Annotated in this window: 91 protein-coding genes, 1 tRNA gene and 1 pseudogene; 39 read left to right on the top strand and 54 right to left on the bottom strand. The window is 61.7% G+C overall.

What is annotated here, in order from left to right; translation table 11 throughout:
* Nucleotides 1–76 precede the first annotated feature (76 nt).
* Nucleotides 77–985, bottom strand: coding sequence for a LysR family transcriptional regulator (locus A7D21_RS16970; protein WP_053255577.1), 909 nt, complete (start codon nt 983–985; stop codon nt 77–79).
* A 204-nt stretch (nt 986–1,189) separates the two neighbouring features.
* On the opposite strand from A7D21_RS16970, the gene A7D21_RS16975 reads away from it, so the two are divergent.
* Together A7D21_RS16975 and A7D21_RS16980 are read left to right on the top strand one after the other, a co-directional pair.
* A complete protein-coding gene (locus A7D21_RS16975; RefSeq protein ID WP_053255576.1) occupies nt 1,190–1,588 on the top strand; it encodes a helix-turn-helix domain-containing protein in 399 nt (132 codons plus the stop codon).
* 57 nt (nt 1,589–1,645) lie between these two features.
* Complete coding sequence (locus tag A7D21_RS16980; protein WP_069552199.1) at nt 1,646–4,408, top strand: winged helix-turn-helix domain-containing protein; 2,763 nt, start codon at nt 1,646–1,648, stop codon at nt 4,406–4,408.
* Here the strand turns inward: A7D21_RS16980 and A7D21_RS16985 are convergent.
* Both A7D21_RS16985 and A7D21_RS16990 read right to left on the bottom strand, forming a co-directional pair.
* Nucleotides 4,355–5,806 carry a winged helix-turn-helix domain-containing protein gene (locus A7D21_RS16985; RefSeq protein ID WP_069552200.1) on the bottom strand — a complete coding sequence of 484 codons (1,452 nt, stop codon included), beginning with the start codon at nt 5,804–5,806 and terminating at the stop codon, nt 4,355–4,357. The genes A7D21_RS16980 and A7D21_RS16985 overlap by 54 nt on opposite strands.
* Before the next feature lie 147 nt (nt 5,807–5,953).
* Complete coding sequence (locus A7D21_RS16990) at nt 5,954–6,904, bottom strand: GlxA family transcriptional regulator (protein WP_069552201.1); 951 nt, start codon at nt 6,902–6,904, stop codon at nt 5,954–5,956.
* 181 nt (nt 6,905–7,085) lie between these two features.
* Here A7D21_RS16990 and A7D21_RS16995 point away from each other — a divergent pair, with 181 nt between their 5' ends.
* Nucleotides 7,086–7,808, top strand: coding sequence for a pirin family protein (locus A7D21_RS16995; RefSeq protein ID WP_053255572.1), 723 nt, complete (start codon nt 7,086–7,088; stop codon nt 7,806–7,808).
* A gap of 144 nt (nt 7,809–7,952) precedes the next feature.
* Complete coding sequence (locus A7D21_RS34430) at nt 7,953–8,417, top strand: hypothetical protein (protein ID WP_081006348.1); 465 nt, start codon at nt 7,953–7,955, stop codon at nt 8,415–8,417.
* A gap of 62 nt (nt 8,418–8,479) precedes the next feature.
* On the opposite strand, the gene A7D21_RS17005 is transcribed toward A7D21_RS34430, so the two are convergent.
* The gene (locus A7D21_RS17005; protein ID WP_053255571.1) at nt 8,480–9,478 is read right to left on the bottom strand and encodes a quinone oxidoreductase; all 999 of its coding nucleotides are present in this window, start codon (nt 9,476–9,478) and stop codon (nt 8,480–8,482) included.
* A 101-nt stretch (nt 9,479–9,579) separates the two neighbouring features.
* Between A7D21_RS17005 and A7D21_RS17010 the strand changes: the two genes are divergently transcribed.
* Entirely contained in the window at nt 9,580–10,443 is an 864-nt protein-coding gene (locus A7D21_RS17010) for a LysR family transcriptional regulator (protein ID WP_069552202.1), read from the top strand.
* A gap of 1 nt (nt 10,444) precedes the next feature.
* Here the strand turns inward: A7D21_RS17010 and A7D21_RS17015 are convergent, their stop codons facing one another.
* Entirely contained in the window at nt 10,445–11,404 is a 960-nt protein-coding gene (locus A7D21_RS17015; RefSeq protein ID WP_069552243.1) for a GlxA family transcriptional regulator, read from the bottom strand.
* A 107-nt stretch (nt 11,405–11,511) separates the two neighbouring features.
* On the opposite strand from A7D21_RS17015, the gene A7D21_RS17020 reads away from it, so the two are divergent.
* Entirely contained in the window at nt 11,512–12,054 is a 543-nt protein-coding gene (locus A7D21_RS17020) for an acyl-CoA thioesterase (protein WP_069552203.1), read from the top strand.
* 148 nt (nt 12,055–12,202) lie between these two features.
* Here the strand turns inward: A7D21_RS17020 and A7D21_RS17025 are convergent, their stop codons facing one another.
* Genes A7D21_RS17025 through A7D21_RS17040 form a run of 4 tightly spaced genes read right to left on the bottom strand, consistent with a single transcriptional unit; the run spans nt 12,203 to nt 16,388 of the window.
* Nucleotides 12,203–12,997: an ABC transporter ATP-binding protein gene (locus A7D21_RS17025; protein ID WP_053255568.1), complete on the bottom strand. Its 795-nt coding sequence runs from the start codon at nt 12,995–12,997 to the stop codon at nt 12,203–12,205.
* Entirely contained in the window at nt 12,991–13,980 is a 990-nt protein-coding gene (locus A7D21_RS17030; RefSeq protein ID WP_069552204.1) for an ABC transporter permease, read from the bottom strand. The genes A7D21_RS17025 and A7D21_RS17030 overlap by 7 nt, the downstream gene beginning before the upstream one ends.
* Nucleotides 13,967–15,034: an ABC transporter substrate-binding protein gene (locus A7D21_RS17035; protein WP_069552205.1), complete on the bottom strand. Its 1,068-nt coding sequence runs from the start codon at nt 15,032–15,034 to the stop codon at nt 13,967–13,969. Before A7D21_RS17035 ends, A7D21_RS17030 begins: the two co-directional genes overlap by 14 nt.
* 22 nt (nt 15,035–15,056) lie before the next feature.
* On the bottom strand, nt 15,057–16,388 hold the full coding sequence (locus A7D21_RS17040; RefSeq protein WP_069552206.1) for an LLM class flavin-dependent oxidoreductase: 1,332 nt from the start codon (nt 16,386–16,388) through the stop codon (nt 15,057–15,059).
* A 207-nt stretch (nt 16,389–16,595) separates the two neighbouring features.
* Here A7D21_RS17040 and A7D21_RS17045 point away from each other — a divergent pair.
* The 4 genes and pseudogenes from A7D21_RS17045 to tal all read left to right on the top strand — a co-directional run bounded on the left by A7D21_RS17045 (nt 16,596) and on the right by tal (nt 19,173).
* Nucleotides 16,596–17,540, top strand: a pseudogene (locus A7D21_RS17045) (aliphatic sulfonate ABC transporter substrate-binding protein).
* 148 nt (nt 17,541–17,688) lie between these two features.
* The gene (locus A7D21_RS35380; RefSeq protein ID WP_139372205.1) at nt 17,689–17,922 is read left to right on the top strand and encodes a hypothetical protein; all 234 of its coding nucleotides are present in this window, start codon (nt 17,689–17,691) and stop codon (nt 17,920–17,922) included.
* A gap of 44 nt (nt 17,923–17,966) precedes the next feature.
* A complete protein-coding gene (locus A7D21_RS36260) occupies nt 17,967–18,101 on the top strand; it encodes a hypothetical protein (RefSeq protein WP_255311514.1) in 135 nt (44 codons plus the stop codon).
* A 148-nt stretch (nt 18,102–18,249) separates the two neighbouring features.
* Nucleotides 18,250–19,173 (top strand): transaldolase, encoded by a 924-nt coding sequence (tal, locus tag A7D21_RS17050; RefSeq protein ID WP_053255563.1) that lies wholly within the window; start codon nt 18,250–18,252, stop codon nt 19,171–19,173.
* A 63-nt stretch (nt 19,174–19,236) separates the two neighbouring features.
* Here tal and A7D21_RS17055 read toward each other — a convergent pair whose 3' ends face one another.
* The 13 genes from A7D21_RS17055 to A7D21_RS17115 all read right to left on the bottom strand — a co-directional run bounded on the left by A7D21_RS17055 (nt 19,237) and on the right by A7D21_RS17115 (nt 35,218).
* The gene (locus A7D21_RS17055; protein ID WP_069552207.1) at nt 19,237–19,593 is read right to left on the bottom strand and encodes a lysozyme inhibitor LprI family protein; all 357 of its coding nucleotides are present in this window, start codon (nt 19,591–19,593) and stop codon (nt 19,237–19,239) included.
* A 15-nt stretch (nt 19,594–19,608) separates the two neighbouring features.
* A complete protein-coding gene (locus A7D21_RS17060; protein ID WP_053255762.1) occupies nt 19,609–20,793 on the bottom strand; it encodes a sugar transporter in 1,185 nt (394 codons plus the stop codon).
* A gap of 122 nt (nt 20,794–20,915) precedes the next feature.
* On the bottom strand, nt 20,916–21,275 hold the full coding sequence (locus tag A7D21_RS17065) for a hypothetical protein (protein WP_053255561.1): 360 nt from the start codon (nt 21,273–21,275) through the stop codon (nt 20,916–20,918).
* Nucleotides 21,276–21,347: 72 nt separating this feature from the next.
* Nucleotides 21,348–21,749, bottom strand: a complete 402-nt coding sequence (locus A7D21_RS17070; protein WP_069552208.1) for a response regulator — start codon at nt 21,747–21,749, stop codon at nt 21,348–21,350.
* Nucleotides 21,746–22,972 carry an EAL domain-containing protein gene (locus tag A7D21_RS17075; RefSeq protein WP_069552209.1) on the bottom strand — a complete coding sequence of 409 codons (1,227 nt, stop codon included), beginning with the start codon at nt 22,970–22,972 and terminating at the stop codon, nt 21,746–21,748. Before A7D21_RS17075 ends, A7D21_RS17070 begins: the two co-directional genes overlap by 4 nt.
* Nucleotides 22,973–23,086: 114 nt before the next feature.
* Nucleotides 23,087–24,250, bottom strand: a complete 1,164-nt coding sequence (locus A7D21_RS17080) for a fimbrial protein (RefSeq protein WP_078828028.1) — start codon at nt 24,248–24,250, stop codon at nt 23,087–23,089.
* 12 nt (nt 24,251–24,262) lie between these two features.
* The gene (locus A7D21_RS17085; protein ID WP_078828027.1) at nt 24,263–26,848 is read right to left on the bottom strand and encodes a fimbria/pilus outer membrane usher protein; all 2,586 of its coding nucleotides are present in this window, start codon (nt 26,846–26,848) and stop codon (nt 24,263–24,265) included.
* Between the two features lie 34 nt (nt 26,849–26,882).
* The gene (locus A7D21_RS17090; protein WP_069552211.1) at nt 26,883–27,623 is read right to left on the bottom strand and encodes a fimbria/pilus periplasmic chaperone; all 741 of its coding nucleotides are present in this window, start codon (nt 27,621–27,623) and stop codon (nt 26,883–26,885) included.
* Between the two features lie 60 nt (nt 27,624–27,683).
* Nucleotides 27,684–28,226: a fimbrial protein gene (locus tag A7D21_RS17095; protein WP_053255556.1), complete on the bottom strand. Its 543-nt coding sequence runs from the start codon at nt 28,224–28,226 to the stop codon at nt 27,684–27,686.
* A gap of 252 nt (nt 28,227–28,478) precedes the next feature.
* Nucleotides 28,479–32,120: a transporter substrate-binding domain-containing protein gene (locus A7D21_RS17100; protein WP_069552212.1), complete on the bottom strand. Its 3,642-nt coding sequence runs from the start codon at nt 32,118–32,120 to the stop codon at nt 28,479–28,481.
* Nucleotides 32,120–32,746, bottom strand: coding sequence for a response regulator transcription factor (locus A7D21_RS17105; protein ID WP_053255554.1), 627 nt, complete (start codon nt 32,744–32,746; stop codon nt 32,120–32,122). Before A7D21_RS17105 ends, A7D21_RS17100 begins: the two co-directional genes overlap by 1 nt.
* 137 nt (nt 32,747–32,883) lie before the next feature.
* Nucleotides 32,884–34,092 carry an EAL domain-containing protein gene (locus A7D21_RS17110; RefSeq protein ID WP_069552245.1) on the bottom strand — a complete coding sequence of 403 codons (1,209 nt, stop codon included), beginning with the start codon at nt 34,090–34,092 and terminating at the stop codon, nt 32,884–32,886.
* Between the two features lie 127 nt (nt 34,093–34,219).
* Complete coding sequence (locus A7D21_RS17115; RefSeq protein WP_053255553.1) at nt 34,220–35,218, bottom strand: bile acid:sodium symporter family protein; 999 nt, start codon at nt 35,216–35,218, stop codon at nt 34,220–34,222.
* Between the two features lie 85 nt (nt 35,219–35,303).
* On the opposite strand from A7D21_RS17115, the gene A7D21_RS17120 reads away from it, so the two are divergent.
* On the top strand, nt 35,304–36,092 hold the full coding sequence (locus tag A7D21_RS17120; protein ID WP_053255552.1) for a helix-turn-helix domain-containing protein: 789 nt from the start codon (nt 35,304–35,306) through the stop codon (nt 36,090–36,092).
* A gap of 142 nt (nt 36,093–36,234) precedes the next feature.
* Here A7D21_RS17120 and A7D21_RS17125 read toward each other — a convergent pair whose 3' ends face one another.
* Nucleotides 36,235–37,248, bottom strand: a complete 1,014-nt coding sequence (locus A7D21_RS17125; protein WP_069552213.1) for an ABC transporter substrate-binding protein — start codon at nt 37,246–37,248, stop codon at nt 36,235–36,237.
* A gap of 166 nt (nt 37,249–37,414) precedes the next feature.
* On the opposite strand from A7D21_RS17125, the gene A7D21_RS17130 reads away from it, so the two are divergent.
* The gene (locus A7D21_RS17130; protein ID WP_053255550.1) at nt 37,415–37,843 is read left to right on the top strand and encodes a hypothetical protein; all 429 of its coding nucleotides are present in this window, start codon (nt 37,415–37,417) and stop codon (nt 37,841–37,843) included.
* Between the two features lie 185 nt (nt 37,844–38,028).
* Entirely contained in the window at nt 38,029–38,367 is a 339-nt protein-coding gene (locus tag A7D21_RS17135; protein ID WP_053255549.1) for a hypothetical protein, read from the top strand.
* Between the two features lie 82 nt (nt 38,368–38,449).
* Here A7D21_RS17135 and A7D21_RS17140 read toward each other — a convergent pair whose 3' ends face one another.
* The 6 genes from A7D21_RS17140 to A7D21_RS17165 are packed head-to-tail and all read right to left on the bottom strand — an operon-like array spanning nt 38,450 to nt 44,388.
* Nucleotides 38,450–40,192, bottom strand: a complete 1,743-nt coding sequence (locus tag A7D21_RS17140) for an ABC transporter substrate-binding protein (RefSeq protein ID WP_053255548.1) — start codon at nt 40,190–40,192, stop codon at nt 38,450–38,452.
* A gap of 31 nt (nt 40,193–40,223) precedes the next feature.
* Complete coding sequence (locus A7D21_RS17145) at nt 40,224–40,496, bottom strand: DUF2160 domain-containing protein (protein WP_053255547.1); 273 nt, start codon at nt 40,494–40,496, stop codon at nt 40,224–40,226.
* Between the two features lie 11 nt (nt 40,497–40,507).
* Nucleotides 40,508–41,308 carry a carbohydrate ABC transporter permease gene (locus A7D21_RS17150; RefSeq protein ID WP_053255546.1) on the bottom strand — a complete coding sequence of 267 codons (801 nt, stop codon included), beginning with the start codon at nt 41,306–41,308 and terminating at the stop codon, nt 40,508–40,510.
* 25 nt (nt 41,309–41,333) lie between these two features.
* Nucleotides 41,334–42,200: a carbohydrate ABC transporter permease gene (locus A7D21_RS17155; RefSeq protein WP_005789024.1), complete on the bottom strand. Its 867-nt coding sequence runs from the start codon at nt 42,198–42,200 to the stop codon at nt 41,334–41,336.
* The gene (locus tag A7D21_RS17160; protein ID WP_053255545.1) at nt 42,197–43,294 is read right to left on the bottom strand and encodes an ABC transporter ATP-binding protein; all 1,098 of its coding nucleotides are present in this window, start codon (nt 43,292–43,294) and stop codon (nt 42,197–42,199) included. Before A7D21_RS17160 ends, A7D21_RS17155 begins: the two co-directional genes overlap by 4 nt.
* Nucleotides 43,294–44,388 carry an ABC transporter ATP-binding protein gene (locus A7D21_RS17165; protein WP_069552214.1) on the bottom strand — a complete coding sequence of 365 codons (1,095 nt, stop codon included), beginning with the start codon at nt 44,386–44,388 and terminating at the stop codon, nt 43,294–43,296. The genes A7D21_RS17160 and A7D21_RS17165 overlap by 1 nt, the downstream gene beginning before the upstream one ends.
* A gap of 366 nt (nt 44,389–44,754) precedes the next feature.
* Between A7D21_RS17165 and A7D21_RS17170 the strand changes: the two genes are divergently transcribed.
* Nucleotides 44,755–46,587 (top strand): sigma-54-dependent Fis family transcriptional regulator, encoded by a 1,833-nt coding sequence (locus A7D21_RS17170; RefSeq protein WP_069552215.1) that lies wholly within the window; start codon nt 44,755–44,757, stop codon nt 46,585–46,587.
* Nucleotides 46,588–46,612: 25 nt separating this feature from the next.
* On the opposite strand, the gene A7D21_RS17175 is transcribed toward A7D21_RS17170, so the two are convergent.
* The 3 genes from A7D21_RS17175 to A7D21_RS17185 all read right to left on the bottom strand — a co-directional run bounded on the left by A7D21_RS17175 (nt 46,613) and on the right by A7D21_RS17185 (nt 50,200).
* Nucleotides 46,613–48,730, bottom strand: coding sequence for a TonB-dependent receptor domain-containing protein (locus A7D21_RS17175; protein WP_069552216.1), 2,118 nt, complete (start codon nt 48,728–48,730; stop codon nt 46,613–46,615).
* Between the two features lie 316 nt (nt 48,731–49,046).
* Nucleotides 49,047–49,328 (bottom strand): hypothetical protein, encoded by a 282-nt coding sequence (locus A7D21_RS17180; RefSeq protein ID WP_053255541.1) that lies wholly within the window; start codon nt 49,326–49,328, stop codon nt 49,047–49,049.
* Between the two features lie 131 nt (nt 49,329–49,459).
* Entirely contained in the window at nt 49,460–50,200 is a 741-nt protein-coding gene (locus A7D21_RS17185) for a hypothetical protein (protein WP_053255540.1), read from the bottom strand.
* Nucleotides 50,201–50,472: 272 nt separating this feature from the next.
* Between A7D21_RS17185 and A7D21_RS17190 the strand changes: the two genes are divergently transcribed.
* Genes A7D21_RS17190 through A7D21_RS17200 form a run of 3 tightly spaced genes read left to right on the top strand, consistent with a single transcriptional unit; the run spans nt 50,473 to nt 54,540 of the window.
* Nucleotides 50,473–50,940, top strand: coding sequence for a (2Fe-2S)-binding protein (locus A7D21_RS17190; RefSeq protein ID WP_053255539.1), 468 nt, complete (start codon nt 50,473–50,475; stop codon nt 50,938–50,940).
* Nucleotides 50,940–53,177, top strand: a complete 2,238-nt coding sequence (locus tag A7D21_RS17195) for a molybdopterin cofactor-binding domain-containing protein (RefSeq protein WP_069552217.1) — start codon at nt 50,940–50,942, stop codon at nt 53,175–53,177. The genes A7D21_RS17190 and A7D21_RS17195 overlap by 1 nt, the downstream gene beginning before the upstream one ends.
* Nucleotides 53,178–53,193: 16 nt before the next feature.
* Nucleotides 53,194–54,540: a cytochrome c gene (locus A7D21_RS17200; RefSeq protein WP_069552218.1), complete on the top strand. Its 1,347-nt coding sequence runs from the start codon at nt 53,194–53,196 to the stop codon at nt 54,538–54,540.
* A 9-nt stretch (nt 54,541–54,549) separates the two neighbouring features.
* Here A7D21_RS17200 and A7D21_RS17205 read toward each other — a convergent pair whose 3' ends face one another.
* The 3 genes from A7D21_RS17205 to A7D21_RS17215 form a co-directional block, all read right to left on the bottom strand.
* On the bottom strand, nt 54,550–55,821 hold the full coding sequence (locus tag A7D21_RS17205) for a HAMP domain-containing sensor histidine kinase (RefSeq protein ID WP_069552246.1): 1,272 nt from the start codon (nt 55,819–55,821) through the stop codon (nt 54,550–54,552).
* Nucleotides 55,822–56,152: 331 nt separating this feature from the next.
* Nucleotides 56,153–56,515 carry a hypothetical protein gene (locus A7D21_RS17210; RefSeq protein ID WP_053255535.1) on the bottom strand — a complete coding sequence of 121 codons (363 nt, stop codon included), beginning with the start codon at nt 56,513–56,515 and terminating at the stop codon, nt 56,153–56,155.
* A gap of 2 nt (nt 56,516–56,517) precedes the next feature.
* Nucleotides 56,518–57,507, bottom strand: coding sequence for a hypothetical protein (locus A7D21_RS17215; protein WP_069552219.1), 990 nt, complete (start codon nt 57,505–57,507; stop codon nt 56,518–56,520).
* 489 nt (nt 57,508–57,996) lie between these two features.
* On the opposite strand from A7D21_RS17215, the gene A7D21_RS17220 reads away from it, so the two are divergent.
* The 11 genes from A7D21_RS17220 to A7D21_RS17270 all read left to right on the top strand — a co-directional run bounded on the left by A7D21_RS17220 (nt 57,997) and on the right by A7D21_RS17270 (nt 68,412).
* The gene (locus A7D21_RS17220) at nt 57,997–58,299 is read left to right on the top strand and encodes a DUF6124 family protein (RefSeq protein WP_053255531.1); all 303 of its coding nucleotides are present in this window, start codon (nt 57,997–57,999) and stop codon (nt 58,297–58,299) included.
* Nucleotides 58,300–58,577: 278 nt separating this feature from the next.
* Nucleotides 58,578–59,591 carry an iron ABC transporter substrate-binding protein gene (locus A7D21_RS17225; protein ID WP_069552220.1) on the top strand — a complete coding sequence of 338 codons (1,014 nt, stop codon included), beginning with the start codon at nt 58,578–58,580 and terminating at the stop codon, nt 59,589–59,591.
* Nucleotides 59,592–59,663: 72 nt separating this feature from the next.
* Nucleotides 59,664–61,193 (top strand): ABC transporter permease, encoded by a 1,530-nt coding sequence (locus A7D21_RS17230; protein ID WP_371859222.1) that lies wholly within the window; start codon nt 59,664–59,666, stop codon nt 61,191–61,193.
* Entirely contained in the window at nt 61,190–62,257 is a 1,068-nt protein-coding gene (locus A7D21_RS17235) for an ABC transporter ATP-binding protein (protein ID WP_069552221.1), read from the top strand. Before A7D21_RS17230 ends, A7D21_RS17235 begins: the two co-directional genes overlap by 4 nt.
* A gap of 60 nt (nt 62,258–62,317) precedes the next feature.
* Nucleotides 62,318–63,082 carry a hypothetical protein gene (locus A7D21_RS17240; RefSeq protein ID WP_053255528.1) on the top strand — a complete coding sequence of 255 codons (765 nt, stop codon included), beginning with the start codon at nt 62,318–62,320 and terminating at the stop codon, nt 63,080–63,082.
* 23 nt (nt 63,083–63,105) lie between these two features.
* Nucleotides 63,106–63,534, top strand: coding sequence for a hypothetical protein (locus A7D21_RS17245; protein WP_053255527.1), 429 nt, complete (start codon nt 63,106–63,108; stop codon nt 63,532–63,534).
* Nucleotides 63,535–63,605: 71 nt separating this feature from the next.
* Complete coding sequence (locus tag A7D21_RS17250) at nt 63,606–64,271, top strand: response regulator transcription factor (protein WP_053255526.1); 666 nt, start codon at nt 63,606–63,608, stop codon at nt 64,269–64,271.
* On the top strand, nt 64,247–65,593 hold the full coding sequence (locus tag A7D21_RS17255; protein WP_053255525.1) for an ATP-binding protein: 1,347 nt from the start codon (nt 64,247–64,249) through the stop codon (nt 65,591–65,593). Before A7D21_RS17250 ends, A7D21_RS17255 begins: the two co-directional genes overlap by 25 nt.
* 90 nt (nt 65,594–65,683) lie before the next feature.
* A complete protein-coding gene (locus A7D21_RS17260) occupies nt 65,684–66,631 on the top strand; it encodes an ornithine cyclodeaminase family protein (protein WP_053255524.1) in 948 nt (315 codons plus the stop codon).
* Nucleotides 66,632–66,652: 21 nt separating this feature from the next.
* A complete protein-coding gene (locus A7D21_RS17265; protein WP_053255523.1) occupies nt 66,653–67,786 on the top strand; it encodes an FAD-binding oxidoreductase in 1,134 nt (377 codons plus the stop codon).
* Nucleotides 67,786–68,412: a transcriptional regulator gene (locus A7D21_RS17270; protein WP_069552222.1), complete on the top strand. Its 627-nt coding sequence runs from the start codon at nt 67,786–67,788 to the stop codon at nt 68,410–68,412. The genes A7D21_RS17265 and A7D21_RS17270 overlap by 1 nt, the downstream gene beginning before the upstream one ends.
* A gap of 93 nt (nt 68,413–68,505) precedes the next feature.
* On the opposite strand, the gene A7D21_RS17275 is transcribed toward A7D21_RS17270, so the two are convergent.
* On the bottom strand, nt 68,506–69,282 hold the full coding sequence (locus A7D21_RS17275) for an ABC transporter substrate-binding protein (protein ID WP_069552223.1): 777 nt from the start codon (nt 69,280–69,282) through the stop codon (nt 68,506–68,508).
* A 336-nt stretch (nt 69,283–69,618) separates the two neighbouring features.
* Here A7D21_RS17275 and flgG point away from each other — a divergent pair, with 336 nt between their 5' ends.
* From flgG to A7D21_RS17295, 5 genes are all read left to right on the top strand, one after another.
* On the top strand, nt 69,619–70,404 hold the full coding sequence (gene flgG / locus A7D21_RS17280) for a flagellar basal-body rod protein FlgG (protein WP_069552224.1): 786 nt from the start codon (nt 69,619–69,621) through the stop codon (nt 70,402–70,404).
* 100 nt (nt 70,405–70,504) lie between these two features.
* The gene (locus tag A7D21_RS17285; protein WP_069552248.1) at nt 70,505–71,254 is read left to right on the top strand and encodes a response regulator; all 750 of its coding nucleotides are present in this window, start codon (nt 70,505–70,507) and stop codon (nt 71,252–71,254) included.
* Nucleotides 71,251–72,312 (top strand): ATP-binding protein, encoded by a 1,062-nt coding sequence (locus tag A7D21_RS17290; protein WP_053255519.1) that lies wholly within the window; start codon nt 71,251–71,253, stop codon nt 72,310–72,312. Before A7D21_RS17285 ends, A7D21_RS17290 begins: the two co-directional genes overlap by 4 nt.
* Before the next feature lie 17 nt (nt 72,313–72,329).
* Nucleotides 72,330–72,536, top strand: coding sequence for a hypothetical protein (locus tag A7D21_RS34435; RefSeq protein ID WP_078828017.1), 207 nt, complete (start codon nt 72,330–72,332; stop codon nt 72,534–72,536).
* Nucleotides 72,533–72,838: a hypothetical protein gene (locus A7D21_RS17295; RefSeq protein WP_053255518.1), complete on the top strand. Its 306-nt coding sequence runs from the start codon at nt 72,533–72,535 to the stop codon at nt 72,836–72,838. The genes A7D21_RS34435 and A7D21_RS17295 overlap by 4 nt, the downstream gene beginning before the upstream one ends.
* A 77-nt stretch (nt 72,839–72,915) precedes the next feature.
* Here the strand turns inward: A7D21_RS17295 and A7D21_RS17300 are convergent, their stop codons facing one another.
* Nucleotides 72,916–73,761: a DNA/RNA non-specific endonuclease gene (locus A7D21_RS17300; RefSeq protein WP_069552225.1), complete on the bottom strand. Its 846-nt coding sequence runs from the start codon at nt 73,759–73,761 to the stop codon at nt 72,916–72,918.
* 701 nt (nt 73,762–74,462) lie between these two features.
* Here A7D21_RS17300 and A7D21_RS17305 point away from each other — a divergent pair.
* Together A7D21_RS17305 and A7D21_RS17310 are read left to right on the top strand one after the other, a co-directional pair.
* Nucleotides 74,463–75,503 carry an aromatic ring-hydroxylating dioxygenase subunit alpha gene (locus A7D21_RS17305; protein ID WP_069552226.1) on the top strand — a complete coding sequence of 347 codons (1,041 nt, stop codon included), beginning with the start codon at nt 74,463–74,465 and terminating at the stop codon, nt 75,501–75,503.
* A complete protein-coding gene (locus tag A7D21_RS17310) occupies nt 75,500–76,450 on the top strand; it encodes a PDR/VanB family oxidoreductase (protein ID WP_069552227.1) in 951 nt (316 codons plus the stop codon). Before A7D21_RS17305 ends, A7D21_RS17310 begins: the two co-directional genes overlap by 4 nt.
* Before the next feature lie 6 nt (nt 76,451–76,456).
* Here the strand turns inward: A7D21_RS17310 and A7D21_RS17315 are convergent, their stop codons facing one another.
* From A7D21_RS17315 to A7D21_RS17340, 6 genes are all read right to left on the bottom strand, one after another.
* Complete coding sequence (locus tag A7D21_RS17315; protein ID WP_053255514.1) at nt 76,457–77,170, bottom strand: GntR family transcriptional regulator; 714 nt, start codon at nt 77,168–77,170, stop codon at nt 76,457–76,459.
* Nucleotides 77,171–77,225: 55 nt separating this feature from the next.
* Complete coding sequence (locus A7D21_RS17320; protein ID WP_069552228.1) at nt 77,226–78,938, bottom strand: acyl-CoA dehydrogenase; 1,713 nt, start codon at nt 78,936–78,938, stop codon at nt 77,226–77,228.
* A 34-nt stretch (nt 78,939–78,972) separates the two neighbouring features.
* Complete coding sequence (locus tag A7D21_RS17325; protein ID WP_053255512.1) at nt 78,973–80,214, bottom strand: thiolase family protein; 1,242 nt, start codon at nt 80,212–80,214, stop codon at nt 78,973–78,975.
* Nucleotides 80,211–82,085: a feruloyl-CoA synthase gene (locus tag A7D21_RS17330; protein WP_069552229.1), complete on the bottom strand. Its 1,875-nt coding sequence runs from the start codon at nt 82,083–82,085 to the stop codon at nt 80,211–80,213. The genes A7D21_RS17325 and A7D21_RS17330 overlap by 4 nt, the downstream gene beginning before the upstream one ends.
* 62 nt (nt 82,086–82,147) lie before the next feature.
* Nucleotides 82,148–83,596 carry an aldehyde dehydrogenase gene (locus A7D21_RS17335; RefSeq protein WP_069552230.1) on the bottom strand — a complete coding sequence of 483 codons (1,449 nt, stop codon included), beginning with the start codon at nt 83,594–83,596 and terminating at the stop codon, nt 82,148–82,150.
* A 76-nt stretch (nt 83,597–83,672) separates the two neighbouring features.
* On the bottom strand, nt 83,673–84,503 hold the full coding sequence (locus A7D21_RS17340) for a p-hydroxycinnamoyl CoA hydratase/lyase (protein WP_010567568.1): 831 nt from the start codon (nt 84,501–84,503) through the stop codon (nt 83,673–83,675).
* 213 nt (nt 84,504–84,716) lie between these two features.
* Here A7D21_RS17340 and A7D21_RS17345 point away from each other — a divergent pair, with 213 nt between their 5' ends.
* The gene (locus A7D21_RS17345) at nt 84,717–85,205 is read left to right on the top strand and encodes a MarR family winged helix-turn-helix transcriptional regulator (RefSeq protein ID WP_069552231.1); all 489 of its coding nucleotides are present in this window, start codon (nt 84,717–84,719) and stop codon (nt 85,203–85,205) included.
* 5 nt (nt 85,206–85,210) lie between these two features.
* Here A7D21_RS17345 and A7D21_RS17350 read toward each other — a convergent pair whose 3' ends face one another.
* Nucleotides 85,211–86,536, bottom strand: a complete 1,326-nt coding sequence (locus A7D21_RS17350) for an OprD family porin (RefSeq protein ID WP_083272202.1) — start codon at nt 86,534–86,536, stop codon at nt 85,211–85,213.
* A 306-nt stretch (nt 86,537–86,842) separates the two neighbouring features.
* Here A7D21_RS17350 and mhpT point away from each other — a divergent pair, with 306 nt between their 5' ends.
* On the top strand, nt 86,843–88,072 hold the full coding sequence (gene mhpT / locus A7D21_RS17355) for a 3-(3-hydroxy-phenyl)propionate transporter MhpT (protein WP_069552233.1): 1,230 nt from the start codon (nt 86,843–86,845) through the stop codon (nt 88,070–88,072).
* On the opposite strand, the gene A7D21_RS17360 is transcribed toward mhpT, so the two are convergent.
* The 3 genes from A7D21_RS17360 to A7D21_RS17370 form a co-directional block, all read right to left on the bottom strand.
* Nucleotides 88,069–89,016, bottom strand: a complete 948-nt coding sequence (locus A7D21_RS17360; protein ID WP_069552234.1) for a transporter — start codon at nt 89,014–89,016, stop codon at nt 88,069–88,071. The two genes, mhpT and A7D21_RS17360, sit on opposite strands and share 4 nt — an antisense overlap.
* An 81-nt stretch (nt 89,017–89,097) precedes the next feature.
* Nucleotides 89,098–89,865 carry a coniferyl-alcohol dehydrogenase gene (locus A7D21_RS17365; protein ID WP_053255505.1) on the bottom strand — a complete coding sequence of 256 codons (768 nt, stop codon included), beginning with the start codon at nt 89,863–89,865 and terminating at the stop codon, nt 89,098–89,100.
* Between the two features lie 73 nt (nt 89,866–89,938).
* Nucleotides 89,939–91,414: a benzaldehyde dehydrogenase gene (locus A7D21_RS17370; RefSeq protein WP_069552235.1), complete on the bottom strand. Its 1,476-nt coding sequence runs from the start codon at nt 91,412–91,414 to the stop codon at nt 89,939–89,941.
* A gap of 270 nt (nt 91,415–91,684) precedes the next feature.
* On the opposite strand from A7D21_RS17370, the gene A7D21_RS17375 reads away from it, so the two are divergent.
* Together A7D21_RS17375 and A7D21_RS17380 are read left to right on the top strand one after the other, a co-directional pair.
* Nucleotides 91,685–93,439 (top strand): sigma-54-dependent Fis family transcriptional regulator, encoded by a 1,755-nt coding sequence (locus tag A7D21_RS17375; RefSeq protein WP_069552236.1) that lies wholly within the window; start codon nt 91,685–91,687, stop codon nt 93,437–93,439.
* Between the two features lie 98 nt (nt 93,440–93,537).
* The gene (locus A7D21_RS17380; RefSeq protein WP_069552237.1) at nt 93,538–94,149 is read left to right on the top strand and encodes a TetR/AcrR family transcriptional regulator; all 612 of its coding nucleotides are present in this window, start codon (nt 93,538–93,540) and stop codon (nt 94,147–94,149) included.
* A gap of 19 nt (nt 94,150–94,168) precedes the next feature.
* On the opposite strand, the gene A7D21_RS17385 is transcribed toward A7D21_RS17380, so the two are convergent.
* The 7 genes from A7D21_RS17385 to uvrC form a co-directional block, all read right to left on the bottom strand.
* Nucleotides 94,169–94,648 (bottom strand): DUF3237 domain-containing protein, encoded by a 480-nt coding sequence (locus tag A7D21_RS17385; RefSeq protein ID WP_069552238.1) that lies wholly within the window; start codon nt 94,646–94,648, stop codon nt 94,169–94,171.
* A 42-nt stretch (nt 94,649–94,690) separates the two neighbouring features.
* Nucleotides 94,691–95,794, bottom strand: coding sequence for a polyamine ABC transporter substrate-binding protein (locus A7D21_RS17390; protein WP_069552239.1), 1,104 nt, complete (start codon nt 95,792–95,794; stop codon nt 94,691–94,693).
* A 40-nt stretch (nt 95,795–95,834) separates the two neighbouring features.
* Nucleotides 95,835–97,172: an alginate export family protein gene (locus A7D21_RS17395; RefSeq protein WP_069552240.1), complete on the bottom strand. Its 1,338-nt coding sequence runs from the start codon at nt 97,170–97,172 to the stop codon at nt 95,835–95,837.
* A 117-nt stretch (nt 97,173–97,289) separates the two neighbouring features.
* Entirely contained in the window at nt 97,290–98,552 is a 1,263-nt protein-coding gene (locus tag A7D21_RS17400) for a serine hydrolase (RefSeq protein ID WP_053255498.1), read from the bottom strand.
* 299 nt (nt 98,553–98,851) lie between these two features.
* Nucleotides 98,852–98,927 (bottom strand) — tRNA-Gly (locus A7D21_RS17405).
* A gap of 63 nt (nt 98,928–98,990) precedes the next feature.
* Nucleotides 98,991–99,551 carry a CDP-diacylglycerol--glycerol-3-phosphate 3-phosphatidyltransferase gene (gene pgsA, locus A7D21_RS17410; RefSeq protein WP_053255497.1) on the bottom strand — a complete coding sequence of 187 codons (561 nt, stop codon included), beginning with the start codon at nt 99,549–99,551 and terminating at the stop codon, nt 98,991–98,993.
* Between the two features lie 32 nt (nt 99,552–99,583).
* Nucleotides 99,584–101,196, bottom strand: a 1,613-nt coding sequence (uvrC, locus tag A7D21_RS17415) for an excinuclease ABC subunit UvrC (RefSeq protein ID WP_069552241.1), incomplete at its 5' end; no start/stop codon positions are given.

Here is a 101,196-nt window from a genome sequence, read left to right on the forward strand (position 1 = left end):
TAGGTGGCCGTTACCGCAGCAATGGATATGTACACCCCCCCACCAAACAGCCTGGTCGGCCCAGAGGCCGCCACGACTAACCACCCCCCGCCATATGCTCACTTATACGCCCCCGCAACCACCGCTCCGCCGGATCATTATCATGCACCCCACTCCAAACCATCGATAACTCCGCCGCCTCGATCTCAAACGGCGGATCCTCAGCCCGCAACACAGTCCCCTCAGTCAACGCACACGCCGCATAATCCGGCACCGTCGCAATAATCTGCGTCCCCGCCAACAACGCCCGCAACCCACTGAACTGCGGCACCGCCAACACCACCCTTCGCGCCCGGCCAATCCGCGCCAGGTCCAGGTCGATATTGCCGCTCAAATCCCCCGAAAACGACACCATCGCATGGGGCCGTTCGCAGTACTCATCCAGCGTCAACGGCGCCCCACCCTCATCCCCACGCAATACCTTGCACGGAATATCCCGCAGCTTCTTACGCTTGGCATTCGCCGGCAGCTCAGTGGTGTAACTGACCCCCACCGAAATCTCGCCACTGGCCAACAACGCCGACATCAACAGGTAATTAGCCCGGCGCACCACCACGATAATCCCCGGCGCCTCCTCACGCAGTTGACTGAGCAACGGCGGAAACAACCCAAACTCCGCGTCATCAGACAGCCCGATACGAAACACCGCGCAACTGGTCGACGGGTCGAAATCCTTGGCACGGCTGACCGCGCCGGAAATGGTGTCCATGGCCGGTTGCAGCTCCTTGAGTATCGCCAGCGCCCGTGGCGTGGGCTCCATGCCTCGCCCGTTGCGCAACAGCAACGGGTCGTCGAACAAATCCCGCAATCGCCCCAATGCGGCACTCACCGCCGGCTGGCCCATGAAGAGTTTTTCAGCGACCCGAGTCAGGTTCTTTTCGAACATCAGCGCCTCAAAAATCACCAGCAGGTTCATGTCGACGCGGCGCAAGTCGTTGCGGTTCATGGCGTTATCCAAACGGTTTCCAGGCCGCCAGATAAGCACCTCGAACGCTTATGCGATTGCACGCCTGTGCTGTCTTTTGCGCGCCATCACCTGGCGAAATTAACAACGATTAACTCGTCAGCCAAACGGTTCGGCGCCAAAAATGACGCGGTCTACACTGGACCCATTCACCGGGAACGCTCCCATCGACTACGGATATTTGTCATGGCCCGACCTGAGTACTGTGCTCCGCGCTTTTCTGCTGCCGGTGGCCTCTGCCCTCGGCGTGAACGTATTGCCAAACAACTCATCCTCGCCAACCTCGGTGAAAGCCTGGCGATTGCTGACCTGGCGCAGGCTTGCGCGCTGTCGCGCAGTCACTTTTCGCGTGCGTTCAAATGCACCACCGGGCTGTCACCGCAGGAGTGGATTCGCCAACAGCGCATCGAACGCGCCAAGGAACTGATCACCCATTCCTCCTTGAGCCTGACGCAAATCAGCCTGGAGTGCGGGTTTTGCGACCAGGCGCACTTCTGCCACATGTTCACGCGCAGTGAAGGGGTCAACCCGATGACCTGGCGAAATCACCAATTGCGTCACAAGTCGCAAGTGATTGCGGCCTAGTGGTCGGCACACGCCTGGAATATGCTGGCCAGACCCTATCCCAGAGCTCCGGCCTCCATGAATGACCTCGGCGACCAGGCCGTGCATTTCGGCCCCTACCGCGTCCACCCGCACCAACGGCTGGTGCTCGAAGCCGGTCGGCCGTTGCGTCTGGGGCGGCGCGCGGTGGAGATTCTGCTGATCTTGCTGGAACACGCCGGCAACGTGGTGAGCAAGCAGGAGCTGATCACCCGGGTCTGGCCGAAAACTGTGGTGGAAGACACCAACCTGCGGGTGCATATGGCGGCGTTGCGCAAGGCATTGGGCGATGGCCAGGCCGGGCAGCGTTATATCGTCACGGTGGCCCAGCGCGGCTACAGTTTTGTGGCGCCACTGAGCATCGAACCGATGACGATTCCTGCAGACGGCATTCCCCATAGCCAGGGCCATAACCTGCCGCTGCGCCGCACGCGGATGATCGGCCGCCAGGCACTCATCGATGCACTGGTGCAGCAACTGCCCCAGCAGCGCTTTATCACCCTGACCGGCGCGGGTGGCATCGGCAAGACGACCGTGGCGCTGCGCGTGGCGGAGTTGCTGATTGGACATTATCGCGACGGCATTCGCCTGCTGGACCTGGCGCCGCTCAGCGCGCCGTCGATGATCTTGCCCAACCTCGCCGCCCTGCTCGACCTCACGCCTGCCGAACATGAGCCGCTGCTGACGTTCGCCCGCGACCTGCAAGCGCGTCAGTTGCTGCTGGTCATCGACAATTGCGAACACCTGCTGGACGACATCGCACTGATCAGCGAAACCCTGCTGCGCCACGCGCCGCACCTGCACATCCTCGCCACCAGCCGCGAAGCGCTGCGGGCCGAGGGCGAATCCGTGCAACGCCTCGAACCGCTGGCCTGCCCGCCCGCCAGCGGCAATCGGGCCCTGGCCCTGGGTTACCCGGCCCTGCAGCTGCTGGTCGAACGCGCCATGTCCCATCAGGACAGTTTTGAACTCAGCGAAGCCGAGTTGCCCCTGGCGATTGATATCTGCCAGCGCCTGGACGGTATTCCCCTGGCAATCGAACTGGTGGCCGCGCAGATTGAACGCTTCGGCCTGGCAGGGTTGCTGGTGCAACTGGAAGACAACGTGCGCCTGCTCACCCGTGGCCGGCGCAGCGCCCTGCCCCGCCATCAAACCCTGCGCGCTACGCTGGATTGGAGCTTTGATTTACTCACGCCGTGCGAGCAGATTTGCTTGCGCCGCCTGGCCGTGTTTCGGGGCGGGTTCAGCCTGGCCAGCGCAGCGGCGGTAATCGCCGGCGAGCAGATCGCGCCGAACGAGGTGTTGGGTTCCATCACCCAGTTGGTGGCCAAGTCGCTGCTCAACGTGGAGGCTGGCGATGACGAAATGGTCTACCGCCTGCTGGATATCACCCGCACGTACGCCCTGGAAAAACTCAGCGTGGCGGCTGAACTCGACGCCACCCGTGAACGCCATGCAGCGCGCTGCCTGGCGCTGATGGAGCAGGCACAGGACGACTGGGAGCTGATCGCGAGCCAAGCCTGGATCGACCGTTATGCACCGCTGCGCGAAGACATTCGTGCCGCTCTCGATAGCTGCCTGAGCGATTCAGGCGCGCACCTGCTGGGTATTCGTCTGACGGTCAGTGCCATGCCGTTGTGGCAAGAATTATCGCTGCTGCGCGAACACGGGCTGTACGTGGGCAAAGCCTTGGCGCGCTTGCCTCAGTCAGGCGCACCGAGCCAACGCCTGCACATGGCGCTGCAACTGGCGCTGGGCAGTGTTTCCTATCATGCCCAGGGTGCAACGCCGCAGACCCTCGAAGCCTTTGCCTGTGCGCAACGCCTGGCGCACGCCGGCAAGGATTTGGGCGGCCAGTTACGCGCGGTATCCGGGCTGATGGCCGTCAACCTGTGCGATGGAAACTACCGTGAGGCGTTGGTGCACAGCCAACACTTTGACCGACTGGGCCTGCATTCCGACCCCTTGCTGGACCTCAGCGCCCAGCGCCTGCGGGTGCTGGCGCAGCACTTCGCCGGTAACCAGGCGCTGGCGTTGCACAACGCCGAACAAGTGATCCAGCGCATGGCGCACAGCGGCCATCTGAATCGTTTTACTCACGGTTTTGGCGTGCAATACGACCAGAGTGTGGCCGCGTTGACGATCCTCGCGCGCATCCTGTGGCTGCGCGGCTTTGCGCAGCGGGCCTGGCGTACCGCCAACCAGGCGCTGGAGTTGGCCTTGCAGCTCAACCACGGCACCTCGATCTGCTACACCCTGGCCCTCGCCGGTGTGGTCATCGCCCGCTACAACGGGGATGCCGAAGCGGCGAGTGCACGCCTGGAACTGTTGCTGCAACAGGCACAAAAGCACTCGGTGCAGTTGTTTCATACCTGGGCACGGCACTATGAAGGCACCGCAGCCCGTGAGGACCTTGCAGGGCTGGGCCTGGTTCAGGACACCCTCGTGACCTTTGATGCCGCCACGGTGGATGACGCGATGTTGGAACGCGCCAGAAGCGGCGGCGCCGGTTGGTGCACCGCCGAGATTTTGCGGGTACGGGCCGAGGCACAGACCGATACCCGCACACGCGAAACACTGCTGCTTGAAGCCCTCGGCGTGGCGCATCAACACGGCGCGCTGGCCTGGGAGCTGCGCAGCGCAACATCACTGGCACGACTGTGGCAACGCCAAGGGCGTACGCAGGCGGCCCGCGAGCTGTTGAGCTCGGTCTACGCGCAATTCAGCGAAGGCTTTGCGACTCGCGACCTAGTTCGCGTGCGCAGCCTGCTCGACGAGTTGCAGGACAAACGGCCGGCCTGAAAAGGGCCCCAGGTAATGCCCATAACCCTGTTGCAAATGCGCCACCTGCACCGGGTCGCGCAGCTGCGCCAGCGCATAGCTGCGCACACTGTTGAGCAGGCGGTAACGCTCCGGGCCGGGACCTGGCTCCACGGTCAGCAACGACGTCGCAGTCAGGCGCGCCAGCAGATAGGACAGGTCGGCGTGCTCCAGCTCGGTGCCGGCGACCCAACCGGTCAGGGTGGGCAAGGTCACCGCCATTTTGAACAGCGCCAATTGGAGGAACAGCCAGCGCTCCGGCAGGCTCAAGCGCTGATAGCTCCATGCCAGGGCCGCGGCCAGGGATTGGTGGCGCTCCACTGCCGTGCGGCGGCCTCGGGTCAGTACCTGCAAACCGCGTTGCAACTGGGCCTGCACGCCGTGTACGCCCAGGGCCTCGACTTGGGCCGCCGCCAGTTCCAGGGCCAGGGGAATGCCATCCAGGCGTCGACAGATAGCCCGCAACGGCGCCAGGTCCTGGGGCCGCAACACAAAACCCTGCTGACTGGCGTGAACCCGTGCGACAAACAATTGCACCGCCGGGTACGCCAGCGCCTGCTCGACACTGCGCCAGGCGGACGGCGTCGGCTGTGTCAGGGTGGGCACGTGCTGCACCCATTCGCCGGGCACCTGCAAGGCTTCGCGACTGCTCAACAACAGCGTCACCTGGGGCGCGTGCTCACGCAGTGTGCGCACCAGATGGCGACAGGCGCCGAGCAGCAAATCGGCACCGTCGAGTACCAGCAACAGTTGGCGTGTCGCCAACTGGCGGCTCAGTTCAACCGCGTTTGCACAGGGTTCCAGCTGCAGCGTATTGGCCACGTGCCGCAGCATCTGCATCGGTGCCTGCACGGTTGCCAAATCCACCCACCACACGCCGTCGCGATAACGCGGCACTGCCCGTTCGGCGAGGGCCAGGGCCAGTGTACTTTTGCCCACACCGGCGCAGCCCGTGAGCATCATCAGGCGTTGGCCGGACAGGCGCCGCACCAGCGCGCCCAACACCTGATCACGGCCGACCACCGGGCTCAGGCGGATCGCCAGATTGTGCCGAGGTGGCGTCGACGGCGAAGGACTCTGCAGCGGCGCCACAAAACAGTAACCGCGCAGCGGATCGTTAAGGATGCACGGTTGCCCGACGAGCGCACGGCGCAGTGCGGCGATGTGCACACGCAGGTTGTTCTCTTCCACCACGCTGCACGGCCAGACCCGCGCAATCAGCGTGTCCTTGCCGACAAATTGCCCCGGCGCCTCCAGCAATACCGCAAGAATATCCAGCGCTCGCCCACCCAACGGCACCGGCAGGCCAGCCTTGCTGACCAGGCGTTGTTGCCGGTGAAAGGTGTAGGGGCCAAAGCTCACTGCGTGTGGGTTGTTCATGTGGCTAAGCGCTCAAACACCCGGCCTTGGGCGTTTGCGCATCCTTTTCCATGGGCATGCCGTTATCTTGCCAGCTACCCGTGACAGGACAATGCTGGCACAGGGAGCGATACGGCCAATCAGGTGCGCAAGACGGACATCCGCGCGTTAACTGAACTGCTGTCGGTATTGGGTAGGGTTTAGCCCGAGCTTTTCACTGAACAAAAAGCGCATATGCCGCACAATGCCGAAGCCCGCGCGAAAGGCGACGGTCTTGAGCGGCAGGTCGGTGGTTTCCAACAAGTAGCGGGCGCGGTCAATGCGCGCGCCTTGCAGGAAGGCCATCGGCGTCATTTGCACCTCCTTGGCGAACAGCCGTGCAAAGTGGCGCGCGCTCATGCCTGCCAACGCCGCCATGGAATCGACAGTGAATGGCTGGTCCAACTGCGCCAACACCTGGTTCTGCACCCGGGTGATTGCGGTTTCCAGCGGCGCGACGGCAGCGGTCATCGGGCTGAACTGAGCCTGGCCGCCCTGGCGTTTCATCACCACCAGCAACACCTTGGCCACGTCCACCGCCACCTGCTTGCCATGGTCCTGGGCGACGATCGACAACGCCAGGTCGATACCGGCGGTCACCCCGCCGGAGGTGATCAAGCGGCCATCCTGCAAGTAGATGCGATCAGTCTCGACGATGGCCTTGGGGAAGCCCTTGATCAAGCGCTCAGTGTAATGCCAGTGAGTTGTGACGCGATGGCCGTCGAGCAGGCCGGCATGCCCGAGTACAAAGGCGCCGGTGCAGATTGAACCGAAGCGCCGCGCGCGGGCAGCTGCGGCCTTGAGCCAGGGCAGCAGCGCGGGATGGCATTCGTTATAGGCACCGGGGCCGCCAGGGACCAACAACACGTCATAGGCCTCGTCGGCCTGCTCCAGCAGCAGGTCGGGTTGTATCAACACGCCATTGGAGGCGCGCAATGCGCCGGGTTCGGTGCCAATCGTGAGGATTCGGTAGTGAGCGGCCGCTGGAAGATAGCGATTGGCAATGGAAAACACTTCCAGCGGCCCGGCCATGTCGAGCAGCAGGAAGTCCGGAAACAACGCCATGGCCACGGTTTTCATGAAGAGAAAAGTCCATCGAGAAGGAAGTCGAGGCGGCATTATGGCATGCCTTTCACTGTCAACTTCAGAGAGACAGTTATTCAGATTCCAGCTTCTTAATGAATTGATCCGTAACTATTAACCTTCTTCTCAACGCAAGCGCCCTGCATCACGCAGCCCGCGCTCACTTGAGGACAAGACCATGCTGACCCTTCGCAAAGCTTCGGAACGCGGCGCCGCCAATCACGGTTGGTTGAAGTCGTTTCACACCTTCTCGTTCGCCAACTACTGGAACCCCAATGAACAGGGTTTTTCCGACCTGCTGGTGATCAACGATGACCGCGTTGCGGCCGGTAAAGGCTTCGGCCAGCACCCGCACCGCGACATGGAGATTTTCTCCTATGTGCTTGAAGGCGCCCTGGAACACAAGGACACCCTGGGCACCGGCTCGGTGATTCGCCCTGGCGATGTGCAACTGATGAGCGCCGGCAGCGGCGTGGCCCACAGCGAGTTCAACCACAGCCAGAGCCTGGGCGTGCACTTTCTGCAAATCTGGATCGTGCCGAATGTGGCCGGCGCCGAACCGCGCTATCAACAGGAGCACTTCAGCGCGGCGCAGAAACGCGGGCGTTTGCAGTTGATCATCTCGCCGGATGGCGCCGAGGGCTCGCTCACTGTTCGCCAGGATGCGCGGGTGTTTGCCGGGCTGTTCAAGGGCGACGAAGCCGCGACCCTGGACCTGCCGCCGGATCGTCATGTGTACGTGCATGTGGCCCGGGGCAGCGTTGAAGTCAACGGCCAGCGCCTGCAGGAAGGCGACGGCGCCCGCGTGCGGGACGAACGCCAGATCCGCCTGAGCCAGGGCGACGATGCCGAGGTGCTGGTGTTTGACCTGCGCCCTCAGGAACTGCCGCAGATGCCATGACCGTGTCCACGATGGCCCGCAAAACGGGCCATCGCTGGCGTCGATAGTCACCATCAGCGCAATGAAGTTCTCTTAAAAAATCCAACGCGTAACATCAAACCCATGCCAAACGGCACCCCACTAAAACACTCGGAGCACACCACCATGAAACGCCAAATCTTGCTTAGCCTCGCTTTCTCGGTACTCGCTGCAAATGCTTTTGCTCACCCGGTTGTCGCTGAAGGCGGCGCGGATCGCCTGCAAGGAAACCGCGTAGCAGAAGGCGGTTCTGATCGTCTGCTGGAACGTCGTGTCGCCGAGGGCGGTGCTGATCGCTTGCAGGAACGCGGTCTGGCTGAAGGCGGTGCGGATCGTCTGCAGGAACGCGGTCTGGCTGAAGGCGGTGCTGACCGTCTGCAGGAACGCGGTCTGGCGGAAGGCGGTGCTGACCGTCTGCAGGAACGCGGTCTGGCCGAAGGCGGTGCTGACCGTCTGCAGGAACGTGGCCTGGCTGAAGGCGGTGCGGATCGTCTGCAGGAACGCGGTCTGGCTGAAGGCGGTGCTGATCGTCTGCAGGAACGTGGTCTGGCGGAAGGCGGTGCGGACCGTCTGCGCGGCAACAACGCATAACCCCGCACTGTTTGCGGGGCACCCCAAACCGGCCTGATCAGCCGGTTTTTTTTCGTCCCTGATTAATCCAGGCTGGGGTCCACCCACACCACCGCCTTGCCGATCTGCTGCCGTGCCTCGATGCGTTCATGCACCTGCTGCACCGTCTCCAGGGTGTAATGCCCCGCAATCTCCACCGTCAGCGCCCCCTCCAGCATCGCCGCAAATACCGCATTGGCACGCCGTTGCACGGTCGCCCCATCGGCCATATGGTCGGCCAGCCGTGGTCGTGTCAAAAACAACGAGCCCGCCTCCCCCAGTTCAATCGGGTCAAGGTCCGTCAACGATCCCGAGACGTTGCCGTAGTTAACGATCAAACCACGCGTGCGACAGGCCCGAAAGCTTTCACGCAAGGTATTTTTGCCCAGCGAATCGAAGACCACGTCCACCCCGCGCCCGTCCGTGGCGCGCAGGACGTGGTCGGCAAAACCCTCGTACGTCCAGGCCTGATGCGCGCCGCGCTGCCGGGCAATCGCGCATTTCTCGGCGGTGCTGCCGGTGGTGAACACCGTCGCCCCGCGCCGTCTTGCCATTTGCACCAGCAATTGCCCGATGCTGCCGGATGCCGCGTGAACCAGGCAGGTGCTGCCCGCCTGCAAACGGGCCACATCGTCAATCAGGTAGTGGGCCGTGCAGCCCTGAAACATCGCCGCTGCAGCCTGATCGAAAGTAATGGCGCCGGGAATCTGCGCGACTTTGTCGGCCGGCACATGGGCGTACTCGGCATACGCGCCCCAGGCGATGCACCAGGCCACACGGTCGCCCACGGCCAGATGACTCACGCCCGGGCCGACCTCCACCACCACACCGGCGCCCTCCATACCCAACGTGCACGGCAGGCGCACCGGGTAAGTGGCAGAGTGTGCGTATTTGCCTTGGCGCGTATGAATGTCCATGAAATTGATCCCGGCGCAGGCCACTTTGACCAGCACATGCCCGGCCGTGACCTGGGGTTTTGCAACGTGGTGGCAAAGTTGGGCGACTTCGGGACCACCGTAGGCTTGCAGGGTGATGGCTTTCATGCGGGACAACTCCGTTTGCACTGGGAAGCGGCCATGGTAAAAGGACTTGATCGGCTGGAATATTCCCCACTCTCTCCCAGCCTCTGTGCGGAAATAACCCGATGTTCGACTGGCAGGATCTGTATTACTTCACCGTCTTGGCCCGTACCCAGTCACTGTCGGCGGCCGCCCGCGAGTTGCAGGTGGAACACGCCACCGTCGGGCGCCGCGTCGACGCGCTGGAAAAAGCCCTCGGCGTGAAACTGGTGGACCGCCTGCCCCGCAGCCGCCCGCTCACGGCCCAAGGCCTGGCGCTGGCAGAATTGGCGGCTGGCATGGGCGAGATGGCCACCGAAGTGCTACGCCTGTCGCGCGTCGCCTCCATCGAACTGGCCGGCACCGTGCGGGTAAGTTGCCCGCCGTCCATCGCCAACCATTGCATCGCGCCTCACGTGGCGCGGTTGCGCGCCGAGTACCCGCAGTTGAACCTGGTCCTGATGCCCTCCACCCAGCTTGCCGCGCTGGACAAGGGCGAAGCCGATATTGCCTTGCGCACGGTGCGCCCCGACGAAGACGCACTGGTGCGCCGCAAGGTCGGCGTGGTGCGTTTTGGGCTCTACAGCGCGCCTGAACTTAACCGGCTACCGGCCGCTCAATGGACCTTCATCGCCTACGACAGCAGCCGCGACCACTTGCCCCAACAAGCGTGGATGCATCAACTGCGCGGCCACCGCCCAATCGTGTTTGCCGCCAGTGACCTGATCACCCAGCAGATGGCCGCCCGCGCGCACGTTGGCGCCGTGGTGCTGCCCACCCTGGTGGGCGATCACGACCCGCTGCTGGCGCGACTGCCCACCGCCAGCGACGGCCCGGTGCGCGATATCTGGCTCACGGTGTACCCGGATATCCGTCGCTCACCGTCGGTGAAAGCGGTGATGGAGTTTCTGGTGGCATGCATTGAAAGTGAGCCGCAGCTGCGCCGTTGACTCAGCCCGACGTCACCAGGAATTTCTTGCGATACGCCGCCGGCAGCATCCCCACGCGCTGCAGGAACAGACGACGGAACGAGTTACTGTCTTCATAGCCGACCGCGTAGGTGATGCTGTCGAGGGTCATGCGCGTCGACTCCAGCATCTGTTTGGCGCGCTCCAGACGCAGGGTTTGCACATAGGCGATGGGCGTATAGCCGGTCGCCTCCTTGAAACGCCGCTTGAAATTGCGCACGCCAAAGCCAAAACGCCGGGCCACGTCGTCAATCACCAACGCCTGGGCAAAGTGCTGTTCCAGCCAATGCTGCACCCGCAGGATTTCGCCATCGCCGTGGCTCTTGGGCAACGACCACATCGCATACACCGACTGCTCGGTGCGCACGTTGTCGATCAGCAGGTATTTGCCACAGGTATGCGCCAGCTCCGGTGAGCCGAAGCGGCGGATCAGGTGCAACATCAAATCCATCGCCGCGCTCGCGCCACCGCAGGTGATTACGCGGTTTTCTTCGCAGAGGATCTGCCCGTCATCCAGGACCACGCCGGCATAACGGCGCCGGAACAACTCCGCGAATGCCCAGTGGGTGGTGGCCCGCAGGCCTTGCAGCAGGCCGGTCTCGGCGAGCAAAAACGCCGCTGTGCACATCGACGCCACCACGGCCCCTTGGGCATGCTGTTCTCGCAACCAGGGGCCGTAGGCAGAAAAAGTCGGCAAAGCCTCTTTGAGGGTAAAGAGGAAACCGGGGATGAGGATCAGGTCGGTCTGGCGCACCTGCGCAACGGCGCACGCCACCTGCAAACGCTGCCCGCCCCAGGCGTCCACGGCCTGGCCGTCGAGGGACGCGACCACGATCTCGAACGGCGGGTGGTCGGCAAACAGGTTGGCGGCACTGAGCATTTCCAGGGCCAGGGTCGCACTGGCGGCGGAGCATTGGTCCGCCAGCAGCAAGGTAATGTGCATAAAAGCGCCCACGTGCGTTTTTGGCATGAAATAAGTCATTTGCGCACCTACTTTAGCCGATCTCGGGCCCGTAAAGTGCGGCCCTTGATCAACTGCCTGGCGCTTTTATGAATCTCTGGTTTCGCTTGCTGTTCATGTTGTCCCGCCGCCCCTGGCGCAAGCCCGCCCATGGCCTGGCAACCACCGTGGTGCGCATGCGCGTATGGCCGCTGGACCTGGATATCAACCGGCATGTCACCAATGGCCGGTATTTCTCCCTGGCGGACGTTGCACGCATGGATTTTGTACTGCGCACCGGCGCGTTTCGCGTGGCCCTGCGCAACCAGGCGTTGCCGATCGTCGGCGATACCTGGGGCAAGTTTCGCCGCGAGTTGAAGCTGTTCGAAGTGTTCGAGGTGCACACCCGCATGCTCGGCTGGGACCACAAATGGAGCCTGATGGAACACCGTTTTGTCAGCAAGGGTCGAGTGGTGGGCGTGGTGGTGATGCGCGGGCTGTTTAAATCAGCCAAGGGCACCCTGCCCCCGGCCGAGTTCTTGCGCGAGCTGGGCTTGGCCGAGGCGTCGCCGCCTATGCCACAGTGGCTGAGCGACTGGGCGCAGAGTTGTGATGATTTGAGTGTGCAGTTGCGCGAAGAGGAGCAGGTTTGAGGTCACGGCGCGGTGGCGTAACAACTGCTCAAGGCCGCTGCGGATGGGTTTGGCCTGTGTACTACCCAAGCCGGCGACAGGCTTCGCCGGCGTGTGCGTTGCGGGTGGAAGCGCTGCGTTATCGCGGCTGAAGAAAACGCGGTCATGACTACCAGCTCTCGCCCAACCCCAGCAGGCCCAGTATCTGCCGGCGCAGGTCCACCAAATAAGGATCATCGCGGTGCCGCGGGTAAGGTCGATCAATGCTCAACTGCGCCTGAACCGTCGCCGGGCGGTCACTGAACACAATCACACGGTTGGCCAGCAACAAGGCTTCTTCCACATCGTGGGTCACCAGCAGCGCCGTGTAGCCTTGGCGCTGCCACAGGTCGATGAGTTCCTTTTGCATGGTGATGCGGGTCAATGAATCAAGTTTGCCCAACGGTTCGTCGAGGATCAGCAACCGTGGCTGATTGACCAACGCCCGCGCCAATGCCACCCGCTGCGCCATGCCGCCAGAAAGCTGCCGAGGGTACGCACGGGCAAACGCGCCAAGGCCGACCTTTTCCAATGCCTCATCCACCTTGAACGCATGCGTCTTGAGTAAACCCTGAGCCTCCAAGCCAAGCGCCACGTTGTCCCACACGCGGCGCCACGGGTACAGGGTCGGGTCCTGGAACACCACCACCCGGCTCGGGTCCGGGCCGACAATGGGTTGGCCATCGGCCAACACCCTGCCGACGTCAGCCGGTTCCAACCCGGCAACCAGGCGCAGCAAGGTGGATTTACCGCACCCCGAAGGCCCGAGCAGCGCCACACATTCGCCCGGCGCTACGTCCAGCGAAACCCGCTCCAGCACCGGCAGGTGTTGCCCGTCCAAGGCGAAGCCGTGACTCAGCTGTTCTATGCGCAACGCCAGCCCCGTCGATGCCGATGTCGATGCCGCGTGTGCCAGGGCTACCATTTCATCGCTCCTTTCTGCCAGGCCAGCAACCGGTCACGCACTAGGAACAACCCGGTAATCAACCCTGAACACGCCAGCGCCATGATCAACAATGCCGCGTACATGTTCGCGTACGCCGCCCACCCCTGGGCCCATTGCAGGTACCAACCGATACCGGATTTCACCCCCATCATTTCCGCCACTACCAGGGTCGAGAACGAGGCGCCCAGGCCCATGAACAGGCCGACAAACACATGGGGCAACGCGGCGGGAATCGCCACCTTGAAGATTAAAAAAGCGTGCTTGGCGCCCAGGGTACGCGCCACGTCGTAATAGGCTTTATCCACACTCGCCACGCCGGACCAGGTCAGCACCGTGACCGGAAACCAGGTGGCCAGGGCGATCAGGAAAACGCTGGCGCTCCAACTGCTGGGGAACAGGAAAAAACACAGCGGCAACAATGCCGTCGAGGGCACCGGGCCAAGGATGCGCAACACCGGGTGCAGCCAGTAGCCGATCCGCGTGGACCAGCCAATCGCCACCCCCGCGACGAAGCCGGTTGCCGCCCCCAACGCCACGCCCGAGCCCAGCAGCAACGCCGAATGCAACAGGCTGTCGGCCAGGCGCGCGTAGTCTTCGAGATACACCGCGAGCAACGCCTGGGGCGGCGCGAAAAACGGCACCGGCAGCAGCGCCAGTTTGGCCGTGAGCAGTTCCCAGATGCCCAGCAACACCGGCAACGCGATCAGCCAGGGCCCGGCATTGCGCAACCGTCGACCCAGTGTCGAAACGTGCCGACCGAGCAGGCTCAAGCCAATAAACAGTACGGCCACACCCACGCACAGGTTTGCCAACCCCTGAGTCAGCGGCCAATGGCGCGTCGCGTTGGGCCAATAGCTGATCAACACGGCAACCGCCAACCAGGCAGCCACCACGCTTACGCCCTGCCACCAGAGTTTGAACGCCAGAGGCGGGTTCAAGGCCGTGGTATCAACTGAAGACATCAGCGGTGATCTCCTTGGCAAAGTCCACCGGATCGGTGCCTTTGCTGATGACTTCCACGGTTTTCAGGTCGGTGACGTAGGTGGTGATTTCCTGGGTCAGCGCCGCGCCGACCGCATGGTGGCCATGGGTGTGATCGTGGAGGATCGCCTGCACTTCTTCGGTCGAGGTGTTCAACGCATAGGCCTGGAAGCCCTTGGCAACCGCTTCGGGGTGCTGCACGGAATAATCGTGGGCTTCCAGAATGGCCTGGGTCAGCGCCGCCACCACGCGCTTGTCTTCGCGCACCAACTTGCCGGTAACGCCCACCACGCAGCAGCTGAGGTTGGCGTATTCCTCCACCAGGTTGGTGGACAATTCGCGCGCCACGCCGGACTTGATCAAGCGGTACATGAAGGGGTCACTGCCGCTGACCGCCTGCACTTCGCCGCGCGCCAGAGCGGTGCCCAGCAGGTCGGCCGGGTACAGGCGCCATTCGACATCGCGCACCGGGTCGACGCCGTGTTTTTTCAGCAGGATCGAGAAGAAATTACGGTCCGGACTGGCCATGTCGGTGACGCCGATGGCCTTGCCCTTGAGGTCTTCCAGTTTCGTCACGCCGCCGTTCACCGCACTGAGCAACCGCAGGCAACCGCCATGGGTGCCGGCAGTGAGTTTCACATCAAAGCCCTGCTCCAGCGCCTTGAGCCAACGCAGTGCCATGCCCACGCCCGCATCGGCCTTGCCGGTGGCGATGGCTTCGAGCAGCACTTCGGTGGAGTTGCCGAAGTTGACGAGTTCAACCTCAAGGTTGTGCTTCTTGAAGAACCCCTGGCCGTGGGCAATCACCACCGGGGCCAGGCACACCGCATTGAGGTTGACCGCCAGCTTGAGTGAGCGTGGCGCATCGAGGCGGATAAACTCGCCAGTGCCGGCCGGCTCCTGTGGCGTGTTGTGGCCCGCCTGTTCATTGGCTGCCAGGCCCAGGCGTGACAGGGACAGCAGCAAGGGGCTCGCCAGGGTGATGCCGGCCAGGCCGAGCAGACGGCGGCGGGTTAAGTGATCAAAAGCAGGCATGCGAAATATCCCTTTTATCAAATCAGTTAGTGAGATCGGCCAGCCCCAGATGCTCGCGCAGCGTCGAACCTTCGTACGCCGTGCGGAACACCCCTTTGCGCTGCAAATGCGGAATCACGCTCTCGACAAATTCGCTGAACGAGCCCGGCAAGTAGCCCGGTGAAATCACAAACCCGTCACAACCGCCTTGCTCGAACAGCTCGGCTAACTGATCGGCGATCTGCGCCCCGGTGCCCACCAATTGCGGCACGCGCACGCTGCTGGCAAAGATGCGGCCGAGGTGTTCCAGGGTTATTTCGGGCCCCTGCATCAGCAGCTTTTCGGCGGCAGCGGCGTGCACCAATGGCGACCGCGCCACTTCGGCCAAGGTGGTGTTCAACGGGAAGGGCGAGAGGTCCACATTCAGCTGCGAAGCCAGTGTCACCAGGCCCAGCTCGGGCCGCGCCAGGGCGTTGTGTGTGTCGCGTTTGGCGCGTGCCTCGGCTTCGCTGCCGCCAATAAACGGCATTACCGCAGTCAGCACTTTGCAACTGTCGGCATCGCGACCTTGTTGCACCACCTGGGCGCGCACGTCCTCGCGGAAGGCGCGCATGGCCGCCAGGTGTGGGTGAATGGTGAAAATCGCCTCGGCCCAGCGCGCGCCAAACCGCCGACCGCGCCCGGACGAACCCGCCTGGATCAGTACCGGCCGGCCCTGGGGCGTGCGTGGGATATTCAGCGGGCCTTCGACCTTGAACCAGTCGCCCTGATGCTGCACCGACTGGATCAGCGCAGGGTCGGCGAGCACGCCGCTGTCGCGGTCCAGCTTGAGCGCGCCCTCGCCCCAGCTGTTCCAGAGTTTCAGCGCGACCTCGACAAATTCATCCGCGCGGTCGTAGCGCAGGTCGTGTTCCAGGTGCTTGTCCTTGCCGAACAGGCGCCCTTCGCTGTCGTTCATCGAGGTCACGATATTCCAGGCCGCACGGCCCTTGGACAGGTGGTCGAGCGTGGCGAATTCGCGGGCGATATGCGCCGGTTCGTAGTAGGTCGTGGAGCGGGTCGCGCCCAGGCCCAGTTTGGTGGTTTGGCCGACCAGGTAGGAAAGGATCGGTAAGGGGTCGAGGCGCGTGGCGTCCTGGGCGCCGTAGCGCAAGGCGAACTCACGCGAGCCGCCCATCTGGTCGCCCACAGCCAGGCGATCAGCGAAAAACAGGAAGTCGAACAGGCCTTCTTCTACCACCTTGGCCACGCGAGCGTAATACGCGGGGTCAAGGTAATTGCCGACGGTTTCAGGGTGGCGCCACACCGCGTGGCTGTGCACCACGGGACCGCTCAACAAGAAGGCGGATAAGTGGATTTGGCGGCTGGTTGTCATGGGAAGCCTTGGCAGCGGGGCAGAATAGATTCAGGCGTAAAACTTATATTAATAATCTCCTATTATGAAAGAACGATATAATTCTATGGTTATGCCCGATTCGCCGAAACCTCAAAAAAGCCACCTAAGCTCAGATCAAAAGAGTATTTATCGAATGCTTTTTAGAACTTTAAGCTTGAAGATATTTCGCTGAAAATCGAGCGCACCATGCCTATTCGTCGTCCCCTCGCCCTTGTTATCGGGCTGCTGGCCTGTTCCGTCGCCCTGAGCGCACAAGCCCAGGAAACCGTGCGCATCGGTTACCAGAAGTCCTCGACCCTGATCACCCTGCTGAAAACTCAGGGCACCCTGGAAAAAGCCCTCAAAGCCGACGATATCGGCGTGAGCTGGCACGAGTTCCCCAGCGGCCTGCCGCTGCTCGAAGCCCTGAATGTGGGCAACGTGGACATCAGCGCTGACGTGGCCGACACCGTGCCGATCTTCGCGCAGGCGGCCCAGGCCAAGCTCACCTACTTCGCCCAGGAAGCGCCCTCGCCGTCAGCCCAGGCCATCGTGGTGCGCAAGGACTCGCCGATCCAGCAATTGGCGGACCTGAAAGGCAAAAAAATCGCGGTGACCAAGGCGGCCGGCACCCACTACTTATTGATCGCCGCGCTGGCCAAGGCCGGCCTGGCCTTTTCGGATATCGAGCCGGCCTATCTGTCACCGGCCGATGGTCGCGCAGCGTTCGAAAACAACAAGGTCGACGCCTGGGTCACCTGGGAACCCTTCCTCACCAGCGTGCAACGCCAGCTACCGACGCGCACCCTCGCCGATGGCGCCGGGCTGGCCAGTTACAAGCGCTATTACCTGACCGGCACGTCTTAAGCCAAGGCGCACCCCGAGGTGTTGAAGGTGGTGTATGAGCAGTTGGAAAAAACCGGTAAATGGCTGAAAACCAACCCGCAGGACGCCGCGAAAGTGCTCGGCCCGCTGTGGGGTAATCTGGACGTGGCCACGGTTGAAGCCGCCAATGCGCACCGCAGCTATGAGGTGCAGCCGGTGACGGTGGACCAGTTGGGTGAACAGCAGAAGATTGCCGATGCGTTCTTCAAGGCGGGGCTGTTACCCCAGGCGGTGGATGCGCAGGCGGTGCAGACGTGGACGCCGTGAGGCCAAGCGTCGCGCCTCATTCGTCAAGCGTGCCTTGCGATAAAACCTATCGCCGTTTGTTCTGAGAGCCTGTTAGTTTTCACAGTAGACGCTCCCTGCGATGCTTCTTAGTCTGACGTGGTCAACCCACCCTGCAAGGAACATGACCATGGCATTCGTCGAAGACTACAAAGGTTATCGAATTGAGGCAGGGCCATGCGGCGGTCACTACGACAGCTATGGCAACCTGGTCGGTCAGGCCAACGCCTATCGCGTTGTAAAACCAGATGGAAGCAGGACCGTGAGCCAACCGACGTTAGCTGACGCGAGGGGTTACATTGATACCCAAACCTTGTCTTGTACAGACATGCCTCGCTATCAAGTCCGTGTATCAAATGGGTAGGCCGCCGGTGGGCGTGAACGGTCAAAGAAGGGCAAGGGTTTCCTTTGGCCGTCGCGGTTGCCGGGCCGTTACTGGGCGCCGACGGCACACCGTTGGGTTCGCTGATGGGGGTGGGCAGTGATGATCAAGCCCACCTGCTGAGGTGGCTCGCGACCGCGCCGTTTACGCGCAACGGCTAGTTCCAAGAGGTAGACGTGCAGTTGTTCCAGAACCGTTGGCCGCAGAACACCAGCGTCCCTGAGGCCTGGCGGATCGGCGAGCGGGTAAACAAGCGGCTCGGGAAATGGTACAACGGGTGTCCCCTGCCGCCTCTGGAGACCGCCGCCCATGACGTCCAAGCTCGAACAACTCAAGCAATTCACCACCGTGGTCTGCGACACCGGCGACCTGGAAGCCATCAGCCGCCTGCGCCCGGTCGACGCGACCACCAACCCGTCGCTGCTGCTCAAGGCCGCCGCCATCCCGGAATACGCCGAGCTGCTGCGCAACGCGGTGAACCTGTCCAAAGGGAATGTGGGCCTGGCGTGTGACCACTTTGCGGTAGCGGTGGGCGCGGGCATTCTCAAAGTGATCCCGGGGCGCATCTCCACCGAAGTCGACGCACGTTTGTCCTTTGACGAAGACGCACTTTGGGCCAAGGCCAACCAATTGATCGCCCTGTACGACCAGGCCGGCATCGGCCGCGACCGCGTGCTGATCAAACTGGCCTCCACCTGGGAAGGCATCCGCACCGCCGAACGCCTGGAAAAAGCCGGCATCCAGACCAACCTCACGCTGCTGTTCTCGTTCGCCCAGGCCGTGGCCTGCGCCGATGCGGGCGTGTTTCTGATCTCGCCATTCGTGGGCCGCATTTACGACTGGTACCGCAAAAACACCGGCCTGGATTACACCGGTGCTGAAGACCCGGGCGTGCAGTCGGTGACGCGCATTTATAACTACTACAAGGCCAACCAGATCAACACCGTGGTCATGGGCGCCAGCTTCCGCACCCTCAGCCAGATCGAACAACTGGCCGGTTGCGATCGCCTGACCATCAGCCCGGACTTGCTGCAAAAACTCGCTGAAGATACCGGCCCGCTGGCGCGCAAATTGGTGCCGGGCGCCGAGGGCGAAGCGCGTCAGCAGTTGACCGAAGCGCAGTTCCGCTGGGCGTCGAATGAAGATGCGATGGCAACCGAAAAGCTGGCGGAAGGGATTCGGCAGTTTGCGCGGGATCAGGAAAAACTCGAGGCCGTGCTGGCTGCCTTGTGATAGTCCTGCCTATGAATCACAGGCTATTTATCAAAAGCCGGAAGTAGAATGACGAACAGGGTCTTAGAACGGCCCTTTCGTCATCACCTGCTCATCAATAAACCGGCGCAACATCCTGATCCGCTGCGTATAGGCATCAGTCAAGCAACTCACCTGCGCGCCGCACGCACGACGCTGCTTGAGCCACGCGCTTTGCCCGTCCATCAATGAGCCCCGCGCGCCCATGGCCATGAAGTGTTTGTTCAAGTCGTAGAGCAATGCCATCGTCACATCCTGGTCATTCAGGCTGACGTGCTGGCAGACAGCGATTTCGTCTGGCGCCTTGGCTTTGGCACAGTCGAAACTGGCGGCCGAAGCTACGGGGCTGAGCATCAGCCCGCAAACACCCGTAAGAACTGCAATAGCAAGGGTTTTGATCATCAGACGTTTGTCTCCTCAGTGACGCACCACACCCTGCCCGAACCGATGAATCGCCAGGCAATACCCAATTAACGCCAGTGCCGCCAACAACCCGCCTGCGGCGCCGATCCAGGCGAAGCCGAAGTGGCTGCCGACCCAGCTGCCCATCAGCGCACCGCCGCCGATGCCAATGTTGTAGATCCCGGAAAACATCGCCATGGCCACGTCGGTGGCGTCCGGGGCCAGCACCAGCACCTTGGACTGCATGGCCAGGCCAAACCCCATGATCGCCATGCCCCAGACCACGCTCAGGCCGACGAGGTACGCCTCGGCACCGCTCAATGGCAGCATCAGCGCCAGGCACGCGGCGAGCAGGAACACCGCGCTGACCACAAACAGGTGCGGGTTGAAGCGGTGCACCAGGCTGAACAGCAGCGAGCCGATGATACCCGCGCCACCGAACACCAGCAGGATCAGGGTTACGGCATTGCTGCTCATGCCGGCGACACCTTCGACGAAGGGTTCGATGTAGCTGTAGGCGGTGAATTGCGCGGTGACGGTCATGGCGGTGAGCACATAGAGCGCCACCAGTGCAGGGCGTTTGAACAACAACGGCAGGCTGCGCAGCGAGCCGGAGTTCTGGCTTGGCAGCGGCGGCAAGGTGCGCGCCAACCAGAACACCAGGGCGGCGGCGAACGCGGCAATCACCAGGAACGTGGTGCGCCAACCCATCGCTTCGCCGAGCAGGCGCCCCAACGGAATGCCCAGGACCATCGCCAGCGAGGTGCCGGTGGCCAGCAAGCCGAGGGCTTGCACCTGCTTGCCGTGTGGCGCCAGGCGCACCGCCAGCGAGGCAGTGATCGACCAGAACAACGCGTGGGACAAGGCGATGCCGATGCGGCTGACCATCAACAAGCCGAAACTGGTGGCGACACTGGAAAGAATGTGGCTGGCGATAAACAGGCCGAACAGCACGATCAGCAGCTTGCGCCGCTCAACGTTGCGCGTCAGCAGCATCACCGGCAGCGAGGTCAGCGACACAATCCAGGCATAGATGGTGAGCATCAGGCCGACGCTGGCGATGGGCATGTCGAAGCTGGCGCCGATGGCGCTAAGCAGGCCAACGGGCACGAATTCGGTGGTATTGAACACAAAGGCGGCCAACGCGAGGGCGATGACCGGTTGCCAGTTGGCTTGGGGCGTTGCGGCTGAAAGGCTCATTGACGGGCGAGGTACTCTGGCGATGATCAAACGGCCACGCAGAACAGCGCCGCCGCCGAGCATTCTATAGGTTTCTCGGCCCGTTGTTGACGCTCATCCTGCTCAAAACGCCCTAGGGTCGCTTAAGGCGAGGTCATGGTGATCACGTAGTTACCCGATTGAATTGGCTTTCCGAGGCTATCCACCAAGACATACCGCTGGTCGTAATAGCGCCCGTTGCCAATGTCGGCTACCAACTTTACGTTGGCTGCCGCATTGCCCAACGCTTTGACGCTGGCGACCGGACGTACATCGAAATGGTTGCCACGGCTGGCCATCGGGCACCCCTTCAACTCCATCACCGAGCTGTTCCCTGCCGAAGTCGTACATCCCGACTCGACAATGCTGCCATGAAATTGAATCACACCTTGGGATGAGGCCATGCAGGCCCCCGCCCACACCGCAAGGAAGCCTGTAGCGATTGGCAAACGCATACCGTTCATGTCGATGTTCCTTCTCGGGTTATTTAGAAGGTAGTCGACATTTTTTGCACAGACTTGAGAGATTTCGTGTTTTTAAGAAATGACTGATAGACGCGATAAGTCAGCCTTGTGCGCCAACCGCCTGATTGACGCCGCTTCCGGCAGTTGTACAGCGCTGAACACCAGGCGGTCGTCGATCTTCGCGCTCTGGATCGTCAGTTGCTGCGGCGGCAGGTCGTAGATGAAAACCTGCCCCACCGAGGAATGATCACGGCAGAAATCATCCAGGTTGAACCCCTCGGTGCCGGCGAGGCTGGCATTCATCAGCACCAGGTCAAAGCCGCGGTCGCCATACTCCACCAGGTTGAGCAGGTCGCTCAGGCTCGGAACCGGCGCAATGGCGTAATAGCCCTGGCGATTGAGATCGCGCTCCAGGCGCAGGCGTTGAGCATGCTCGGGGTCGGCAATCATGATGCGCAGCGCTTTGTTAATCATCGATGGGCACCGGCAAGGTTGCTGGACACCGGCCGCCCGGCACTGCGCTGCAACCAGCGCAGCAGGTCGACGCCATTCATGGGGCGTGCATGCCAATAGCCCTGCCCCTGGGTGCAACCCAATGCCAGCAATGCTTGATGCTGTTCGGTGGTTTCAATGCCTTCGATCACCACCGACATGCCCAGGGTCTGCCCCAGGGCCAGGGTGCTGCCGATGACGGCTCGGCAGCGCGGCTCGTGCAACAGGCCGCGGACGAATTCCGCGTCGAGTTTTATTTCGGTGAACGGCAACTGGCACAGGCGCTGCAACGAAGAGAACCCGGCGCCGAAGTCATCGATGGACAAGCGGCAGCCCATCATGCGCAAACGCACCAGGTTCTCCAGGGAGACGGCCGGCACTTCAAGCAATCCGCTTTCAGTCAGCTCGAACGTCACACTGGCGCAGGGCGTCTGATGGGTGGCGAGGAGGGTTTTGATCCGCGCCGTCAGTTCCACGTCGGCCAACTGCGCGGCGTGCAGATTGAAAGCCAAGTCCAAGGCCAGTCCCTGGCTCAGGGCCTGCCCCTGAAGGACCAGCGCTTGTTGCATCAGGCAAAACAACAAGTCGTCCATCAGGCCGCTGCGCTCCATCGCCGGCAGAAACACCGCCGGTGACAGCACTCCCTGGAAGGGGTGGTTCCAACGAGCAAGTACCTCCACGCCCAGCACGGCGCCACTGTGCAAGTCGAACTTGGGTTGGTAATAGGCTTGCAGTTGTTGCTCGAGAAGTGCCCGCCGCACCTGTTGCTCGTCGGCCAGTTCCAGGCTCGACGACGGTTGCGGCGTCCTGCGGCGGGTACTCAAGGCCCGTTCGAGCAACAGCTGCAACGTCTCCACCTGCAACGGTTTGCCGGTATCGCCGAGCATGTTGACGCCGAGCAAGGCGCCCATCTGACTCACAGCACGGCGTACATCCCCCGGCAACCCGCTGCTGACAATAATTGCGCCGACCTGGCCGGTCGCACTGATGCGTTGAATGAACTCCAGCCCGTCCATGCCTTCCATTTGCAGGTCACAGACCACCACGTCCACGGAACCGGCGCCTTGCAGCACAGACAGGGCTTCGGTGCCGTTACCCGCCTCCAGGACCTCGCCGCAGCCCAGTTGTTTGAGCAGGTTGACGGCCACGGAACGCTGGAAAAGGTGGTCTTCGAGTACCAACACCCGGAGCGATGTAAAGGACATGACGGCTCTCTCGCTTGCTAAAGGGAGGGGACGAGTGTGCGCAAACGATCGAAGCCATTCGCGTAGAAACGTCCGCAATTTTATTAGGAATTTTCTGAGCCTCCCGCAGGGGGCTCAGTAGTAATTGATAGTGAATGTGGCCGTTGCATTCGCGGGGCCGGCGGTGATGCTGCTTTCGGTCTGAATGTACCGAGCCTTCAGCGGGATGACATAGCTCGCGCCCTCGTCGGTACGAGGCGTGATGCCACTGGCGCGCAACGTGGCCAACGGTAGCGGCCCCCCTGCGCTGTCAGCCACTTGCACCCCCACACCGGTAGCCGCTTTATCGCCACCCGGGGCAGCAGGGTTAAGACTCAGGATACCCAGCGAAGCATTCAGAGGCGTGCGGGTCGGGTCGATACGTACTTGCAGTACGTTGTTTTTGCGGGAGTTCAGGTTACCGACGCTGCCAGCGCCGCCGTTGCTGGTCCAAGTCGGCCCACTCGCCTGGTAGTAGCCGTTGAACGCCGGGCAATTGTTCAGCGCAATATTAAAGTCCTGCCAAGGCGTTGCTGTGTTCAGGCCCGAAAACTCAGCGAGTTGATGCTGGCCCATAGGCACTGATACATCCGGGGTAGAACAGGTGCGCGAGACGATATTAATGCTGCCGGAAAAATCCAGCCGGACCGGGGCAATGGTGTTATCCGTGATCAAATCACGCGCAGCCGACGGAATATTACTGCCGTTGATCACGCCTGCCGAGACTGGACCCGTCTTGATAAAGAGCACGGTGTAAGACGTAGTGCCAGGACCCAAGAGGATCGTGCAGGTCCCAGAAGCACCCGAGCAGTTTCTCCAGTTCCAGTCGTAGGGCACTGCATCCGCGCCATGGACGACCACGATTCCAATTCCGGCGACGCCGCTCTCATAAACCTTTCCGGCATACGGGCTGCCTGACCAACTGGCCAGTGGCAAAGGGGTGCGGGTAAAGAAATTTCGCTCGATCGCGTAAGTGGCAATGTCATTGCAGCTCACGTTGATGCTGGTGGCCGGAAAAAAAGTCTGCCGATAGACTTCGGCGCCCAGGGGCACATCCCGTCCCACCGTGAGGTTCCCGCCCGATAACGGCATGGTGACCACGACACCTCGATTACCCACCGGGTTGCTGTCGGCAAACCGACACGTCGCAGCAAGAGCACTTTCACTGGCGATCAGGCCCAGCGCGCAGACTACCCAACCGCCAAGACTGAAGACCGGTCGACGCATAACGTTCTGAACAAAAGCCAATATAGTTTTCATGACATCTCCGAATTATTTCAACAGCGCGGCATTCAGCCGCGGAGCATTCGCTTGCGACGAACACACCACATCCACTTGACGCAGTTGTTGGCCATCACTTTTGCCCGGAGGCAGCGCCAGCATGCATTTCTGCTCCGCAGCCGGTCCCCAACTGATCAGCAGTTGCCGGGCGTTTTCCTTGACCCGCGCGTACAACTGGCCCCCCTGCCCGACGAGCCCTACCGAAACGCCGCGATCGTCATTGACCGTGGCGCCGAACGGCAGCGGGCTGCCATCGGCCAGGGTGACGCTGAGCAACAATGCCTCACCAGTACTGGTGCCATATTTGAGCGCGACAACGGCCCCGGCACGCGGCGCGACCTGCTGGCTGGTTTCTGCCATCTCGACATTCAGTGAAGAACCCAGCGGGTCAATCGCCACTTCGTTTAGCTCATAAGGGCGCAGGTAAGGCACCACCGCATTGCCACGGCCATCCAGCTTGAGACCTGGGAAGCCAACGACCTTGGCGCCCTCGGCACCTGGCGCGCTGACAACAGCCATGGTTTCGCCGCGATACGGCGTGAACGTCACCCCATTCGGGTGCGCGACCACACTGCCACTGGCATTCACGGACAGGCTGTCATAACCCTCGCCACGGCTGACTGTCGCGCCGACCAAGGCTTTGGAACCGGTGTACTGACCATTGACCGAAGTACTGTTGGAGCGCGTGGCACCGTCATGACCACCGGTCAGGCTGTAGCTGTACTGGCGATCCTCGCCGGCGGTGCCGCTGAGGGTCGCTTGTTCGCTGTACTGGCTATTGGTATCGCGCAGCAAGCGCGTCGACAATTGTGGCTGGTTGGTCGAGGCGCCAAACTCCAGCGGCATGCTCATCGTGAACAGCAGGCTGTTATCCATCTCCCCCAAGCCGACCCGACTGCGGTTGGCACTCACGCCATAGCTGACACGCCCAACCTGCTTGTTGTAGCTGAACTGGTACTGCACATCCCGCCCCGGCTGATTCCAGTAGTCTTGCGAGAAACCACTGAACGCCACCTGGCCCCAGGGCCCAAGGCTCTGGTTGGCAGTCAACGACATGCGGCTGCGTGGGCGGGCGTAAGCGCTGGTGTCGATACCGTTGCGTTCTGCATCCAGCAGTAACGTGGCATTGCTGAAGTCCAGGTACTTTTCCGTGGAAAACCGTGTGGCGGCCACGGCAAAGTTACTGCCGGTGCTGATAATATTTTTGCTGTAGCTCATGCGCACACTTTGCCCGCTGTCCTGGCCGCTTTTGAACTGGGTCTGGGCCTGGGTTACGTCGATCGCCATCGCGCCGATCGGCGTACTGAATGCCAGGCCGCCCAGCAGCGAGCGGTAATCGTCGCTGCCTTGTGCGCCGGTGTAGCCAGTGAAGATATTGCTCAACCCCAACTGATAGGTGCCCTGCGCCAACCTGGCCTGGCGCGAGCTGAAGTTGTTGCGGGTCTCACCAGCCGTGACGCTGTAGCGTGAAGTGCCAGGGCGCAACAGTTGTGCCGCGGCGGCGTAAGGCACGATAAAGCGCTGCTCACTGCCATCCGCCTCATAGACGGTGACGTCGAGGTCGCCGCCGTAGCCGGTGGAATACAGGTCATCGATCACAAAGGCGCCCGGCGCCACGCTGGTTTCGTAGAGCAGATTACCGGCCTGGCGGACTGCGACTCGTGCACCGGTGCGGGCAATACCGCGAATCACCGGCGCATAACCGCGCTGGGATTCAGGCAACATGCGATCGTCGGTACCCAGCTGCACACCGCGATACGCCAGGGTGTCGAAGATTTCGCCACTGGTATTGGACTCGCCCACGGTCAGTTGGCTGCGTAAAGGGGTGATGTCACGCTGCGCGTAGGTATTGAGGGTCTGGTAATTTTGCCCTGTTTCCTTCTGCCAGCTCATCGAACCGTTATGGCGCAAGCGCCAGTCGCCGAGGTTCAAGCCCGCGTTCAGCCCCAGGTAAGCCGAATCGTCATTACCGAAGTCGGTTCTGTTGTGGCTGCCGTTGAAGGTGTAGCTCAGGGTGCCGGCAGTGACGCCACGGTCCCACAGCTCCGGGCTGACATAGCCCCTGGCATCACGGCGCAGGGCGATTTGCGGAACACTGATGTCGAGTAACTGGGTGGACGGCGAAAAACTGGCCGTGGCGCCGTCGATCAACTGGCCGATGTCCAGGCACGGCGCGCCGCTTTCCAGGCTCGCCAAGGCTTCAGGCGACAGCTTGTGCATATCCACACCGAGCAGTTCCAACATGCTCTGGTTGAAACAGACCACCGGGTTGCTCCCGTCCTCAGCCGCATTAATACGAATATCCTGACGGGTGACGAGCTTGCCGTTGATCGCCATGTCTGCCCGGTATTCGCCGGGCAGTACCGGGTTACCTTTCTCGTAGGGTGCAAGGTCCAGGCTGCGGGAGTCTTCAGGCAAAAAGGCATCGTTGAACTGCACGTCTTCGGCCCATGCCCCTTGCACGGTCATCACGCCCGGCAACAGTGCCAGGGCCTTGATCAGCATTGCAGTCACTGGATTGAGGGCAAAGCGAGGTTGCACCTGCGGGCAATTGCCCAGGCGTGGAATAGTCGTCATAAGGTACTCGTGCGCGGGAACGATCGCGTAACGATCAGGGCTTCAGCGGCTGCTTGGTCGGCACTAAAGCGCCGTAATCGTTGATGGCGTTGAACTCGACCTGTGCCGAAGCGCCTGGCTGAGACTTGAGAGTCGGCAAGGCGAACACCGTGCTTTCACCGGGGCCGACCATGCCGCCGTCACCCTCGTAACGCTGGGTGCCCGCGACCAGGGTCAATTCCGCCAAAGACACGTGGTAGACCGTTGGGTTAAACGCTTGCAAGGCATAACCCGCACCGTCGGCAATCACTTTCCATTGCACCTGTTGCGGCGCGTCGCCGGGCGAACCTGGCAGGCCGTCGGGGCGGTAAAAAATCTTGATCCGGGAGCGAAAGGCCATTTGCAGCACATTCATCTCCACCGCTCCTTCGGCCTTGGGTGGGATCTCTAATATGTTGAACCAGAACACCGACTCTTTATTGGCCGGCAAGGGCGCCCCCGTGAACATCAGGCGCAGGCTCTGGCCTTTGCTCGGGTCAATTCGCGAGACCGGCGGCGAGAGCAAAAACGGCGCCTTGGAACTGGTGGGGCTGGACTGTACATCCCCGGTGTCGACCCAGGCTTGCACCAACGCAGGTTTCGAGCCGTTATTATTGAGCTTTACGGTGATTTCTTTCTGACTGGCCGGGTACACCAGGCGAGTCCCGGTGATCACCACACCGGCCATGGCCTGGGAACAGACCAGCGAAGCCAGGATCAACCAGGCCCCAAACCGAACTTTCTTCACGCGAGACATAAGACACCTCCTCCGCCCTACATCAGTGCGCCGGTCACGGCGCACTGATGTGCAAGCGACTTACTTGTAGTCGATGTTGTAGGTCACAGAGCTGAGCACGGTGCCAGGGGTGGCGGCGCCGGTTGCGTAGTACTGCACGGCGTAATCCATACGCACACCGCCGGAAGCCAGGGTGTTACGCGAGGTGTTGGTTTTCTGGTTGGTGTTGCCCGCCTGAATGACGTTGCCGTTCACGGCGTCGATCAGCTGCAACTGCACGAGCGAGGCGGTACCGGTGGTGTTGTTCAGGTTACCGGTGGCGGGGTCGACGGTGGCGCCGGAGTTGAAGAACGCGGCGGCGGTGGTTGCTGTGCCCGTGCAACCGCTCAGGGTGACGTCAAAGCCTGTACGGCCTTCGGTCTTGCCGGCGACGTCGAGCAGGCTGTTGGAAATGGTCGGCAGCGTGACGGTGGCGACCGCTGGGCTGACCACACCACCAACAGAGATGGTGCAGGTCTGGCTGACCAACTCGCCGGCAAAATTGATGGTGCCATCGGCCGCAGTGGCGAACTGAGCGCCGGTTGCGCAAAACAGGGCAGCGAGGGTGAGTGCTTGAACTTTCATGGTACAGCTCCAAAGGGAAGGTTATGAACACCATCGCCAAGCCTTGTTGGGCTGCCAAACGCCGAAGCGGGTGAGCAACGAACACAACACATGTCTTGTGCGACAGGTACATCTTCCCGTGAGGAGCAGACCACTCACGTAGTATCCATCCCCGCACCTTGTAGGAAATTTCCTAGCGGATTTTTTCTCTTGCCACGCGCGGCCAATAAAAAAGCCGCAGCGTGGCGGCGGCTTTTTCACGGTGCAGTGCGATCAGGCCAAGAAGATCTCCAGGCGCTGCCCCAGCTGTTCCATGGCTTGCTGCAGCGCATCGACCGCGTCAGTCAGCACTGCCGAGTTCAACCCTTTGCAGCCAGCCTCCAGCGCCTCGCAACATTCGATCAAGGCATGCGCCTGGATGATCCTCGCACCGCCCTTGACGCGATGCGCCAAATCACTGAGACCGCTCAGGTCATGCTGGGTAAACAACCGGATCAGTTGCGCCATGTCCTGTGCATTGCTGGTTGCCAGGTCCTGCAGCAGGCTTTTGATAGCAGCGTCATCACCACGGCTCAGGTGGATCAGGCTGGTCAAGTCGATGCCGTCGATGCTCGGTAGCGGCGGTTCTTGCGCCAGGGGAGCGACCGCGCCAGCAGATACCAGGGACGCCAATCGGGCATTGAGGTCATTGAGGCTGATGGGCTTGAAGAGGCAGTCATCCATGCCCGCCTGCAGGCAGCGGTCCTTCTCTTCAGGTTGGGCGTTGGCGGTCAAACCGAGGATCATCCCGGGTGCAAGCCCCCTGCTGCGCTCTTCATCGCGGATGGCGCGGGCCAGTTCATAGCCATTCATGATCGGCATGCTGCAGTCGGTAATCACCACATCGAAATGCTGATTGCGCCAGGCGCGCAGGCCATGGGCACCGTCTGCGGCGTCGCTTACCCGGTGCCCGAGAAAGCTCAGTTGCTGGGTCAGCAACAAGCGATTGGCCGGGTAATCGTCGATCACCAACACATGCAATACCTGGGCGGCTTGAGTCACCACCACTGAGGATGGCTCAGGCTCGTCAACCGGCAGCAAGGTGGGCAAAGCGAGACGGACCTCCACTTGGGTGCCTTGCCCTAACACGCTGCTCAAGGTCAGCGTGCCGCCCATCATCTCGCACAGCGTACGGCTGATCATCAGCCCCAGGCCCGAGCCACTGCGAGCCGCCTGCCCGTGGTTGCTGGCCTGGCTGAACGGGTTGAACAAGCGTTGTTGGTCGTCAACGGAAATGCCACTGCCGCTGTCCTCGACCCTTAAGCAAAGCGCCAGCCGCTCATCATTGCGGCTAAGCTCGGCGCTGACGCTTAATCGAACTTGGCCCACGGCGGTGAACTTGATGGCGTTACTCAGCAAGTTGGAGACAACCTGCTTGAAGCGCAGAGGGTCGACCAGGACCTGGCAGTTAAGCGTGGCGTCCAGATCAAGGATCAGCCGCAGTTGCTTCTGCCGCGCCAAGCCCTCGAAGATGCGCGCCACTGACTCGACCAGCGCCAGCAGATTGGCCCGCTCCGGCGCCAGGGACAGGCGCCCGGACTCGATGCGTGCGATGTCGAGGATGTCACCGATCAGGTCCAGCAGCCCGTGGGCGGCATTGGAGGCCACCTCGATGGAGGCTCGGTCCATGTAACCTTGATCAGCTTTTTTCTGCGCCAGCTCCAACATGCCGATGATCGCATTCATCGGTGTGCGGATTTCGTGGCTCATGGTCGCCAGGAAGGTGGTTTTGGCGCGACTGGCATCGTCGGCATGGTCCTTGGCCTCACGCAAGGCCTCCAACAGGTGCTGGCGTTCGCTGATATCGATCCAGCCGCCGATCATGCCATTGACTTCACCGTCGCTGCCTCGGTACGGCAACATCCAGTGGTAGATCATCAGGACCTGGCCCGTGCCCATCGTCAGGCAACGGTCCTGCACACGCGGAACCCCTTCTTCCATCGCCTGTAAATAGTCCTCGTGGTAGCTGGCGGCCTCGCTGGGGTTACTGAGTACACCATCCATCACAGTCTTGCCGATGACGGCTTCGCGTTCGACGCCAAACACGCTCAGGTAGCCGCTGTTGCACACCACCAACCGCCCTTGGCGATCACGCACATAGATGGGGTGCGGCGTGCCATCGATCAGCACGCGCATGAACTCCAATTGATCATTCAGGGCAATCTCGGCCTGCCTGCGCGTGCGCATCAGCCTGCGCAGGTAAGCAATCCACAGCATTGCCACCAGCAACAGCACGCTTGCCAGGGCAAAGCCCTGAATGATCACCGTGCGGTTGCGCAGCCAGTAACTGTCATCCACGGCAATGTCGCTGCGCCAGCGGTTAGTGACTTCGTCCAGCTCTTCGGGCGGGATGCTCAGCAGCGCTTTTTCCAGGATCGAATACAGCTCAAGGGAACCCCTGGAAGTGGCAAATGCCGTGCGCGCCAGTTGCGTGCCCACGGTGCTGGTGATGCGTAGCCGCTCCCGGTACTCACGCGCGATCATGTAGCGGGCGATGATCAACGAATTGACCGCCGCATCCGCCTTGCCGTCGGCCACCAGCGCCATCACTTCCTGGGCGTTACGCCCCTCCACCAGCTCAATCCGTGGGTACTGCTCGATCACCAGGTCGCGTATCGGATTACCGTGTATCAATGCCAGCCGTTTGCCCGCCATCTCATCCAGGGTGCTTGGGCTGTTGGGTTGGGTGCGGCTGACCAACACATACGGGGTATTCAGGTAAGGCCGGGTAAAGTGCAGCACGCCCTCGCGGGACGTACTTGGCGTCAGCGTAATCAGCAGGTCGGCCTTGTTGGCACGCACTTTGTCGACCATATCGGCCACTGAAACCGCACGCGCCACGTCGAACTTCAAACCGGTGCGCAGTGAAACCTTGGCCAGCACATCGGCACTGATGCCGCGAAACTCGCCCTCTTCATTGAAGAACGACAGCGGCAAGAAGCTGTCGTCAACCGCCACCCGCACTGACGGATGCGCATCCATCCAACGTTGCTCACTGGCGCTGAAGTGCAATGCCGTACGCCCGGGGATACTGCTGCCACCGGCACTCCAGCGCCGCTGGATATTCATGCGTTCGCTGATCGGAATCGCCGCCAGCGCGCTATTAAGCACGCGCTGCAGGCGCGCATTGTCGTGAGCCATGGCAAACGAGAAGTTGCTCGCTTCTACTTGGGAGAAGTCAGCCAACTGCACATTATTCAAGTAATTCTTGTTGATCAGAAAATTGGCGCTGAGCGCGTCGCCCAGGTACACGTCGGCGCTGCCGAAGGCCACCGCACCGATGGCACTCAAGGTCGAGGGAAACAGTTGCAAGGTGGCCTTGGGGTAAAACGCCTTGACCGCCTCGGGTGAGAGGTAGTGATACAGCATCGCGATTTTCTTGCCCGCCAGGTCCGGCGACAGTGCACGGCTGTCGCCCAACCGTGTCACCAGCGCCGGCAGGTCATCGGCGTAGGCCGTCGACAGCAACAGCCCGGCATCGGCGGCCTCATAACCGTTGGCGACGCCCAGAAAGTCCACCTCTCCCCGCTTGAGCCCGTCGATCACCTCGCCACGCGAGGCATACCGGCGCACTTCTACCCGAACGCGCAATAACTCACTCAATAGCTGCGCGTAATCGGCCGTCATACCTTCATAGTCGCGGCCATTGTTGACCATGCCCAGCGGCGCATAATCCGGGTTGGAGTCGCCCAGGACCAATACATCCTTGCTGCGCAGCCAACTCCAGTCCGCCTCGGTAAGCACGGCCTGGTAACCGTCGACATGGGAGCGCCCCAACACCTGGAACGCGCCGACCTGCGAGCCCGCCAGGGCAGCACCGTTGAGCGCCATGCCAAGTACCAGTACCACCATCCACTTACGCAAGAGAAGGCTCATCAGATCAGGTTATTACGTTTGGCAAAGTCAGCGAGGTAGACCACAGACTTGACCTTGAGCTTTTCGATCAAGCGCGTTTTATAAGTGCTGACGGTCTTGTTACTGAGCAGCATGGCGTCACCGATCTCCTTGTTGCTCAACCCTTGGGACAACTGTTGCAAAATCGTCAGTTCACGATCGGAGAGGCTCTGGATCAACTCCAGGTCGGTGGTTTCGACATCACTGCGGCGCACCGAACTGTTGGCCAGGTTCGGAAAGAAGGTGTATCCGCCCATCACCGCCTTGATCGCTTTAATCAGTTCGTCCAGGTCATTGGTCTTGGAGATATAGCCGGCGGCACCGGCCTTCATGCAACGCATCGAGTAGAACAGTGGCGATTGAGAAGTCAGCACCAGGATCTTGCACTTGAGGTCCAGTGCGCAGATTCGCGCGATGACCTCCAGGCCGTCCAACTTGGGCATGGCGATATCCAGCACGATCAGGTCGGGTTCATGCTCGCGCGCCATCTGCACCGCGTCTGCCCCGTTATCGGCTTCGGCAACGACGTCGAAATGCTCTTGTTTCAGCAGCATTTTGACCGAAGAGCGAATAAAAGGATGATCGTCCACAACTAACGCCTTAAACATAACTACCTCTGCGAGACACACCGAAACGCGCCGAGTGTGCTTAGACCCGTCGCATAAAACAGTGGAAAAAGTGATCGATCAATACCCCGCTCAAAATACACGAGCGCGATTCAAGTGTAGAGAATATCTGGACGACCTCAGACGTTATCCAACCCCACGCGCTGACTCGCAAGGTGTGTTTCCAGCCACACCAGCAGCCGATGCCCCGCCATTGGCCGCGCCAGGTAAAACCCCTGGCCGATTTCACACCCCAGGGCCAACACACCTTCATGGGCGCGCTGAGTGCCGATGCCCTCGATCACCAAGCTCATGTCCAGCGAGCGCGCCAATGCCAACGTACTGGCGACCATGGCCTGACTGAGCGGTTCGCCAATATGGCGAACAAACTCGCCGTCGAGCTTGAGTTGATTGAAGGGCAGTTGGCAAAGCAGCTTGAGCGATGAAAAGCCCATGCCAAAGTCATCGATAGCCAGGCCGCAGCCGAGCATGCGCAGCCGCAGCAGGTTTTCCTGGATTCGCGGTGAGATATCCAGCAGACCGTTTTCCGCCAGCTCGAACAACAGCGTCGAACCGGGAAGGCCATGGCGCAGCAACGCCTGCTGGATATGCCCCATCAACTCGTTGTTGAGCAATTGCGAAGCGTGCAGGTTGAACGCCAGTTCGAGCTGGATCTGCTGACGACGCAACACCCCGAGCAGGCTCAGGCCTTGCTCCAAAAGTTGCATGAACATCTGGTCGATCAAATCGTAGGCCAGTACGGCAGCCAGAAACTCCGCCGGCAACAGCACGCCGCGGGTTGGATGCTCCCAGCGTACCAACACCTCTACCCCCGCCAGGCGCCCGGTGCCCAGCATGAATTTGGGCTGAAACCAGGCACGAAACTCACCCAGGGCCAGGCCTTGATGAATTTCCTGCTCAGTGGGCAAGGCCCTGGAGGCAGACGGACGCAGCGACGCCGTCGGCCGCTGGCAATAGCCGCGCAATAACTGGCGCAGGGCGCGCAGCTGCAATGGCTGGCTCAATACACCCAGCACGTGCAGACCGGACAGACAACGCATATGCACCACGGCGCGGCGCAACGCGGGATGGAGCTCACTGCAAAACACCACTGCACGCGCCAGGCCTGCCCGTCTGACGCGTTGCAGGAAGTCCAGGCAGTCAAGACTCCGGTCGGCCACGTCACAGAGCACGATGTCGACCCCGCCGCACGCCTGCATTTGCGCCATGGCGTGTTCGACGTCGCTGGCCTGCAGCACAGTGGGCAGCCCCAGCCGATCAAGCATCTTGATCAGAACACTGCGCTGAAAGCGTTGGCTTTCCAAAACGAGGATGCGGAGGTGAGCCATGCTTATCAACCACTTTGCAAAAGCGAAGTGGGTGATAATGACCAGGAACAATCCGATCCTAAGAAGGAAGCATCCTGTCGATCTGTAGGAAATTTCCTAGCAAAAAAACCTTACCGGCATACGCGGATCACGGATCCACCTGCGCCATCAGTTCTGGAATGCTTTCCGGCCGTCTGGCATAGCGCTGGGCCAGCGCCGCACACACCATCAACTGGATCTGGTGAAATAACATCAGCGGCAGAATCAACACGCCCATGGTCGCCCCGGCAAACAGCACCTGGGCCATCGGCACGCCCGTCGCCAGGCTTTTCTTCGAGCCGCAGAACAGGATGGTGATGCGGTCTTCCTGGCTAAAGCCGAAAGCCTTGCCGAGCACGGTGGACGCGACCAGCACCAACGCCAGCAACACACAGCACGCCACCACCAGGCCGCCGAGTTCCCACAGTGGGATCTGGTGCCAAATGCCTTCGTTGACCGCTTCGCTGAACGCCCCGTACACCACCAGCAGGATCGACCCTTGGTCGACAAACTTCAGCCAGGATTTATTGCGGCCGACCCACTCGCCAATCCAGCGCCGGGCGATCTGCCCGGCCACAAAGGGCAGCAACAGCTGCACGCTGATTTTCAGGATCGCGTCGACGGTGGAGCCCGCGTCGCCGTGCACGTTGAGCAACAGCGTCACCAACAACGGCGTAAGAAAAATGCCGAACAGGCTGGAGGCCGCCGCGCTGCAAATCGCCGCCGGGATATTGCCGCGCGCCAAGGAGGTGAAGGCAATCGCCGATTGCACGGTGGCCGGCAGCGCACACAGGTAAAGCATGCCCATGTACAGGTCGTTGCCGATCAGTGGCGAGAGCAGCGGCTTGAGCGCCAGGCCCAGCAACGGGAACAGCACGAAGGTCAGGCTGAACACCAGCAAATGCAGGCGCCAGTGGCCGGCACCGGCGACGATGGCCTGGCGCGACAGCTTGGCGCCGTGCAGGAAAAACAGCAGCGCGATGGCCAGGTTGGTCACCCAGCCAAAGGCCACAGCGGTTTGACCACTGGCGGGCAGCAGGGAAGCGAGGATCACCGTGCCGATCAGGGTCAGGGTGAAGTTATCGGGCAGAAAACGCGGGCGGGTCATAAGCAAATCTTCCAGGGGTTGCCAAGAGCATCGTCGCGACTCTAACGTAATGGCTTGTTACCGACTAACGCCAATGAGCCAGTAAATGCCTCCTAAAGGACATGACAAGACGGTTCGACGCAGTGTGCCGGGGCTTTCCAGCCTGCCACGCCCGGTGTATGGGCGCACTGAATCACTGCCCAACCGGGCGCTGACGCGCCGGCACAGTCACCCGTGGGTGCAATTGTCCTACGCGATTTCCGGGGTGCTGGAGATCCAGACCAGTGTCGGCCGTTTCGTCGCACCGCCCCAGCGCGCGGTGTGGATTCCGGCGGGCATGCCGCACCGGGTGTTCAGTTCGCCGCACACGGAAATGCGCAGCCTGTACCTCGATTGCAGCGTTACCACCTGGGCGGCAGAGCGTTGCCAGGTGCTGGAGGTGAGCAGTTTGTTGCGCGAGTTGATTCGCAGTTTCAGCAAACTGCCGGTGGAATATGCCGAAAATGGGCCCGACGGGCGCCTGGCCCAAGTGGTGCTGGACCAACTTGCCGCCGCGCCGCAGGTGGACTTGATGTTGCCGTTGCCCCATGACGCGCGGCTGCGGCAGATTTATCGCAGCCTGAACCTGCACCCGGAGCAGCAGACGACGTTGGGGGCGTGGAGCCAGAAGCTGGGGGTCAGCGAGAAAACCCTCAGCCGGTTGTTCCTGAGTGACACCGGCCTGACCTTTCGCGCCTGGCGCCAGCGCCTGCGACTGCTGAGCGCCCTGCCCGCCCTGGAACAAGGCGAGCGCGTGACGGATGTGGCATTGGCGTGTGGCTATGAATCGACATCGGCGTTTATCAATGCGTTTCGCCAGCAGTTTGATGCCACACCGGGTGAATTCTTTCGCTGACTCTTAGACGACGAAGCTCAAATGTGGGAGCTGGCTTGCCTGCGATGACGGAGTGTCAGCTGACATAGGTTGGGCTGACCCACCGCTATCGCAGGCAAGCCAGCTCCCACAAGTTGTGCGTATTTCAAGTCAAGCAGGTGACTCAGCTGCCATTCCCGCCATGGGCCTCTTCAAAGAAGTAATCCTTCCAGCTCGCCGCTTTGTTTTTCAATACACCCAATTCCTGCAACTTCTCGGCGTAGATATAGGTGCGCTGCGGCACGATGGTGAAGTCGATTTCCGGGTCCTGGACGATTTTCTCCACCAGGTCCAACGGCAGCTTGGATTCCTCTACACGGATGTACGTTTTGGCGGCGGCAGGTTTGTCGGCCTTGATGATCTGCTCAGCCTCGGCCAGTGCGTCGTAGAACGCCTGGTAGGTCTTGGGGTTTTCATCGTGAAACTTCTGCGTGGTGTACAGCACGTTGAACGACGCCTGCCCGCCCAGAATGTCGTAGGAACTGAGCACCTTGTGCACGTTGGGGTTTAACAATTCCTGGTACTGGAACGGCGGGCTGGAAAAGTGCGAATTGATCTCCGAACCACCGGCAATCAACGCGGCCGTGGCATCCGGATGAGCCAGACTGATGGAGATGTCGTCGAACTTCTTATAGTTGGCCGCTCCAAACTGCTTGGCGGTTTCAATCTGCAACGTGCGTGACTGGAAGCCCACGCCTGCGGCCGGCACAGCAATGCGGTCTTTCTCGGTGAAATCGTTAAGGGTCTTCACATTAGGGTTGTTGGTCAGCAGGTAGTTGGGCATCGAGCCTAACGACGCGATGGCCTTGACGTTCTGCTTGCCCTTGGTGCGGTCCCACAAGGTCAGCATCGGCGGCACACCAGCCGACACCACGTCCAGCGCACCAGCCAGCAGCGATTCATTCATCGCGGTGGCGCCGGAAATGCTGTTCCACTCCACCTGGATATCCAGGCCCTGCGCCTTGCCGTATTTTTCGATCAGGTGCTGGTCGCGCACCACATCGAGAATCAAGTAACCGATACCGAATTGTTGAGCGATGCTGATTTTGCCCTCGGCCTGGGCGCCAGGGCTGAGCAGCGTACTCGCGGCCGCCAGGGACGCGGCCAGCAGGGTCAAGGAGGAACACTTGAAAGTCATGGGGAATCTGCCGCGTTTTCGAGAAGGTGATGAAGCCTAGCGGCGATGTTTAAGACTGGAAAAGAATATCGGGATCTATTGTTATGCAAATTATCCCCAAAAAACCGCGTGGCTGTTATTGTGCCGCGCTTTGAAAGACACCTGCCGACCTGCGAGGAGATGAACGTTGAACACTGACGATAAAATGACCGGGGACCTGTTCGAGGTGGATAAGCGCCTGTCACTCAAGCCCGTGGTGGACTTCAACGCCTACCTGCGCAGCGCCTTTGGCGACGGCCCGTGCACCTGCGTACGTTGCGCCGCGGCCAACGGCGATGAGACCGGCTATGCGTTCCAGCACACCTTCCACTTCGACGGTAAACCCAGCCACCGCCGCTTCGCCTCTACGGCGGGCAGCGATGTGTTGATGGCGCTGAAAAAAGCATGGTTGTCGTACACCAAAGCCGAGCTGCCGCTCAGTGGTGTATTGCTGCTGGAGACGGTGAAGGAGTTTGTTGAACCGCAGTTGCACAAGCGCCTGACGCCGCTGTTTCTGGCCAGTGAGCTGGTCAAGGATGTGGATGGGCAGTTGCTGGTTCAGCCGCAGGCGAGTTGAACCCACTCGAGAACTCTTCAGAAATAAAAAGCACTGCTCTACTTACCAAGCAGTATAAAAAACTGTCAATTCTCACAGTATGAAACCTATTCGTCCTGCCTTATTTTCAGTCCATTCAGGCCGTAACTTTCTAGACAGCCCGACCAGCGCCTGAATAATTGCTCACTCAATTAAGGATGATCAAAATGACTTTGAAATATGGCACTCAAGGCGACATTTCCGGTGACCTCGCCGGTGCGGACGATGTGACTGTAATTGCTCTACTGGCCACCATGATGGGACGCTTTAGGGTTCTTCCAAACGCCCGGCCTGGTGCAACGGTTTTGATCGTTACCCAAGACTGTCAGAACGGAGAACTCACGACGACGAACATTACTGGCTACGCGCCTGATACCATCCATTATCTAAAGAGAAATCATGTGTATCATCTGACGTCCAAGGGTTCGACCTGGGATATGACAATCCGGGATCTGCAATCGGGCAATGGCTACGGCCCCGTCAATATCCCACCCGCCTCTCAGTAATGCCCCTTAAACGGACCAGTCATCCGTTCTAAACCTGAAAAACGGCACGCAAGCGTGCCGTTTTGTGATCACGAACCCGTGATTACTTACGCGCCGCCTCCCACTGCTTCAACAGATCACCATAAGCCACGGTTTCACCTTTAGGCTTTTCATTCGCCAGCTTAGGCTTCGGCGCACCCGGTTGGTCAAACCAGTATTGGGCATCACGCTCGGGGTTCATTTTCGGGCCACACACCGGCTGCACCTTGGAGCGTTCCAGGCGCGTCATGATCGCGTCCTGTTCCTTGGCCAGGTTGTCCAGCGCCTGTTGCGGGGTTTTCTCGCCGCTGGCGGCGGCCGCGATGTTGCTCCACCACAGTTGCGCCAGGCGTGGATAGTCCGGCACGTTGGTGCCGGTCGGGGTCCACTCCACCCGGGCCGGGCTGCGGTAGAACTCCACCAGGCCGCCGAGTTTGGGCGCCAGGTCGGTCATGGCCTGGGAGTTGATGTCGGACTCACGAATCGGCGTCAGGCCCACGATGGTTTTTTTCAGTGACACTGTTTTCGACGTCACGAACTGCGCGTAGAGCCAGGCCGCGAGTTTTTGCTTCTCGGGTGTCGATTTGAGGAAGGTCCAGGAACCCACGTCCTGATACCCCTTCTTCATGCCCTTTTCCCAATAAGGCCCGACGGGCGATGGGGCCATGCGCCATTTCGGTGTGCCATCGGCGTTCACCACTGGCAAGCCCGGTTTGGTCATGTCGGCGGTGAACGCGGTGTACCAGAAAATTTGCTGGGCGATGTTGCCTTGGGACGGCACCGGGCCGGATTCGGAGAAGGTCATGCCCGCCGCTTCCGGTGGTGCGTAGGCTTTCATCCAGTCCACGTATTTTTGCGTGGCAAACACGGCGGCCGGGCCGTTGGTATCGCCGCCACGGGTAACGCTGGAGCCCACCGGGTGGCAGTCCTCCACGCGAATGCCCCATTCGTCCACTGGCAAACCGTTGGGCAGGCCTTTGTCGCCTCCGCCGGCCATGGAGAACCAGGCATCGGTGAAGCGCCAACCCAGCGACGGGTCTTTCTTGCCGTAGTCCATGTGCCCGTAGATACGCTTGCCGTCGATCTCCTTGACGTCCTCGCTGAAGAATTTGGCGATGTCTTCATAGGCCGACCAGTTCACCGGCACGCCGAGGTCGTAGCCGTATTTTTCCTTGAACTTGGCTTTCAGCTCCGGACGCTCGAACCAGTCCGCGCGGAACCAGTAGAGGTTGGCAAATTGCTGGTCGGGCAATTGGTAGATTTTGCCGTCCGGCGCCGTGGTGAACGAGATGCCGATAAAGTCTTTGATATCCAGGGTCGGCGAGGTGAAGTCCTTGCCTTCATTGGCCATCAGGTCGGTGATGGATTCAGTTTTGCCATAGCGAAAGTGCGTACCGATCAAGTCGGAATCGTTGACCCAGCCGTCATAGATATTCTTGTCGGACTGCATCTGGGTTTGCAGCTTCTCCACCACGTCGCCTTCCTGCAGCAGGTCGTGGGTCAGCTTGATGCCGGTGATTTCGCTGAAGGCCTTGGCCAGCACCTTGGATTCGTACTCGTGGGTGGTGAGGGTTTCCGACACCACGTTGATCTTCATCCCACGGAACGGCTCCGACGCCTTGATAAACCACTTCAACTCTTCGAGCTGCTGATCGGCCGTCAGCGTGGACGGTTTGAATTCGCTGCCGATCCATTTTTTTGCGGCATCTTCATACGCATCGGCCCAGGCCGTAGCGCTCAAACCGCTGAGGGCCATGACGGCGGCCAATGAAATGCTATGTCGCAGCTTATTGTTTTTATTCAACATAGAGACCTCCTGGTTGTTTATTCACGGAGCACTAGCCCCAACGCATCACACACAACAGCCACACCAGGGACAGCGCGGTCGCCACCCAGATGCTCCAGCCGGTTACGCCGATCACCAGCAGATGCAGGTAGGCGCTGCCGAGAAGACCGATAAACAAGCGATCACCACGGGTGGTGCTGATCGGCAACAAACCACGGCGCGGGATGCTCGGCGAACGCAGTTCCCAGGTGGTCATACCCACCAGCAACAGGGCAATCGCCGCAAAGAACAACGCGGTGGGGGTGGTCCAGGCCATCCATTCCATCATCGACTCCTTTAGACCCGGCCCAGGGCAAAGCCCTTGGCCACGTGGTTGCGAACAAACCAGATCACCAGCATGCCGGGCAGAATGGTCAACACCCCCGCCGCCGCCAGTACGCCCCAATCGATACCCGATGCCGACACCGTACGGGTCATCACCGCGGCGATGGGCTTGGCGTTGACCGAGGTCAGCGTGCGTGCCAGCAACAGTTCGACCCAGGAAAACATGAAGCAGAAAAACGCGGTAACGCCGATGCCGGAACCGATCAGCGGGATAAAAATCTTCACGAAAAACTTCGGAAAACTGTAGCCGTCGATGTAGGCGGTTTCGTCGATTTCCTTAGGCACCCCGGACATGAAACCTTCCAGAATCCACACCGCCAACGGCACGTTGAACAAGCAATGCGCCAACGCCACCGCGATATGCGTATCGAACAGGCCGATCGACGAATACAGCTGGAAGAACGGCAGCAAGAACACCGCCGGAGGCGCCATGCGGTTGGTCAGCAGCCAGAAAAACAGGTGTTTGTCGCCCAGAAAGCGATAGCGCGAAAACGCATAGGCCGCCGGCAGTGCCACGCTCAGGGAAATCACCGTGTTCAGGCTCACGTAATACAGTGAGTTGAGGTAGCCGGTGTACCAACTCGGGTCGGTGAAGATCACCTTGTAGTTGGCCAGGGTGAAGTCCTGCGGAAACAGTGTCAGCCCGCCGAGGATTTCAGTATTGCTCTTGAACGACATGTTCAGCAGCCAGTAGATCGGCACCAGCAGGAACAGGATGTAGATCAGCAGAGGGATCACTTTCTTCATAGGCATAAGACGCTTGCTCATGTTGGCAGCCTCAGCGGTTCGCGTCGGAATGGGTCATGGCGGTGTAGAACAGCCAGGACACCAACAGGATGATCAGGAAATACACCAGGGAAAACGCCGCCGCCGGGCCCAGGTCGAATTGACCTACGGCCATCTGGGTCAGGGTCTGGCTCAGAAAGGTGGTGGCGTTCCCGGGCCCGCCGCCGGTGAGTACAAAAGGCTCGGTGTAGATCATGAAGCTGTCCATGAAACGCAACATCACCGCGATCAGCAGCACGCTTTTCATCTTCGGCAACTGAATATGTCGGAACACCGCCCAGGCGGACGCACGATCAATCCGCGCGGCCTGGTAGTACACGTCCGGAATCGCCCGGAGCCCCGAGTAACACAGGAGTGCCACCAGGGACGTCCAGTGCCACACATCCATCACCAGCACAGTGACCCAAGCGTCCATGGTGTTGGCGGCATAGTTGTAGCTGATGCCCATGGCGTTGAGGGTTGAACCGAGCAAACCGATATCCGCACGGCCGAAGATCTGCCAGATGGTGCCCACCACGTTCCACGGAATCAGCAGCGGAATCGCCAGAATGATCAGCACCAGCGAGGACCAGCGGCCCTTGGTCGGCATGGTCAGGGCAATGGCGATACCCAGCGGAATTTCGATCAGCAGCACGCACGCCGAATAGATGAACTGGCGCAGCAAGGAGTCGTGCAGGCGCGGGTCGAGCAGCACCTGTTTGTACCAGTCGGCACCGACAAAGTAGCGGCTGGACTGGTCAAAAATGTCCTGCACCGAATAGTTGACCACCGTCATCATCGGGATCACCGCACTGAACGCCACCAGCAGGAACACCGGCAACACCAGCCACCAGGCCTTGTTGTTCTGCACCTTGTTCATGGCAGCACCTCCAGCAGGTAATCGTCGGCATATACCATCAACCACTGCGCGGGAAAGCTGATCGAGGCGTTGCCTTCGGGCACCGGTTTGTCTTCGGCCAAGCGCACTTTCAACGGCGTACCGTCGAGGTTGAGGGTGACGATTTTGTAGGTGCCCAGGTCTTCCACATGGATGACGTCGGCCTGCAGGGCGTCGGGGTTGTACTCGTCCCACACGTGGATAAATTCCGGGCGGATGCCGACCTGCAGCTTTGTGTAGTTGGTCTCACGGAGACGTTGCTGCAAGGCCTCGGATAACGGCAGCAGCGTCCCGGCAAAACGTACCCCACCGGCCTCGGCCTGCACTTCGATCAGGTTCATCCCAGGGCTGCCGATGAAATAGCCGACAAACGTGTGGCTGGGCCGCTCGAACAACTCACGCGGCGTGCCGAACTGCACGATTTGCCCGCCGTACATCACCGCGATCTTGTCGGCAAACGTCGAGGCTTCGAGCTGGTCGTGGGTCACGTAGACCATGGTGATATTGAACTGCTCGTGGATCTGCTTGAGCTTGCGCCGCAGTTTCCATTTGAGGTGTGGGTCGATCACCGTCAGCGGTTCATCGAACAGGATCGCCGACACGTCGTCGCGCACCAGGCCACGGCCCATGGAGACTTTTTGTTTTTCATCGGCGGTGAGGTTGCGCGCCTTTTTGCCCAGCAGGTTTTGCAGGTCGAGGACTTCGGCAATCTCCTGCACCTTACTGTGAACTTTCGCCTCGGCCATGCCCTGGTTACGCAAAGGGAACGCCAGGTTGTCGAACACCGTCATGGTGTCGTACACCACCGGGAACTGGAACACCTGGGCGATGTTGCGTTTTTCCGGGGTCAAGTCGTTGACCACGGCGTGATCGAACAGCACCTGGCCTTCCGAGGGGCTGAGCAGGCCCGAGATGATATTGAGCAGGGTCGACTTGCCGCAGCCCGACGGCCCGAGCAAGGCGTAGGCACCGCCCTGCTCCCAGACGTGGTTCATTTCCCGAATGGCGTAGTCCTCGGGGCCATTGGGCGCAGGGTTGTAGCTGTGCGCGAGGTTCTGCAAGTGGATCTCGGCCATCAGGCAACCCTCGACACGCGGCGCCCGGGGGCCTGGACCAAACGGCCCTGACCATCGAACACAAACAGTTTATGGGTGGGGATATACACGCGGATCGGTGCGTCAACGTCGTACTCGTGTACCCCTGGCAGGTGCAGCACCAGCAGGAAATGTTCGCTGCGCACATGCAGGAAGGTTTCCGAGCCGCTGATCTCGGCGACCTCCACAGTCACCGCCAGCTCCAGGTCGTCGTCATTGCTCGGCACCAGGCTGATGTGGCTGGGGCGCACGCCAAAGCGGAACTCGCCTTCGCCGATGGGGCGCAGGTCGACGTTCAGCGGGAAGTGCACGACATTGGCAAAGCTCACTTCATTGCCGCTGATACGCCCCGGCATCAGGTTGATCGGCGGCTCGGAAAACAGCTCGGCGGCCAGCACGGTCTGCGGCTGGTGATACACCTCGGCGGCCTTGCCGCTTTGGATCACCCGGCCTTCGTGGAGGATGGTGGTGGTGCCGCCCAAGGCCAGCGCCTCGTTGGGCTCGGTGGTGGCATAGATGGCGATGGTGTGGCGAGCCTTGAACAGTTCGCGCATTTCCTGACGCAGCTCTTCGCGCAGTTTGTAATCCAGGTTCACCAGTGGCTCATCGAACAGGATCAACTCGGCATCTTTGACCAGTGCACGGGCCATGGCCGTGCGTTGCTGCTGGCCACCGGAGAGTTCCAGCGGGTGGCGCTGGAGGAATTTCTCGATGCGCAGCATCTTCGCGATTTCGAGCACTTTGCTCTGGATCAGCTCGTGGGACACCCCGGCCTGGCGCAACGGCGAGGCGATGTTTTCGAACACGGTCATGGTCGGGTAATTGATGAACTGCTGGTACACCATCGACACGTTGCGCAAGCGCACCGGCTTGTGCGTGACATCCACGCCATTCATCAGGATGCGCCCGCTGTCGGGCTTGTCCAGACCCGCCATCAAGCGCATCAGGCTGGTCTTGCCGGACAGCGTGCGGCCGAGCAATACGTTGAAGGAGCCGGCTTCGAAACGCAGGCTGGCGTCGTCGATCCAGGTTTGGCCTTCGACGACGCGGGAGACATGTTCCAGGGTCAATGACATGACACGCCCTTTTTATTATTGGAATGAATCTGCCCACTCGTCAGAGCGAATTCCATGCCATAAATGCCAGGTGCTTGATCCGTAACGAAATGGGCCCAATACGCTGCTCAGGCGTGAACACAACTGAACACCGAAGGCTGAACAACTGAACAGTCACGGGTTGACAATGAACAGTTCTGAACAACAATTGATGGGCGTCGCCGAGCTAAATGTGGGAGCCGGCTTGCTCGCGATAGCGGTGTGTCCGTTAACAGATTCAGTGGCTGAACCAGCGCCTTCGCGAGCAAGCCCGCTCCCACATTTTTGAACCTGCTGCTCCAGCTAGCGTTTGCAAGCCTCTATAACAATAAAAAGAAGGTCGCCCTCATGGCCGAACCCCAGGCTCACGACACCCTTATCCAGGATTCCTGGCGCCGTTGCCGCGCATTTGGCCTGGACCACCAGAGCGCACCGAGCTTCGACCAACTGCCTGCCGAAGGCATCAGCCAATTGCTGGAAAGCCAGCATTCCCTGGTGCAAACCACCCATCAGGAAGTGCTGCCCTACTACGAAAACATCCTGAGCAATTCCAACTGCCTGATCATGCTGGCCGACAACCAGGGCCAGGTCCTGACGTCGTGGGGCACCCAGCGGTTTATCGAGCCGAAACTGGCGCACGGTTTCAATGCCGGCGCCAGTTGGCGCGAGCGCTCCACCGGCACCAATGCCATCGGCACTGCGCTGGCCTGTGCCCAGGCGGTGCATATCGAGCACGACGAACACTTCCTTAAAGCCAACCGTTTCATGACCGGCTCGGCGGCGCCGATCTTCGATGCCCAGCGCGAAATCATTGCCGTGCTGGATGTGTCCAGCGACAGCTACCTGCCGCCCTCCCACACCCTGGGCATGGTCAAGATGATGAGCCAGACCGTGGAAAACCGGCTGATCCTCAACCTGTTTCGCGGCGAGCATTTTCAACTGACCTTCAACACCGGCCTGAACAACCTCGACAGCCAATGGGCCGGCCTGCTGATCTTTGATGAAAGCGGCCAAGTGCTGTCGGCCAACCGCCGTGCCGATAACTTGCTGGGCATCAGCTTGTCGCGGGTACTGATCGACAGTTTGTTCAAGGTGTCGTTGCTGGAACTGCTGAATCAGCCGGAGGGGCTGCCGTTCTCCCTGCAGGCGGCCGGACGCAATCGGTTCCAGTGTTTACTGAAGCGGCCAAGCAAAATGCCGGTGCAGGCGCGCGTCTTCAGTGCGCCCAAACCCAGCGCTCCCGCACCGGCGACGCCAGCCGCGATCAGTCTCAAGACCCTGCACTTTGGCGACATCCGCGTGGAAAAAGCCGTGCGCCAGGCCGAGCGATTACTGGAAAAGGACATTCCGCTGCTGATCCACGGCGAGACCGGCGTGGGCAAAGAGGTCTTTGTCAAAGCCCTGCACCAGGCCAGCTCACGCAGCCGGCAGGCGTTTATCGCCGTGAACTGTGCGGCGATTCCGGCTGAGCTGGTGGAATCGGAGCTGTTCGGCTACGAAAAAGGCGCCTTCACCGGCGCCAACCAGAAAGGCAGCATTGGCCTGATCCGCAAGGCCGATAAAGGCACCCTGTTTCTCGACGAAATTGGCGATATGCCACTGCCGACTCAGGCCCGTCTGCTGCGTGTATTGCAGGAGCGCTGCGTACAGCCGGTGGGCAGCAGCGAGCTGTTCCCGGTGGACTTGCGGATCATTTCCGCCACCAACCGCGCGCTGCGCGAGTGGGTGCAGGCCGGGCGCTTTCGTGAGGACTTGTTTTACCGCATCGGCGGCCTGACCCTGGAGTTGCCGCCGCTGCGCGAGCGCACCGACAAGCGGGCGCTGTTCCAGCAACTGTGGCAGCAACACCGCGAACCGACCCAGTGGGCCGGGCTGAGTACCGAGGTGCTGGCGTTATTCGAGCAACACCCGTGGCCGGGCAATTTGCGTCAGGTCAGCAGTGTGTTGCAGGTGGCGCTGGCAATGGCCGAGGAGCAGCCGGTGCGCCCGGAGCATCTGCCGGATGATTTTTTTGTGGACCTGCAGCGGCCGACGCCATTGCCCACCCATGAGCGTTTGGATGACAGCACCGACCTGACGCAACGCCTGCAGGCAGCAGGCGGGAATATTTCCCACCTGGCGCGGGAGCTGGGGGTCAGCCGCACTACGTTGTACAAACGCCTGCGCCAGAACGAAGGCTGATCGGCAGCGCTCGCCTCGACGGTGCTTAACGCCAGCGCCATGACACGCCGGTGTAAATGCCCCGACCGTCGGCCGGCGTGGATCGCGCAACATCCATCCCCTTGTCGTCGTAACCCGGCGTGACGGTGTTGGCATAGCGCCGATTAGTGAGGTTGCGCAGGTCGACCCAGGCTTGCCAGTCCTGCTTCGGTGCGTCGTAGCCGAAGGTGGCGCCAAGTGTGGTGTAGGCCGCAGCAAAGTAGGAGTTGGCGTAGTCCACCGCCACGCGCGATGCATGCTCGGTGTTGAGGCTGGTGTAGAAACCGGTCGGATGGCTGTAGCGCAGTTGCGCCTGGTAGTAATGTTTGGGGATGCCCGGCAAGGTGTTGTCGCCGAAACGGTCATCGTCGCGGTAGTGGAAGTCGCTGAAGGTGTAGGCCTGGCGCAGGTCAAGCTGGCCATTACGGCCGCCGTCCCACAGCGGGCTGAGCAGGCCCAGCTCCACGCCTTGATGCACGGTGGGGCTGGCGTTGGACTCGGCGACAATCGCACTGCTGTTGGCGGTTTGGGCCTGGGTTTCGACCGTGAGCAATTCGTGGCGCACTTCGGAGCGGTACAGCGCCAGGTCCCACTGGCCGAACCACTGCTCGCCACGCCCGCCGATCTCCAGGGTGGTTGCGGTCTGATTGCGCAAACTCACGCCTTCGCGTTGCAAACCGGTGGCCGGGCCGCTGCCGGGGGCAAAGTATTTATTCGACCCCCAGATCATCGACCACGCGTGCGGCGGCTCGACTGAGCGGCTCAGGTTGCCGTACACCTGCAACTGTGGGGTGAAGTCATACCGCAGGCCAATGCGGGGTGCGTAATCCCAATCATGTTGACTGAGCGGCGCCTGGCCCTCGGGATAGGTGACCTGGGTTTCGCGGCGCGTGTAGATCGCGGCCAGGCCAGTGGTCAGCCACAGGTCCGGGACCAATTCCAGTTCGTTGCCGACATGCAGCACGCTGTCGGAGCCCAAATAGCTGTAGTCGCGAGTCTTGGTGCCGGGGGCATACGGCGCAGTGTTACCGGCAGGGGTACGCACGTATTCAGAGGCGCCGTTGTTCGGCATCGCCTGGGTGGTGCGCAGGCCAATCGTGGTGTTGCTGTCGTGGCCGAACAGGCTGTCCTGGCGGAGGTAGTTCAGGGTGCCGCTGACGTCGGTGTAGGCGACTTTCAGGCGGTTGGTGCCTTCGCGCAGGTCCATCGGGTAGTCGTGATAGGCCAGCCCGACTTCGACGCGCGACTGATCGTCCAACTGCAAGGTGGTCTTGTTGGCGATCCACGTCGAGCCGGGCTGCAGGCGTTTGGAGTCGCGGGCGGTATTCAGGCTGTTGGCGGCGCTCGGGTCGTGACTGATCTGGTAGCGCGTCAGTTTGCCGGGTGAGTCGTTGCTGGTTTCGCGGTAACGAAAATAGAAACGCGTCTCCAGGTCCGGGTTGAAACGGTAACCGAAGTTCGCCGCGACGCCCTTGCCGCTGCCGGCGCTCTGGTGCTGGTAGCCGTCGGATTCGGCGTCGGTGAGGCTGATGTAGTAGTCAGCGTCCCCGAGCACCTGGCCGGAACTGATCTCGCGCTGGGCATAGCCGCGGCTGCCTGCTTCATAACGTACTTGCAGCGTGGGCGCGTCATAGCCGGTATGGGTGATGTAGTTGACCGAGCCGCCCAGGGCCAATGCGCCCTGATCAAAGCCGTTGGCGCCGCGCAGCACCTCGACGCGGCTTTGCCACAGGGGGTCCTTGAGCTCGTAAGGTGTACCGCCCGGGCCGGTCAGCGGCAAACCGTCGAACATTTCATACAGCCCGGACGCATGGGCGCCGGGGCTGCGGTTCAATCCGGAACCGCGAATCGAGAGCTTCACGCCTTCATTGTTCGCCGCCTTGGCGTACACCCCAGGCTGGTACTTGAACACATCTTCGTTAGTACTCACCCGCCCCTGTTGCACGCGGCTCATGTCGATGTAGTTGGTGCCACCGGGCACGTTTTTTAGCTGCGCCTGGGCGACTTCACCCGCGCTGGCCTCGCTGCTGGTGACTTCGACGGGCGCCAGTTGCAGTGTTTCGGCGTGCGCCAGTGAACTGAGGGTCAAGGCGGCGAACAGGAGCGGAGGTTGGCGCAACAGCATGGTCAGGTCCTTGGAATTCGGGGGCGTGACAGGCTCGGGTTATGCCGGAGCCCATCAGGCGAACAGTGATGGGAAGCCAGGCACGCTCACCGGGTCACGCGTTATTAACGGACCAGACCCTTCCCACAACAACGTCGGACCGGGTTTGCTTTTTAGGCCCAACTCAGACGGCGGTGCGCGGTGTGACGTCCTACCCGCAACGCTTGGATCGAACGCAAAACGCCGCGAATAATCGGGGCGTTTCTTAGGGCGCGGGACCTGTCAGCGGATGCAGCACACCACGACACCCCCATAAACACAGGAACGAACATTCGCTTCAGGCCCCGGGGCTGGTTTCTGAAAGGTCCAGCGTCTGCATGAAGTCATCCGCCTCCGTCCCCGGCGGGAACCGGAACCCATACATCTCATCGCAGGCCAATATGCGCGCGAGGGTGTCGCGCAGCTGCACCTCGCTCGGCGCGTCACGCAGCAGTTTCTGTGCCGGCAGTAACAGCTCAGCGCGAACGCCCTGGGCGCTCGCGACGTCGATGACGGCAAAGAGGATAAATCGCAGGCGAACTTCGCGATCAGTTGACCCAAGCGTTTTTCGCTTACCCAAGGTAGGCACTCGTCGTTAAGAAAAGTCCGAGGCTATGGCCGACCCAGGGTGTGTTTCAAGCGAAGGGGACCAAGATAGGCCGTTTCCTACACGGGAAACGGAAACACCGCACTACCCGGTCCCGCAACGCGTCACTGCACCGGCAAGAAGTTCATCAGCAGCAAGCTCTGCGCGTAATTGAGCGCGACACGTCGGTAACGCTCATCGAGCATCTGGGCGAGCAGGTCCAGGCGCGCGACCACCTTGCCGAACTCAACGGCAAAACTGAGGTTGCTGCCCTCCTCCGATATTTCATTGGAAAACAGCAGCAACACACCATTGGCATCCTGACGCTGGCTGAGCAGCCAGGTGGCTTTCTCGATATTGCGCGCGGCGTTGCTGACAAATTGCGGGTTGATCGAATCGGTCATATAAAACTGCAAGCGACCGCCATGGGCCGTCACCAGCATGCTGCCGATTGCATAGATGAATGCCCCGACCCGGTCGCCGCGAAATTCCGGGCTCAATGAATAGCTTAAGGCTGCCAGGTCACGGCGATCCCCCAGCGCGGGCAGTGATTGACGGCTCTCGATGGCCTGACGGATGGCCCGCGCAGCACTGACCGCATCCGGGTAGCCGGACTGACGCCACTGGTTGGGGTTGCGCAGGTAGAGCTTGTTCATCAACAGATACAAGCTTTGCAGGTTGTCACGCATGCTCAGGGTTGCCATGCGATCGACACTGGTTTGAAAGAACTCGTCCGGTTTGCCATCGCTGAACTGCCTGGCGATGTCGCGCCCCTGTTGCTGGCTGCAACCGCTCAAACTGAATACAAACACCGCTGCCAACAGCAGCGGCCATCGCGTGATAAAAGCTATAAACGTTGGATCCATCGGCACCGGTTCTGGCTGCTGTCCACGCGCTGAATGAGCGTGGTCGTGACAGGGATAGATCAAGAGAATCAAAAAAAGTGCGACCAGCAGGCCTGGATCAGCAAAGGCCTACAGGCGCGGGGACCGTCATCAAGCGTGCAATCCTCTTGAATACTTGCCTGATCCTGCGAGTTATCGATGAGGGTATAGATAGCCCTTGCACCGTGGTCTAGAGTGCAACGATGGGCAATTTATAAGAAAAGCCACATCAACCGATGATCAGCAGGTGAACCATGCAATTACGTATCAACCAAAAAGCCTATGAGGTCGATGCCGACGCCGACACGCCATTGCTATGGGTGATCCGCGATGACCTGGGGATGACCGGCACCAAGTACGGCTGCGGCCTGGCGCAGTGCGGCGCCTGCTCGGTACTGGTGGACGGTAATGTCGTGCGCTCCTGCGTCACGCCGGTGGCCGCAGTGGTCGGCCGTGAAGTCACCACCATCGAGTCGATTGAAGCCGATGACGTGGGCAAGCGCGTGGTCGCGGCCTGGGTCGAACACCAAGTGGCGCAATGCGGTTACTGCCAGTCGGGACAGGTGATGGCCGCTACCGCGCTGCTCAAGCACACCCCCGCGCCCACGGACGCGCAGATCGAAGCCGCCATGATCAACCTGTGCCGCTGCGGCACCTACAACGCTATCCGCACGGCCGTGCACGAACTGGCCGCCCAACCTGCCAGGACGGAGAGCGCTTGATGACTACGCGCAACCCACCACTCGACGCACCATTGGGCGAGCCGATCAATCTGTCCCGTCGGCGCTTTCTCGCCAGCACCGCCGTCGGTGCGCTGGTCATCGGCTTCGGCCTGCCGCTGGGTGCGTCCAGGGCTTATGCCGCAACGGGCGGCCCCGCAGAACGCGGGACCCAGGTGCCGGCATTTCTCGAGATTCGCCCGGACGGCAGCGTGCGCCTGCTCAGCCCCTTCATGGAAGGCGGGCAAGGCACCCACACCGCGATGGCGCAGATTGTCGGCGAAGAACTGGATGCCGACCCGGCCACCTTCGTGGTTGAAGCCGCACCGCCCGGGGAAGCCTATGTGGTGATGGAAAACGGCATGCGCATCACCGGTGGCAGCATGTCCATCCGCATGAGCTACCCAACCATGCGCCGCCTCGGCGCCCTCGCCCGCGCCATGTTGCTGCAGGCCGGCGCCGAGCAATTGGGCGTGCCCTTAGCCCAACTGACCACGCAGCCCGGCCGCGTCGTACACGCCGCTTCCGGCCGCTCGCTGGGTTACGGTGAGTTGGCCGGTCGGGCCCTGGACATGCCGGTGCCCGACCCGGCCACGATTACGCTGCGCGACCCGAGCCAGTTCCGCTGGATCGGCAAGCCGGTCAAACGCCTGGATGCCTACGACAAATCCACCGGCAAGGCCCAATACAGCATCGACCTTAAGGTCGACGGCATGCTCCACGCCGCCGTCCAGCATGCGCCACGCCTGGGCATGACCGTCGGCAGCCTGCGCAACCAGGCACAGGTCGAGGCCATGAAAGGCGTGCACTCGGTTCACCAACTGCCGGGCGCCGTGGCGGTCGTTGCCGAACGCTGGTGGCATGCCAAGCGGGCGGTGGAGGCGATCCAGGTGGAATGGCTGGAAGCGGCCGCCGGTTCGAGCGTGCGCGCGATGCCTGCGGACTTCTCCAGCGACAAGTACCGCGACTTCCTTGCCGCCCAACAGGGCCCGGCCCGTGACGACGAAAACGAGGGCGACGTGGCCGGCGCGCTGACCAACGCCAAGACCAAAATTGAAGCGACCTACCACAACCAGTACCTCAACCACGCCCAGCTGGAGCCGCCTTCGGCCCTGGCGCGCTTCAACCCCGATGGCTCGCTGGAAGTGTGGCTGCCCAACCAGGCGCCGGATATGTTCCGCGCCGACATGGCCAAGCGCACCGGGCTCTCCATCGAACAAATCACCCTGCACTCGCCGCTGCTGGGCGGCTTTTTTGGCCGGCATTTCCTGTACGACTCGGCCAACCCCTACCCGCAGGCCATCGCCTTGGCCAAGGCGGTAGGCCGCCCGATCAAACTGATCTGGAGCCGCGAAGAAGAGTTCCTGCGCGATGTGTTGCGCCCGGTCGCCGTGGTCAAGTTCCGCGCCGCGCTGGACGACAAAGGCTTGCCGGTGGCCATTGAGGCGGTGAGCGCTACCGAAGGCCCGTCCGAAGCCATCGCCGGCAAACAGGGCGAAAAACTCGACCCCACGGCGCTCGAAGGGTTGTCGGGCAAGTCCTACGCCATCCCCAACAAACGCATCGCGCAGATCTACGTCAAGGGCCCGGCCATGCTCGGCTACTGGCGTTCGGTGGGCAACTCGCTCAACGACTTTTTCTACGAAGCGTTCCTCGACGAACTGGCCGACAAAGGCGGCCACGACCCCTACGAACTGCGCCTGCACCTGCTGCGCGACAACAAGCGGCTGACCACCCTGCTGCAAGCGGCCGGCGAGTTGTCCGGTGGCTGGAAACGGGGCCCCTACACGGCCGAGGACGGCACCCGCCGGGCGCGCGGCGTGGCCATGGCCTCGCCATTCGGCTCGCACGCGGCGGTTATCGCCGAAGTGTCGATCGAAAGCGGCCAGGTCAAGGTGCACCATATCTGGGAAGCCATTGACCCGGGCAGCATCGTCAACCCGGCAATCGTCGAGGCGCAGGTCAATGGCGCCGTGGCGTTGGGCTTATCTCAAACGTTGCTGGAGGAAGCGGTGTACGTGGATGGCAAACCACGGGCGCGCAACTACGACCTTTATCCGATCCTGCCGCCCTCGCGCATGGCGCAAGTGCATGTTCGGATCGTCGAGAGTGGCGAAAAGATGGGCGGCATCGGTGAACCGCCGTTACCCGCAGTGGCGCCAGCCGTGGCCAATGCGGTGGCGCACCTGACCGGCCAGCGTATCCGCAGCTTGCCATTGAGCCGATACACCTTCAGCTAACCGACAGGGAATGCCCATGAACAACCGACGATTGGCTGCAACCGCAGGCTGGCTGGCGCTGGCCTGCGTGGTCGTGGCCGGGCTACTGGCGTGGTACGTCACCCGCCAGCCCGCCTCACCGCTGGAACAACCACACACCACCGGCTTCGACCCGGCCCTGGTCAGCCGTGGCGAGTACGTGGCGCGCCTCAGCGACTGCGTGGCCTGCCACAGCCTGCCGGGCAAGGCACCGTTCGCCGGCGGCCTGGAGATGGCCACCCCGCTGGGCGCCATTCACGCCACCAACATCACCCCGGACCGCGACACCGGCATCGGCGCCTACACCGCAGCCGACTTCGACCGCGCCGTGCGCCACGGGGTTGCGCCGGGTGGCCGACGGCTCTACCCAGCCATGCCCTACCCGTCTTATGCCAAGCTCAGCGATGACGACATGCGCGCGCTGTACGCGTTTTTCATGCAAGGCGTAGAACCGGCCAAGCAGCCCAACATCCCCAGCGACATTCCCTGGCCACTCAACCTGCGCTGGCCCATCGCCCTGTGGAACGGCGTGTTCGCCCCGAACGCCACCTACGCCGCCAAACCCGGCCAGGACGCGCTGTGGAACCGTGGCGCTTATATCGTCCAAGGCCCGGGCCACTGCGGCAGTTGCCACACGCCCCGCGGCCTGGCCTTCAACGAGAAGGCGCTGGACGAGAGCGGCGCGCCGTACCTCGCCGGCGCGTTGCTCGACGGCTGGTACGCACCGAGCCTGCGCCAGGACCCCAACACCGGGTTGGGCCGTTGGAGCGAGCCTGAAATCGTGCAGTTCCTCAAGGTCGGGCGCAACAAGCATGCGGTGGTCTACGGCTCGATGACCGAAGCGTTCAACAACTCCACGCAGTTCATGGCCGATGAGGACCTGGCGGCGATCGCGCGTTACCTCAAGTCACTGCCTGGCGATCCGCAACGTGATGGCAGCGCCTGGCAGTACCAGGCCGTGGCCGCCGACGCGCGCCCGGACCTCCCCGGTGCGCACACCTACGCGACCCGCTGCGCGTCCTGCCATGGCCTCGACGGCAAGGGCCAACCCGAGTGGATGCCACCCTTGGCTGGCGCCACCTCGGCATTGGCTAAAGAGAGCGCCTCGGCGATCAACATCACCCTCAACGGTTCGCAACGCGTGGTAGCGGCTGGTGTACCGGACGCCTACCGCATGCCGGCCTTTCGTGAGCAACTGTCCGACCAGGAAATTGCCCAGGTGTTGAGCTACGTGCGCAGCACGTGGGGCAACCACGGTGGCGCGGTCGACGCACAAGCGGTCGGCAAGCTGCGTGGGCATACCGACCCGGCCAGCAGCAGTCCGATTATTCTGCACATGCGCTGAAAAAAGCGTTCAGCGCGCCGTCAGGTCAACCGAAAAACAACACCCATTCGGTTGCCTGGCGGTGAGCTCCACCCGCCACTGCTGGGTGCTGCAGATACGCTGCACCAACGACAGGCCAAGCCCCAACCCTTCTCCCCGGCTGTGCTCACCCCTGACAAACGGCTGGAACATCGCCTCGCGTTTGTGATCGGGAATGCCAATGCCGCTGTCCTCCACACGAAAACCGTGCTCGCTCAACGTCAGCCGAATAAAGCCGCTGTCGGTGTAGTGCCAGGCATTGCGCAGCAGGTTGCCCATGACCGACTGCAACAGCGTCAGGTTGTACTCCACGGGTGAGGTGTGTCCGCTTTCATAAATGAACTCAAGGCCTTTTTCGCGAATCATTCGCCCCCAGATCTCCACCAGGCCATCCGCCACGTCCTTCAACGTTGCCTGGGCGCCCTGGCCCTGGGCACCCGAGGCCCGTGCCAGCGTCAGGAAGGTGTCCACCAGTTGCCGCATCTCATCGGTGGCCCGCGCAATCCGGCCCACCTGGACCACCGAACGTTGATCCAGCGAAGGGTCACCGAGCAACAATTCGCAGGAGCTGGCCAGCACCATCAGCGGTGTGCGCAGTTCGTGACTGACGTCACTGGTGAACAGCTTTTCCCGGCTCAACGCATCGCGCAGGCGCCCCAGGGTCTTGTCGAAGGACAGCGCCAACTCCCCCACTTCATCCACGGCGTAATCCGGATGCAGCGGCGGCGCTACATCCAGCAACTGGTCGCGATGACGCACTTGCCGCGCCAGGCGTACCACCGGCGCCATCACGCGGCGCGCCAACAAGCGGCCCAGCAGGACCGCCAACAGAATGCTCAGGATAAAACCCACCGCCACCGCGCCGAACAGCACGCGCTCGCGTTGCTTAAAGCTTTGCTGGTTGCGCATCAGCACGTATTGGCGCCCATCCACCACCTGCGACACCGCGTAGTAGGCCCGCCCCTGAAAGTCGACTTCCTGGAAACCCGGCGCCAGCCCGGCCAGCAACGGGTCAAGCGCCAGGTCACCCTGCTCGCCCTGGGCGAAAAACAATTCGCCTTTGCTCGGGCGATGGCTCCAACTGGCCGTGTCATCCTGGCGCAACAGGCGGTTCAACCCGCTGCCGAGGTCGGCGCTGGTCAGTTTGTATTCGATCACATGCACGGTGGCGATAATGCCCGCGGCAAACACCCCCGCCACGAAGGCGCTCATCAGCGCAAACACAATCACGATCCGTTTCGTCAGGCTGTGCCTGAAATCCATTGCCATACGGGGTCCCACGGCTGCGTTCAACCTGAAATACCTGCTGAGTCGGGTACTGCCTTTCGACGCCGACGTTCGAACCAACCATAGACCACGGGCGTCGTGCAGAGCGTAAGCACTTGCGAAACCGCAAGCCCACCACTGTCGCCATACCCCGCCGTGGGTACAATTGAGAACCGGCGTTATACCCGAACGCCGACGGCAGCGCACTCAGCAACGCTGCCCGCGAGGTTATAAGCGTTGATGCAGTGCCTGGGTGTCGGGTGGAGAGGCGATTGAACAGGGCAGCCGGCTCGCGATAGGGGCTGATTTGTCGAGCAATAACCGTAGGCTACCAGCCGTACAAGACGGTCCAGAGGACACAGCCAGCGATCCAGACCATCCCAAAATTAAACGGCCACAGCGCCCAACGCTTGAGAGACAGGGGGACGGACGCCAGCTCAGCCTCGGTCACATCCCCTCTTTTGATGTGCATGTTGGGCATTGCCAACATTTCAGAGATCACGAGCATGCGATAAAACCTATCGATGCGCTGATTTCTACCCCAAAATCGTTTGTTATCGCAGATCAGCTTGTTCTCGCTGAAGTAGCTTTCCAGCGCTTCGAGCTTCGTGTACTCAGCGTATAAAGTGAGCCCTGAGCCAACCAGCGCCCCTGTAGATAAAAAGATTGCGAGGACGAGTTGAAAATCCATGCTCAAGCGCCCTCTGGTTGAAAGATCAAATCACCCTCGATCTCTTCGATCTGTCCACCGAGAAACGCACCGAAAGCGCCAGCTGCATTGCCCGCGGCATAACCTCCCGCCGCGCCGCCGATCACTGCGCAGGCCAGCGCACCGTTTCCTTTAGCCGCGATGCCCAAAAACGTCATACAGCCGCGACGGGCGAATTTCGCCCCCATAGTCCCTCCCCAAGAAGCCCCCGCCACACCGCCCACCAACTTCCCCGTCTCCACATACTTCGCCCGCCGACACTGCGCCTCCCGCCCCTGCACACACGCCTCCTTGATCTCCAACCCTGCAACGCCCACGTCCAGTCCCAAGCCCACATAGGTCCCCTTCCCCAACCACTTCGACATCTGCGCAATGTCCCGCGTCCGTTGCGCATAGCCGGCAATCTCGCCTTTATGCAGATAGCTTTTGGTTGAAATCCCCAGCACCTTCTTCAGTGCCTGATTGCCCTGCAACCCGGTGCCAAATCGCGCCGCGCCTTGCAGTTGGGCGTCCAGCAGGCCGAACAAAGCCTTGCGCTGGCGTAAGAACCTCTCACGATCCAAGCCACCGTTTTTCAGGTGCTGATGCAGCCGCTCAATCTCCTCCAGCGTATGCGCCACTTCGTCCAGGTGCCGCGCCCACGCCGACGTCGCGCTGCCCACGCCCAACGAGCCATACCCCAGAAAGCTTTGCAGCAGGTCGTAGTTGTTGACCACTTGGGTTCCGGCGCCAGCGTCCAGCTCCCGACGAATCACCTCGGCCTGGCGCATCAGCCAGGCCTCCTCCCTCGAACAGCTCACGCTGTAGGTATCGGGCACAATTACCAACTGCCCCGGCGTCACCAGCCCAGGGCGCAGGTGCCGGTTCAACACGTCGAAATGATCGGAATGCTGTTGGCTCGGGGCGCCGCCCATCAACCGGGATTTCAAGCTGCGGTAGTCCGTCGTGCGCTCATTGATATAGCCCTGCGCCATGCCTCACATCCCTGGATGCAATGAAGATGGCGTCGGAATATAAGCAAGCGAGTACGCCCCGCACACACACTCGGGAGGGCTGAGTCACAATTAGGACGTTGCCTACATAGCAGGGAGTAAGCGCTTACAAAAAGGCCGCTCACCCTCACCGTTGATGGGTGGGGTGAGTGGCATTTGGTCATGGTTTGTAAAGGGCCAGCAAGGCGTGTCTCTTTAAATTGCAGGACGTTTCCTAGACAATCCCTGCCGCCTTGTGCCTGTTGGAATCGATGACTAGTCTGCGGTCCGTCACTGCTCATCAGTGATCGGGTTTAGTCGCTCGGAGTTCAGAACAGGCGCATTGTCCCATGAAGTTTTATGGTGGCTGTGCGCAGGGCGCCTTCGGGCGCGCCGGGTTCCTGATCTGACCGGTCGACTAACCTGCGTACAGCCGCCACCCTCGTTTAGTCGCGCAGAGTGTCGGTTCCTTGATCAGACAGGTACTAAACAATGAAAAAAGTTGTCCCCGATCCACCCCGCCATTCCACCAAAGACCGCGCCGCCTTCAACCGCGCCATCGACCATTACCTGCCCACCCAAGGTGTTCAAATCGAAGACCTGAGCTTTGAAGACGCCCTGCTCTACACCGCCAGCGTGCTCGACAGCGCGTCTGTCACGGCGCTCAATTGCAGTGAACTGCTGACCAACCCCGAGCGGGCTAAGATGCTGGCGGTGTGGCATTTGCTGGAGCTTGCCAAGACCACCGTGGATCGCTCCATCGGGTGCCTGAACCGCGCGCCTCGTCCCGCCTAAACTGAGTTAAACCCTGTGGGCGCTGGCTTGCCTGCGATAGCGATCAGTGAAAAATCCGCCAACTGACCCGCCGCCATCGCAGGCAAGCCAGCACCCACAGTTGACTTGCGTCAGTTGATAACGCACATCACGTTTATTTACCGTTTATTTGACGTTTTTTTCTCATTTCGGGCTCTACATTCGCCGCGCCCAAACATGCAAATGATTCCTATTGGTCCAGCCTCAATCGACCTCTCACGGGCTTCCCGTGCATTCATAAAAACCGGAGCGTTCAGCGTATGGCTTCCCGTCTACCCTCTTTCTTCACTAAAGCCCTGCTGGCCACCGCACTGCTCGGCACCGGGTCGGTGTATGCCGCCGACGCCGTGGGCATTGTGGTGTACAACGCCCAGCACGAAAGCCTCACCAAGGCCTGGGTTGAAGGGTTCACTCAGGAAACCGGGATTCCGGTGACCATACGCAACGGCGACGACACCGAGATGGGCAACCAGATCGTGCAGGAAGGCGCGGCCTCCCCGGCTGACGTGTTCCTCACCGAGAACTCCCCGGCCATGGTGCTGGTCGACAACGCCGGGCTGTTCGCGCCGGTGGCGCCAACCACCCTGGAACAAGTGGACGCCGCCTACCGCCCCGCCCACGGCAAGTGGGTCGGCATTGCGGCACGCTCGACGGTGTTTGTGTACAACCCGAGCAAGCTGAAAGAAGCCGACCTGCCGAAATCCCTGCTGGACCTTGCCTCGCCAAGCTGGAAAGGCCGCTGGGCCGCTTCCCCGGCCGGTGCCGACTTCCAGGCCATCGTTGCCGCGGTGCTCGAATTGAAGGGCGAAGCCGCCACCCTCGACTGGCTCAAGGCGATGAAAGCCAATGCGAGCATTTACCGGGGGAACAGCGCGGTGCTCAAGGCCGTCAACGCAGGCCAGGTCGACAGCGGCGTGATTTACCACTACTACAGTTTCGTCGACCAAGCCAAGACCGGCGAAAACAGCCAAAACACCCAGTTGCACTACTTCAAGCACCAGGACCCGGGCGCTTTTGTGAGTATTTCCGGTGGCGGTGTATTGGCCTCCAGCACACATAAAGACGAAGCCCAGGCCTTCTTGAAGTGGATTACCGGCAAAGACGGCCAGGCGATCTTGAAAGACGGCAACGCCTTCGAGTACGCCGTGGGCCAGAACGCCCAATCGAACCCCAAGCTGGTGCCGTTGGCGCAACTGGACGCACCGAAGGTTGACGCGTCCAAGCTCAACAGCAAAAAGGCTGTCGAGCTGATGACCCAGGCCGGACTCCTCTGATTGTTGCCTCAAGCCCCAGTGCCAGGTATCGCCCACGCGATACCTGCGCCCCCCCAACGACGCAGCCAAGGTCTGTTCAGAGGCCGTGGAGGCACGTGGGTCACCAGTTTGTCAGTACTGGTTTCGCTGTTGGCGCTGCTGCCGATTGCGTTTGTCATCGGCGTGTCCTGGCAAATCGGCTGGGCACACATTGAGACGCTGGTGTGGCGCCCGCGCGTCGGCGAATTGTTGTTCAACACCGTGCTGTTGGTGGTGTTCACCCTGCCGTTATGCGTGGTGCTGGGCATTGCGCTGGCCTGGCTGACCGAACGCACCAACCTGCCGGGGCGACGCGTCTGGTCACTGTTGGCGGTGGCGCCGCTGGCGGTGCCGGCATTTGTGCACAGTTACGCCTGGGTCAGCCTGGTGCCTTCGATTCATGGCTTGCCGGCCGGCGTGCTGGTGTCGGTGATTGCCTACTTCCCGTTTCTGTACTTGCCGGTGGCGGCGACATTGCGCCGGCTGGACCCGGCCATCGAAGACGTGGCCGAGTCCCTGGGCCTCAAGCCCTGGCCGGTGTTTATGCGGGTGGTCTTGCCGCAATTACGCCTGGCCATCTGCGGCGGTGCCCTGTTGGTGGGCCTGCACCTGCTGGCCGAATACGGCCTGTACGCGATGATTCGCTTTGACACTTTTACCACGGCGATCTTCGATCAGTTCAAATCCACCTTTAATGGCCCGGCAGCCAATATGCTGGCGGCCGTATTGGCGCTGTGTTGCCTGGCGATGCTGAGCGCGGAATCCGCTGCACGCGGCCATGCCCGATACGCGCGCGTTGGCTCCGGCAGTGCCCGTGACCAGCGCATCGTGACCCTGGGCACCCGCACCACCCTGCTCGCCCTCGGCTTGCAAGGCATGACCTGTGCGCTGGCCCTGGGTATCCCGCTGATCACCCTGGGCAAGTGGTTGATCGCCGGTGGCCGTGAGGTCTGGCAGTTCAGCGAACTGCTGCCGGCGCTGGAGCAAACCGTGCTGCTGGGGATAGCCGGTGCGGTATTGACCACCTGCGCGGCGGTGCCGATTGCCTGGCTGTCGATTCGGGCGCCGGGACGCCTGCAGCGTATCCTGGAAAGCTGCAACTACATCACCAGCTCGTTGCCCGGGATCGTAGTCGCGCTGGCACTGGTCACGGTGACCATCCACTTCGCCCGGCCGATTTACCAGACCACGATTACCGTGCTGCTCGCCTACCTGCTGATGTTCTTGCCACGCGCGCTGGTGAGTTTGCGCGCAGGTATCGCTCAGGCCCCGGTGGAGCTGGAAAACATGGCCCGCAGCCTCGGTCGCTCGCCGGGCCGCGCGTTATGGCTGATCACCCTGCGCCTGGCCGCACCGGCCGCCGCTGCGGGGGCGGCGCTGGTGTTCCTGGCGATCACCAATGAACTGACCGCCACCCTGTTGCTGGCGCCCAACGGCACCCGCACCCTGGCGACCGGCTTCTGGGCGATGACCAGCGAGATCGACTACGCCGCCGCCGCACCTTACGCGCTGATCATGATCCTGTTGTCACTGCCGTTGACCGGCCTTCTCTACCATCAATCCAAACGCACGGCAGGCCGATGAACGCCCTCGAACTCCACGACATCTGCAAATCTTTCGGCACCCAGCGCGCCCTGGCGGACGTGACCTTGTCAGTGCCCACCGGGAGCCGCACGGTGATCGTCGGGCCTTCGGGCTCCGGCAAGACCACTTTGCTGCGCATGATTGCAGGCTTTGAATTCCCCGACACCGGCAGCCTCACGCTGAACGGCCAGACATTGGTCGACGCCACTCACGCCGTGCCCGCCCACCAGCGCCAGATCGGGTATGTGCCGCAGGACGGCGCGCTGTTCCCGCACATGACCGTGGCTGACAATATCGGCTTCGGCCTGGCCACCAAGGGCGAGGCTCGCCACACGCGTATCGCCGAACTGATGGACAGCGTAGCCCTCGACGCCACCATGGCCGGGCGTTGGCCCCATGAACTCTCCGGCGGCCAGCAGCAACGGGTGGCGCTGGCCCGGGCCTTGGCGCAACAACCACGGCTGATGTTGCTCGATGAACCGTTTTCCGCGCTGGACACCGGCTTGCGCTCGGCCATGCGCAAGATGGTCGCGCGGCTGCTGAGCGACGCGGGCATTACCACGATTCTGGTGACTCACGATCAAAGCGAGGCGCTGTCGTTCGCCGATCAGTTGGCGGTGATGCGCCAGGGTCGCCTGGTGCAGTCCGGTCACCCGATGGACCTGTACCAGTACCCCGTCGATGAGCAGACCGCATTGTTTCTCGGCGAGGCCGTGGTCATGCCCGCCCGGATCGAAGCGGGCTGGGCGCATTGCGGCCTGGGGCGCGTGCAGGTCGACAGCAAGACCCACTCCATCACGGCGCGAATCATGCTGCGACCGGAGCAATTGCAGTTGAGTACCACCGACGTTTCCGGCTGTCGAGGGGTGGTGACCGAACGCGAGTTCGGCGGCAATACGTGCACGCTGACTGTGGTGTTGCAACCCGATGACGCCGAGCCAGGCCCCGCCATTCTGGTGCGCAGTTCAGGCCTGCAAGCGCCTCCCATCGGCAGCGGGGTTCACCTCACCACGCTCGGTATGGCCCATGTGTTGAAAAAAGCTTCGCCCCTCAGTCTCAGCTAAGTTTCGGGGCCTACCTTCTCCCCTGCGCCCACCACCGCGCAGTCAAGGAGAGGTAACCCCATGAATGCCACAGCAGCCCGTTGGCTGAACAAAGTACCCGAGGTGACGCTGTCATTCTGGGTGATCAAGATATTGTCCACGACCGTGGGCGAAACCGGCGCGGATTACCTCGCCGTCAATGCCGGCTTCGGCGCCGGCTGGACCAGCCTCGGCATGGCTGCGCTGTTGGCCGTCGCGCTGTTCGGGCAGATGCGCACCAAGGCCTACACGCCCTGGATTTACTGGCTCACCGTGGTGCTGGTGAGCATCGTCGGCACACAGATCACCGATATCCTCACCGATAAACTCGACGTCAGCCTGTACCTCAGCACAGCGATTTTTGCGGGCCTGCTCGCGCTTAACTTTGTGGTTTGGTATCGCACCGAGCGCAGCCTGTCGATCCGCGACATCGTCACGCCACGGCGTGAGTGGTTTTACTGGACGACGGTGCTCTGCACGTTTGCCCTGGGCACCGCTGCCGGTGACCTGGCCACCGAAGCGCTGGGCCTGGGCTTCACGCTCGGCGCGGTGATTTTCGCCGGTTTGATCGCCGTGGCCATGGTGGCCTGGCGCGTGGGCGTCAACAGCGTGCTGACCTTCTGGGTCGCCTACATCCTCACCCGACCTTTCGGCGCCTCCCTCGGCGACCTGCTGACCCAAGCCAAGACCTATGGCGGCCTGGGCATGGGCGCCAGTTGGACCAGCGCGCTGTTCCTCTGCGTCATTGTCCTGCTGGTGGCCGTCGCGCAAATCAGTGTCAGCAACCGCAAAGCCATTACCCAATAACGACTCACCTCAAGGAAACCCTCATGCGCGTTCAAAACATGATCCGCCACGCCGCCATTGTTTCAGCGATCTTTATGCTGGGCATTGCCACCGGCTGCTCCAAACCTGCCGACAAACCCCAAGACACCGCCGGCGGCGCCACCGTCACGAGCAGCCAAGCCCATGCGTCAAAACTGGGCGACCTGTCCGAATTCCGCGCCATCGCGGCGGACGTGTCGGCGCTTGTCGCCAAGCACGACCTGGCGGGTGCCAAAGCCCGCATCAAAGACCTGGAAACCAGCTGGGATGCCGCCGAGGCCGGGATCAAACCTCGGGCCGCGAACGACTGGCACGTGCTGGACAAAGCCATCGACCGTGCACTTTCGGCCCTGCGTGATGGCAACCCGAACCAGGCCGACTGCACCGCCTCGATGGAGGACTTGCTCAAGACCTTCGATGCGATGAAAGGCTGACATCAGACAATCATGCTTCAATACAGACGCGGTGATCCTTTCACCGCGTTTGCTTTTGCTGCGGAGGCGACATGCGGATACTGCTGGTCGAAGACGACCCGATGATTGGCGATGCCATCCAACGCGCGCTCAGCGATGCGAGCTATGCCGCCGACTGGGTCAAGAACGGCCTCACCGGCCTCGCCGCACTCGACACCCAACCTTACGACCTGGTGCTGCTGGACCTGGGCCTGCCCGGCAAGGACGGCCTCGATGTGCTGGACAGCATCCGTGGGCGCAACAATCCCGTGCCGCTGCTGATCATTACCGCCCGTGACAGTCTCGATGACCGCCTGCGCGGCCTCGACAGTGGCGCCGATGACTATCTGCTCAAACCATTCGACATCTCGGAATTGCTCGCGCGTATCCGTGCGGTGTTGCGCCGCAAAGGCGGGAACGCTCTGCCGTTGCTGGACAATGGCAGCGTGTCGCTGGACCTGCTCACCAAGCAAGCCAGCACCGACGCGCATCGCAACGTCGCCCTTTCCAGTCGCGAATTTGCGCTACTGCAAGCCCTGCTGATTCGCCCAGGAGCAATCCTCTCGCGCAGTGAGTTGGAAGACCGCCTGTATGGCTGGGGCAATGAGGTCGAAAGCAACGCCATCGAGTTCCTGATTCACGCCTTGCGGCGCAAGTTGGGCAGTCATGTGATCAAGAATGTCAGGGGCATGGGATGGATGGTTTCAAAAAGCGTTTGAGTGAATCGGTCCAACTGCGGCTGTCGGTCACCCTGTCCCTGGCCATTTTGCTGGTGGCGCTGGTGGCCAGCGTGTTTGCCTTTGTCTCGGCCTTCGACGAAACCCACGAACAGCAGGACGACACCTTACGCCAGGTCGCGATGCTGTATGACCGCCAGCAGATGACCCTGCACTACCCACAAGGCCCGGCCATTGATGGCGATGACGAAGAATCCCGGGTAATCATTCAACACCTGGGCGACGGCCGGCGCGCTACGGGCATCAACGATGAAGCCTTGCCCTTGCCCTTCCCCACAGACCTCGCTGACGGGCTGTCCACCGTTGAGGTGAGCGGTGAAAACTTTCGCGTGCTGGTGCACACCACGGCACGTGGCGAACGCATTGCCGTGGCCCAGGAATCCGATGCCCGCGACAAGGACGCCCGCGAAAGCGCCTGGCGCAGTTTGTTGCCGTTCCTGATCTTGTTTCCGGTGCTGCTGTTGGTGGTTGGCGATCTGGTGCGCAAGTTGTTTCGCCCGATTGGTGTGCTCGCCGCCGAGATCGACCAGCGCGCCGAGCAGGAACTGCACCCCATTGAAGAACAACACCTGCCCAGCGAAGTGCGCCCGTTTGTGGTGGCGATCAATCGTTTGCTGGCCCGCGTTGAGCAGTCGATGGACAGCCAGCGGCGCTTTGTCGCCGATGCCGCTCACGAACTGCGCTCGCCGATGACCGCCCTGGCCCTGCAAGCCGACCGGCTGGCCGCCACTGACCTGTCGCCCATGAGCCGGGAGCGTTTTGAGCCGCTGTCACGCGGCATCCAACGCGGCCGCACATTGATCGATCAACTGCTGAGCCTGGCGGCGGCGCAGTCGGCGTCGGAGCGCGTGCAAACATCGCTGTCGGTGCATGCCGTGTATCGCCAGGTGCTAGAAGACCTATTGCCGTTGGCCGAGCGCAAACAGATCGACATCGGTGTTGAAAGCACTCAGGACGTGCAGGTGATGTTCAACGCGATGGACCTGTTCACGCTGGTGAAAAACCTGGTGGATAACGCCATTCGCTACACCCCGCCGGGTGGGCGTATCGACCTGTCGGTGGCGGTGATGGCTGACACCATTCAACTGCAAATCAAAGACTCGGGGCCCGGTATTTCAGTCGAGGAACAGGCGCGGGTGTTTGACCCGTTCTATCGCAGCCTGGGCACCGACGAGGCCGGTTCCGGCTTGGGTTTGTCGATCGTCAAGGCGATCACCGATCGCACCGGGGCGCAGGTGCAACTGTCATTTACCGACGCCGAGGAGCAGCGCGGGTTGTGTGTCAGCGTGTGGCTTGCGAAATAACCCTCAGCCGCCAGCTTTTTTTCGCCTGGATATTGCCTGCCAGAACTAAAAGTCCATAATGGACAAATTAGTTTATCTGCGGAGATAGCCATGTCCAGCACGCCTCAAGTGATCAACCAAGCCCAAGCACGCGAACTACTCGCCAAGGTTGACGTGCCCCGGGTGCTGCGCAAGCTGTTCCGCGACCTGGCCGCCGGGCTGGCGGTGCAGCCGGCGCAGCAATGCGTGGAGTTCCCGCAAGGGGCCGGCGATTTCATCAACTATTTGGGCGTGCTGACCGAAGACGCGGTGTACGGGGTCAAGACGTCGCCCTATATCGTGCGCGAACAAGGGCCGCTGGTGACGGCATGGACATTGTTGATGTCGATGCACACCGGTCAGCCGCTGTTGCTGTGTGATGCGGCCGAGTTGACCACCGAACGCACGGCCGCCACGACCGCCTTGGCGGTGGACGCCCTGGCGCCTGCAGCCGCCCGACGCCTGGCGATTATCGGCAGTGGCAAGGTTGCCCAGGCGCACCTGCGCTATGTGCAGAACCTGCGCGACTGGCAGCACATCAGCCTCTTTTCACCGCGCCTGGACCGTGCCAGCGCCGATACCCTGGCCCATCTCAACGGCCTCGACCCGCGCTTGACCCTCGCCAGCAGCTGCGAGGCTGCGCTGCAAGACGCGGACGTGATTCTGCTCTGCACCTCGTCGGCCGGCCCGGTGATGGACCCCGCGCGCCTGAGCAAACCGGCGCTGATTACCTCCATCAGCACCAACGCCCCACGCGCCCATGAAGTACCGCCGCACTGCCTCAACGACATGCATGTATTCTGCGACTATCGCCAGACCACCCCGGGCACGGCCGGCGAAATGCTGATCGCCAGCGAACAACACGGGTGGGACAAACGGGCTGTCATCGGTGACCTGCCCGAGTTGCTCAGCGACATGGCGCAGCGCCCCGACTACGACCGCTGTGTGTTTTTCCGCTCGATCGGGCTGGGCCTGGAAGACGTCGCACTGGCCAATGCCTTGTATCAAATCCGGCGCTAAGCCCTTTTTTTGGAGATGTTCATGAGCCATGCAGACTTCATCATCATCGGCGGCGGCATTGCGGGCGCTTCCACGGGTTTCTGGCTGTCGCAGCATGGCAAAGTGCTGGTGCTGGAGCGTGAAAACCACCCGGCCTACCACTCCACCGGGCGTTCGGCGGCGCTCTACACCGCCGCGTATGGCACCCCGCAAGTGCGCGCGTTGACCCTGGCCAGCCGGGCGTTTTTCGACAACCCGCCGGCGGGTTTCTGTGAGCATCCGTTGCTCACGCCGCGCGGCGAAATGACCGTGGACTTCAGCGGCGACCCGGCGGAACTGGAAAGCCAATACCTGAGTGCCAAAGCCACGGTGGCACAGGTGGAGCGCCTGAGTGTCGACGAAGCGTGCGCGCGGCTACCGATCCTGCGGCGCGAAAAAGTCCACGGTGCAATCTTCGACCCGACGGCCAGCGACATCGACACCGACGCCCTGCACCAGGGTTATTTGCGTGGCATTCGCCGTCACAACAGCGACGTACGCACCGACAGCCACGTGCTGGGGCTGACGCGTGACGCCGACGGCCTGTGGCACGTGCGCACCCAGGATGCGACGTACACCACGCCCATCATCATTAACGCCGCCGGCGCCTGGGCCGACCATATCGGCGCATTGGCCGGCGCGGCGTCCATCGGCTTGCAGCCCAAGCGTCGCTCGGCGTTTATCTTCGCCGGGCCTGAAGGCGTCGACACCCATCAGTGGCCGATGCTGGTGGCCCTCGACGAAGCTTTCTACATGAAACCCGATGCGGGCATGTTCCTCGGCTCACCGGCCAACGCCGACCCCGTCGAGCCGCAGGATGTGCAGCCCGAAGAGCTGGACATCGCCATGGGCATTTACCAGATCGAAGAAGCCACCACCCTGACCATCCGCCGCCCGACCCGGACTTGGGCCGGGCTGCGCAGTTTTGTGCACGACGGTGATTTGCTCTCCGGCTTCGACGCACAGGTGCCGGGGCTGTTCTGGGTCGCGGCGCAAGGCGGCTATGGCATTCAGACTTCACCCGCCATGGGCCAGGCCAGTGCGGCCCTGGTGCGCGGCGCGCCGCTGCCGGAGCAACTGACGCGGTTCGGCCTGGACGCTGGTATGCTCTCGCCCGTCCGCCTGGAGCCGCATTGATGAACACCGCTGAGCAAGACAAGGTTGTCCAGAACTTCCGCACGATTGCCGATGCGATCGCCACGTTGTTCTTCCCCCACGCCGAAGTGGTGCTGCATGATTTGCGCACGCAAAAAGTCGACTACATCGCCAATAACCTGTCGAAACGGGCCATCGGTGATGACTCGGCCCTGGAGGACATGCTCAGCGATGACATCCATGAAGTGAATATCGGCCCGTACGAAAAGCTCAATTGGGACGGTCAGAAAATTCGCAGCTTGAGCAGCGTGCTCCACGACCACAAAGGTCGCCGGCTGGCGGTGTTGTGCATCAACCTGAATATCTCGCTGTTAGAAAACGCCAAGGCGGCACTGGACCTGTTCCTGTCGCCGAGCAAGCTGATCCCGCAACCGGACTCACTGTTTCGTGATGACTGGCAGGAACGGATCAACACCTTTTTGCATGCCTGGATGCGCGAACGCCAGCTGAGCCTGAACCTGCTGACCCGGGACCATAAACGTGAGCTGGTGCTGGCGTTGCATGCCGAGGGCGCCTTCAAAGGCAAGAGTGCGTCGAACTATGTGGCGAATGTGCTGGGGATGGGCCGGGCGACCGTCTACAAGCACCTCAAGGAATTGAAGGGTTGAACAGATAATCCTCGCCACACCTGCGAGCCACGGTGGGCGCTGGCTTGCCCGCGCCCACCGTCACCCAGGTTGTGTTCAGGACCGCATTCGCAGTCAGTCGCCGTAGATATCCGACTTGAAGTACTGCTGTGAAATCTTCTGGTACTCACCATTGGCACGGATACCGTCGATGGCCGTGTTCAACTCACTGACCAATGCCGTATTGCCCTTGCGCACCGCGATCCCGGCGCCCTCGCCCACGTATTTCGGGTCCTTCAGCTCCGGGCCGACAAAGGCGTAGCCCTTGCCGCGCGGCATCGCCAGGAAGTCACTCAGGGGGATGGTGTCGGCAAAGATCGCATCCAGGCGACCTGACGCCAGGTCCATGTAGATTTCTTCGTTATTGCTGTAGCGCTTGACGTTGATGCCCTTGGGCTCGAACACCTCGGTGGCATAGCGGTCGGTGGTGGTGGCGCGTTGCACGCCGACGGTCTTGCCCTTGAGGCTGGCGTACTGGTCGTCCACGGCTGCACCGTCCTTCATCACCAGGCGCGAAGACGTGAAGTAATACTTGTGGGAGAAATCCACCGACTTCTTGCGGTCTTCGTTGATGGTCATGGACGACAGGGCCATGTCGATTTTCTTCACTTTCAGGGAAGGAATCAGCCCGTCGAACTCACCCTCGACCCACACGCACTTGACCTTCATCTGAACGCACAACGCGTTGCCGATGTCGTAGTCGAACCCGACGATCTTGCCGTCCTGGGTCTTGGAGGCGAACGGTGGGTACGCCGCCTCGATACCGATGCGCAGGGTTTTCTCGGCGGCCAGCACATGGCTGGAGGCAAGCAGGCTCAGGGCCAGGCCGGTGATCAGCGTGCGTTTCTTCATGATCGTTGTCTCGCAAGTTGTTGTTGGTTTGGCAAGCGTGAAGAAAGGGAGAAGTGCAACGTGTATTTGTACTTATAATTCCATACTGGACTTTTACGTATTGATCGTCAATCCGCCGCTATCCCGGCCACCTCCGTAAAACCTGATCTGAATTGCCATAGGCCCTGCACACACCTGGAGGCACTGGGGTGTGATAAAGGGGGGATGCGCGCGGCGCACAAAATTATTGCCCGTCTCCATCGTTTCTCCACAAAACCTCCCATGAAAGCGCACGTTGATGACGCACAATTGCGATCGCCGTGGCGCCTCGTGGCGCGGGCTTACCAGGAGAAACAGATGATTCCTGCCCTGTACGTCGCAAAAACCGGGTTGTCTGCCCAGGACACCCAACTGACGACAATTTCCAACAACCTGGCGAACGTTTCGACCACCGGTTTCAAACGTGATCGCGCTGAATTCCAGGACCTGCTGTACCAGATCAAGCGCCAGCCAGGTGCCAAGTCGACGCAGGACAGTGAGCTGCCTTCAGGGTTGCAGCTGGGCACCGGCGTGCACATCGTCGGCACGCAGAAAAACTTCACCAGCGGCAGCCTGCAAACCACCGGGCAGCCCCTGGACCTGGCACTCAACGGCCGGGGGTTCTTCCAGGTCCTGCAACCGGATGGCACCACCGGCTACTCGCGCGACGGCACGTTTCACCTGAACGCCAACGGCCAGGTCGTCACGGCAAGCGGCTTCGCGCTGGAACCGGCGATTGTCGTGCCGGACAACGCCAAGACCTTTACTGTGGGTCAGGATGGCACGGTGTCCATCACCGTGGCCGGCAACCCCGCCTCACAAGTGATCGGCAACCTGCAAACGGCCGACTTCATCAACCCTGCAGGCTTGCAGGCGATCGGCAACAATCTGTTTCTGGAAACCGCGTCCAGTGGTGCACCTCAGGTCGGTACGCCGGGGGGCAACGGTTTTGGCACCACCCTGCAAAGCACCCTGGAGACCTCAAACGTGAGCACCGTCGAAGAGATGGTCAATATGATCACCACGCAACGCGCTTATGAAATGAATTCAAAAGTGATTTCCACAGCCAACCAGATGCTGGGCACCCTCACCCAGAAGCTATGATCACTCCTTGGAAACGCGGCCATGGACCGGCAGCCACGACCAGGCAGATACGCGCGAGCACACGGACGTAAAAGCTCGCCGCGTATTCACCGAGCAGACCATGACTGATATTCCCGTTGCATCAATGCCCCGTCCGGACAGCGCCAGAGAAACCCAGGCACTCGTGCTGATTGCCGAAGATGAACCTGAAATCGCCGACATCCTGCTGGCCTATCTCAAACGCAGTGGCTTTCGCACCGCACACGCACGTGACGGCCGCCAGGCCCTGGAAATGCACCTGACGCTCAAGCCGGACCTGGTGTTGCTGGATGTGCTGATGCCCCACGTGGATGGCTGGCAGGTGCTTGCCGAAGTGCGTCATCGCGGCCATACGCCGGTGATCATGCTGACGGCGCAGGATCAGGACATGGACAAGCTGATGGGCCTGCGCATCGGGGCCGACGACTACATCGTCAAACCGTTCAACCCGGCCGAAGTGGTTGCGCGCACCCAGGCCGTACTCCGACGCGCCATCGCTTACCACTACCGCGCCAGCCCCACGGTGCTGCGGGTGGACGCGCTTGAAATTGACCTTGAAAGCTATGAAGTCACGGTGACCCTCGCCGGCCGAAGAGTGCCGCTGGCCTTGACGGTGACGGAGTTCAGGTTGCTGGCCCAACTGGCCAAGGCGCCGAAAAGAGTGTTCAGCCGCGCCGAACTGCTGGCCCAGTGTTCACCGGAAAGTGACAGCCTGGAGCGTACCGTCGACAGCCACATCAGCAAACTGCGCCGCAAGCTCGAAGACCTCGGCTTACAAGGCGTACCCACCAGTATCCGGGGGGTGGGCTACCGGTTTGGGTGTGTGTCGTGAAGGGTCTCAATGGCTTGAGCCGCCAGATCATCCTGTCCATGTCCGCCGTGGTGTTGTGCGTGATCGCCCTGGCCGTGATCGGCTCTTATATTTTCTATGCGTTGCTATGGACGTATTGGCCGCTCACGGACGAAGAAGTGAATGAGTGGCTGCCAGCCAACATCGAATGGGTGTGGATGGGTTTGACCACGTGTGTGAGCCTGGCGGTGGGCTCGATTGTGGCCTTGAAGCTGTCTCGACGAATTCTGATGCCACTGAATTCCGTGGCCGAGAACCTGCGCAAACTCGCCGACGGCGACCTGGATGTACAAGCGGTTGCCGGTGACCAGTCGATTGGCGAAGCAGCCATCCTGGTGAACGATTTCAACAGCATGGCTAAACGCTTGCAGCGTATGGCGCAGGAACAGGCGTTCTGGAATGCGGCAATTGCCCATGAGCTGCGCACGCCACTGACCATCTTGCGGGGGCGCCTGCAGGGCTTGGCCGAAGGCGTATTCGAACCGGATACCGCGCAGTTCTACAGCTTGTTGGGCCAGGTAGAAGGACTGACACGCTTGATCGAGGACTTGCGGGTGGTCGGCCTGGCCGACAGTGGCTACCTGGAACTCAACCTGCAGGAAGCCGACCTGGCCACGGGCATTGAGGACGATGTGCGGCTGTTCGAACCCAGCCTCACTGCCGCCGGCTTTGTCCTGCAACTGGACCTGCAACGCCGCACGATGCGCTGCGACCCGGCGCGAATCCGCCAGGCGCTGCTGGCGCTGTTGGACAATATCCGACGGCACGCGACACCCGGAAACGTGATCGTGCACCTGAGTACCCGCGACGGTTTCAACTACCTGCGCGTGCGCGATGACGGCCCCGGTATCGACGAACGCTTCGCGACGCATTTGTTCGACGCCTTCCAACGCGGCGAAAACTCCCGTTCACGCGCCCAAGGCGGCAGCGGCCTGGGCCTTGCGGTGGTGCGCGCCATCGCCCTCGCCCATGGCGGCGCCGTGACCTGCCGGCGCATGGAAAACGGCGGCACGCTGTTCGAACTCAGCTGGCATGTTTGATTTAACGAGGTACCGCGATGCGTAGCTTTTCCTGGGTGTTCAGGAAAACCACCGACTACAGGCACTTTGCTTTGCTGGATGCCGAGCACGTGTGTATTGCGTTCAAGAGCTGTCGCACCAAACCCGTCGGCGAGCACTGGGTGGAAGTTGAACGCGTCAACCTGTCCTGGCTCGGACGACCGCTTCCAGGCTGCCCTCGCGCAGAGGAGCGAGTGTCGACATGAGCAATGAAGTGGCCCGACTTGAGGCGTCGTTAAGACTGCACACGCGGCGCTTGAAAAAACTGCAGCGCGCCTGGGTTCCACTGCAGCAATGCGCGCCCAAGTGGGTATTGGTGTTATGGATTGTCGGCGTCTGCGTGTCGCTGGGCACCCAGTGCTACGGCCACTGGCTGGTGACCGCACCGATGATCTGCGTATTGATCGTGGCGGAAATCATCGTCGAGGAGCGGCAGATGACACTGTTATTGCGCGCGGACCACGCGCGCGATCTGCTCAGGCGGGCGCGACTTGACGGCGGGTATTGATCACAGCGTCGTTCAGCACACGCCGCAAAAACCGGGGCCGCCAACGAACGGCAGCCCCTGTTCCGCGTTTTACACGGCTATTTACAGCCGATCCGGCTCGGCAATTGGCCCTGCTTCGCCTTCAGTGCGGCCTGCACCGACGGCGGCAACTGGTTCCAGAACGTGAGCCCGGAGCGCTCTTCGATGTGCTCAACCGTCACCTGATAATCACAGAAGTTCGCACCTTTAGGCGTTTCCTGGTTCATCACAAACGAGGCATACAGGCCGTCTTCCGGTGAGCGGCCCACAAAGATGATCTTCCAGTACCCGCTGGGAATGGTATGGACCTTGTTCGTGCCCGGCAGCGTGCCGACAAAATGCTCATACAAAGGCTCGGTGGTGACATACACCTGGTCGATGCCGGGCGCTTTGCTGAGGTTGCGCTCCTGGTCTTCAAGGTGCGCCCAGGCCCCCTGGTTGAGCTCGGCCTTTTGCGGCGTGATATTGGACAGGTAATTGAGGGTCTGCCAGTCAGGGACGCCGGCCATCGACGCGAGATTGGCCTGATGGCCACGGTCGACTTTGAGCGCGACATTGGCGCCGTTGTAATCCACCGGGTCGAGCGTTTCCCCTGCGGGGATATCCGGGTCGGTCTTCCAGTCGCGCGGGCGACCGCTGGCCGGGGTGTCCTTGGTGATTTTGTACGAGACCCAGTTCGCAAACTTGGTCGAGCCATTGTTGTTCAACGTGTACGCCTGACGGTTCAAGGTCAGCGGGCTGCCGCCAGCGGGGCACCCCACCGAACAGTTATCGAACGGCAATGCCTGCTGCTGCTGCGGCTGGGCGGGGATCGCGGATTCGCGGGTTCTATCGGGTGTCGTACAGGCCGCTACAAGCGGGATCAACAAAAACGCCAGGTGCTTGAACTTCATACTTCCATGCATGGTGTAGCTCCTTGTGGGTGACTCAATGACCACGGTAAATGGCACGTCGACTGCTGCGGTTCCTTCGCGAGACGACCTGCACACTGAACCACTCCAAACATTTCAATATGAGCAGAGGGTCTGGTTTTTTTGCGGGTTCGGGCTGGCCGACGGCTGAATGCCCAGAGAGACGCGGTGAGCGTCAGGTAGAGCGCCAGCACCTGATGCTCGCGTGGAAACTCTAACGGAGCCGGCCACACGATGGAATCGAACTGACCCGTCGTGCGTTTAATCTTGTACGGGTTCGTAGCGGATTGTCCTGGATTCCAGTGGCTTTGCGCACAAACTTCCTCGCCAACACGCGCGGTTTATCCACGGTGGCCAGGTTCAGAGCCACCCCAGCCGCACGATGCAGGCGGCCAGGCCGCGCACTGCCTGCGGTGTTCGGCGGGAATAAAGCCTCGGGGGTGGGTCGAGCGTTCGGCGGCGCCTTTATTGAGGACTGCTTCGCGTTGAAGTCGGTGATGATCCGCTGCTGAACGCAATCCCATGATGGCCTGACAGCCGACCCGGAACCCGATTGAAGGCGATTTATGGATCCATTAAACCCTTTTGCGTCCGATAATCGCCCGGAATAACCCGATTACCGGCTTGACCGCCACCTGACTCTCCAATTTAATGGATCCATTAAATAACAATAATCCGTTGCCTGGAGAGTCACCATGTACCCGAAGAACACGTGGTATGTCGCTTGCACCCCCGATGAAATCGCGCAAAAACCGTTGGGCCGGCAGATCTGCGGTGAAAAAATGGTGTTTTATCGTGGCCTGGAAGGCGCCGTGGTGGCGGTCGAGGACTTCTGCCCCCATCGTGGCGCACCGCTGTCGTTGGGCTATGTCGAAAACGGCCACCTGGTGTGCGGCTATCACGGCCTGGTCATGGGCGGTGACGGCAAGACCGTCGATATGCCGGGCCAGCGGGTGCGCGGCTTTCCCTGCAACAAAACCTTCGCCGCCGTTGAGCGCTACGGTTTCATCTGGGTCTGGCCGGGTGATCAGGCCCAGGCCGACCCCGCGCTGATCCACCACCTGGAGTGGGCGGTGAGTGACGAGTGGGCCTACGGCGGCGGGCTGTTTGATATCCAGTGCGATTACCGCCTGATGATCGACAACCTGATGGACCTGACCCACGAAACCTACGTGCACGCCTCCAGCATCGGCCAGAAGGAAATCGACGAAGCGCCACCCGTGACCACGGTGAACGGGGACGAAGTGGTCACTGCTCGGCATATGGAAAACATCATGGCCCCGCCGTTCTGGCGCATGGCCCTGCGCGGCAACAACCTGGCCGACGATGTACCGGTGGACCGCTGGCAGATCTGCCGCTTCACGCCGCCCAGCCATGTATTGATCGAAGTCGGCGTGGCCCATGCCGGCAAGGGCGGCTACACCGCCGCCGCCGAGCACAAGGCCGCGAGCATCGTGGTGGATTTCATCACTCCGCAAACCGACACCTCGATCTGGTACTTCTGGGGCATGGCGCGCAACTTCAACCCGCAGGATGAGGCACTCACCGCCAGCATTCGCGAAGGCCAGGGCAAGATTTTCAGCGAAGACCTGGAAATGCTCGAACGCCAGCAACAGAACCTGCTGGCCCACCCGACGCGTAACCTGCTCAAGCTGAATATCGACGCCGGCGGCGTGCAGTCGCGCAAGGTCCTGGACCGCCTGATCGCCCGGGAACGCGCCGGAGCGCCAACATGATTGAAGTCGTGGTGACATCCCGCCGCACCGAAGCCCAGGACATCTGCAGCTATGAACTGGCCAGCGTCGATGGCAGCCCACTGCCGGCTTTCAGCGCCGGTGCGCACATCGACGTGCACTTGCCAGACGGGCTGATCCGCCAATACTCGCTGTGCAATCACCCGCAAGAGCGGCACCGCTATGTGATCGGCGTACTCAACGACCCCGCGTCCCGAGGGGGCTCGCGCAGCCTGCACGCCCACGTGCACACGGGCACCCGCCTGAGCATCAGCGCACCGCGCAACCTGTTCCCGCTGGCCCACGAAGCCCGGCGCAGCCTGCTGTTTGCCGGAGGCATCGGCATTACACCCATCCTGTGCATGGCCGAGCGCCTGGCACACACGGGGGCCGATTTCGAGCTGCATTACTGCGCCCGCGCCCGTGAGCGTGCGGCATTTGTGCAGCGTCTCAAGGCGTCATCGTTTGCCGAGCGGGTGTTCCTGCATTTCGACGAGCAGCCCGACACCGCCCTGCATGCCGCCGAGGTACTGGCGGCGCCGGCAGACGACGTGCACGTGTACGTCTGCGGCCCCGGCGGGTTCATGCAGCACATACTTGAGAGTGCCCGGGCCCAGGGTTGGCAAGAAGCCTGCCTGCACCGTGAATACTTTTCGGCGGCACCGGTGGACAGCAGCCTCGACGGCGGGTTTTCGGTGCAGATCGGCAGCAGCGGCGAAGTCTTCGAGATCCCGGCCGACAAGAGCGTGGTGCAGGTCCTGGAAAGTCACGGCATCGAGATTGCCGTGTCCTGCGAACAGGGGATTTGCGGCACCTGCCTGACCCGCGTGTTGCAAGGCATACCGGAGCATCGCGACCTGTTCCTCACCGAGCAGGAACAGGCGCTGAATGACCAGTTCACGCCCTGCTGCTCGCGCTCGAAAACGCCCTTGCTGGTGCTCGATATCTGAACCGCATCACGACGCGGGCAGGATCACCTTCATGCGTGCGTCGGCGGTGGCGGCGCTGAAGATTTCGGCATAGCGCAAGGTCGCGTTGGCATGCTCGCGCATGATCGCTTCGGCGCGCGCGCCCTGGCGGTTGACCAGCGCGTCGAAGACCGAGTGATGTTGCATGTGGGCATAGTTGAAGCGCCGGTACTCGCGGGCCATGTCCTCGCGGTCCACCGCCAGCGCCGTCACCGACGCAAAGGGCAGGTGGTCATTGCGCGCCAGGGCATCGGCAATCGCCGGGTTGTGGCTGCCTTCGACGATGACCTGGTGAAAGCGCATGTTCAGGTCGTGATAGACCTCAAGGTCGTCTTCGGTCACATAGCCCTTTTCGAACAGTTGATCGCCCTCGACCAGGCAGCGCTCCAGCACGGCACGCGCTTGAGCCGACAACCCCTGCTCGGCGGTCTGGCGCGCCGCCAGGCCTTCGAGCACGCCGCGCACTTCAACCGCACCGGCAATGTCGCTGGGGCTCACCGAGCGCACCTGATACCCGCGCCCGCCGAACGGCACCAGCAGCCCTTCCTGCTCCAGGGTACGGAAGGCCATGCGCACGGGCATGCGCGACACGCCGAAGCGCTGCGCCGTGGGCGTCTCCATCAGCCGCTCCCCCGCCACCAGCTCCCCGCTGGCAATCATCTTGCGCAGTGCGACCAACACCAATTGACCGGGCTTACTCATCCAGGCAACTTCCAGAAAACATGGGCCGCCATAGTACCGCAAGCGCCTGCCGGCGTCAGACGAACGCCAGCGCTGCACGGGCGCTGTCTATCGCCCCCAGGTGCTGGGCCAACCGGGCAGGCAGGTAATCAAAAAAGAACCCGGCACTTTGCAGCTTGGCGGCGCGTAACGGGTCCTCTTCGGGCAATGCCCTGGACACCCGTGCCGCCCGCGCCCAGGCAAAGGCCAACAGTGCCACACCGCACAGCTGGAGAAAATCCGGCGCTGCCCGATAGGGGTATTCGCGGTCTTCCTGCGCCTGTTCACGCAGGGCGCTCACCGTCGCGGCCAGTGAGTCGCACAGGTTGCCCAGTGCCTCGGCGAACGCCGCGCACTCGGCGTACAGCGCGCCCTGCCCGGCCTCTGCACGCAACGTGTCGAGCAGCAAGCCGAACGCCCGACCGTCATCCCCGAGCACCTTGCGCAGCAGCAGGTCGTTGGCCTGGATCTCGTTACTGCCCTCGTAGATCATTGCAATGCGACTGTCGCGCAGGGTCTGTTCGATGGCGAACTCGGCGACATAGCCGTAGCCACCGAAGACCTGCAGTGCATTACTCGCCTGGCGAAAGCCCTGCTCGGTGAAAAACGCCTTGATGATGGGCGTCAGCAGTTGCGCCAAGGCGACGGCCGATGCGTCCTGCTGATCGAGCAGGTGCGCCGCCCAATACCCGATGGCGCGCATGCCCTCGCTAGTGGTGCGCAGCTCCAGCAACACGCGGCGCATGGCCGGGTGATAATGGATCGGGTCGGCCGCCTGGGCGGCCACTGCTTCAGGCCTTGACGGTGCGCGCATCTGCACGCGCTCGGCGGCGTACTGCCGGGCGTTCTGCCAGGCGGCCTCGGCATGCCCCAGGCCTTGCAGGCCGACATGCAGGCGCGCCGAGTTCATCATCACGAACATCGCGGCCAAACCGCGATTGGCGTCGCCGATCAGCCAGCCTTGGGCCGCGTCGAACACCAGCGAACAGGTGGCACTGCCCTTGATACCCATCTTGTGTTCAATGCCGTCACAGCGCACCCCGTTGACCTGGCCAGCGTCCAGTAACTTGGGCACCAGGAACAGTGAAAGCCCGCGACTGCCCGACGGCGCATCAGGCAGCCGCGCCAGCACCAGGTGCAGGATATTGGCCGTGAGGTCATGCTCACCGCCGGAGATAAACAGCTTGCTGCCGCTCAGGCGATAGCTGCCATCCGCCTGGGGCTCGGCACGACAGCGCAGTAAACCGACATCGCTGCCGGCCTGGGGCTCGGTCAGGCACATGGTGGGCAAGGCCTGCCCGCTGATGATCGCGGGCAGGTAACGCGCCTGCAACCAGGGTTCGCCATGCGTCTTGAGGCACAGGTAGGCGCCGTGAGCGATGCCGGTGTACATGGCCCAGGCGTGGTTGCTGGCGTAGAGCATTTCTTGCAACGCGGCGTCGAGCAGTTGCGGCAGGCCCTGCCCGCCCAGCGCCTCGGCGCACGCCAACCCTGGCCAACCGCCTTGGGCATACGCGCGATACGCCTCGGCAAAACCGTCCGGGGTGCTGACCTGGCCCGCCTGCCAACGGCAGCCCTGGCGGTCGCCGCTGCTGTTCAACGGCGCCAGCACGCCTTGGGTGAAACGGGCGGCCTCCTCCAGCACGTGCATCGCCAGGGGCAGGTCCAAAGCCTCCCATGCGTCGTGGGCCTGCAGCCAATGCTCAAGCACAAATTGCATATCGCGCAGGGGCGCCTGATAGCTCCACATCGAGACACCTCATCAAATTAAACAGGCTGTGTATTCAAGCGCGCCAGGCGGGATTTTCGATCAACAGCGCCATGCCCTGCCCGCCGCCCACGCACGCCGCGGCAATCCCGTAGCGCAGGTTGTGCTGGCGTAATTGCCGCGCCAGGCTCATCACCAGGCGCAACCCGCTGGCCGCCAGTGGATGGCCCAGCGCCAGGGAACCGCCTTGGACGTTGAGTCGATCGCTGTCCAGCTCCAGCTCCTGGGCCACCGCCAGCACCTGGGCGGCCTGGGCTTCATTGATCTCGAAGCGGCCGATGTCGCCCAGGCTCAGCCCACTGCGCTGCAGCAACAGGCGGATCGCCGGCGCCGGGCCAATGCCCATGAACTCCGGGGCTACACCGACCACCGCGCTGGCCAGCAGGCGTGTCAGGGCCGGGCGTGTGCAATCAGACGCGCGCCCTACCAGTGCCGCCGCCGCCCCGTCGACCACCGCACAACTGTTGCCGGCGGTTTGCACCCCATCGGCATGCACCGCACGCAACCGTGCCAGGGCCGCCAGGTCGGTCGGCCGTGGGTGGCTGTCTTGGCTGACAACCCCCGCCTGGCGCGCCAGGCTGATGCGCCGCGATTGATAACCCTCAAGCTCGAACACTTGGTTATCCACCGGGACGATTTCGTCGACCCAGGCACCCTCCTGTTGCGCCTGCAACGCGCGCTGGTGGCTGGCGCAGGCATAACGGTCCACGGCCTCGCGACTCAGGCCATAACGCCGCGCCAGGTTATCGGCAGTGGCGATCATGTCCAGACCTGGGGCCGGGTCGTACAGCGCTTCCCAGAGGAAATCCTTGAATTGCACTTCGCCCCCCAGGCGGAACCCACCGCGGTGGGTGTAGGCCGCAATCGGGTTGCGTGACATCGATTCAGCCGCCACGCACAAGGCCAGTTGCACCTCGTCGCGCAGTTGTTCAGCGGCCTGGCGCAACAGCTCGAAGCCGGTAGCGCAGATGCGCTGCACCCCCAGCGCCGGGACCGCTTGCGCCACACCGCTGTACAAGCCGATATGCCGTGGCAGCAAGTAGGCATCGAAGCTGGCCTGGGCCATGGAACCGGCCAGCACACTGTCAACCGCCTGCCCCTGGAGGCCGGCGCGAGCCAGCACTTCACGGCCAACCTTGATGCCCAGGTCGATGGGCGACACCTGGGACAGCGCCCCGCCGAGGTCAACCCACGGCGTGCGCACGGCCTCGAACATCGCCGCATCGGCAAACGCCGAATACTGCCCGGCGCCGCTCACGGTTTGGGCCCGGCACGCAGGATTGTCGGGTCTTCGCCGCGATACAGCGCTTCAACCTTGGCCGCACGCCATTGCAATACCGCGCGCTGGTTGATCGAGCCTTTGTCGGTAATTTCCCCACGGTCGATGGACGCCGGCTCGTCGAGCACGGCAATCCACTCCAGGCGACTGGCATTGCCGGTGGCCTCGCGATTGAGCCGTTGCAGCCAGTCGCCGAACCATTGGCGCACCGGCGCGCTGTTGAGCACCTCGGCGTCGCTGGCCTCTGCGTTCAAGCCCGACAGCCGGCGGCATTCATAGGCCCTGGGGAACACCAGCGCTCCCAGGCATTCGCGGTCCGGCGCGGCGATCACCAGGTCCTGCACATAGGGTGAGCCTTCGAGCACCGCACGATTGCGCAACGGACCGACGCTGACAAACACCCCGGAGGACAGCTTGAAGTCTTCGGCAATACGCCCGTCGAACATCAGCCCCCAGTGTGGCTGATGGGGATCGGCGAGCTTGATCGCATCACCGGAACAGTAATACCCCTGCTCATCGAACACCTCGGCGGTTTGCTCGGGCGCGCGCCAATACCCCGGCATGATGTGCGGCCCGCGAAAACGCCCTTCAAACTTGCCGTCCACCGGCACCAGGCGCACCTCGCAGCCTGGCGCGGGCAAGCCGATATAGCCGGCCATGGACAACGGCCCGGTGGTGAACGTGCAGGACGGCGCGGCTTCGGTCATGCCCAGCCCGGCCATCATGCGGATACGCTCGCCGCAGTGCTGTTCGGCCACGCGGTCGAGGCGGTCCCAGACACTTTGCGACAGGCCGGCGGCAGCGAAGAAGAACAGTTTCATCCGCGCAAAGAACCGCTCGCGCAACGCGGCGTCCTGTTCCAGGGCGTTGACCAATTCTTCCCAGCCCTTGGGCACCGTCAGGTAGGCGGTGGGCGAAATTTCCTTGAGGTTGCGCAGGGTCTGGGCAAAACCCTGGGTTGTGGGTTTGCCGTCGTCGAGGTAAAAGGTGCCGCCGTTGTAGAGCACGATGCCGACGTTGTGGCTGCCGCCAAAGGTGTGATTCCACGGCAGCCAGTCCACCAGCACCGGCGGCTCCTCGCCGAACACCGGAAATGTCTGCAAGAGCATTTGCTGGTTGGCGCACAGCATGCGCTGAGTGGTGATCACTGCCTTGGGCAGTTTGGTCGAGCCCGAGGTAAACAGGAATTTGGCAATGCTGTCGGGTCCGGTGGCGTTGAAAGCCGCGTCGGCCTCAGTACCGGCCGACGTGTGCAACAGGCTGGCGAAGCTGATCTGAGTGCGCCCGGGCAACTGGCCGCGCACGCTGATCAGCGGCGTTTCGGGCGGCAATACGGCATCGATCGCCCGCTGGTAGGCCGGCGCGTCGCTGACGAACACCAGACCGGGTTGCAGCAGGTCACAGACATGCCGCAGCTTGGCGAAATCCTGGGACAACAACGAATACGCCGGCGATACCGGGCAGTAAGGAATACCGGCGTACATCGCGCCGAGGGCGACCTGCAAATGTTCGATGTCGTTGCCCGACAGCAATGCCAGCGGCTTGTCCGCCGACAGCCCGTAACTCAGCAGGCCCTGGGCAATCGCGCGTACGCCGTCGAGCATCTCGCGGTAGCTGACACGGCGCCAATCACCGCCGGCCTGGCGTGCCGCGATAAACGTCTGCTCGGGCCGCACCCGCGCCCAATGCACCAGGCGATCGAGCAAGCGCGCCGGCAACTCGGCCAGGGGTTCCAGGGAGCGCATGTGCAACACGCCCTGTTCTTCAGTGACCGCCACCGGTGCGTGGCCGATGGAGACCTCGCGGTATCGCGGTGCGGGCTGGGGTTGCGGTCGGAATTCGGAACTCACAAGGGTGTCCTCCAGCAAGGCGGATCACAGCCGCCTTGTTATTGTTAGGTCGCAGCAACTGCTCAGATCGGGTAATGCCGTGGCCCGTTCTGCAAGGTCACCCAGCGCAATTGCGTGAAGTGCTCAATGGACGCCTTGCCACCAAAGCTGCCGTACCCACTGGACTTGACCCCACCAAACGGCATCTGCGCCTCGTCATGCACCGTCGGGCCATTGATATGGCAAATACCCGACTCGACCCGCTGCGCCAGCGCCAGCGCGCGCCCGGTGTCGCGACTGAAGATCGCCGCCGACAGGCCGAACTCGGAATCGTTGGCCAGCCGCAACAAGGCTTCATCACCCTCACCACGCAGCAGCACGGCAACCGGGCCAAAGGACTCTTCGCGGTACACGCGCATCTGTTCGGTGACACCCTCGATCAGGGTCGGCTGCAGGATGCTGCCCGCCAGTTGGCCGCCTGCCACCAGCCGCGCGCCCTTGGCCAGGGCATCGTCGATCAGGGCCTTGATGCGTGTGCCGGCGCTGGCGTCCACCAGCGACCCCAGTACCGAATCCGCCGCCGCGGGATCACCCGCATGCAGGGTCGCGACCTTGGCCGCCAGCTTGGCGGTGAACGCATCGGCGACCTTGGCATCGACGATCAGGCGTTCGGTGGACATGCAAATCTGGCCCTGGTTGAAATAGGCGCCAAACGCCGCCGCCGCTACAGCAGCGTCAAGATCGGCATCGTCGAGCACCAGCAACGGCGCCTTGCCACCCAGTTCCAGCAACGCCGGCTTGAGGTGACGCGCCGAGAGCTCGCCGACAATCCGCCCGACATGGGTCGAACCGGTGAAGTTGACCCGCCGCACTGCCGGGTTGGCGATCAGCCGCTCGACAATCGCGGCGGCATCCGCCGGGGCATTGCTGATGACGTTGACCACGCCATCGCCCAAGCCTGCATCCTGCAATACCTGGCCAATCAGGCGGTGCACCGCCGGGCTTATTTCCGAGGCCTTAAGCACCACGGTATTCCCGCAGGCCAGCGGCATGGCGATGGCGCGAGTGGCGAGGATGACCGGCGCGTTCCACGGCGCGATGCCCAGCACCACGCCGCACGGTTGACGCAAGGCCATGGCGAAACTGCCGGGGACATCCGAGGGAATCACCTCGCCTGTGATCTGGGTGGTCATCGAGGCCGCTTCGCGCAGCATATTGGCCGCCAGGCGCACATTGAAGCCATACCAGTTGGCCATGGCGCCGGTCTCGCCGGCGGCGGCGATGAATTCACTGCTGCGCGCCTGCAATTGCTCGGCAGCGTTGAGCAAGCGGGTGCGGCGTTCGTTGGGCGCCAGCGCCGCCCAGGCAGGGAACGCGGCTTGGGCGGCGGCGACGGCGGCGTCGGCATCTTCCAGGGTCGCAGCGGCCACCCGCGAGACCACTTCACCGGTCACCGGGTTGCGACGTTCGAAGGTTCGACCGTCACGGGCGGGGCACGACTGGCCGCCGATCAACAGGGGCACGTCCAGCATGGTGATTCCTCTTTATTGTCTTTATCGGGAACACGTTCAAGCAGGGTACAACGGCGCGGCCAGGCGGCCGCGCCCTTCAGCGTTTATAGGCCTGCAGGCCAGGCTTGATGCTCTTGTCGTCGAGGAACTGTTTCATGCCCTGCTCGCGACCGCCTTCGGTGTCGAGCAGACGCGACTGATCGAGCTTGGCGTAGAGGTAATCCTCGTTCTGCTCCCAGGTCAGTTCGCGGCAGCGCTTGAAGCCATGCTTGGCGGCACGCAGCACCACCGGGTTTTTCTCGAGCAGGTTACGCGCCAGTTCGATGGTCACTTCGCGCAGTTGCGCCAGCGGCACGCTTTCGTTGACAAGGCCCATTTCGGCGGCTTTCTGCCCGCCAAAGGTCTTGCCGGTCATGATGTAGTACAGCGATTGACGATGGCCCACGGTGTCGGCCATGGCCTTGCTCACCAGGTTACCCGGCGGGATGCCCCAGTTGATTTCCGAAAGGCCGAAGGTCGCTTCGTCGGCGCAGATCGCCAGGTCGCACGCCACCAGCGGGCTGAAGCCACCGCCGAAGCACCAGCCATTGACCATGGCGATGGTCGGCTTGGCGTACATGCGCAGCAGTTTCCATTGCCATTGCGAGGCTTCGCGGCGGATTTTCTCCTGGAGGATTTCCGGGCCGGCATCCACTTCGCGAAAGTATTCCTTGAGGTCCATGCCCGCCGTCCAGGCTTCGCCCGCACCGGTGAGGACCAGCACGCCGGCGGCAGGATCCTGCTCGAGGGTTTCCAGGACGTCGATCATTTCCCGGTTCAGGGTCGGGCTCATGGCGTTGCGTTTTTCCGGACGATTGAGAATGACCCAGGCGATGCCTTCTTCGATCTCAACCTTGACTGTGGTCCAACGGCCTTCGTAATTGCTCATGGCGGTACGCTCTTGTTCTGGGTGTGAAGATGATTCGAAATTAAACCGCAAATATAGTTATGTCAATTAACTATTAATCTGAATAACCAATATTTTTCCTGCTTAAAACCCGCGTGGCGCATGCGCTGTGAAAACCCGGCATAGCCATAGCGCGCCAACACCGGCAAACTAGATACTCTTATTAACCTGCACCTTCTGAGGATTGCACTGCCAATGGCCAAGCCTTCCACCATCGCCACCGCCAGCCAGGCCCTGCCCGACAACGACGAGGTACGGCCGCCGCTGGATTCAGCCCTGGACGATCTGATCGGTTACGCCATGCGCCGCGCCCAGCTCAAGCTGTTCCAGAACCTGATCGGCCGGTTGTCGGACCACGACCTGCGCCCGGCGCAGTTTTCGGCCCTGGCAATCATCGAGCAGCACCCTGGGCTGATGCAGGCCGACCTGGCTCGCGCCCTGGCCATCGAGCCGCCCCAGGTGGTGCCGTTGCTGAACAAGCTGGAAAGCCGCGCCCTCGCCGTGCGGGTGCGCTGCAAGCCGGACAAGCGCTCCTACGGGATCTTCCTCAGCAAGACCGGCGAAACCCTGCTCAAGGAACTCAAGGACATCGCCGCACAGAGTGATCTGGACGCCACTGCCGCCCTTGACGGCCAGGAACGTGAAGAGCTGCTGCGCTTGCTGAAGAAGGTCTATCAGGACTGATCGGCTTACCAGAGCGCCACGGTGTAGAGCACCAGGAAACGGGTCTGGTTTTCATCGCGAAAGGCCGCGCCGCTCGGGAAGTCATTGCGGTAGATCGACTTGCGTGCCATGAACCCGACGTTCTTCAGCGGGCCGCTCTGAATCACATACCCCAGTTCCATCTGGAACTCGCGCTCCTTGCGATCCTCGGCGTTGAAAGCGGCCAGTTCGATGTGGTCGCCACGCACATAACGCAGCCGAGTCTTCAGCCCCGGCACGCCTGCTGCCGCGAAGTCATAATCGTAGATGGCCTGCCAGGTGCGTTCCTTGGCGTTGAGAAAGTCCGAGCTCATGGTCAGCTCGCTCATGCCCATCAACTCTGTTCCCGAGATATAGGGCGTGGCCGTCTCCCCGCTTGAGTGCATGTAGCCAAGGCTGACGCGATGGCCGCCCAGGCGGTAGCCAAACAACGCCGAGAGGTTGCGGTTATCCACCTTGCCCGCCTTGGCACTGCCATCCTCACGGCTGAAAAAACTGCGCAGGTCGCTGGTGAGCACACCATCGCCCACCGGCAGGTTGTGCAGCAGCGCCAGGGTGTCCTGCTGGTAGAGGTCCGCGATCTGCGAGTGATAGACCCGCAGGCTGAGGTCTTTGTTGACCTGATAGTCACCGCCCACATAAGCCAGGTGCGAGGTGGTGGCGGTGGCGTTGAAGCGCCGGTTGGGTGAGGCGATGGTCATCGCCTGGTAGTCGGTGGAGTCGCGCTTGTTGATGCGGTCGATATAGCCCGTGTTGAGTGTCAGGCCATCGATGTCCTTGGAGCTCAACGTGGTGCCGCGAAACGTTTGCGGCAGCAGCCGCGACGGGCTGGCAAAGGCAAACGGCAGGAAGATCGACACATCGCCGGCCTTGACCGTGGTTTGGGCGAACCGCAGTTTGGCGGTTGGGGCCAGCCGCGAGTACTCGTCGGCGGCGCGCTTGTCGCTGGCCGAAACCGGCAACAACTCGGTACCGCTGCGGTCCGGCGAAGAGTCGAGCTTGACCCCCATCAACCCGCGTACATCCAGGCCAAAGCCCACCGGGCCAAGGGTGTAACCCGATTCCAGGTTGAGGATAAACGCCTGGGCCCATTCCCGCGCGGCGGTCTTCGCACCGTCGTCCTTGTAGTCGCGGTCCAGGTAGTAATTGCGCAAGGTCAGGGTGCCGTGGCTGTCGTCGATAAAACCTGCAGCCCATAGCGAACCGGGCAGCACGCTCAAGGCCAGCAATGCCATCAGCCGGCGTGGAGTGTTGTTCGACACACAGGAAACGGACGCCGCTGCAACGGCGCCCTCCATAGGGAGTTCTGGCATGTTCGATGTCCATTTTTGTTGTTGTTATTGGGTTGGCGCACGCGCGGCCCTGTCAGCCTCGCAAACAAAGAATGGAAACAGCCGACGGTACTCGTCAACCGTAACTGACCGATAATCGAACATTAATAAAGCTATCTATTTTTTAGCCATTCACAAACAAGTATCTCAATCGATTGAATCTAATCACTTTATTCTGTTTTTTTACGGATTTTATTCCACGATTCATTTTTTAGTTATATTTGTTATCTTAATCTTCAGCAGCCACTCAAGCTCGCCACCACAACAAAAACAACAATGAGGTTTGCCATGGACAGTCCATCGCGTCGTTCGACGCTGACTATTGCGTTGTGCTTTATCGTTGCGCTGATCGAAGGGTTCGATCTGCAAGCCGCCGGCACCGCCGCCGCCGGGTTACGTCAAACCTTCGCCCTGGATCCGAAGATGCTCGGTTGGGTGTTCAGCGTCGGCATCATCGGCCTGCTGCCGGGGGCGTTCTTCGGGGGCTGGGTTGCCGACCGGATCGGGCGCAAGAAAATCCTGGTGAGCGCCGTGCTGCTGTTCGGGCTGTTTTCCCTGAGCACCGCGTTTGTTGACAGCTACTCAAGCTTGTTGCTGGTGCGCTTTCTCACCGGCCTGGGGCTGGGCGCCGCGTTGCCCAACCTGATCGCGCTGTGCGCCGAAGCGGTGAGCGAACGCAATCGTGGCACGGCCATCAGCGTGATGTACTGCGGGGTGCCCCTGGGGGGTGCATTGGCCGCAGTGGTGGCGATGTTTTCCAGTGAGCACTGGCAGACCACGTTTATTATCGGCGGCCTGGCGCCCTTGCTGGCCGTGCCGCTGATGATCCTGCTGCTGCCTGAATCCAGCGCCTTTCGCCAACAGTTCGACAACACGCACGGCGCCCGCCCCTCCACCGGCCAGGCGCTGTTCGGCGACGGTCGCGCGCGCACCACACTGGCCTTGTGGCTCAGCTACTTCTTCACCCTGACCGTGATGTACATGCTGCTTAACTGGCTGCCGTCGCTGTTGCTGGAACAGGGTTTCAGCAAACCCCAGGCGGGCATGGTGCAGATGCTCTTCAATATCGGCGGCGCCCTGGGTTCGCTGCTCGGCGGCGTGCTGCTGGACCGCTGTAATGCCCTCAAAGTGGTGGTGTCCGTGTATGCCGGGTTGCTGGCGGCCCTGGCCGGGGTCGGGCTGTCGGTGGGCATCGTGCCCATGGCTATTGCCGGCTTTGCCGCCGGCTTGTTCGTGATGGCTGCGCAGTTGGTGCTGTACGCCTCGGCACCGCCCTCGTATCCAACCTCGGTGCGTGCCACCGGCGTCGGTGCCGCTGTGGCAGTGGGCCGCCTGGGTTCGGTGGCCGGGCCGCTGGCGGCCGGGCAACTCCTCGCCGCCGGCGCCGGCACGGCCGGCGTACTGCTGGCGACCTCCCCCGGCGTGGTGATCGCCGCACTGACCATCATCAGCGTCATGGTGCGTACGGCGCCACTGAACCTGGCCACTCCGCAAGCGGCCAGGCCCACCAAAGCCTAGAACTGGTGCAGCCAATTGAGCACCAGCTTGTTGCCCTCGGTGCGGTTCTGCGCCTGCTGTTCGAAGTAGGCGTTCACCGATAGCACGTTCTCCTTGTTGAAGGCGTAGACCAGGCCTGGGCCGATGGCCCAGACCTTTTCGCGACGCCCGCTCACAGCGTGCCCGTCCACCTGGGTGTCGGTGATCTGCTTCAGCCAGTAGCCGTTAACCCCCACGCTCAGTTGCGGGTTCAAGGCATATTGCAGCGTCAGGTTGGCATGCAATGCCTGGCCGGCCTGGGTATCGGAAACATCCCCGAAGCCTGCCTGCGGATCATCATTCTTGCCATTCCACAGGTACATGAAACGCCCGCTCGCCGACCATGTCGGGCTGAACCAGTACGTCGCCGCGTAATACGGGTTGAATGACCAGAAGTTGCTGCCGGGGTTGATCGAGCGATGGCGGTCATAGGCCCCCACCGGGATCGAAACATCAGCCTCGACACGCTGGGTCAACAGCGGGCTGCCATCGGCGCGGTTCAGGCTTGGCAGTTGCAGGAAGGCACCGACCGTCAGGTCACCGAAGCCAGCACGGGAACTCAACGCCGCATTGTGCAACCCATCGTCGACATTCACCTGGGCCAGGGAAGTGTTGATCAGGGTGAACCCGGGCATCGCGCCATTGGCCAGGGGCTGGCCGACGTAGATGATCTGCGTGGTGGGCGCCACCACTTCCAGGTCCTGCCTGGGCAGCGCCAGCTTGTTGCCGTGGGCATCATTGAAACGGCTGGCCCGCGAGTAGGTCAGGTACTCCTCCAGGTACCAACCGGGGCCGCCCGGCGCTGGCGAGCCGTCGTAGAAACTGGTGCTGCCGAGGTTGAGTCCGGGCAGGTCGTAGGCATGTGCAGTCGATGTCAGTGCGACAAATGTCGTGGCCGCAACCGTCCGCAAGATAGGCTTGAGCATCTTGTATGTCCTGTATTTTTGTTGTTGTTCAAGACTCCCGGCACGCAGGGGCCGCACCGGGATTTATCGCTGTGCCAGGCCCTACACGTAGGTGGCGGCCAACCCACCGTCCACCGGCAGGTTGACCCCGTTGACCCAGCGCGCAGCGTCCGAGCAGAGGAAGGCAATCACCGCCGCCACCTCATCGGCCAGGGCTGGACGGGTCATGCGCTGGCTGTCCTCGGCCACCCGCTGCGGCCCGAGCATGCTGACGAAATCGCCGAGAATCGGCGTAAACACCGGCCCCGGCGCCACGCAGTTGATACGCACCGAGTGATCGCGAAACCAGCCCTGGGATTGTTGGAAGCTCCACACGATCAGCGCTTCCTTGAAGTATTGATAACAGCTGGCCTGCTCCACCGGATTGGCCGCCAGCCACTGCTGCCCGGCCTCGAAGCTGTGTGTCGCGGCCAGCGCCTTGTGCAGCTCCAGCCGTTGCGGCCATTGCGCGCCAAGCACCGAGGCAACATTGACGATGCTGCCGCCCGCCGGCATGCGTGGCAGCAACGATTGAGTCAGGTGCCGCAGCCCCAGGTAATTGACCGTCGCCACCGCTTGCTCGGGCGCCGTACCCGGCACCCCAGCGATGTTGCACAGCCCGTGGACCCGCGCGGGCAGGCGCGCCACCAGCGCATCAATGCTGGCAGGGTCACCCAGGTCAGCCTGGAAGAAGCCATCCAGGGTCAGTTGCGGTTCATGGCGATCCACACCGATCACCGTGGCCCCCTGGAAACGCGCGAGCCGCGCCAGCTCGGCGCCAATGCCGGAAGCGACGCCGGTGACGATCAGGGTTTTGTTGTGCAGGTTCATGTTCAAGCCCTCTTATTTTTGTATAGGCATGGGTGTATCGAATCGATGAGCCAGGGCCCAGAACGGCCACGGCTCAGAATGGATAGGCAGGCGGAGTATTTTTCAGCGTGACCCACTGCCACTGGCTGTACTCGTCCCAGTCCGCCGGCCCGCCGACGCTGCCGCCGTTGCCGGAGGCACCGCGCCCGCCGAACGGGTTGATGCATTCGTCGGCCACGGTCTGGTCGTTGATGTGCAGCAGGCCGCAGTCCAGCCGCTCACCGATGGCCATGGCGCGCCCGACCGACGGCGAGATGATGGCGGCCGAGAGGCCGTACTCCGTGCGGTTGGCCAGTTCGATCGCTTCCTCGTCGGTGGTAAAACTGACCACCGTGGCCACCGGGCCGAACAGCTCTTCCTCAAAGGCGCGCATGCCCGGACGTACGCCACTGAGCACGGTGGGCTGGTAGAACAACCGGTCATAGTCGCCGCCTGCCTCCAGCCGTGCGCCGGCCTGCAGGCTATCGCTGACGATCTCGTGCACGCGCAGCAATTGCCGTTGGTTGATCAACGGGCCGAGCGCCGCTTCACCCCGGGCGGCATTGCCCACCGTGAGTGCCCGGGCCTTGTCCGCCAGCTTGCGGGTGAGGCTTTCAGCGATGGATTGATGCACGAGAATCAGCCCGGTCGCCATGCAGATTTGCCCCTGATGCAGCCAGGCGCCCCAGGCTGCATTGCTCGCGGCCAGGTCGAGGTCGGCGTCTTCAAGAATGATCAGCGGGTTTTTCCCGCCCAGCTCCAGCGCAACCTTTTTCAGGTGTCGCCCGGCCACTTCAGCGACTTTGCGCCCCGCCGCCGTCGACCCGGTGAACGCAATCATCCGCACATTCGGATCGCGGCACAGCGCCTCCCCCGCCGGCGCCGTGCCGGGCATCACCTGCAGCAGGCCCTTGGGCAAGCCCGCCTCTTCAAACAGCCGGGCAATGAGAAAACCCCCACTGACCGGGGTCTGCGGGTCAGGCTTGAGCACCACTGCATTGCCTGCCGCCAGCGCCGGGGCCACTGAGCGCAGTGACAGCACCAGCGGAAAGTTGAACGGTGAAATCACCCCGACCACGCCGTGGGGCTGGCGCCGTGCATAGGACAATCGGCCGGCTGCACTGGGCAGCACCACCCCGTGAGGTTGGGACAACAGCCCCGCCGCCTGATGCAGCAGCACAATCGCTTCACGCACTTCGTGCTCGCCCTTGAACAACGCGCCCCCGGTTTCCCGGGCGACGTACAGCGCCAGCTCGGCGAAGGACCGCTGGGCCAGGTCCGCCGCCTTGCGAAACACCTCGGCGCGCTCCCGTGGGCCCAACGCAGCCCAGGCCGGCTGCGCCAGCGCCGCACTGCGGCAGGCGACGGCGATGTCGGCCGGGTTGGCCATGGCGCAGCGCATCAGGGGTTCGCCGGTGGCGGGTTCAATCACGTCAATCACAGATCCCGAAACGGGAATCCAATCGCCGTTGAACAGGCATTCGGACGCGATGGCCCGCTGTAGAAAGGGGGTGGTTTCAGACATTGGCATTGGCAACTCCGGTTCTTGTAATTGTCATCGTCTGCACAGGGTGCAAACGCCGCATCAAGCCTTGAGCAAAGGCTGTGCCGCTTGCACGCAACGGCGCGCACATAAACCGGCGAGGGCTCTGGGTCGAGGCCTGCCGCGCAACGCTCACACGCCTGGGGCGATCGCCCGCAAAAAACCCGGGCTTCGCCACTTGTTCAATTGATAAGGTTATGTTTTATAACTATCTGAGCAGTTGCTCATATCGATCACTCGCTTTGCAGGGGCATAACAATGACTAATCCCCACAGCGCGCTGCCCGACGACCGGGTGGCCAGCGCGCCGTCCCCTCCGCGTGGCGACAGTCGCCAACTCAGTGACAGCAGCTCGCCCACCACAGCGGAACTGGCCGATTGCCTGTTCTTTTCCCCTGAAGACGGGCGCATCTGGCTCAACGATCAACGCATGTTGTTGCTGCACAGTTCGTCGTTCGGCGCCCTGCGCGCCGAGGTCATCGAGCGCCTGGGACTGGACCAGGCCCGGGGCCTGTTCACCCGCACCGGTTATGCCTCCGGCGCACGGGATGCGCGCTTGATCCGCGAGCGCTGGCCACAGGCCGATGCCGCCGCGGTGTTTCGCGCCGGGACACACCTGCACACCCTGGAAGGCATGACCAAGGTCGAACCGCTGCACTTCAAGTTCGATGCCGACTCGGGGTTCTATGAAGGGGAATTTCTCTGGCACCACTCGTGCGAAGCCGATGAACATGTGGGGGCCTACGGCATCGGCCAGGACCCGGTGTGCTGGACCGAAACCGGCTACGCCATCGGCTTCGTCAGTGGCCTCTTCGGGCAAATGGTGATTTTCCGCGAAGTGGAATGCCGTGGCATGGGCCATCGCCGTTGCCGCGTGATTGGCAAGACGGCCGAGCAATGGGGTGATGTCGAGCAGGACCTGCGCTACCTGAATGTGTCCCAGGCCGTCACCGGGCCTGCCACCCCCACGCTTGCAGGCCCGGTGGGCAGCGCTGGCGAAACCCGCCCGCCACAACCGTTGGTGGGCGCCAGTGCCGCGTTCAACGCGGCGATGCAAGCGCTGCAAAGGGTTGCATTGACGCCCGCGACGGTGCTGATCAGCGGGGAGTCCGGCGTGGGCAAGGAGATGTTTGCGCGCCAGCTGCACCAGCTCAGTCGGCGCCATGACAGCCCGTTTGTGGCACTCAATTGCGCCGCCATCCCGGATAACCTGGTGGAGGCCGAACTCTTCGGTGTCGAACGCGGCGCCTATACCGGCGCGACGCACTCGCGCCCCGGGCGATTCGAACGGGCCCAGGGTGGCACGCTGTTCCTGGATGAAATCACCAGCCTCAGCCTGCCCGGGCAAAGCAAGTTGCTGCGAGCCTTGCAGGAACGGGAAATCGAACGGGTCGGCGGGGTGCGCGGGATCAAGGTGGATGTGCGCGTGGTGGCCGCCACCAATATCGACCTGCGTAAAGCGGTGGCAGACGGAAGCTTTCGCGAAGACCTGTTCTACCGGCTGAACGTTTACCCCATCGCCCTGCCCCCGCTGCGTGAACGCCGGGACGACATCCCGCTGCTGATCAATGCGTTCCTGACGCGCTTCTGCCAGGACTACGCCCGGACCCCGGCAGGCCTGACCATGCGCGCCCTGAAGACGTTGCTGCGCTACGACTTCGCGGGCAATGTGCGCGAGCTGCAAAACCTCATCGAACGCGGCCTGATCGCCAGCGACGACGGCCAGGCCATTGACCTGGTGCATCTGTTTCGCAACGAACCGCTGCCCGCCGAACCCTATGGCCTGGACGATCAGGGCAGCCTGTCAAATACCGGGCAGGCGCCGCGCTCGACGCTGCTGGATACCCTCGACCCGTTGGACCAGGGGTTTTCCATCGAAGGGCTTGAATCGCGCCTGATCACTGAAGCGTTGCAACAAAGCGCCGGCAACCTGGCTGCGGCCGCCAGGCTCGTGGGGCTCAGCCGTGCTCAATTTGCTTACCGCATGAAGAAGCACCGGCGGCAAACCCCTTGAAAGGCAATTAGTGCTTTAAAAGCTTTACCCAATTAAGTATTTTGCAGGGGTATGGGGCCAACACGCGCCCCTCTTTTTATTCGTGACAAGGATCTCCTGTGAGCGGACTGCGTGAACGTCAGAAAGCCGAACGCCGGCAAGCTATCAGTAAAGCGGCGGTCGAACTGTTTGAGCGCCAGGGTTTCCAGAACACCACCATCGAACAGATCGCCGGCCAGGCCGGGGTATCGCCGCCGACGGTGTTCAAGTACTTCGGCAACAAACAGGAAATCATCCTGGAGATCCTGCACCACGCCGATCAACGCGCGATCAGCGATACCCGCAGCCTGATCCACGAAATCGACGACCCGGTCGAAGCGCTCTGCCACCTGGAACGCCTGCTCACGGGCTATGCCCTGGAAGTCATGCACCCCAGCCTGTGGCGTGAACTGCTGCCACTGATCCTGTTCGGCGGCAGCAATGGACTGCCCGAAGGCTATCGGGCCATGAACGATGCGCTCAGGGCCGAAATCAGCGAACTGCTGCGGGAACTGCAACGGGCCGGCAAGCTACGCGCGCAACTCGATGTGGAATTGGCCGCGTTCCTGTTGAACGACTATTCGCACCTGCAATTGTTCAGGCTGGTGAACCAGGAACACCCGGATATCGACGCGCACTCAACCCAGGTCAGGCGTATCACCGAGCTGCTGTTTTACGGCATGCAGGCCTGACCGCTTCTGGCGGCGGGCCTCAGTAAAAGCGATAGCAACGAATCACCACCTGGTCGGCGCACGGATAATGCACCAGGCCGATAAAGCTTGATCGGGTGAGCCAGTCCAGCCGCCCCTTGGCCACCTGGAACACCGGCGTGCAGGTGCAGCGGTATTCCGTCTCAGGAATCGGCCATTGGCCGTCGCTTTCCAGCTGGCGGCCATACTCAGTCAGGCTCAGCACACCCCGGTTACGGATGTTGATCACCTCGCCTTCGTCGGTCCTGACGCTGTAGCGGGCATCCAGTTGACCGATGCCATCCGGGCGCAAAAGAAAGCAATCTGCTCCGCCCGCCAAGACCTGGCCGCTGATGCCGACCCCATCGAAATCCCCGCCCAGAATCGGGTAGTTGCAGCGCAGGCCTTCAACGCTGTCGCCCAGCATCACACCCGGCCCAATCGCAACGCGAAGGGTCAGCACCCGCTGCAAGTTGGGGGCAATATTCATCCGTTCAGGCATGGCAAGCTCCGAGCCCGGCGCACACGCACCGGGCCACACAGATCAACGGTTGCTCTTGATGGCGGTCCAGGTGCGGGTACGGATGCGCTCCACGGCGGGCGGAATCGGCTCCAGGGCAAACAGGGTCTTGCGCGCTTCGTCCGGCACATACATGTTGGGGTCGTTGCGGATGCTGGCGTCCACCAGCGCAGTAGCGTCCCTGTTCGGGTTGGGGTAGCCGATCTTGTTGCTGATACGGGCAATCACGTCCGGGCGCAGGATGTAATTGATGAACGCATGGGCTTCCGCCAGATCGGGGGCCTTGGCCGGGATCATCATCACGTCCGACCACATCGGCGCGCCTTCCTTGGGCAGTGCCATCTGGACCTTGACGCCCTTGCCGGCGGCATCTGCCAGGCGCATGGCCAGTGCGACGCCGCCGGACCAGCCCACGCCCACACAGATATCACCGTTGGCCAGGTCCATGCCGTAGCGCGACGAGTTGAAGTAAGTCACGTAAGGGCGAATCTTCATCATCACCGCCTGGGCTTGCACATAGTCCTCACGCTTCTGGCTATTGGGGTCGAGGCCCTTGTAGTGCAAGGCAATCGGCAGGATCTCGTTGCCGGCGTCGAGAAAACCCACGCCACAACTGGCGAGCTTGGCGAGGTTTTCTTCCTTGAAGATGATGTCCCAGCTGTTCATCTGCACGTCGGGGCCGAGGGCTTTGCGCACCTTGTCGACGTTGTAGCCGATCAATGTGGTGCCCCACAGGTAAGGCGCGGCGTAGCGGTTGCCGGTGTCACCCACGGCTTCCAGGGACTGCATGAACTGCGGGTCCAGGTGCTGCCAGTTGGGCAACTGCTTGCGGTCCAGCGGTTGCACGGCACCGGCCGTGATCAAGTGCCCCAGGTTGGCGGTGCCGGGGAACACCACGTCGTACCCGGAGTTGCCCGTCAACAGTTTGGACTCCATGGTTTCAGCACTGTCGAACACATCGTAAATAGGCCGAATACCGGTTTCTTCCTCGAAGCTCTTCAGCACTTCGGGTGGCAGGTATTCGATCCAATTGTAGATCCGTACGGTTCGTTCTTCAGCCAGGCAAACACCACTGATGAGCAACGAGGCGACAGTGCCCAGCACGGTATTACGCAGAAATCTGTTCATGATCAAAACACTCCAGCGCGGCCGCGATGGCTCGCAGCACTTAATAGCGGTAGGTGAAATACAGTTCCAGCGCACTGAACGTCTGGTCATCGCCAAACACCTGTTTGGCGGCGGCCAGTGGCTTGACCCAGTTGTACGACAGCGACGTATAGAACGACGGTGTGGGTGTCCAGTCGAGGAAAACCACACTTTCGTCGGCAAAGCGCCGATCGCTGACCGGTGCGCCCAGGTAGTTTTTCTCGTCCAACCAGAACTGGTAGTGAATCGCGCCGAGGGTCAGGGTTTCGTTGAGGTGGGTCTTGAGGGAGAACTGCTGGACATTTTCGTTGCTGTTGAACAGCAGGTAGTTGCCGACCACGTCCCCGACCAGCCACGTGCTCCAGTCGACAAAGCCTTTGCTCAGTGGGTCCCAGGCTTTTTGGCGGTTGTCGGTGAGGTTGTCGTCGCCGGAAAAGCTCGCGTAGCGGTAGCCAAGGACCGGCGTCAGCGGCAAGGTGTTGAAGGCATAGTCGGCCTGGGCATACCAGGCGCTGGCAGCGTAATCGACACCCTCGCCACTGCCCCGCTCCAGCGCGTACTCAGCATTCAGCGTCAGCGCCTGTACGCCGGGCACCTTGGCGTTGAGCGCCCGCAGGTTGTACACCTGCATCCCGTCCCGGCGGCGCGGGAGCGTGCTGCCTCTGGGGCCAAGGGCATTGACCTTCATGGCCATGGCGCCGAGCGTCACCTGGTCATCGAGGTTGTAATCCACGTTGACGCCGGTCATGCGAAAATCGCCCAAGTCATCATCGGTGCGTAAGGTGAAGGCCTGAGACTTCAGCGCGCCATGATCCCAGGCGAGGATCGCCGAATCCTTGAAGGCGGTTCGCGGGCCGAGCCAATAAGCACCATCCTTGTACTGGTCGAGGTTACCGTCCATGACGATGAACCCCGTACCGATCATATAGTTCTGGCGGCCGGCGGTGAGCTTCCACTCGCCGGCGCGAAAACCGCCATAGAGTTCTTCGGCAGCGGCCTTGCCATCGGAACTGCGGCTGAAGCCACCTGCATCACCATCGCCGAAGGTGCTCGCCGCCACCAGGGAACCGCCCGCGAGCAGGCTAAAATCCGGTTGCAACGCATACTCGAGTTTAACCCCCGGCTTTACGTAGACCTCTTGCCAGTTGATCCGGGCGCCGCCGTTTTTACCGTTGCGCGCATCGACCCGGCCGCTGCCGAAGTTGACCCCACGGGTAAACAACGTTGCCCCGCCAGCGGTGAGATTGACTTCGCCCTTGAGATCACCGTCCTCAAAGGTGTAGCCCGCGAATGCGACGTGGGTGGTCAAGGGTAAGCCGACCGCCAACAGCGCTCGAGAGAAACGCTTGCTGAATACCATAAGAAGCTCCTGTGGAATTATTGTTGTTACAGGGCAGTCAATGGCGACGCAGGGCGCCGCCAACACCTGGGCAAGCCAGGTGAATAGAACGCAAAAAATCTTATTGTTTGGCGTGGGTCAGTGGCTCAAGTGGGCGGCGATCGCGCGCAGCATGCGTACGCTGTCGGTGTCGAACGGGCTGACCGCATCGGTGAGCGAAGACTGCTTGACGATCACGACGCCGGACGGCTTGTCGATGAACAGGTATTGGCCATGAATCCCCCCGGCCATCAGGGCCTGGCTGTGGTCGTTGAACACGTACCACTGGCTTCGATAGGAGGCACCGGGCGTCCAGTGGGAGAACTCGGCATTTTGCGCGTAGATCGCCGGATCCGCGCCAGCGGTGATACGGGCCACCGTCTCGGGCGACAGCAGCTCTACGCCATCGTGGCGACCGTTGTTGGCCAACAGGCGACCGAAACGCGCCATGTCTCTCAAGGTGGCGCTGAAGCCCGCCCCGGCCACATTCCGGCCCCAGGGATCGGCCAGAAAATAGCCGTCGCGGTCGCACCCCAGGCGCCCCCAGACCTCCTCCAGCATCTGACTGCACGCCTTGCCCGAGGCACGTTCCATGACCCACGCCAAGGCTTCGGTGGTGGCCGTCACATAATGGAAAAAGCCCCCGTGGCTGCCGCGCTTCTTGAGAGATGGCAAGTACTGGTACAACGATTCGAACTGCGCGTACTGCGCCGGTGCCGGTTGAAAGCCGCAGGCATAGCCGTACTGCGAGCTTTCTGAATTGGGGTCGTCATACACTTCGCTGTAGTCGATGCCCACCGCCATGTCGAACAATTGGCGCACCGTCGCATCGCCAAACGCGCTGCCCGCCAGTTCAGGCACGTAGTAAGCGGCCGGCCGCTCGGGCTTGAGCACGCCACGCGTCACCAGCTGTTCACCCAAGGTACCGATCAGCGACTTGGTGACCGAGAACATGATGTGCCGGTCACAGGCGCGCTGGCCGTTGAAGTAGCGCTCGAACAACACCGTGTCACCCTGCATCACCAAAAAGGCGTCCGTCTGGCTGGCGACAAGGTGCTCGATCACACGGATGCCCAACCCACTCTCACTGTCGAAACACAACTGATCCAGCGCGCGCGGGGCCTCCTGAAGCTGACCGACAGGCCCTGGCCCCGCCGACACATCAATGCTGGGGCGCAGTCGCGCCAGATGACGGAACCCCCACTGATTGAAGGGCGTGCGCATCCAGTTGTTCCACGTTACGCGGTGTTCCGGCGCGGCGGGAAACCCCTGCATCAGCAGCGGCGCCACGCGAGTGGCCAATGAAGACTCATTGGCCTCGACATAAGAAGTCGCGAGGGAGAATTGGGCTTTATGACTCATCGGGATAACCCTGAAGATGACTCTGCATGAAGCAGATGCAGAGAAATAATTACCCCATACAATATTTTAGTCAATAAAACTTTTTACCAGAAAAACAAATATTGCTGCGCGCTTGGATCGGCGCTACACCGTCCTGATAAGCCTCCTGCAACCGGGTCAAATTTTGAAATGCTTGAAAACTGCGTGCACAAGAACGGGCTCGGCGTGTTTTCAGGGAGGTGCGCGGCAAAAGTCATGGAAAGACTTTTCTTTGGGCGAAAAAAAATGGACCTCTTTTCAGAGGTCCATTTTTTAATATTTGGAGCGGGAAACGAGACTCGAACTCGCGACCCCGACCTTGGCAAGGTCGTGCTCTACCAACTGAGCTATTCCCGCGTCTTGGTGGTGTGCATTCTATAGAATCCAGAACCCCCGTCAACCCCTTGATTCAAAAAAGTTTTATTTCTTTTCAACGGTGGTGCGCAGGTGAGGCCAGGCAGCGCGCAAATACTGGAGCATCGACCACAACGTCAGGCCTGCGGCAACGAGCAGCAAGGCGTAGCCCATCAGAACCCAGAAGGAGAAGTCCGAGGGGTTGGCCAGCAGAATCACCAGCGCAAGCATCTGCGCAGCCGTTTTCCATTTGCCCATGTTGGAAACGGCCACGTGGGCGCGGGCGCCGATTTCGGCCATCCATTCGCGCAGGGCCGAGACGACGATCTCGCGGCCGATGATCACCGCAGCCGGCAATGTCAGCCACAGGTTACCGTGTTCCTGCACCAGCAGGACCAGGGCGACGGCCACCATCAGTTTGTCGGCCACCGGGTCCAGGAACGCGCCGAAGGGCGTGCTCTGTTCCAGGCGGCGCGCCAGGTAGCCGTCGAGCCAGTCGGTCGCAGCCGCAAAAGCGAATACCGAACTGGACGCTGCATAGCTCCATTCGTAAGGCAAATAAAACAGCAAAATGAAAATCGGAATGAGCAGGACGCGTAGAACGGTAATCAGATTAGGGATATTCATCGGCACAACTGGCTACGAGGTGAGAAGGCATTCTATTCGCTGTGCAGATTTGCATAAATCAGCTCAGCGAGCTTTTTACTGATACCGGGTGCTTTGGCAATTTCGTCAATGCTGGCACGGGATAGCTCCTGCAAGCCACCAAAATGTTTAAGCAGGTCACGGCGACGGGTCGGACCAACGCCCGCGACCCCTTCCAGGGTTGAGGTTCGACGGGTTTTACCACGGCGGGCACGATGGCCGGTGATGGCAAAACGGTGAGCTTCGTCGCGGATCTGTTGAATCAGGTGCAACGCGGGTGAGTCACCTTTCAAGGTGAACTCATGAGCGGCATCATTCAAGTACAACGTTTCGAAACCGGCCTTACGCGTAGCGCCCTTGGCAACACCCAGCAGAATCAGGTCGGGAACGGCCAGCTCGTTGAGCACGTCACGGGCCATGGACAACTGGCCCTTGCCACCGTCCACCAGCAGGATATCGGGAAGCTTGCCCTCCCCGTCCTTCAACTTGCTGAAGCGCCGCGTGAGGGCCTGGTGCATGGCGGCGTAGTCATCGCCGGCGGTGACACCTTCAATGTTGTAGCGCCGGTAATCGGCCTTGATCGGCCCTTCCGGCCCGAAGACCACGCAGGACGCCACGGTGGCCTCGCCGCTGGAGTGGCTGATGTCGTAGCACTCAAGACGCTGGGGCGGCTCGTCCAGGTTGAGGACTTCGGCCAAGGCGTCAAAACGCGCAGCCACGTGCTGTCGATTCGCCAGGCGCGCGCTCAAGGCCTGTTCGGCGTTGGTCACCGCCAGTTGCTGCCAGCGCGCGCGCGTGCCGCGTACGCGGTGGCTGATGTCCAGCTCGCGGCCGCGCAGCGCGTGGATCGCTTCGATCAGCGTGGGGAAGTCTTCATGCACCACGTTAACGATCAGTTCGGACGGCAAGTCGCGTTCGGGGCTGCTGACGTAGTATTGGCCAAGGAACGCAGCCATGACTTCAGCGACTTCCTCGTCGATACCGGTCTGCGGGAAGAAATTCTTGCTGCCCAGCACTCGCCCGCCACGCACACTGATCAGGTGCACACAGGCGCCGCCCGGGTTAACAAAAGCGGCGATCACATCGACGTCCCCCGTACCGCCCTCCATGCTTTGCTGGTCCTGTACACGCCGCAGCAAGGAAATCTGGTCGCGCAACTCAGCGGCGCGCTCGAAATCCAGGGTGCTGGCGGCCTGTTCCATGGCGCTGGAGAGCTCATCGGTCAGCGCATTGCTGCGCCCTTCGAGGAACATCACCGAATGGCGTACATCCTCGGCGTACTCCGCCGGGTCAACCAGCCCGACACAAGGCGCCTTGCAGCGTTTGATCTGGTATTGCAGGCAAGGTCGCGTGCGGTTTTTGTAGAAGCTGTCTTCGCACTGACGCACGAAAAAGGTCTTTTGCAGCAGGCTCAAACTTTCTCGGATTGCGCCGGCGCTCGGGTATGGGCCGAAATACTTGCCCTTCTGCTTCTTTGCGCCCCGGTGAATACTCAGGCGCGGGAAGTTGCCGTCGGATAAATACACGTAGGGGTAGGATTTATCGTCACGCAGCAGAATATTGTAGGGCGGCCGCCACTCCTTGATCAGCGTCTGTTCAAGCAGCAGCGCTTCGGTTTCATTGGCGG

The organism is Pseudomonas sp. AP19, assembly GCF_001728855.1.
GTDB lineage: Bacteria > Pseudomonadota > Gammaproteobacteria > Pseudomonadales > Pseudomonadaceae > Aquipseudomonas > Aquipseudomonas fluorescens.

Excerpts from the sequence above, each read along its gene's own strand:
- A7D21_RS17275 (WP_069552223.1), bottom strand. The coding sequence starts at position 69,282 with ATGAAGAAACGCACGCTGATCACCGGCCTGGCCCTGAGCCTGCTTGCC.
- A7D21_RS17365 (WP_053255505.1), bottom strand. The coding sequence starts at position 89,865 with ATGAACCTGCACAACAAAACCCTGATCGTCACCGGCGTCGCTTCCGGC.
- A7D21_RS34430 (WP_081006348.1), top strand. The coding sequence starts at position 7,953 with ATGAAACGCCAAATCTTGCTTAGCCTCGCTTTCTCGGTACTCGCTGCA.
- pgsA (WP_053255497.1), bottom strand. The coding sequence starts at position 99,551 with ATGAATATCCCTAATCTGATTACCGTTCTACGCGTCCTGCTCATTCCG.
- A7D21_RS17350 (WP_083272202.1), bottom strand. The coding sequence starts at position 86,536 with ATGCCAGAACTCCCTATGGAGGGCGCCGTTGCAGCGGCGTCCGTTTCC.
- A7D21_RS17160 (WP_053255545.1), bottom strand. The coding sequence starts at position 43,294 with ATGGCCGAGATCCACTTGCAGAACCTCGCGCACAGCTACAACCCTGCG.
- A7D21_RS17235 (WP_069552221.1), top strand. The coding sequence starts at position 61,190 with ATGAACGCCCTCGAACTCCACGACATCTGCAAATCTTTCGGCACCCAG.
- A7D21_RS17020 (WP_069552203.1), top strand. The coding sequence starts at position 11,512 with ATGAATCTCTGGTTTCGCTTGCTGTTCATGTTGTCCCGCCGCCCCTGG.
- A7D21_RS17055 (WP_069552207.1), bottom strand. The coding sequence starts at position 19,593 with ATGATCAAAACCCTTGCTATTGCAGTTCTTACGGGTGTTTGCGGGCTG.
- A7D21_RS17165 (WP_069552214.1), bottom strand. The coding sequence starts at position 44,388 with ATGTCATTGACCCTGGAACATGTCTCCCGCGTCGTCGAAGGCCAAACC.
- A7D21_RS17255 (WP_053255525.1), top strand. The coding sequence starts at position 64,247 with ATGGATGGTTTCAAAAAGCGTTTGAGTGAATCGGTCCAACTGCGGCTG.
- A7D21_RS17370 (WP_069552235.1), bottom strand. The coding sequence starts at position 91,414 with ATGCCAATGTCTGAAACCACCCCCTTTCTACAGCGGGCCATCGCGTCC.
- A7D21_RS17185 (WP_053255540.1), bottom strand. The coding sequence starts at position 50,200 with ATGGATCCAACGTTTATAGCTTTTATCACGCGATGGCCGCTGCTGTTG.
- A7D21_RS17040 (WP_069552206.1), bottom strand. The coding sequence starts at position 16,388 with ATGACAACCAGCCGCCAAATCCACTTATCCGCCTTCTTGTTGAGCGGT.
- A7D21_RS17320 (WP_069552228.1), bottom strand. The coding sequence starts at position 78,938 with ATGTGGAGCTATCAGGCGCCCCTGCGCGATATGCAATTTGTGCTTGAG.
- A7D21_RS17375 (WP_069552236.1), top strand. The coding sequence starts at position 91,685 with ATGACTAATCCCCACAGCGCGCTGCCCGACGACCGGGTGGCCAGCGCG.
- A7D21_RS17060 (WP_053255762.1), bottom strand. The coding sequence starts at position 20,793 with ATGAGCCTTTCAGCCGCAACGCCCCAAGCCAACTGGCAACCGGTCATC.
- A7D21_RS17065 (WP_053255561.1), bottom strand. The coding sequence starts at position 21,275 with ATGAACGGTATGCGTTTGCCAATCGCTACAGGCTTCCTTGCGGTGTGG.
- A7D21_RS35380 (WP_139372205.1), top strand. The coding sequence starts at position 17,689 with ATGGCATTCGTCGAAGACTACAAAGGTTATCGAATTGAGGCAGGGCCA.
- A7D21_RS17190 (WP_053255539.1), top strand. The coding sequence starts at position 50,473 with ATGCAATTACGTATCAACCAAAAAGCCTATGAGGTCGATGCCGACGCC.
- A7D21_RS17100 (WP_069552212.1), bottom strand. The coding sequence starts at position 32,120 with ATGAGCCTTCTCTTGCGTAAGTGGATGGTGGTACTGGTACTTGGCATG.
- A7D21_RS17220 (WP_053255531.1), top strand. The coding sequence starts at position 57,997 with ATGAAAAAAGTTGTCCCCGATCCACCCCGCCATTCCACCAAAGACCGC.
- A7D21_RS17085 (WP_078828027.1), bottom strand. The coding sequence starts at position 26,848 with ATGACGACTATTCCACGCCTGGGCAATTGCCCGCAGGTGCAACCTCGC.
- A7D21_RS17170 (WP_069552215.1), top strand. The coding sequence starts at position 44,755 with ATGGCCGAACCCCAGGCTCACGACACCCTTATCCAGGATTCCTGGCGC.
- A7D21_RS17335 (WP_069552230.1), bottom strand. The coding sequence starts at position 83,596 with ATGCTGGACGTGCCCCTGTTGATCGGCGGCCAGTCGTGCCCCGCCCGT.
- A7D21_RS17395 (WP_069552240.1), bottom strand. The coding sequence starts at position 97,172 with ATGGTATTCAGCAAGCGTTTCTCTCGAGCGCTGTTGGCGGTCGGCTTA.
- A7D21_RS17250 (WP_053255526.1), top strand. The coding sequence starts at position 63,606 with ATGCGGATACTGCTGGTCGAAGACGACCCGATGATTGGCGATGCCATC.
- A7D21_RS17195 (WP_069552217.1), top strand. The coding sequence starts at position 50,940 with ATGACTACGCGCAACCCACCACTCGACGCACCATTGGGCGAGCCGATC.
- A7D21_RS17125 (WP_069552213.1), bottom strand. The coding sequence starts at position 37,248 with ATGACTTTCAAGTGTTCCTCCTTGACCCTGCTGGCCGCGTCCCTGGCG.
- A7D21_RS17115 (WP_053255553.1), bottom strand. The coding sequence starts at position 35,218 with ATGACCCGCCCGCGTTTTCTGCCCGATAACTTCACCCTGACCCTGATC.
- A7D21_RS16985 (WP_069552200.1), bottom strand. The coding sequence starts at position 5,806 with ATGAACAACCCACACGCAGTGAGCTTTGGCCCCTACACCTTTCACCGG.
- tal (WP_053255563.1), top strand. The coding sequence starts at position 18,250 with ATGACGTCCAAGCTCGAACAACTCAAGCAATTCACCACCGTGGTCTGC.
- A7D21_RS17105 (WP_053255554.1), bottom strand. The coding sequence starts at position 32,746 with ATGTTTAAGGCGTTAGTTGTGGACGATCATCCTTTTATTCGCTCTTCG.
- A7D21_RS17070 (WP_069552208.1), bottom strand. The coding sequence starts at position 21,749 with ATGATTAACAAAGCGCTGCGCATCATGATTGCCGACCCCGAGCATGCT.
- mhpT (WP_069552233.1), top strand. The coding sequence starts at position 86,843 with ATGGACAGTCCATCGCGTCGTTCGACGCTGACTATTGCGTTGTGCTTT.
- A7D21_RS17300 (WP_069552225.1), bottom strand. The coding sequence starts at position 73,761 with ATGCATGGAAGTATGAAGTTCAAGCACCTGGCGTTTTTGTTGATCCCG.
- A7D21_RS16970 (WP_053255577.1), bottom strand. The coding sequence starts at position 985 with ATGAACCGCAACGACTTGCGCCGCGTCGACATGAACCTGCTGGTGATT.
- A7D21_RS17150 (WP_053255546.1), bottom strand. The coding sequence starts at position 41,308 with ATGCCTATGAAGAAAGTGATCCCTCTGCTGATCTACATCCTGTTCCTG.
- A7D21_RS17400 (WP_053255498.1), bottom strand. The coding sequence starts at position 98,552 with ATGAGTCATAAAGCCCAATTCTCCCTCGCGACTTCTTATGTCGAGGCC.
- A7D21_RS16990 (WP_069552201.1), bottom strand. The coding sequence starts at position 6,904 with ATGAAAACCGTGGCCATGGCGTTGTTTCCGGACTTCCTGCTGCTCGAC.
- A7D21_RS17090 (WP_069552211.1), bottom strand. The coding sequence starts at position 27,623 with ATGTCTCGCGTGAAGAAAGTTCGGTTTGGGGCCTGGTTGATCCTGGCT.
- A7D21_RS17135 (WP_053255549.1), top strand. The coding sequence starts at position 38,029 with ATGACTTTGAAATATGGCACTCAAGGCGACATTTCCGGTGACCTCGCC.
- A7D21_RS17120 (WP_053255552.1), top strand. The coding sequence starts at position 35,304 with ATGCCTCCTAAAGGACATGACAAGACGGTTCGACGCAGTGTGCCGGGG.
- A7D21_RS17295 (WP_053255518.1), top strand. The coding sequence starts at position 72,533 with ATGAGCAATGAAGTGGCCCGACTTGAGGCGTCGTTAAGACTGCACACG.
- A7D21_RS17360 (WP_069552234.1), bottom strand. The coding sequence starts at position 89,016 with ATGCTCAAGCCTATCTTGCGGACGGTTGCGGCCACGACATTTGTCGCA.
- A7D21_RS17265 (WP_053255523.1), top strand. The coding sequence starts at position 66,653 with ATGAGCCATGCAGACTTCATCATCATCGGCGGCGGCATTGCGGGCGCT.
- A7D21_RS17240 (WP_053255528.1), top strand. The coding sequence starts at position 62,318 with ATGAATGCCACAGCAGCCCGTTGGCTGAACAAAGTACCCGAGGTGACG.
- A7D21_RS17305 (WP_069552226.1), top strand. The coding sequence starts at position 74,463 with ATGTACCCGAAGAACACGTGGTATGTCGCTTGCACCCCCGATGAAATC.
- A7D21_RS16980 (WP_069552199.1), top strand. The coding sequence starts at position 1,646 with ATGAATGACCTCGGCGACCAGGCCGTGCATTTCGGCCCCTACCGCGTC.
- A7D21_RS17080 (WP_078828028.1), bottom strand. The coding sequence starts at position 24,250 with ATGAAAACTATATTGGCTTTTGTTCAGAACGTTATGCGTCGACCGGTC.
- A7D21_RS17260 (WP_053255524.1), top strand. The coding sequence starts at position 65,684 with ATGTCCAGCACGCCTCAAGTGATCAACCAAGCCCAAGCACGCGAACTA.
- A7D21_RS17145 (WP_053255547.1), bottom strand. The coding sequence starts at position 40,496 with ATGGAATGGATGGCCTGGACCACCCCCACCGCGTTGTTCTTTGCGGCG.
- A7D21_RS17270 (WP_069552222.1), top strand. The coding sequence starts at position 67,786 with ATGAACACCGCTGAGCAAGACAAGGTTGTCCAGAACTTCCGCACGATT.
- A7D21_RS17010 (WP_069552202.1), top strand. The coding sequence starts at position 9,580 with ATGTTCGACTGGCAGGATCTGTATTACTTCACCGTCTTGGCCCGTACC.
- A7D21_RS17205 (WP_069552246.1), bottom strand. The coding sequence starts at position 55,821 with ATGGATTTCAGGCACAGCCTGACGAAACGGATCGTGATTGTGTTTGCG.
- flgG (WP_069552224.1), top strand. The coding sequence starts at position 69,619 with ATGATTCCTGCCCTGTACGTCGCAAAAACCGGGTTGTCTGCCCAGGAC.
- A7D21_RS17200 (WP_069552218.1), top strand. The coding sequence starts at position 53,194 with ATGAACAACCGACGATTGGCTGCAACCGCAGGCTGGCTGGCGCTGGCC.
- A7D21_RS34435 (WP_078828017.1), top strand. The coding sequence starts at position 72,330 with ATGCGTAGCTTTTCCTGGGTGTTCAGGAAAACCACCGACTACAGGCAC.
- A7D21_RS17385 (WP_069552238.1), bottom strand. The coding sequence starts at position 94,648 with ATGCCTGAACGGATGAATATTGCCCCCAACTTGCAGCGGGTGCTGACC.
- A7D21_RS17095 (WP_053255556.1), bottom strand. The coding sequence starts at position 28,226 with ATGAAAGTTCAAGCACTCACCCTCGCTGCCCTGTTTTGCGCAACCGGC.
- A7D21_RS17225 (WP_069552220.1), top strand. The coding sequence starts at position 58,578 with ATGGCTTCCCGTCTACCCTCTTTCTTCACTAAAGCCCTGCTGGCCACC.
- A7D21_RS17245 (WP_053255527.1), top strand. The coding sequence starts at position 63,106 with ATGCGCGTTCAAAACATGATCCGCCACGCCGCCATTGTTTCAGCGATC.
- A7D21_RS16995 (WP_053255572.1), top strand. The coding sequence starts at position 7,086 with ATGCTGACCCTTCGCAAAGCTTCGGAACGCGGCGCCGCCAATCACGGT.
- A7D21_RS17340 (WP_010567568.1), bottom strand. The coding sequence starts at position 84,503 with ATGAGCAATTACGAAGGCCGTTGGACCACAGTCAAGGTTGAGATCGAA.
- A7D21_RS17215 (WP_069552219.1), bottom strand. The coding sequence starts at position 57,507 with ATGGCGCAGGGCTATATCAATGAGCGCACGACGGACTACCGCAGCTTG.
- A7D21_RS17175 (WP_069552216.1), bottom strand. The coding sequence starts at position 48,730 with ATGCTGTTGCGCCAACCTCCGCTCCTGTTCGCCGCCTTGACCCTCAGT.
- A7D21_RS17140 (WP_053255548.1), bottom strand. The coding sequence starts at position 40,192 with ATGTTGAATAAAAACAATAAGCTGCGACATAGCATTTCATTGGCCGCC.
- A7D21_RS17005 (WP_053255571.1), bottom strand. The coding sequence starts at position 9,478 with ATGAAAGCCATCACCCTGCAAGCCTACGGTGGTCCCGAAGTCGCCCAA.
- A7D21_RS17030 (WP_069552204.1), bottom strand. The coding sequence starts at position 13,980 with ATGTCTTCAGTTGATACCACGGCCTTGAACCCGCCTCTGGCGTTCAAA.
- A7D21_RS17390 (WP_069552239.1), bottom strand. The coding sequence starts at position 95,794 with ATGAACAGATTTCTGCGTAATACCGTGCTGGGCACTGTCGCCTCGTTG.
- A7D21_RS17015 (WP_069552243.1), bottom strand. The coding sequence starts at position 11,404 with ATGCACATTACCTTGCTGCTGGCGGACCAATGCTCCGCCGCCAGTGCG.
- A7D21_RS17315 (WP_053255514.1), bottom strand. The coding sequence starts at position 77,170 with ATGAGTAAGCCCGGTCAATTGGTGTTGGTCGCACTGCGCAAGATGATT.
- A7D21_RS17025 (WP_053255568.1), bottom strand. The coding sequence starts at position 12,997 with ATGGTAGCCCTGGCACACGCGGCATCGACATCGGCATCGACGGGGCTG.
- A7D21_RS17285 (WP_069552248.1), top strand. The coding sequence starts at position 70,505 with ATGACTGATATTCCCGTTGCATCAATGCCCCGTCCGGACAGCGCCAGA.
- A7D21_RS17035 (WP_069552205.1), bottom strand. The coding sequence starts at position 15,034 with ATGCCTGCTTTTGATCACTTAACCCGCCGCCGTCTGCTCGGCCTGGCC.
- A7D21_RS16975 (WP_053255576.1), top strand. The coding sequence starts at position 1,190 with ATGGCCCGACCTGAGTACTGTGCTCCGCGCTTTTCTGCTGCCGGTGGC.
- A7D21_RS17110 (WP_069552245.1), bottom strand. The coding sequence starts at position 34,092 with ATGGCTCACCTCCGCATCCTCGTTTTGGAAAGCCAACGCTTTCAGCGC.
- A7D21_RS17310 (WP_069552227.1), top strand. The coding sequence starts at position 75,500 with ATGATTGAAGTCGTGGTGACATCCCGCCGCACCGAAGCCCAGGACATC.
- A7D21_RS17345 (WP_069552231.1), top strand. The coding sequence starts at position 84,717 with ATGGCCAAGCCTTCCACCATCGCCACCGCCAGCCAGGCCCTGCCCGAC.
- A7D21_RS17155 (WP_005789024.1), bottom strand. The coding sequence starts at position 42,200 with ATGAACAAGGTGCAGAACAACAAGGCCTGGTGGCTGGTGTTGCCGGTG.
- A7D21_RS17075 (WP_069552209.1), bottom strand. The coding sequence starts at position 22,972 with ATGTCCTTTACATCGCTCCGGGTGTTGGTACTCGAAGACCACCTTTTC.
- A7D21_RS17210 (WP_053255535.1), bottom strand. The coding sequence starts at position 56,515 with ATGGATTTTCAACTCGTCCTCGCAATCTTTTTATCTACAGGGGCGCTG.